The following is a 114,188-nucleotide window of genomic DNA, read 5'->3' on the forward strand; positions in this document are numbered from 1 at the left end:
AGTCAGATACCCCAACACCACACTCTGACCAACACACAACCAAACCCACACACAGAACCTAAAACAACGCGTTTAGTTCCTATAGGCCTATTTCATGCATCTATCGTTCAGGACAACTGTCTGGCCACCCAGTCGACGATGTAGGGCGCGGTGTGCTCAATCTGATCGATGGCCACCTCGAACTCATGTGGGCCGCCATACCAGGGGTCCACCAGATCGATTTGGCTTTCCCGGCCCGGCGCTGGCTTGGGCAGATCCGGGTCGAAGCTGCGGTACAGGTGCACATCGGATCGCTTGCCTGAGGGCAACAGACGCAACAGGGCGCGCATATGGTCGGCCGTCATGGGCAGGAGCAGGTCGGCGTCTTCGGCCTCCTCCCGGGTAATCCGGTGGGCGAAGTGGTCAGCCGGCACCTCGTAGCCCCGCTCGCGCAGAACCTTCTGAGCACGCCGATCTATCGGGTTGCCAAACTCCTCGTCGCTGACCCCGCTGGATTCCACCCTGACCTGGTCCTCATCCAGTCCGCGATCTTGGAAGAATTTACGCAGGATGATCTCAGCCATGGGTGACCGGCAGATGTTGCCGGTGCAGACGGTCATGACGTTGTAAGGGCCCCGTGAAGCCTTTCCTTTAGAATTCTGGGCCATCAACGCACCTTCCCATAGGTGATGTACCGGAAGCGCCGGATGGCATCCGCCTGGTCTGGTTTAGCAGGGGTCATCCAACGGCTCTCGTCGCGCACCTGCCAGAACCGCTTGCTGACAAGCTCCTCCATATCAGGCACAAAGACATCAGCTGGAGTCCGCAGGTCCAGGTCGGTCACATAGGCCGCATCAGCCAGCGGAAAGAAGGTGCTGAAGACCCCTGCGCCGCCGATGATCCAGATTTCGCTACGATCCATCCCATCATCAGGAATGGCTTCCTGCCTAGCCAGTTCCAGAGCATCGTCGGCCGCAGATACCACAGTGGCGCCTGGTGCATGGAACCCCGGGTCACTGGATAGAATGATGTTGTCCCTCTTGGGCAGGGGTCGCTCCCCCATGGAGACCCAGGTCCGCCGCCCCATGATGACAGGATGGGATACGGTCAGCTCCTTGAAGTGCTGCATATCCTCGCTCAGATGCCAAGGCAGCGCATTGTGGTAACCGATGGCGCCACGCCGACCGTCAGTGGCCTGCGCCTGCGCCCAGATCATATTGACCGATGAGCGGCGGCCTATCTCTTCTTCCTGATGCCGCCAATCCTCATCGCCTAGAAGCCCGGCCTGACCGGGCTCGGGTTCGTGATAGCCACTTCGACTATTGTCATGCTCCATCTGTTGCGTTCACTCCTCATAGTGAGTAGATATACGAGAACATTCTAATCTTCGGATTCGACGGTGCCCGTATTCGGCTCAGCGCACCTTCAGACCGCCACCGGGGCCTTGATGGCGGGGTGGCATTGATAATCCACTACCTCGAAGTCTTCATACTGATAGGAGAAGATGGAGTCGGCCTTGCGGATGCGCATGGTCGGGTAGGGATAAGGATTGCGCGACAGCTGCTCCAGAACCTGCTCCACGTGGTTGTCGTAGATGTGGCAGTCGCCACCGGTCCAGACGAATTCCCCAGGTTCAAGATCGGCCTGCTGGGCCATCATCAGGGTCAGCAGGGCATAAGAGGCGATGTTGAAAGGCACCCCCAGGAACATGTCGCAGGAACGCTGGTAGAGCTGGCAGCTCAACTTGCCGTCGGCCACATAGAACTGGAAGAGCGCATGGCAGGGCGGCAGAGCCATGCTGTCAACCTGGGCTGGATTCCAAGCAGTGACGATCATTCGACGGGAGTCCGGATGGGTACGTATCAGATCCAGCACTTTGGCTATCTGGTCAATGGTGTGATGGGGATCCTCCGGCGTCGGTGCGGGCCAGCTGCGCCACTGGACCCCATAGACCGGACCCAGATCCCCGGTTTCCGGGTCGGCCCACTCGTCCCAAATATGCACGCGGTTCTCCTGCAGCCAGCGCACATTCTGCGATCCCTTCAGGAACCAAAGCAACTCGTAGGCGATTCCCCGGAAGTAGACCTTCTTGGTGGTGATCAAGGGAAAGGAATGCGACAGATCGAAGCGCATCTGCCGCCCGAACAGGGATATGGTGCCGGTCCCCGTCCTGTCGGACTTCAGGGTGCCCTCGCGCAGGATGGTGCGCACCAAGTCCTCATAGGGAGTGGGAATGTCCGAGTCGGGACGCTCAGGGATACGTGTACGAATACGCTGCAGTTCTTCGGGAGTCAAGGCCATGCGGCCATACTATCAAGTCCTCGGTCAGCTGAGCGCGCCCCGGTGACGAATTGCACAGTCCGGGTTAGATTGGAGGAACAGGTCCGGCCACAGGGTCGGATCCGGATGACGCACCCATTGGGTGCCGGACAAGGAGGAACAGATGGGCAAGAGACTTTGGGTCGAACGCGACAAGGACGGCACCTGGAACGCCTATGGCGACAATGGGGCCCACATCACCTTCGGCAAGGGCGAGGATCAGTTCAACCCGGGCGATCTGATGAAGATCGCTCTGGCCGCCTGCGGAGCCCTCTCCAGCCAGTTCGCCGTGGAGAGCGCCCTAGGCAAGGGCAAGGGGGCGAAAATCGTGGTGGACGGCACCTATGACTCCGACGACGACGCCTACCTGAGCTTCGACGAGCAGGTGGATGTCGATGCCACTTCGGCCAGGCTGGCCCAGGAGGATGCGGACAAGCTGGAGGAGCGGATCCGCCGCCATATTGCCAAGTCCTGCACTGTGGCGCATACCTATCAGCGGGAGACCCCGGTCAGGATCTCCGTCAAGGTTCGCCACTGATCTGATAGCCATAAAAGAGCGGGGATCCCCAGGTTCATTGAACTCCGGGGGTCCCTGCTCTTCGTCGAAGTTGCCGTTGAATCGACCGCCTTACTCCTTATGCTCGGGATCGATGGTCGACTCCAGATCAGCCAGTTGCTCGGGTTTGGCCAAATCCACAGAGATCTTCTCCACTCCGGTGATATCGGCCACATCCGTGCTTTCTGCCGCGTCGGCTGCGGCTTTGAGACCGGATTCCTCGGCCTCCACATATTTGCGCGGCACCACGTAAACGGGGCTGACCGCATGCTGCAGGAGGCCCTGGCTGGTAGATCCCAGCAGGAGCCCAGTGAAGCCGCCGCGGCCCCGCGATCCGACTACGACCACGTCATGAGTCTTGCTGGCCTGGGTCAAGGCTTCTACGGCAGACCCTGGCACCACGGTCTTGTTGATGCGCAGATCGGGATAGGTCTTCATGAGCGGAGTGATTCGGGTATTGAGATCATCCAGATAGGAGTCCATGACGCTGCGCTCCTCGGCCGAGCCCGTGCCGGTCAGTCCGGAGATATTGGGCACTGCCGACATCACATCCAGCTCGGCATTCCAGCTGTCAGCGAAAGCGGCGGCAATCTGCAATGCCTTAAGACCCCACTTAGACTCGTCGGAACCCACAGCAACCCGCTTGATGTCGTTGCTCAAATGCATCAGGTTGCCATCGTCATCGGTGTAGGGGACGACCACGATAGGGCAGTAGGCATAGGCGGGCAGGCTGGAGCTTGTGGTGCCCAGCAGCCGCTCGGCCAGGCCGCCCTTGCCCCGGTTTCCGATGACAATCAGCCGGTAGTTGCGGCTCAGCTCCACGAAGACCGAGGAGGGATCCCCCGTCACAATCAGCGTGGCTGCACCGACACCTTGTTCATCGGCGATGGCCTTGGCCTTTGAGAGAATCTCCTGGGCGTCGTTGTGAGCCGCTACGTCGTCTCCCATGGTGGTGTAGGTCGCGTCGAAAGAGACAGCCGCATAAGAGGGAAGGGAATATGCGCAGACGATTTGTAGGGTCAACCCTGCATGCTTAGCGTAGTTGGCGGCCCACCACGCCGCCTTGTAGCTGGCGTCCGAGCCATCGACGCCTACCAGAACAGCCTTGTCGTTGCTCATCCGACGACCTCCTTTAAACTTGGCGATGACAAACCGACACCGCTCTTTCTGCCAGAATATCGCATGCAGACCTTATCGATAAGTTGGCAAGGGCCAACACGCGAGGAACTTCGACTCTGAATATGCAAAACGCCCCAAAAGGGGGCGTTGAGGTTACATGCACAAATGTGTCTCAGACCAGACGACGATACTCGAAAGCCCGATAAAGCTTCTCAACTGTTACGGTCCGACCGACATCCGGGGCATGAATCATGCGGCCACCGCCAACATAAATGCCCACATGGCTGCCCTCAGGGGTCACAATCAGGTCGCCAGGAGCAGGATCCGTGACCGGCACACCCACTGAACGTTGCGCATCGGCTGTGCGGGGCAGGCCGATGCCGAAGTGAGCAAACACATACTGGGTGAATCCAGAGCAGTCAAAACCCGTGGCCGGATCGGTCCCACCAAACACATAAGGAACCCCCTGGAACTGAAGAGCATAGTTGACCACATCTGCGCCCCTGCCAGTGGCCGGCACTTCAGTGATTGTGCTGACTGTACTGCTACGAGCAGCCGAACGACTGACCTGCTGCGAGGACTGGTGCCGACTGGCTGCAGCCTGGGCCTGTTCCTGAGCCTGCTGGGCCTTGGCTTCCGCATCCTTCTCGGCCGGAGACTTGGTGGCAGGAACGTTCAAAGACTCGATGCCACCCCAGCTGCTGTCCTTTTCGACGGTAGTAGCCGTCGACTCGGTCAACAGGTCGGCACGCACCTTGCTGCCGGGGGTGAATGAACGCGACGAAGTGACTGCGGCTTCACTGCCGTCACTGGCCTGGGCCACGGCGGGTATACCGATGGAAAGCATGCCACAGATTGTGGCAGCTGCCATCATGCTCACATACTTGCGTGTCTTTTTCATTGGTCACAATTCTATCACGTATCGGGCACAGGGATCAAGCACAAGAGGACACGATCCGTGCAGTCAAGGATCAATAGTGGATGTAGTTCAGAGCGTGCACATTGGACAAGGTGCGAGAATATGTCTTTCCGTTCATGTTGGCACTGCACTCGGAGGTGACGATGGAACCATCGGGATTGATCTTCTCCACGATGGCCACATGGCCATAGGTGGAATCCGAACCCTCCTGGCCGGCCTGGAAGACCACGATGTCGCCGACATTGCGCGGCGTATTGTCCACCCAATAGCCCAGGGTGCGTGCAGAGCCGGTCCACTCCTTGGCATTGCCCATGTGCGAGCCCACCGGTAGTCCCAACTGGTGACGACGGACGTAGACCCACCAGGTGCACTGGCTGAACTCATAGGCGTTGCCCACATCTCCAGTGACATGGTTGGGATTGAACCCTGCCGGCAGTACTGATCGGTTGGCATCCATCAGCACAGCCACGACTGGATTGTTGGCCAGGGATTTGGACATCTGTCCGGCATCGAGTTCGGATTCGCCCAGCTCCCAGCTGCCCTCGTTGCGTTGCGAGGCCGTGGGCAGGGGCTGGCGGTAATCAGAACGGGAGACCCTTGCACCACCAGTTGCGCTGGAGGAGCCGGTAGAGGATGAGGGGGTGACCAAATTGATTGCGACACTGTCGGCCAAAGGCAAGGACCAGTCGCCCCGAGCCTGGCTGACCGCCATAGAGGAAGCGGCAGCACCGACCAGGACGGTCAGGGCCGAACCGGTCATGATATGAGAGCGACGGGCTGAGGCCTTGGCCGCCAGACGGATAGAACGACGGGTCCGAGGGGCTACCTCGTTGAGCTTGGCTGCCAGGGCATCATCAAGACCCTCAATGCCAGCTGCCTGGGTTATGCCCGACGATCGACCGGTCGACCGACTGCCGACACCTGTGCCCCGCCTGGCCGAAGCCCCGTGCGCAGCATGCTTCATCTAGAATCACTCCCGTTTATGTTCCGACGCGACTTTCGTGCCGTACCACGAACCATCACAAGGGAACACCATAACGCAAGCGAGAATCCAGGCCAAATGACCTGAATTGTCCATACTGGTGTACTCAAGCATGGCTTCGGTGGTCGCTCATCTTCGACAACCACGGAATACTCTAGGATTATACGGACATAATGCGGACATGAGCAAACCCGCATGCGTGCCGTCCGCCACGGCGTGTCCCACAGTTTTGAACCCTGCATGGTCCACCCTGAGCGAATCTGACTCATACCAGGTCAGACCGGAGTCGAGGCCAGGAGGAAGGATCCGCCGGCATCGTTGGAATCTTGAGGCATGGTGATGTCGACACGGCCGTCCTCGGAGGGAATGAAGAGGGCCCGCCCCTGGTCCAGTACACAGGACTGGTCAGCGGCCGTGCAACGGATCCGGCCATCAGTACAGACTATGATGCGTGGTCCACGGCGGGGAATCATCAGGTGGCGGGGCCCCAGACGCTCTATCAGATCCCCGTAGCGCTGCTGAAGCCTATTGAGCAGGGGCCAAGTGGCTCCACCCTCCTCCACATGCCCGTAGACCAGCATGTATTCGTTGATCTTGGGCCGGTAGGTCACCGTATTGTGCATGATCAGGGTGGCGATCATGGAGCTCGATGGATCAATGGGGGCCGAAGGCTGGCAGTCCAGGCTACGTAGGAGGTTGGGAATGTCCCGATGTTTGGGGGTCATGCCGGCCCTGAGCACATTGTCGGAGTTGGTCATAATCTCTGCCGCAGTGCCGTGGATGTATGCGTGAGGGGTCCCGGCGGGGATATAGACCGAATCGCCCTCCTCCAGATCCACGGGGTTGAGCATAAGCAAGCAGAGCACAGCGGGGTCATCCGGAAAGGCTCGTGCGGCACACAGGGCATGGTCCAGCACGGCTCCCGCCCGCCTGGACCGCAGCCTCCCGGCAGCAGCCTCCAAGGCTTCCTCCAGGCCTCGGGTTGCTTCTGGCTCGGCAGTCACGGCAGCGTGGAAGGCCCGGAAGATACGTCGGCGGGAGTCCGGCCAAATCAGGGAGGAGACCGGCATCATGGCATCAGCCGCGGCAAAGCGGGCCGGAGGAACCCCCAGGTGGAAGGTGCGGGCGGTCAGCGCCTCGGTCATCAGCTCGGCCAGAGGGTGATCCACGGCGCGCAGGAGAGTCAGCTGGGTGGAGATGGTCGCAAAGCCTACACAGGCCTGAAAAGGCTCCAGGGCCACTACCATTTCGTTCTTGGCCAGACTGTCATGAAAGGAGCGGCTGGGATCGTCGTCAGGCACTCCCAGGGCATTTTCACGATTGAAGCCGGCACGGGCTTCGAAATCCAGGGGATGCACCTGCAGAGACAGAGGGATGCGGGCCGAGATGATCTTGAACAAGTAGGGCAGGGTGGGGCCGAAGAGGCGGGAGTCGCGCTCCCCCAGCATGGCCATGGGATTGCGGCGGATGGCCACGGTCAGAGGCAGCAGCGAGCCGTCGGGCAAGGTCAAAGGCGAGGGGGATTCGGTGTGTCCGCTGAACCACATCTCCGCCAATGTATCCCCCGGGCATCCGTCTGACTCATCCAGATGGAACATGCGCTGCAGTCGGTCATGTGAGCCCCAGGCGTAGTGCTTCTCCACAGCTTGGATCGGATACACGCACTCCCCTTTCCACGGGAAATCCCTCCATGGGCCGGTGCATACGAACCCACCAATCCCCGTCATGATAAGACAAGGGCCGAGGCCTGGGCAAGGCGAGGGGGTCGCCGCATGTCATTGCGAACGGTACAGTAAAGGTATGAAGCTGGCTCCCATTTTCGACCCGGATGCCCGCAGGCCTTCGCCTCGGCCCGTGCAGGTGGACCTGCGACGCATCTTCCTGCTCGGTACTGGCGCCTGGATTCTGGCCTTGGCCGTGACCGTCATTCTGGCCCTGACCGGAATGACGGTCACCAAGCCTCTGATTGTCTGCCTATCCGGGGTTGGCGTTGGCATTCTGCTGTTGATTTGGGAGCATTTCAATCGCTGGGATTATCGCCGCCTTGCCCAGCAACCGGACCCTGAGCCAGAGGAAGCATCAGCGTAAAGGTGCTCCCCTCTCCCGGCGCGCTCCAGACCGTGACCGAGCCATGGTGGGTCAGAGCCACATGCTTGACGATGGCCAGCCCTAGGCCGATACCTACGGCAGTCTCTTCACTCTGATTGTCGGCACGGTAGAAGCGCTCGAAGATTCTGTCTTGGTCCGCCTTGGATATGCCCCGGCCGTGGTCTACCACCCTGATGATTCCGTAGTACCCATCCTTGGAGGCCTGTGCCACCAGGGAGACGGTAGAGCCTGAAGGCGAATAGGAGATAGCGTTCTCCACCAGCTTGGCCAGAGCCACTCTGATCTGCTGCCCGTCGCCATGAATCGTCAGCGGCTGGTCGCATCGCCATCGCAGGGTCACATGGGCCTGATCCGCTCCATTCTGCTCATCCTGCACCACTGCACGTATTTGCTCAGCTACGTCAAGCACATTCTCCCTGCTGGGCTTGATTCGCTCCTGAGCCCGAATCAGCAAAAGAAGATCCTTGAGCACATGCGCCAGATAGGCGCTGTATCGCTGGACCGAGGAGGCATCCTTGGAAACGCTGCGCAGGTGGCTGCGAAGAAGTTCTGGGTCGTCCCCCTCCAGATGGGAGGTGGTTTTGAGCTGTGCCGCCAGCTCCTCCAGGGCCTGGACCGGCTTGAGCATCTGCTCGGATACATTGGTCATGAAAGCGTCCCTGGTCCGAACAAACCTGACCGAATCGCTCACGTCATCGATAAGCACCACCACCAAGGACCGGTCAATCCGCCCCAGGGTGACCTTGAGCCAGTTCCTTCTGGAAACCGCCTGGGCCTGAACATGGGTCGCGTCACCGGGATCCTCGGCCTCGTCAATATCCCAATTATCGGATTCCGCGCTCTCAGCTGCGACATCCAAAGCGAATTCGGTAGGCGTTCGCGTGACCAGATTAAAGCTGCGTCGACCGCCCGAACGCCGTACCTGCGCGATGGCTTCGGTGATCTTCGGATTGGATATCTCGTCGTTGCTGACGATTCCCAGCCTGTAGGCATCCGGGCTGGAGCGCACAACCTCGTCATCGCCATCGACCACAACGGTGGCGGCGGGGATAAGTGCCAGCAAGGCCTGGGTCGAGCCCTCCAAAGCCTCACCGTCGGCCTCTTCGCCATCCTTGCTCCGGTTGCCCATAAGGCTGCGCAGGCGGTCCATGAACCGTCTCATAAGGACTTCCCTCCAGTCCGGCGCCGACCCCGGACACTGCGACATCAACCAAGTCTCGTCGGCCGTTCCGGCTTTATTCTCGCATACCCGACAGTGATCGCCGCTCCAATGGCCCGACATTCTTCGGGGCTGGCTTTTTCTTGCCACCCTGGTCACATAGACTGTAGTCATATCGTTGACCGAGGCCGAAAGGGAAGAACAATGCGCGTGATTTTCAACGAGGAGCTGGGGCTGGTCGCCGACGATCTCGATCGGATGGCTGCCAAGGTTCGCGATGCCATCAAAAAAGCAGGACGGTCCCTGATGGACTGCGACGTGGAAACGGCCCAGGAAGTCATCGACGGGGATGCCGATATAGACAACCTCCAGGCCAGCATCATCGATCAATGCATCAGGCTCCTGGCCAAGCAGAGCCCTGTGGCCACTGATCTACGGGTGGTGGTCTCCACCCTGAGCCTGTCGGCAACCTTTGAGCGTATGGGAGACCTGGCCAGGCACATTGCTGAGACTGCAAGGCGCTCCTACCCTGAACCGACCCTGCCCGCCGAGGTCATTCCCCTGTTCAAACAGATGCAGGACTTTCTGGATGTCATGGCCGACCGTCTGGTCGAGATGCTCTCCGACAGGGACACGACCATAGCCGAGCAGATCATCGTCAGCGATGACCAGATGGATAAGCTCCACCAACAAACTTTCAGCTATGCCCTCTCAGACGACTGGAAGGGGTCCAGGCAGCAGCTGATCGACTTGATCCTGGTGGCACGGTTCATGGAGCGGCTGGGAGACCACGGCGTATCGGCGGCCCGCCGCGTGGTCTACATCGTCTCGGGCTTCGATCCATCAAAAGACCCCAAAGATCTCGACCTCGATCTGGACTGAACATATATAGCAAAGGGGCTACTCATCACCTGACAGCTGGTCGGGTGGAGGCCCTTTTTACTTCCATAACGTCCAGGGAATACCAAAGGTGGTGCCCTCTACAAAAGCAAGGACACCACCTCAACAACTTTGGATGCTCTGTATCCAAAGTCCGGTTCACATCATCGGATGGATTTGGATATCACTTTTGGCCCTGGGCCGCCACAGCAGCAGCACCGGCGGCGGCTGCCTCAGGATCCAGGTACTCGCCGCGAGGCTTGATGGGCTTGAAGTTCTCATCCAGCTCGTATACCAGGGGGATGGCCGTGGGGATGTTGACCTTGGCGATCTCGTCCTCGGTCAGGTTGTCGAGCATCTTGACGATGGCCCTCAGCGAGTTGCCGTGAGCGGCGATCAGGACGGTCTTGCCGGTCTTCAGCTCTGGAACAATGTCGCTCTCCCAGTAGGGGGTGACGCGCTTGACCACGTTGGCCAGTGCCTCGGCGCGGGGCACAGGAGCTCCGGCATACCGGGGATCGTGGGACTGCGAGTATTCGTCGTCAGGGTCGATTTCAGGCGGCGGGGTGGCATAGGAACGACGCCAAAGCATGAACTTCTCGTCCCCGTACTTCTCGCGGATCTCGGTCTTGTTCTTGCCCTGCAGAGCCCCGTAGTGACGCTCGTTCAGCCTCCAATCGCGCTTGACGGGGATCCAAAGGCGGTCGGCCTCGTCCAGGGCGATGTTGGCGGTGTTGATGGCGCGGCGCAGCAGGGAGGTGAAGACGATGTCCGGCAGAACACCCTTATCCTTGAGCAGCTTGCCGCCCTTGCGGGCCTCCTGCTCGCCCTGCTCGGTCAGCGGGACGTCCACCCAGCCGGTGAACTGATTGGTGTTGTTCCATGCGCTCTGGCCGTGCCTGAGCAATACTAGTTTGTAGGTCATAATGAAAATTCTAAGACCTGAGAGGGACTGTTTGGCGGACCTCCCCCGCCTTAGAACAGTCTCTTAAAGCAGGCAGACGCCCAACCAGCAGAACCCTGTCAGCAGATCGGTATAGCCAGACAGCGCAAAGGCCCTGCTGAAGCGGTTCCGACAGCTGGCTATCGTGGTGGCAACAGCCATCACCAAGACAGGCAACAGACAAAGCAGACGAGGCCAGGCGGCGGCTAGGGAACCGCCGGACAGGGACCATGATTCGACGATTCCCAGAATCACAGCCAAGGCATAACAGGACCCCATCAGAATCAGCGTGCCTTTGGCTCCGATGAAGGAAGACAGCGTGTACTTGCCAGCCAGAGGATCCGCATCGATGTCACGATAGTTGTTGATCTCCAGAACAGGAATGCAGATAAGACCACCAACCAGCGCGCCGATGAACCCGTGGCGGTCGATGCTGCCATTCTCCAGGTACTGGGTAGCGAGCACGCCCACCAGGCCGAAGAAAATCATGATGCTCAGCTCGCCCATGGCCCTATAGCCGTAAGGGTGTTTGCCACCCGTGTAGAACCAGGCACCCAGCAGACAGAAGATGCCGACCAGAATCATCCACCAGTGGCCAGTCACCCAGCAGAGAATCAGACCAGCCAGGCAGGCCATAAGGATGTTGAGATAGGCAGACAGCAGGACCTTGCGAGGCTCCACGCCACCGGCCACGCCTCTTCTGGGCAGATCAGGCACCGAACCGTCAGCCCCGGCGCCCGAAAGACTGCTACGGCCTTCGTCAGTACCCCTGATTCCGTCAAAGTAGTCATTGGCGAGATTGCAGGTGCTGTGGATGAACACAGCCGTCAGACAGCATAAGAGAGCAGTTAGCCAGAAGCGCACATCCGGCCCAAGCCCTTGGTCGAACAGTTGCCGGAGGGCCACCGCTGTGCCAATCAGAACCGGCGTGGGCGAGCAGAGCAAGGCCGAGGGTCGCAGCGCGTCCTTGTATTCCCGAAGTGTGATGAACATGATTGCCTGATTATCCACCAAATCGTTCGAAAGTCGGACCGTCCCCTTATGGGAGTATCAAGATTTTCATAGCTGCAGGAGCAGGCCCGCCGACCAACACAGGGCGGAGACCAGGGTGCCTTTACCCGCCATGCCAAAAGCCTTGGGCACCTGGCCACGAGCAAAGGCTCGACAGATCAGCAGAAAGACAACGGCCACAGGCAGGAGGATCAGCACAAGAGGGAAACCGGGCAGGCCACGTCGCATGACAGCAGGAACGAACTGAATCAGGCCCAGAACCAAGCTCAGGATGTAGACCAGGTAAATGGAGATCGCCGCTGCGCGCGCCCCCACAAGAACTGCATATGTGTGCTTGCCGGCAAGGCGGTCGTCGTCCAGGTCACGGTAATTGTTGAGCATGAGCAGGCCCACGGCATTGAGCCCGCATACGCAGGCACCCAGGATGCCGGCGGCATCGACCCTATTAATGAGGAAGTACTCGGTACCCAGGGTGGCCACCAGACCGAAGAAGATGAAGACGCTGACTTCGCCCAGCCCGTGGTAACCATATGGGTGCGGGCCGCCCACGTAACACCAGCCAGCGATCAGGCAGCAGACCCCGACCAGGATCATCCACCAGTGGCCGGTCAGTGCCATGACGGCCAGACCCATCAAGCAGGTGAAGGCCGCCGAGATCATGGTGGCGTAAAGCACCTTCCTGGGCGGCACTCCGGCAGCCACAAGACGTCTGGGTCTGCCGGAGGTGGCCTCCTCGCCGCCACGGCCGGAATCAGTGCCGCGAACACCATCGGCATAGTCATTGGCGAAGTTGGCTGCGATCTGCATAGACAGGGCAAGCAGGACCAGCAAGACCACGATCAAGGCCAGTCGTCCCGGTGTGGCCGCCTTCAGGGCAGGGTCGACAGGCGTGGGCGAGCAGGAACTGGTGCACTGTTCCAAGAGCCGTGACCGCTCCAAGAGTGCAGCCGAAGCGCCCACGCAGACAGGCGCCACCGAGGCAGGCAGCGTCCGGGGACGCATGCCATCCATCCACAGCCTGATATTCATGACCGTCCCTCCCCTCTTATCATCTCAGACCAGCGGCTTGACCAGGGGGAAGGTGATGGTCTCGCGTATGGATGCACCGGTAAGGGCAATCAGTAGACGATCGATGCCCATGCCCATGCCGCCAGCGGGAGGCATGCCTACGCCCAGGGCCTCCAGGAAGTCCTCGTCAATGTCCATGGCCTCGACATCGCCGCGGCTGGCCATCTTGGCCTGCTCGACGAACCGCTGCCGCTGGACCACCGGATCGTTGAGTTCGGAGTAGCCCGTGGCCAGCTCGAACCCGCGAACGTAGAGGTCCCACTTCTCAACAACGCCCGGCTTGGTGCGGTGGGCCTTAACCAAGGGCGAGGTCTCGACCGGGAAATCACGCACGAAGGTCGGCTCATACAGCTTGTCCTGCCAGAAGTGCTCCCAGAGGTGTTCGACCAGCTTGCCGTGGTTTTCGGCAGGCTCCTCCTCCAGACCCAGTTTGTCAGCGATGGTCCGCAGATGGTCCACGCTGGTTTGCGGGGTGATCTCCTCGCCCAAGGACTCGGAAAGGGAATCATACATACTGATCTGGCGCCAATCACCGCCGAAGTCATACTGGCTGCCATCCTGCAGGGTCACCTTCAACGATCCAGCCGTGGCCATGGCCGCCTTCTGGATCAGTTCCTTGGTCAGTTCCCCGATGGTGTCATAGGTGCCGTAGGCCTGATAGGCTTCCAGCATGGTGAACTCCGGGGCATGAGTGGCATCCACGCCCTCATTGCGGAAGTCGCGATTGATCTCGAAGACCCGCTCAATGCCGCCCACCAGGCAGCGCTTGAGGAAGAGCTCAGGGGCGATGCGCAGGTAGAGGTCGATGTCGAAGGCGTTCATATGCGTGGTGAATGGCCGGGCCGCAGCGCCCCCATGCACGGTCTGAAGCATGGGGGTCTCGACCTCCATGAAGTCGTGGTCCTCGAAGGTGCGCCTCAGCGAGGAGACGGCCTTGGAACGGCGGCGGACCATGGCCCGCACATCCTCATCGGCGATCATGGCCAGGTAGGGTTTGCGGGTGCGCTGCTCTTCGGTCAGTTCCTTGTGAAGTGCAGGCAGGGGTTGCAAGGCTTTGGCCGCGATGTTCCACTCAGTGGCGAAGACGGAGAGCTCTCCGGTCTTGGAAGCGACCACGCGGCCGCGCAGGTAGAGGTGGTCGCCCAAGTCGACCAGCTGCTTGAATCGCTTCAGAGAATCAGCACCTATCTCACGCTTGGAGATCATGCCCTGGATGCGGGTGCCGTCGCCCGCAGCCAGCTGGACGAAGCAGAGGCCGCCGCCGTTGCGCAGGAAAAGGACTCGGCCGGCGATGCCAACTACATCCTCGGTCTCCTGGCCCGGCTCAAGGCGGTCCTGATACTTGCGGCGCACATCCTCGATGCGGTCGGTCACATCCAGATGAACCGGATAGGGTTCGATGCCCTCCTTGAGCATGAGCGCCCTCTTGGCCACACGCATGCGCACCTGTTCGGGATGGCCTTCAGCGCCGTCCGTCAGGCTGCCGGGATCGATGGCGTCATCCAACTGGGCGCCCTGATCAATCTTCTCTGTGATGGCCATATCCTGCTCGAGCAGTGCCTGAGCGCGCTCGACCGTCGTCAGACGAGGGGTTTCTTCCGATGAGTCATTCATAAATCGCTATTTTACGCATGAGCCGGTACTTGGTCCTGTTGCCATCCGATGGCAGGTAGTTGAACGTCCGCGCCGCGCAGACGATGGCGTTTGGCCGACGGTACGTGTACTATATAGAACGTTGTCACGGGGTATAGCGCAGCTTGGTAGCGCGCTTCGTTCGGGACGAAGAGGCCGGGGGTTCAAATCCCCCTACCCCGACAAGTATTCCTGGCCTGAAAGGGCCGGGATTTCAACGTTTAGAGCACATCACGCAGCCGGCGAAACAGATTGCAGCAGCAGCTCATTCATCGACTCCCCCACCGAATCCAGGTCCTCGTCGAACAGATCCGCATACACATCCAGGGTCATCGCAGCCGACGTGTGCCCCAGCTGCCGCAGGACGGCCTTCACGTTCGCCCCGCTCTTGACCATCAAGCTGGCCGCCGTGTACCGCAGGTCATGGATGGTCATCCGTTCAACCCGGCCGCATCGCACGCGCGGGCGAACCACTTGCCGCCGTCCTTCGGCGACACCGACTTCACGTATCCATGGAAGCTCCCTCTGAACTCAATCTCGTGGTGTCTCCCTTTCCATCGCCTCATTGGGATCATGCAGAGCGGCTATATCGAAATCTTCCGGATGAGCCGCAACCTGATCCAGCTTCGCAGCTCTACTCTTTTGTTCTTCAGTTTGCTGGCTTAGCTGCAATGCTTGCTCTAGCCTTGAAGCTGGATTGAGATTGAAGACTTGGCACAGCGCTGTAAACTCACGCGAAGAAGGCGACCCATGCCTGCAATTGAAAAAAGTTGCTGACTCTTGGCGCACTTACGTCAATGGCACGGGCGAGCGCGCGGTCTGATATTTGAAACGGTGACTCATCTCGCTTTTCGGAAATAAGTCTCATACCCGTAATATCAGTCAGTGTCCAAACGCGCGCGTACTTTGCCATGGCAATCAGATCAGACATGTAACAGCTTTTTATAAATCGCAACGCGAGTTTGACATAGTAAAAGAATGCTCTTACAGACTTGCTGCTCGGGCCATAGACGTGCTTCGCAAAACGGCACTGACATACAAGCAATCCAAAATCGAACTGACATCAGCGCTGCACATAGCCAGGCCCACATTGAACGCCCGGTTTGAAGCCGGCGACATGATGCTCAGCAAGCTCATACAGCAGTCAAAAGAAGTCGGTGTCGATCCATGCGAAGCACTCAATGACTGCGACGGGGAGTCTCCGGCATCATCGTTGCTCGCAGGGAAGGAGAAGCGATGAAAAGGCCGGTCTTGTCCAAATCTTTTTTGACGTGCTCGCGGATCTTGACGACGTGATAAGGGCAGATCGTCATTGCTGGGCGGCCAGAGCCTCTGAAACAGGAGCAACCCGTGCCCTTTCTGCGTCATGCTGGCCGGCAAGGGCTTCGCCTACCGGTCCGAGCAGACCGTCACCCTCGGCGGCTCCTTCCACAACGGGCGCTACACGCTGTCCAAGCCGTGGCCTGACGAGGTCATCCAGCCGTACCAGCAAGTCTGGGGGCATATCCTGGGCAACCACGGGCCAGGGACCTTCGTGCCCGGCAAGACCGCGTTCCCCTTCTCGGGGAGCGAGAAGCGCGTCAGGTATGAGGTCCTGGAGACCGTGGCGGCACCCGACCTTGTCAGGAGCATGAAGGACGGGAACCGGGAGGACAGGTATAAGCTGGTCGGTGAGGAGATCATCCGCGTGTGGCTGGAGAAGAAAGGGAACACCCGCGGACGGTGCATGATCAACACGGCGTTCCCGACGGTGGCCGGGGAGAAGGAGATAGCATGGCGACTGATCAGCAAGCAGCACAGGCCTTCCGCCGGCTGAGGCCCTACCTAGCGCCGGTCATGGACGAGTGGGAGCTCATCGCGCTTGACGGCGGTTTCGAGGCCGGGGAGCCGTATTTCGCCTTGTCCTACGCCGTGGCGTCCATCCCCTCGTACCAGGTGGACGTCCCCCGCGACGTGCTCGTGCAGGCGTTCTCCTGCCTCAACGAGGACGACCGTCAGGAGTACGCGGACATCCTGAAGGGCGCGACGGCCTAGCCCGGGCACACTTGTAATTGCTTTCCAGGCCATCCCTTACCGGGGTGGCCTTTTCCATGCCCTGACGGGCCATCGAGTTTTCCGCGGACCCCGCACGCCGCGTCGCTAATCGTGCGTCCGATTACCAAGGAGCAACCATGCCCATGCATTTCCTCCACCGTTTCGACAGGCTCCACATGCGTCTGGCCGACTCCCCGCAGGGGAAGCCGGTTCCGGCGGAGGCCAGCCCGGTCCGGGAAGCCGGCATCGACCCGGATAACACGCGGATCCTCGCACAATTTGAGACTCAAGGCACAGCGACAGCCACCTCCAGCATCTACGCGGTACGATACGGCTCCTCGGAAGGCGACCAGGCGGTCACCGGCTTGACCAACGAGGGCATCAGCGTGCAGGATCTGGGCCGGCTGCAGGACAAGCCCGCCTACCGCATCCGCATCGAGTTCTTCGTCGGGCTGGCCGTTTTCGGCGGCAAGGCCGCCGCACGCCTGAAGGGGGTCATCAATGGCTAGCAGGAAGACCGCCGTGCAGCGGCCAAGAAGCAGGCTGAAGCGGAACCGACCCTGGCCGTCACCCCGAACGAGCCCGTGCAGGAGGTCACCGCTCAGGAGCCCGACAAAGAGAAGGAGCCGCCCGCGGCCCCCGACTGTTCCGCGGCGGTTGCGCCCGCCGGCCGTTACGAGACTTTTGAAGACGGATGTATGTAAGAATACTAACCTCGCTATTCTCTTTCTCTTCTTAAAAAGCAAAAGCGATTCTCGTTTTTCTCGCGTTTTATAAGTTCAAGGATCACAGCCCCGACGATTCTGGAATTGCCTACTGCATTAATATTGAGGTTCCTCGGCACATAACAACCAATCACCAACCTTCAGGTGTAGCATATAAACAGATATTCTGTTCAAAGGAGCATAATGCGGATCTTAGCCTTTGACCTCAAAGGACTTCGTTTATACGACAAGGGCGCACTACGCATGATCATGTTCGCCGAGGATAGGATTACCGATGGCAGCTTCACCCATCGCCTTCAGGGCACCACCTCACCGCTTGGCATCGTCACAGCCATTGGCATCTCCGGCATCAATGCCTCCGGCAAAACCACTGATCTACGCCTGCTTTCTCTAATCATCAACATTGCCAGGGGCGCCTCATTGGGTACTCAACGCTCCACCATCGATTCGCTGATGGACATTCTTGAGCCTACGATTACAGCACGCATTATCTTCGAAGAAGACGGCGATGCTTGGCTACTCAATGCCACACTTCGACGCGCAGATCAGAACGAGGCCACCGCCGACTCTCCCTTGGTTTTTGAAAAGGAACGGCTGTGCCAGTATGCGGGCAGAAGCCTGAGCAAGATTCGTTTGAGAAGAACCATTGATGGCGATGAAGAATCCTGGGTGACTGTAGCGACTCGGGGAATGAACAAGTCCGGCGACGAAAAGGAGCTGGCTGAGGACGTCAAGAGATTCTTACCCCCCGATCGCTCTCTGATGAGCGGGATTTTGCGGGCCAAGGAGACCATGGTCACCATCTGTCTGCAAAATCCGTTGCAAATGTCCATCCCCGTCACTCCTCCATCCCAAGTGGTGCGTCTATTCGATCCGACCATCGAACACTTAGAGGTAAGCGATCACCAATTCCATATCAAGTTCCGCAACGAAAAGCTTGAACGTAATTGTGATCCCTCACAAGCTATGGCCATGATATCGGCGGGAACATTTCGCGGAACATCCCTGGCGCAGCATGCTATCGAAACACTTGCACAAGGAGGTTACCTACTATTCGACGAAATCGAAAACAGCATAAACAAGCAGTTGGTATTCGCCATCATCGATTTGTTCTCCTCTCCCGCCACTAACCCGCATGGGGCAGTACTCGTTTTTTCTACGCACTACCCTGAATTGCTGGATCATTTCACCAGAAAGGACAACATCTGGTTCGCTGTCAGACATGAGAACGCGGGATTCCAACTGGTCAGATACAACAAACTTGTCACGCGCGGTGAACTGAAGAAGAGCGTTCAGTTCATGTCAGGTGCCTTGCAAGGAACGGCACCCTCAGCCGCTTCCATTAGCGCCCTGCGGAGCTACGTCAAGGATACGGTTCATGGATAGTCAAGCGATATATAACCAACCTACCTTGGTTATCTGCGAGGGATCTGCCGAAAGCGTCATCTTTGAACTCCTGCTGGCAGAAGGAAAACTGATCATTCCTAAAGATTCGCTTATTGAGGATCCGCAGACTGGTCGGCTTTATACCCGCTGCCGGAAGGATAGGGATATCGAGGAACGGTTCCTTTCCGTTACTTATGGTTCTTCGTGCGTGAATATCGTCCGTATTATTGACTCGCCAAATGAGCGCTTTCACTTGTCGCCTCTGTACCAGTCTAAAGCCCGTGTATTTACTCTGACTACCCGTCCGGAGATCGAGATCCTGGCCATCATCAAAGAGGGGGCTTATAGGGACTGGACGCATGTTAATAACATGAAACCCAGCGAATTCTGCAAGGAGAAACTGGGGTTGCACAAGATCAAGCAGTATGCTTTCCTACGCCAATATTGGAATGATGCGGATGAGCTCTGCCGTGTCATTGAGCAGTACCGAAGAAACCATCACTTCCAAAACCATGAGCGATGTTTGGCCGAGATACTCGTTGATTATTCAGACAGCTGCACCGAGCAGGTGTGACCTAGGCGACATAGCCGACTAAAGTCCATCAAAGACCATCAGCCTAGACTGATAGATAGAAGCGACCAGGCGCTAGAGCTCCACGAGGAACCGGCACCTACAGATACCCTGACAGCAAGGGAGCCAAATGAGCCAGGACCAGACACCGATTTTAGGCAGCAGGCAGAAAGAACCCCAGCAGTCCTACATGCAACCGGACGGCACCTTCGACACCCAAGCCTTCCTCGACGGTCTGGATGCCATCTTCAGCGCCGGCAAGGCTCGCGACGAAGCTGAACCCTACCTGCAACAGGCGCTGGTGGATGCGGAGAATGCAGGCGATGATGCCGGACTGCTGACTGTACTGAACGAGACCATAGGATTTTACCGGTCCCAAGGCCGCCACCAAGAGAACATGTGGATGATCCAGCGGGCCATCGAGCTGGCCTCACGAATGCGCATCGAGGGGTCCGATGCCTGGACGACCACTCTGATCAATGCGGCCACAGGTCTGCGGGCAGCCAAGAAGTACGACCAGGCCGAAGACCTCTACCGGCAGGCGCTTGCCTCTGCAGCCAAAACGCTTGGACCCAAGGACCGCCGGCTGGCGGCCCTGCACAACAACCTGTCCATGCTCTACAGCGAAACCGACCGGCCCGACCAGGCCGAACAGGAGCTGCGCCAGGCCATGAACATCCTGGAGAATTCCAGTACTGATCCATCCCGGGATCTGGATCTGGCCTCCACCCACACCAATCTGGCCCTCCTGCTCATGCAGCGCAACGACAATCCGCAGGCTCTGCAAGAGGCCTGGGACCAGGCCCGCACAGCCCTGGACATCTATCGAACCGGCCACCTGGAAAACAGCGCACACTATGCCTCGGCCCTGGCTGGCTTCGCCCAGGTCTGCTACATGACCGGTCGCTTCAGGCAGTCGGCAGACACCTACCGCAAGGCCCTGGCCATCATTGAGGACCGGTACGGCAAGGGTAGCGACTACTACCAGATCACCAAGGCCAATCTGGACCAGGCCCAGACCGCTGCTGAGAAAAACAGAGACAGGGATCAATCCGACCAGGTTGACGAAGCTGCGTCCATCCAAACGCAGACCAACTCAGATCGCCCCCCAGCCAGGAATCAGAACAAAGACAGCGATCAGCATAACCCCCGCCCGGGTATTCAAGGGCTGGACCTGGCCAAGGCCTATTGGGAGCAAGTGGGCCGTCCCATGCTTGAGGAGCGATACCCCCAGTATCGCGGTCGGATCGCCGTGGGATTGATGGGCCATGGCTCAGACTGCTACGGCTTCGACGACGCCATCTCCCGGGATCACGATTTCGGCCCGGGCTTCTGCCTGTGGCTGACCAGCGAAGACTACCAGGCCATCGGCGACCAGCTGCAGAAGGACTACGAGGCCCTGCCCACCGAATTCATGGGGTTCGGCTCGCGAACCGACAGCGTCAGGGCAAAGGGAGCCAACCGCCGCGTGGGCGTCTTCGAGATCGGCGCCTTCTTCGAATCTCTGACCGGCTACCGGCAGGCGCCCCCGGAAGATCACCCCCACGAGTGGCTGCTCCTTGACGAGGCCACGCTGGCGGCAGCCACTAATGGCAAGATTTTCGCGGATCCTCTGGGACAGATGCTGGCCACCCGGCAAGGGTTCAAGGCCATGCCCGACGATGTGCGCTTCTGCCTGATCTCCCGTCGGCTGGGCATGATCGCCCAGGCGGGCCAGTACAACCTGCCGCGAAGTCTGCAGCGGGGCGACGGGGCTGCAGCTATGCTGTCGATTAACGAATTCGTCAAAGCCTGCGCCTCCCTGATCTTTCTGATCAACAATCCACTGACAGTCGGTTATCTGCCCTATTACAAATGGACATTCGCGGCCTTACGGCGACTGAGCGGACGAATGGCTACCAGGCTGGCTGACCTGACCGAACAACTGGAGGACATCCTGCGCCTGGCTTCGGCTGCCTGCTACGGGGGGCAAGGCTTTGGCGAAGGCGGCAAGGGAGCTCGGCCGTCCGCCGAACGCATTACCAAGCTTGTAGAGTCTATCTGCGCAAGAATCGTAGAAGAGTTGCAAGCGGAGGGCTTGACCAGCAGCCCGGAAACCTTCCTGGAATGGCAGCGCCCCTATGTCGAGGCCCACATTTCCAGCGACGATCCGGTTCTGCACAGCATCTGAAAGGAGCCAAGGATGGCAAACGACAAGCAATGTCAGGATGATGAGTCCTTGCGTGAGGGGATCGTCCGCCACGAATGGGAACAGTTCCAGCAGGTCAACAACGAGGGTGGCCCGGCCAACTGTCAGGGCAACTGGCCCATGTTCCATCAGATGCGCCTGAGCCAGTTTCTGACCTGGCCTCATCCCCTGCTGGCCAGTTATGCAGACGATCTGGATCAGGCTGACGCACAGGGACGCAACCTGCTGACCGAAAAGTATGGGCGGATGATGGAATCCACCGCCCCGGACCAGTACCACAGCAGCATTGCCCCCTACCTGCCCAGGCTGGGCCTGGATCGTCAGGAGCAACAGGAGCATATCATCGACCGGCAGGTGGCCTGGGCCAAGGACTTCCGCGAGCGCTACCCCCGTCTAGGTCAGGAGATGCGCGTCCTGCGCACCAGTGAAGACACTCCGGAGGCCACCTCCTTCGAAACCTACCTGCGCGGCGAACTGGGCACCTATTCGGCCCGGACGCTGGATCTCTACCAATCCATGGTGGACCGGATCGAGGCCCGGGGCGGCAACCTGACCGAGGAAACCATCCTGGCCACAGTGCAGATGAACGGCTTTGAAACCCTCGACGAAGCCGAACAGGCCCAGAACCGACCACCTGAATCACAATCATGAAGTCCATCTGACCAACCAGTCGCGCGGTCGGGTAGAGTTGACGGGTGCAAAAGCTGAAACGGGCGGGCTTTACCGCCGCCTCCTTTGTGGTCATCCTGCTGGTCATGCTCCTTTTGGGCCAAGCCATGACGCCGGACTGGCGGGTGGAACCCTACCGCGACCATCTGCGGGTCTCGACCCGCTCCACTGCAGTCGCTTCGAGTTTGGGCCCCACGACACCTGAGGGCACCCACCCAGTCAAGGAGCAGAGAATCAGCATCACTTTGGCTGGTGGAGTTCGTATCCAGGCCATTGTCAGAGAACCGAGCGACCTTAAGGGCACCGGACCGGCCTGCCTGTTCATTCATGGCGCCGGAACAGGCAAATCCTCCGAAGTATTTGGCGACCTGGCTTCAGCCATGGCCTCAGCCGGCATCACCACACTGGTGCCCGACAAGCGTTTGGACACCTACACCACCTTCCACCGCGACTACCAGGCCATGGCCGCCGACTATGGGCGTTCCCTTGACCGTCTGCGCTCCTGGCCGGGCGTGGATCCAACCAAGGTGGGCCTGTACGCCGAGTCCGAGGGCACTTGGATATCGTCCATCATGACCGCCAAGGACCCCAGCATCGCCTTCTCCATCCTGACTTCGCCTCCCGTCTACCCGGGACGACGGCAGATGGCCATGGCGGCCACCAGCTATTTGGACTTGATTGGCGCGCCTAAGGGGATTCGCAACGTTATACCGCGTCTCATGGGCATGGACTTGTCCCTGCTGGGCCTGGAGTACGCCGACTTCCCCTCTCTGCCCTATCTGGATCAGCTGCGGATGCCGGTCATGATCAACTTCGGCACCATGGATGTTTCCATGCCAGTAGAGCAGGGTGCGCGCGAGATCATCCGCAGAACACATGCGATCGGCAACGACAACGTGACCCTGCGCTACTACCCTACCAACCATCAGATCCGCACCGGCAGCCGGCTGGCCAAGGCCGGGTTGCCCCTTGAACCCAGATATACCCATAATCTGGAAGACTGGATCAACGCCGTGGCTATGGGCACCAAAGCCGATCAATGGTCAACGCCTATGATTGCCGGCAGCCAGCCCCATCAGCTCAATCAAGTGCCCAAGCACACGAATACAGGGTTGATACCTTCGCTGACCGCCCTGTTGACCCTGATGGCCAGTGGTCCCATTCTGCTGGCTGTCGCCCTTCTATCTGCCTTGATTGGAGCCTTGAGCTCACATCTGCGGGCTCGAGGCAAAGACCACCGACAGTCAGGTTTCAGCAAAGGCCTGACCGGACGGCTCTGGTCGCTAGGCCTGCTAGCCGCAGGACTTATGGCTGCCCTGCTGGCCTATGCCTTTACCGTGGTCCGCCAGGCGCTTGGCCTTATGCATCTGTCATCGATGATGGCATCATGCTGGCCCCTGTTGTCCGTCATGTGTCTGGTACTCATCCTGCTCTTGGCGAGCACCCTGACCTCTGTCTTCAGCCGATCTGACGGCAAGCCAGCTGTTGTCGGGGCTGGCCACTGGTTGACCCTGACCCTGACCCTGCTGGGGTCTCTGGCCATCCTTGGCAGCCTGATCTTCTGGAATATCCTGGTCTTTTAAGACAGATCGGGTGCGCCTTGCTGATGCCAGCCAGGCTAATACAGACGCGCCAATCAGCACCACGCCCAGGCCGGCAAAAATCAATGGAATAATCCGCTGCCAGGGTATGACTATGGTCAGATCCGTACCGTAACGCAGAAAGACCAATCCTAAAGCCAACATGGTCAGAGCCAAAAGTCCAACCAGGGCGCCAAAAATGATGGTCGGCAGGCTGGGGCCGCTAGGACGGACCGGCTCCGGCGGCTGCATCCGAACCTGATATATCGGAGGTGCCTGCGATTCAACCGGCATGACCTTGGTGGTGCGCTCCTGACGATCCAGCGGCTGGGGCTGGCCCCCTTCTGGTTGCTGCATATCAGTCATCTTCCTGATCCTCCCCAAACTGCCATGGATTGTAGCTATAATCCCAATATTCATTGATCGAGCCGCTGTAGAGCTGCGCCCGCTTCGGCTGGGTAGCACTCCCCTGGGCTTGCACGGTGACCCGTGCACCGTCCATGAGATTGGCTTCGACGATCAATTCGGGATCGTCGGGCATATGCCACTGATCCTCCTTGGACGCTCGCAGGGCTTCCTCCCAATTGCGTCGTTCAGCTGATGACGACGTATTGCCCCACCACATCCGGTTTCCCTGTTCCGTCTCGGTTATCCAGTCAGCCGCGCCTGATCCCAAGACCCTGTAGAGGTCGGCGTGCTCCCTGTAGGACAAACTGCACCCCTTAGGAATGAGCAAGCGAACGTCGGCATAGGCTACAGCCAGGCGCACGGTGCCCGTCGGGCAGCCTGAGACTGTACTCACCGCATCATCCATAATCTGAACACGATGGGTGCCGTGTTCCCGCTCATAACCAGTCAGGTCAATGACGGCACTTCCCTGATCCTGCGGGTCTCCGACCAGCGCGGTGCCGCGGCGATAACGCCTCATGTCCGCACTGCTCGCCCCCAACGAGCGCCCATAGTTGTTGCCGTTAACTTGAACTGTGGCGTAGTCGGCCAAGATCCTGCGGTTCTGGGTTTGCTCAATGCCTGGTATGGCCGAACCGGTAGCCAGAATCAGGACAACCAGGCAGGCCATCAAGGCAATGGGAGTCAATCCTCCTGACCTGCGGCCCATCAAGCCCAGGATCAGTATGACCACGCCAAGTGTCAGCGTGACGCCTCCAGCCCAGATTAGAGCGTAGGCCAAGGTCGCATTCAATCCGCGATAGGGGTTCGTGGCCATCCACCAGACACCTGCTCCGGAGACCAGGATCAGTCCTGACAGAAGACTGACCAGCACAGGTCCGGCGGGACGACGCCGCAGCCGGGGCGGAACCGACGGAGCCTTACGGGCCATTCCCGGCCCTGTCGGAAATGACCCGGCTGTGCCATAGCCTGGCCAGGCACTGAATCCATACGACTGATTCTTGTTCCCAGCAGGTTCTGCAGGGCCTTCTGCCCCTGTCCAACCTCCGGGAGCTGCACCAGCGCTGGGATTGCCCCCATCTTGCGTATTATTCGAATCGCTGCCGGCGTTTGCCGAATCCTCTGTCTCAGAGATGGGTCCAGGAGAGGCTACCTCCCCTTGTTGCTCTGAAGTTCCATACGAATCGGAATGCTCTGGCTGATCCTTGTATCCTTCCGAACTCGCATCACTTGCTGTCTGTGCATTGCTTCGCGTCCCTGTGTAATCCTGGTATCCCTCATACCCTGAAAAGCTCGGATACTCAGGCTGATTCGAATACCACTGCGAACCTGCACCACTCGGCCGTTCCGAATACTGCGGTCCCATCACCCAAGGATCGCCCGAAACCGGCCTGCCGGCATCCGGCCCAGCCCAGTACCCTCTCTGGTACTCCAGGGCCTTATTGCGACTCCACCGGATAAGGAGATACAAAATCAATGCACCCAAAGCCAAGGAAACAATTCCGACTCCAGGAATCAGGATGGCCAACAGCCAGTAAATGATGATACCCACCATGGAAGCATGCCAAATCCCGTGAATCAGCTCCTGGGCGATAATGACCCCACGCCGATCCGGCAAGACGAACCAGGCAAAACCATAGAAGGCGGCACCAGTGCCGAAGAGAAAGACCGCCAAAATCATCAGCGCTCTGACCAGGGTTACGCTCCAGCCCAGCCGACGGGCCAAGGCTACGCAGACGCCGCCGATCCATCCCTGGTCGCGGATCAGATAGGACTCCCTGCAGGCGCGGAAGAACTTGTCGGACTTCCACCGCCAGCCGTTATCAGGGCCATTGCCGTTCATGTCGCTACTCATGTCTTCATTACAACACCCAGCGAGCGCAAATCTTATGGGGGAACACCCTGATTCGACCCTGATTTCTTCCGTTTATAGCCTTATCGGCACCATCCGAAAACGATAATGGAAGCATGAACGCACCCATGCAGGAACAGCGAATGCTGAAGGAACCACCTCCTCTGCACCCTGCGCGCATGCCCCTGATGAGGCCGCACAAGGGCAGGATCCTGTGCGGAGTCTGCAAGGGCATCAGTTTGCACCTGGGTATTCCCGTCTTCTGGATACGCCTGGTCATGGTGCTCCTGGCTCCCAAAATGATCACCTGCGTGGTCTACTGCTTCCTTTGGTTGATACTGCCCCAGGGCGATCCCACCCAGGCGGTCCAACCGAATGACCCGCGATCGGCTCCGCTGGCACCCAGCATTCTTACTGGACAATCGGGTCAGAAGGAGGACCACAACATCACCCCCGGGCGGATAACCAGACTGCTGGCAGGCCTAGGCATCATCCTCCTGCTGACCACGGTTTTTCTGCTCAACAGCGGTATGCGCCCCGCCTTTGTCGTCCCCTGCCTGCTTTTTTGCGCCGGGCTGGTTCTGGCCTGGCTGAGGCCGGAAAACCAAGGAACCGGCTACCACCTGCCGGCCCTGATCGGCAGCCTGGCCCTGATCCTGTCTGCTGCGATAATCTTCCTGCTCTCCACACAGGAATTGCATTGGGCCTTGACCCTGATAGTCCTGGCCGGACTGCTGCTTGTGGGCGTGACAGCAGTGGTTGTGCCCTGGGTAGGCTCAATCATTAGCCAGCTGGGCGATGAACGCGCCATGAAGGAACGCGAGGAGGAACGGGCCGATATGGCAGCCCATCTGCACGATGGCGTCCTGCAGACCCTGGCTCTGATTCAGCTGCATGCCGATGACCCGCATACCGTCTTCACCCTGGCCCGATCCCAGGAGCGCGATCTGCGCAACTGGCTCTATCAGGAACGCACTCCCTCAGACCGGTCCGTCAGCACTGGGCTGAGCCAGATAGCCGCACAGGTGGAGGATGATTCAGGCAAGCCAATCGAGGTGGTCACCGTGGGCGATGCCATGCCCTGCGCGCAGACCGACGCCCTGCTCAACGCGGCCCAGCAGGCCCTGGTCAATGCGGTCACCCACGGTGGCGAACCCATATCCGTATATTGCGAGGCCCGCAGGAATCAGGTTGAAGTCTACGTGCGCGACCACGGTTCTGGCTTTGATATGGATGCGATTCCAGCTGACCGTCTGGGAATCCGAGAGTCCATCATAGGTCGGATTCGTCGGCGTGGCGGCAGGGTCGAAATCGTCTCCCGCCCAGGCTGGGGCACCGAGGTCAGAATGCACATGCCGCTGTCCGAGGCCAGCCAGCATCAGGAGGGCGAGGTTGATCAGGCTGAAAAAGGGACTGAGGCACAGCAATGATAGGATACGTGGTGAACCATTCATTCACAGACGCATGCCGGTCCGATCCTTTCCACGCTTGAGGACCCGCGTCGGGAAAGGCGGGCTGAACCACGCCCATGACCACGACTGCAGCAGAGCCCCATCAAGCCGAGGATGGGCCCGCAAGCATCCGCGTAGCCGTCGTCGACGACCATGAGATGTTCCGTACCGGCGTCATCACCACCCTGCAGCCGCATTTCCACGTCGTGGGCCAGGCGGCAGACGTGGAGTCCTCCATTCTCATGGTCGAGCAGACCCGTCCCGATGTGGTTCTGCTGGATGTTCACGTGCCTGGCGGCCAGGGCGGCGGAGGCGCCGAAATTCTGAGCCGTTCCCATCCACTCTCCCCACGGTCGGTCTTTCTGGCTCTTTCCGTATCCGACTCGCCCAGGGACGTGGGTTCAGTCATCCGTGCCGGAGCACGTGGCTACGTGACCAAGACCATCTCCGCCAAAGACCTGGTCTCCTCAATCCGTCAAGTTCACGAGGGGTATGCAGTCTTCTCCCCCAAGCTGGCGGGATTCGTGCTCTCCGCCTTCCAGGAGGACGAGGCCGCAGATGCCGGTCGGGTGGAAGATGACGAACTGGATCGACTCTCCGCGCGCGAGCAGGAGGTCATGCGCCTGATCGCCCGGGGTTACACTTACCGCGAGGTAGCCTCCGAGCTTTTCATCTCCATCAAGACGGTTGAGACCCACGTCTCCAACGTCCTGCGCAAGCTTCAGCTTTCCAACCGAACCGAACTGACCCGCTGGGCCGCAGACCGCCGCATCGTCTGAACGTCCGCTCAGCAGTCAATGCCCCGCTGGCGAAGGAGCTGACGCAGACTACTGATATCACGGGCAACAATCCCCTCCATACCCAGTCTGTCTGCCATAGCCACATGCTCAGGATCCACATCGACGAAAATCGTATGCCCGGGGCTGATGGCGAAACGACGCAGAGCCAGACGATAGAAGAGCGGATCGGAAAGATCCAGATGCTCCTCGGATGAAATCAGAACACCTTTCAGAGCAGAGAGGGGCGAGAGGGCATCTGACACCGCTTCGGTCAGCTGACTGGTCGTTGCCGCCAGGCCCCAAAGGGTCAGGCCAGCTCGCCGCAGATACCCCAGCAGATCCGATGCTCCAGGGAGCAGGCCCTTAACCGCCAAGGTGTAGTTTTCCAGACAGACGCGAACCACCCAAGCGACCGCAGGTCCGTGAGTGGTTTCATAATCGGCCAATGCCTGCTGTGGGTCCACGCCCAGATTGATCTGCCTCCTGACACAAGCGAAGCCCCAAGGGTCCTCCGGGTCCAGAACCATATCGACCACCCCGTCAGGATAATGCCCGACCAAGGCTCGGCGCGGGTCCCAGTCCACCAGGGTCCCAGGCAGAGCGAAGAGGATGCTGCCACCTGGGGCCGCTGGGTCGGGGCGGTCATCGTTGAATATATCCTCACCTGGCAGGTCGCCCGATACGCCTTGGCTTAATCCCTGCTGGAACTCCCGATGCTGCCTTGCCATGCCCCCAGAATAAACATCTGGACCTACAGAACATGCGGCAGAATCCAGAAGGCACGTGGTCAATCACTAGGTGAAGGCCACCGAATGGATATATTGAAGCCAGCAATGGTCGAATCTTACGTTTTGCGACCTGCCCAGGGCGGAAGTCCCGCCGGGCACGAAAGGAGCCGTTATGCGTCGGCTGCTGCTCACATCCTCATTCTCCGCTACCGCTGACAGGCTGCCCGCTTTCCTCGAAGGCTCGCCCGAAAATCATACGGTGGCCTTCATCCCCACGGCCAACCTTCCACAACGTTCAGATAGTTATGTCCAGGAAGCTCGCCAGGCTTTCACCGACATGGGCTGTCGAATCGACGACTTGGAAGTCTCGACCGCCGATCCGGAGACCATGCGTCGCAGTCTGGAGAAGGACGACCTGATCTATCTGTCCGGCGGCAACACCTTCTTCCTGCTGCAGGAGCTGCGTCGCTCAGGTGCTGCTGATCTGATCAGGCAGCAGGTGGGTCAGGGCAAACCTTATATCGGCGAATCGGCCGGTGCTGTGGTGACCGGTCCCGACATCGGCTTCCTGGATGCCATGGATCCGCGCTCAGCCGCCCCGGATCTGGACTCCACCGCAGGGCTGGGCCTGGTGGACTTCCGCCTCCTGCCCCATCTTGATTCCAAGCCCTTCGCCGAGGTGACCAGAAAAATTCTGGACCGCTACGGCGACGATGAGCCCATGGTGGCCATCAGCAACTCCCAGGCCGTGGCGGTTCGCGGGCAATGCCTGACCATTCTTTAGAGAATGCCAGTCAGCGACAGAGACCTTCCATGACCTGGCGGGCCTGATCTAGACGATCACCCGGACAGAGCAGGATGACACCATCCCCAGCAAGCAGCCGGAGATCACCAGCGGGAATTAGCCTATGCTCGCCCCGGCGAAGACCGATTACGGCGCATCCGTGCGGCCAGGGGACCTGTCCCAGCAGACGACCAGCCGCTGGACTGCCATGTTCTATGGGAAACTCCACAGTGACCCTGTCAGGAACCTGGGCATCGGGAGCATGTCCGCGTCGATAACGCTCCAGCAGAGCCTCGTAAATGGGCTCGACTCGCAGCAAATCGGACACCATCAGGGCCGTGAAGGCGCATAGAGCCACGGGAAGCATATGAACCAGGGATCCAGACATCTCCACCGTCAGCAGGATGGATGTTATGGGAGCCTTGACCGAGGCCGTCAGAGTGCCTGCCATGGCGCAGACCGCGCATACCGGAATGATCCGGACGGGCATTCCGAGGGCGGCTGCACCCATACCGCACAGGGACCCAGTCAGCGTGCCGACTGCCAGGATGGGCATAAAGATGCCGCCGGGGGCGCCGCTGCCGAAGGAACTGGCCGTGAAGAGCATCTTGACCAGAAGCAGAATCAACAGGTTGATGGCCACCGACCAGGCCAGCTCGCGAATACCCTCCGCCTTGCCGATCAGGTCCTCGCCGCCACCCAGGACGGCAGGCAGCAGCAATCCGACCGGCAGAGCCAGGAAGAGGGAGACCACCGGTCCCAGCTTTGAGGGCAGGTGACTGTAAAGACTCTGAGCACCCAGAAGCAGGCGGTTCATGGCAGCTCCCACCAGACCTGCCACCAGCCCAAGGGGGATCATCAGCAGATACTGGCCGATGGTCAGCTGTGGCATAGCAGTGAAGTCCAGGACCGGACGCAGGCCGAAGCGGTTCTTGGCGATGAAATCAGCACTCAGGCAGGCCATGGCCGCCGAAAGAAGAATCATGGGAGAAAAAGACCTGTGGATCTCCTCCAGAGCGAAGACCATCCCCGAAAGCGGCGCATTGAATGCTGCAGACAGACCGGCCGCCGCACCGGAGGTCACCAGGCAGGTCTCCTCCACACGGTCTCGGCGCAACCCACGGGAAACCAGTTGGGAACCGGCCGCGCCGATCTGCACCGAGGGTCCCTCGCGCCCCAGAGACAGGCCGAACATGCCGCAGGCCAAACCGCCCAGGAATCGTACGCCAAGCACGGGCAGAGCAGGCATGCGCATGCCGTGGATGACCACTCCCTCCACCTGTGGAATGCCGGAGCCAGAGGCCATGGGAACCCGGCCGACCATCCAGGCCAGGGCCAGCCCGACCAGCAGGGCGGCCAGCAACCAAGGAAGGATCATCAGAGGCTGATCACGCATCTGCCCGTAGGCCCATCGAGCGAACCGGGTGCCATAGCCGATGCCTTGCCGGTAGAGCACCACCAGTACTCCCACCAGCAGTCCGCAACAGGCGGCCCTGAACGCTACCAGCCACCGGCTGGCTCGACCCGGCCTGGTCGCCTGGACCGGGTCGGAACGATTGTCCTGATCCATCTCATCCGCCGACGGCCCTTTCCTCCAAGACAAATTCAGCCTCACCGGCCTGCTCCTTCCCTCCTTCGCGCACAACGGTTTCCAGCTTCTCCCAGGGCAGAGACCAGGAGCAATGACTGAGCCGACAGCTTCAACTTTCTGGCAGTATGAACACCTGGGATGCCAGCTTCCGAGCAAGATCCGGGAGGCAAGAGCCGGGCAAGCAGACAGACACGTCGTCAGAGCCTAACGGCAGTGCTGTCTGTTCGTCAGTTGCCGTCAGATTACCGTCCAAGACAACGGTGTTCACCTGGCCACGATGACCCACCAGATCCAGCAGCGAGACCCTACCTGGCACCGTACCCAGGCACTCGCTCAGGGTGGCAGCTGAGGCCATGTGCAGCCTCCGGCAACCGACCACTGCTCGCACCTGGCGCAAATCCGGTCGCCTTATGCCCCTGGCCACCAGGAGTATCAGCAGACCTCCAGCATCCTCCAGCAGCAGGAACTTGGAGAGGTTTTCCACAGAGAGCCCCAGCAGGTCAGCAATGTCCAGCTCCATGCCTTGGTCGATGGTATCCAAGGGCGGGTGTTGAACGACACGCCAATTTGTTCTCAAACCATCCAGAAGCTCTCGCACCGGCTGGGGAACCATCCTGTCCCCCGAGCCTAATGACCCCTTATCCATACCGGCCGAGGCGTCAAGCCCTGCTCTGGCTGCAGGATCAGTGCTGTCATTGCCTGGTCCCATGGACACCTCGTCAGTCGTTGTCCACCTCAGAGTCGGGCTTCAGCTCCTTCTCCTTCTGGCCTATACGCTTCCTGTCTATGCGATAGTAGGCGTTGAAGAGACCACCGGAGGTCAGTAGAACGATCAGAAGAACCAACAGCCATATGTTCTCTTTGGCTTCGTATGTTTCAAGCAATTCATAAGAGGAGGAAACCATCTTCAGCCAGCCTGCGACCGACACGAAGTACCAGGCCGTTGCCTGATCAAGGAAGCTTAGCGCCCGTCGACGTTCTGATCTGGTCCTGGTAGCCTGACGGAGAATTTCGTGCCCGCGTTTGCGCTCCAGTTGAATCTTGACGATGGGCACCAGCCACCACCAGGGCGAGACCTCATCCCAATTCTTGCTGAGCTGATCAAAGTCGTCCAGAAGCTCCTGATATTCCTGCAGCTCCATCAGCCCCTGGAAGAGCGGGAATGTGAAAAGCAGCCAATCCCCGATCAGAGAGACAATGGCGATGAATTGATCCACGACCCGACCTTTCCCTTGCAGAGTCGGCGCCCAAGGGTCGGCTCACGTGATTAAGCATGGCTACCATCCATCATTGTAGACACCAAGTTCCAGCCCAAACCGCTGTCTCAACCGCTGACCTCAGTACTGGGAACATAGAACTCAGCGAATACAAGAATGCCCCGGAGATAGCTCCGGGGCATCAGCCAGGCGGACAGGGCGGGATTCGAACCCGCGGTGGCTTGCGCCACAACGGTTTTCAAGACCGTCTCTTTCGGCCGCTCAGACACCTGTCCAAAAGACGTGCCAATCAGGCACGTCACTCATCATACGACATCAGGGTTGGTCTAACCAGCAGCGGAATGTCGGTCGCTCACGACAGAGGCGACTCAGGCCTCCCAGGTCTTGGGCTCGATGACTTCTTTCCCACCCACGTAAGAGCGCATGGCCTCGGGGATGACAATGGAGCCATCGGCGTTCTGGTGGTTCTCCAGGATGGCGACCAGCCAGCGGGTAGTGGCCAAGGTCCCGTTCAAAGTGCTGACAGGACGTGTGGATCCGTCCTCCAGCCGCTCGCGCTCGTTGAGGCGACGGGCCTGGTACTCGGTGCAGTTGGATGTTGACGTCAGCTCACGGTAGCGACCCTGGGTGGGCACCCAGGCCTCGCAATCGAACTTGCGCGCAGCCGAGGATCCCAAATCTCCTGCGGCGGTGTCGATGATCCGGTAGGGCACGTCCACCTTGGCCAGCATCTCCTGCTCCATGGCCAACAGCTGCTGGTGCTGGTCACGGGAGTCCTCCTGCTTGCAGTAGACGAACATCTCCACCTTGTCAAACTGGTGGACACGGATGATGCCCATGGTATCTTTGCCGGCGGAACCAGCCTCTCGCCGGTAGCAGCTGGACCAACCGCAGTAGCGCAGCGGACCCTTGCTCAAATCCAGAATCTCGTCCTCGTGCATGCCAGCCAGGGAGACCTCGGAGGTGCCCACTAGATACTGGTCGTCAGGCTCACGCAGACGATAGATCTCGTCGGCATGGGCGTTCAGGAAGCCGGTGCCGGCCATGACCTCGGGCCGGACCAAAGTGGGGGTGATCGTAGGAATGAATCCATGCTCCATGGCCTGGTCCACAGCCATGGTCAGCATGGCAATCTCCAGCCGGGCCACATCACCGCGCAGGAAGTAGAATCTGGATCCGGAGACCTTGACGCCCCTGCGCATGTCGATACCAGCCACGCCAACGCCCAGGTCCAGGTGGTTCTTGGGCTCGAAACCCTCCTTGGCGAAGTCGCGCGGAGTACCGACCTTCTTGACCACCACGTAATCATCCTCGCCGCCCTCGGGCGCCTCAGGCTCCACTACGTTGCTGAACTTCCACATCAGATCGGTGTACCTGGCGTTGGCCTCGTCAGAGGCTGCCTTGCAGGCGTTCACCTTGTCCGACAGGCTCTTGGTCTGGGCCAGAAGGTCGGCTTTCTCATCAGGAGAGGCCGAACCCATGCGCTTGCCGAGCGACTTCTGCTCGGCCCTGCGGCTTTCGTAATCCTGGAGTGCAGCCCTGCGCTCGCTGTCCGCCTTCAGCACTTCGTCGACGAGTTCAACCGATTCGCCGCGTTTGCGCTGTGATTCACGGACAACATCCGGATGTTCCTGAATGAACCTGATATCTAACATATCTGAATTCTATGACTTTCGGGGGACACGAAAACCGGCCCCGCACAACTCTTCCCAAGCCTTATGGCCTCTGTCGCAACCGGCCCGACCGCCGCCGACCAGCCAGGAAGAGCAGCCGAGGCAGGAAGGCGGACGGGAACCATCCGTCTTTTATATACATCTGCCCCGCATCACTTGCCGAATACGGTCTTGCGGAACCGTTTGCCGGTGGGAGTACCCGCAAGCCCGCCAATGCCGGTCTCCCTAAGTGACGATGGCATGCTCTCGCCGATGGACTTCATGGCTGCGATGACCTCATCGGGCGGGATTCTGCTGACGCCACCCGATAAGGCAATATCAGCAGCAATCAAAGCGTTGGCAGTGCCGATGGCGTTGCGGTTTACGCAAGGCACCTCCACCAGGCCGGCCACGGGATCGCAGACAAGGCCCAGCAGATTGCTCATGGCCATGGCGAAGGCCTGGGCGCAGGCATCAGGATCGCCTCCAGCACCCTCAACCGCTGCAGCGGCAGCCATGCCGGATGCGCTGCCCACTTCGGCCTGACAACCGCCTGTAGCTCCAGAGATCATCGCCTTGTTGGCGGTAACCAGACCGAAAGCCCCTGCCGTGAACAGGCAGCGAATCAACCCATCGTCATCCAGCCCCATTCGATTCTTGAGCACTGTGAGCACGCCGGGCAGAGTGCCCGAAGAGCCGGCGGTAGGAGTCGCACAAATGATGCCCATGGCCGCGTTGACTTCGTTGGTAGCCATGGCGGCCTCAACGGCCTGCAGCATGGCGTCACCGCTCAGGCTGGTTCGCGTCTTCCGATAATGCTCCAGCAGAGCCGCCTGGCCACCACTCAGCCCAGTCTTGGAAAACACGCCATCGCCCTGGGACCCCCTGGCAACAGCAGCCTGCATGACCTGCAGATTCCTGGCCATTCTTGCCCAGATCTGCTCACGGGTCTGGTGCGAACGTCGCACCTCCTCGTCGATGGCCACTTCAGATATCGACGATCCACGCTCTTCGGCCATACTCACGAGTTCAGCAATCGAAGTGAACATGCGCCATGCCTCCTAGTCGATATACATCATCCGGGACGAGTGACCCGCGATCTGCTTCTGTTGCTGCGTGGACAGCGGATTGTCCAAATCGAACTCGTACACCGCCATGCCGGCCGGACCCTCGGGCTCATACCTGGTCTGCTTGGTCACACCCTCTTCTCGAAGCAGATCGCGTATGCGCTCCAATCGCCGACCTGCGCCCTTTTCGGATTCATCCACTTCCACCAGCAGGATGGGCAGAAGCCCTGGAGGAGTGATCTGGCAGCCGTCCAAGTTGATACGCCGTACTTCAATGGTCCCGCCCCCGATGGAACAAGCCGCGTATATCACCCGACCGGCTGGCCCCCGCAAGTCCAGGACAGCGGTATTCGGGTGGTCGATGGGGCTTGGTTCGTCCTCCTCGTGGAAGGTCAGATCCATGCCCTGCCTGCGTGCGATGCCAACGGCATCAGGCACCCGGGGGTCATCCGGCGCAAAACCCAGCAGGCCGCTGATGATGGCGTAGTCGGTACCGTGGCCGCTGTGCGTGCGAGCGAAAGAATCATAATAATGAACATCAGCACGGCTCGGAACACCCCCGGCAAGGATGTGGCCAACCCGACCAATGGCCACAGCCCCGGCTGTGTGCGAGCTGGAGGGTCCAATCATGATGGGACCTATGATGTCGAACACGCTCTTGTATTTATCCATGCCTGCCTCCTCTTCCCATACCCCCGGGCTTTCCCGGACTTCCAGCGCACGAAGCCGTTGCAACTCCAGACCGAAGGGACCACATGGACCGAGTGCCATCTTAACTTTACAGTTTTCACTACTCAATCAGCTCATACTGTGAGCGTGATTGCTGTAGAGGGTTCGTTCACGTCGGACACACCCAGAAGATTCGAGTCGGCAGGGCGCGCAAAATGGAGTCATGCCAATTCCAGCGGTCGTCATCCTCGCCATCCTGGCAGCGGCGGCCATTGTCGCCACTGCGGTGGTGCTGATCGTCCGCGCCCAAAGACGGCATAAGTTCGCCATGCAGATACTGGCCCGGGACGACGACCAGCTCAGCTACGCCTTCGTCATCAACCCCTCCAAACCCCAGGCTGCTGCCGCCCGCGAACGCATCCAGCAATACTGCCGAGACAAGGGCATCCGCGAATTCAGCTTCATCGAAACCCAGCTGGATCGGGACGGCAGGGCCTGCGCCCGCATGGCACTGGAGCGTGGGGCCAACGTAGTCGTTGCCGTGGGCGGGGACGGGACTGTACGCACCGTAGCCAGCGCCATGGCTTCCAGCGATCATGTCATGGGCATCATCCCAATCGGGACCGGAAACCTGTTCGCACGGAACATGGGCATTCCAGTAGGCGATCTGGACGCCGCCCTGGCCGTGGCCACCTCGCACGGGTCCACCCAGGTGGATGTGGGCCGCATGACCCTCCTTGACGCAGACAGTAAGGAGCAAGGTCGTGGTCACGCTTTCCTGATCATCGCTGGCATCGGCTTCGATGCTCTGATGATTGACGACACCGACCCTAATCTGAAGAAGACGGTCAGCTGGCTGGCCTACTTCATCAGTGGCGCCAAGCATCTGTTCGCACCCAAGTACACGGCCGACATCTCCATCACCCGGCCCGACCAGGTCACGCAGACCAACACATCGGTGACCTTCCGCACCTTCATGGCCGGCAACTGCGGGGAGATTCCAGGATTCTCCCTGATGCCCGATGCCTCCTACGATGACGGCATCCTGGACTTCGAGATCATCGACACCTCCGCCGGCTTGATCGGCTGGGCCAACCTCTTCGGGGACGTGATGCATCAGACCATCACCCGCAAGACCAGCCAGAGCCCCCTGTCAACCAACTCCACCATCGTCCAGCTGCAGGGGACCAAGGCGGAGATCCGCCTGGAGAAGCCGGCCCTGGCTCAGGTGGACGGAGACATTCTGGGTGAGACCTGCCACATCGCACTCAGTGTGGAGCGTCAGGCCCTGGACGTGCGGGTGCCGCAGTCCGACTGAGACCGAAAGAGCCTGTTGCCCATCTGTCCGCTTTCTCATGCCGGGGTGGCATGATGGGAGCCATGACAGCACAGAATGCGGGCAAGCCTGCCAGCCCAGAAGATCTGATCAACGTCGACGATCTGATCGGCAGGTACTACGATCTCATCCCCGACCCTTCAATTCCCTCCCAGCGGGTGTCCTTCGGCACCTCCGGGCATCGCGGCTCCGCCCTGACCATCTCCTTCAACGAGGCCCACATCGTGGCTATCAGCCAGGCCATAGCCGAACAGCGCACCAAGGACGGGATCACTGGACCGCTCTATCTGGGCCGTGACACCCACGCTCTCTCCCTTCCCGCCTGGAAGACGGCCATCGAGGTCCTGACCGCAAACGGGGTACGGGTGCGCATCGATGCCAATGATGACTACACTCCCACACCCACCGTCTCCCAGGCCATCCTGACACACAACCGGGCGGCTGACGGCACCCAGCGCTTCTCCGGCGAGGATCTGGCCGACGGCATCGTGGTCACTCCCTCCCACAACCCGCCCACCGATGGCGGATTCAAGTATGACCCGCCCACAGGCGGTCCGGCTCCGGCCGAAACCACCAACGCCATCGCCCAACGGGCCAACAATCTCCTGGGCGACTACAGGCAGGTCAAGCGGATTCCTTTTGAGGATGCCATCAAATCCGACCTGGTGGAGCGCTTCGACTACCGGGAGCATTACGTGACCGACCTGGGCAATGTCATCGACTTCGATCTGATCAGATCTTCCGGAGTCCGTCTGGGCATCGACCCGCTGGGCGGCGCCTCAATCAACTACTGGCCGCTGATCAATGAAAAGTACGGCCTGAACATTGGTGTCGTCAACCCGGAGGTGGATCCGACCTGGCGGTTCATGACCATCGATCACGATGGGAAGATCCGCATGGATCCCAGCTCCCCCTATGCCATGAAGGGGCTGGTGGATCGCCTCAACGCCGGAGCCTGGGACTCCTACGACCTGGTGGGGGGCACCGATCCGGACGCCGACCGGCATGGCATCGTCTGTCCAGGAACCGGGGTCATGAATCCCAACCACTACATCGCCGTCTGTGTGGAATACCTCTTCTCGGGCAACCGTCCCGGATGGCCCCATGGTGCCGGCATCGGCAAGACCCTGGTCTCCTCCTCCCTGATCGACCGCGTGGCCGCATCCATCGGTGCCAGGCTGATCGAGGTACCTGTGGGCTTCAAGTGGTTTGTCGACCCCCTCTTCAAGGGCGAGGTGGCCTTCGGCGGCGAGGAGAGCTCCGGAATGAGCTTCCTTCGTAGGGACGGCCGTGTCTGGACAACCGACAAGGATGGGCTGATCCCCGACCTCCTGGCTGCTGAAATCACAGCCAAGACCGGCAAGAATCCGGCCCAGCTCCACCAGGAGCAAGTTGAGCGCTTCGGCCAAAGCTGGTACAAGCGGGTGGACACCCCGACCACATTGGAGCAGAAGCAGAAGTTCGCCCAGCTGAACGGCGACGATGTGACGGCTTCCACACTGGCCGGCGAACCCATCACTGCCAAGCTGACCGAGGCTCCGGGCAATGGGGCCAAAATCGGGGGCATCAAGGTGACTACCCGGAACAACTGGTTCGCTGCCCGCCCCTCCGGCACCGAGAACATCTACAAGGTCTATGCGGAATCCTTCGTTTCGCCTGAGGCCCTGGACCAGGTTCTGGACGATGCCGACCAGGTGGTCGCCAAGGCCCTGAGCTGAGTTCCAGACAAGACCGCATGCACCTGCCCGCAGTACTCATCGCGGGCACGGGTGCTTTCTATCTGTCTGTCTAGGCTGGAGCCATGACCAATGACAAGAACCTGGTCGTCTCGACCGACGGCAGCGCACTGAGCAACCCCAATGGCCCCATGGGCTGGGCCTGGGCCGATCACGAGGGCGGCGACGCAGATGCAGGCGGCGCCAGCAACGGCACCAATCAGATTGGCGAGCTATGTGCCGTGCTGCAGGCGTTGCGCGCCCACCCAGGCGAGCGCCCGCTAGTCATCGAAACCGACTCCCAATACGCCATCAACTGCTCCACCACCTGGGTGCCCGGATGGAAGAAAAAGGGCTGGAAGAACTCCCAGGGCAAGCCGGTGAAGAACCGCCCCCTGATCGAAGCCATCGACCAGGAGATCCAAGCACGGTCGGGATCGGTCAGGTTTGTCTGGGTCAAGGGCCACGCCGGCGACACCTTCAACGAGAAAGTGGACACTCTGGCCCGCGGCTACGCCACAGCTGCAGGCAAGGGCGAACGGGAAGGCTGTCTGCCCATTGAGGGCTGGCGTTCGCTGCTGGCCTCTCCCTATGCCAAGGGCACGCAAGTGCCGTCCGCAGTCAAGGCTGAACTGGACGGAGGACCCCAAGTTCTGGACAAACTGGGCCGCAAGAAGGTCGTCCTGGACCAGGAGGAGCAGAAAGACCTGGCCGAAACCGCTGTCGAAGCCGAATCTGTGGAAGCAACTTCCCCCCAGTCGCCAAAGACGCAGGATATCGAAGAAAGCCAAACCACAGTAACGGATCCAGGCGATGAGGCCATCAATGGCACACCCGACCCCGACATAGCCGATGGTCAGGAAGACGAACTCGCACCTGCTTTCAAGGACACCTCAGATACCGACACGGCTGACCAAGAGACCAAGAGCTCCGGCGCCCGGGGACTGAGAGCCAGCGGTCGCATCCGCATCACGCCGCCCCCATCCGGCAGCAGCATGTTCACAGGACAGGATCTGCATATCGTCGGGAGCATCGATATAGACGCAGACATCGATCCTGACGGCTACCTGACCATTCAGGAGTCGCCTTTCCGCCTGCACGCCATTGAAGTGGAGGATTGAACGGCTCATGGACCGTCAGGGGCCATCGTCTAGACTGGAATGAACCTGAATCAACAAGACCCGCAGACATCAGCAGTTGAGCGCATGCGGGCATGAAGGAGCGTGTATGGACAAGACCGAGCAAGACAGACTGAAGAAGGCCGCCGGCGTCGAGGCGGCCAAGCTGGTCGAGAACGGCATGACCGCCGGACTGGGCACCGGATCCACGGTCCGGTTCTTTGTGGATGAACTGGGACGGCGCGTGAAGGAAGAGGGTTTGGAGTTCACCGGCGTGACCACCTCCCGGCGGACCAAGGAGCAGGCTGAAGGCTACGGAATCCGCATCGTCGACATCGACCAGGTTGATCACATCGATGTCACCATCGACGGGGCCGACGAGGTCGACAAGGACTTCAACGGCATCAAGGGCGGCGGCGCAGCCCTGCTCTGGGAGAAGATTGTAGCCGTCAACTCCAGAAGGATCGTCTGGATTGTGGACGAGTCAAAGGTGGTCGACACCATTGGCCGCTTCCCGCTGCCTGTGGAGGTTATCCCCTTCGGCGAGCGCCACGTCCTGGATCGTTTCAAGGAGCGCGGCTACAACCCAGTACTGCGGTTGGACGGCCAGGGACAGCCGGTTCTGACGGACGAACACAACCACATCATCGATCTGCATCTGGATCGGATCGAGCACCCGCAGGATCTGGCCCAGGACCTGATCACCACCGTGGGTGTCGTGGAACACGGCCTCTTCCTCAACATGGTTGACACAGTCATCGTGGGCGACCCGAACGGGCCCCGGGTCATGACCAACGCCAACAAGTGAGCGTCAGCAATCATCCCCTCCCCTACTGGTTGGAGGCATCCGGCTGGCCACGATGACCGGCGATGATATACACGAAGCCCCCCGCGTCCATTCGATGCGGGGGGCTTCGTTGACCCTGATGGGCCATAAGTCATAAAGCTACTTGCGCTGGTGACGAGTCTTGCGCAGCAGTTTGCGGTGCTTCTTCTTGCTCATCCGCTTGCGGCGCTTCTTGATGACAGAACCCATCCGAGCCTCCGATCCTTAGTTACCTGGAAGTGTCCAACTTGCTTATCGTACACCGCTTGCGGGACGACTAAAGTGGAAAGGCCTTGTAAAAAGCCTCCAGCGCAGTCCGCTGGCCCTGGGCGCGGAAGACCACCGTATCATTCTGCCAGATGACCAGGGCTTTGTGCTCGTCGTCGCCATCCGCCTTCTCCAGGTAGGATCCGGTGACCGTGCCGCCGCTGCGAACATTGCCCGAGGCCAGCTCCTTGCCGGACATGCCCGTGGACTGGCTGTCATAGAGCGCCTTGGCATCTTCGCTCCTGGACCACTGAGCCAGGTGGAGGGTCACGTCCCCGCCCGATTTGCCGGATGAGTAGACCAGGTTGTACTCCTCAATAGGTGTACGGGTGCTCCACTCGCTGTCGGAATCCGCTTTGACGCGGGCGAACTCGCCCACCGTATCAGGCATTGCCTTGAGCAGCTCTGAAGCCGAGTCGGGCAGGGGCACCGCCGTGGCCTTGGGGCTGCTGGCCTGCGAGGGCTGTGAGGAGGAGGAAGCCGAGGCCTGGGCGACTGGCTCTTGGCTGCGCACCGCCCAGTGAGGCCAGACGAAGGCCGATAAGAGCACGAGGACCACCACTGCTGCCAGGGCGATGACCAGACCGATCCGTCGACGGCGCTGCTTGGCATGCGCGGAGGAGTCAGAGGAAGAGGACACGGGTGCAGAAGGATTCTCAGCCATACCTCCATTCTCTCATGCGCAGGGTGTCGGCACTGCGAAGATGACGTAAAAGCCCAGCTCCTCGTCCCTGAATCCCGATAGCGTGCAGGTATGGCCAAGACGACGACGCAATACGTGTGCACGGAATGCGGCTGGACCGGCGGCAAGTGGTTCGGACGCTGCCCTGAATGCGGCCAGTGGGGAACCATCGAGGAATTCCACGAGGCCCGTGTCGTAGGCGCAGGCGGGAGTCTGTCCACCTCCGGCGGCAGCCATACGGCGCCTGCGCCCCCGAAGACCGGCCTGGCCCGGCCCATCACCCGTGTAGGCACGGACCAGGTAAAGCGTATTCCCACAGGATTCGAGGAGTTCGACCGGGTCCTGGGAGGAGGCATCGTACCAGGATCGGTCATCCTCTTGGCCGGCGAACCGGGCATCGGTAAGTCCACCCTCCTGCTGGAGACCGCTGGCCGTGTAGCCGACCTGGGCGACCAGGAAGACAAGGTGCTCTACATATCCGGCGAGGAATCCCAGGCTCAGGTGCGAATGCGGGCAAGTCGGGTGGGAGCGCTCAAGGATTCACTGCTGCTGGCTTCGACGACCGACCTGGCCACGGTGCTGGGGCTGATCGAGCGCGAGAAGCCGGCACTGGCCATTGTGGACTCCGCCCAGACCATCGTCTCCAGCCAGGTCGACGGCATCTCCGGGGGCTCCACCCAGGTACGCGAGGTAGCCATCAGCCTGATCGACATGGCCAAGTCGCACGATATCCCCATCCTTTTGGTAGGCCACGTGACCAAAGACGGATCCATAGCCGGACCGCGGACCCTGGAGCATCTGGTTGATGTAGTCTGCCAGTTCGAGGGCGATTCCCAGACCGCTTTACGCCTGCTGAGAGCCGTCAAAAATCGGTTCGGCCCCACCGACGAGGTGGGCTGCTTCGACATGGGCGAGCAGGGTATCGAAGAGGTCAGCGATCCCACTGGGCTCTTCCTGTCCACGGCCGGGCAGGAGGTGGAGGGCACCTGCGTGACCTTTACCTTGGATGGCCACCGCAGCCTACCCATCGAAATCCAAGCTCTGGTCACCTCCTCGGTTCTGCCCACTCCCCGCCGCAACACCAACGGAATCGATGCCAACCGCCTGGCCATGCTGGCCGCGGTGCTCTACCGCCACGGCCGGGTCAACCTGCTGACACGAGACCTATATGTGTCCACCATCGCCGGCGGGCTGGCCAAGGAGCCCGGATGCGATCTGGCAATCGTGGCCGCCCTGGCCAGTGCAGCCAAGTCCCGGCCCATCCTGCGCACCACCTGTGCCATGGGCGAGATATCACTAACAGGACAGGTCAGGCCTGTGCCTCAGCTCAACCACCGGCTGCAAGAAGCCGCTCGCCTGGGATTCACCCGGGCGCTGGTCCCGCCCGACCGACATTCAGGAGGCCGAAAGCCCATTCAGGGATTGGAAGTGATCGAAGTCACCTACCTTGCCGAGGCTCTGGAGGCTCTGGGGCTGGTCTGAAAAGTGGCCGCTGGTCCCCTATCGCACCATATGGCGTTCACCTGCCGACTCGTTAACCTGCCGGACTAGGATGGAGTCGCCGGAAGACCGACACTCATCATCATCGCGAGGAGCAGATCAGCATGACCATCTTCACCAGGAAAAACATACGCAGGCTGACGGCGGCCGCACTCACGACAGTCACGCTCATGGCCGGCGCGGCCTGTGGCTCCTCATCGAGCAACAGCGGGCAGTCAGCGGCCAAGCAGGACATCACCCAGCAGACCATCAATCCCGGCACCCTGACCATTGCCACTGGAGACCCGGCCTACGCCCCCTACGTGCAGGACAACAAGCCCGAATCCGGCAAAGGCTACGAGGCTGCCGTGGCCTATGCAGTAGCAGAGAAAATGGGATTCGACAAGGCACACGTCACCTGGACCAGGACCACCTTCGATGCCGCCATCGCCCCGGGAAGCAAGGACTACGACCTGAACATCCAGCAATTCTCCATCACCCCTGAACGCCGGCAAGCTGTCGACTTTACTCCCAGCTACTACAACTCCACCCAGTCACTGGTGGTCAGAAACAACTCCCCATATGCCTCCGCCACCTCCCTGGCCCAAATCAAGGACGCCAAGATAGGCGCCATGGTCGGCTCCACCTCCTACGAGATGGCCCACAAGCTGGTCAAACCCGACATCGACACCTTCAACGACGACGTGGCCTCGTCACAGGCCTTGGACGCCAATCAGATCGACGCGCTTGTCGTGGACACCCCTTCAGCCGTAACCATGGTCGATTCCGGGCAAGTCAAGAACGCCAAGATTCTCGGGCAGATCAAGGGCTCGCAGGACCCGGAGGGCATGGGCATAGTTCTGCCCAAGGGGTCCAAGCTGACCTCGGCCGCTTCCAAGGCTGTCACCACCCTGAAGAAGGATGGGACACTGGACAAGCTGCAGAAGCAGTGGCTGCACGTCTACACCTCCCTGCCCACCCTGGGCTGAGAGAAGAAAGGAAACCTTGTCGTTCATGGCCACCTCGGCACAGGACGCGGTCAGCGATATTCAACGGGAACGGGAACGCTATGGCCGTCGACAGAATCTGCGCTCCGTGGCAGTCAGCATCGCGAGCACACTTGTACTGGCCCTGCTGATCGCCCTTGGGTTGCACGCCTCACCCGGCTGGCCCCGAGTCAAGCAGTCGTTTTTCTCCGGTGCCTACTTCGCGAAAGCCTTCCCTAAGGTCCTCCAGGGGCTCTGGCTCAATCTGGAGGTCCTTTTCTTCGCGGTCATCGGCGTGGCCCTGCTGGGCACCCTCCTGGCCATGATTCGCACCAGCCGGAACCCGCTGCTCTTTCCCCTGCGGGTGCTGGCCCAGATCTACACCACAATCATGAGGGGCATCCCCATGATTGTGGTCCTCTACCTGATTGGCTTCGGCATTCCCGGACTGGCCATCTTCAACCGGATTCCGGCAGCTCTACTGGGCACCGTGGCGGTCATCCTTTCCTATTCGGCCTACATCGCCGAGGTACTGAGGGCCGGCTTCCAGGACGTCGGCCCCTCCCAAAGGGCGTCAGCACGCTCACTGGGCCTGACCTCGGGGCAGACCATGCGTCTGGTCGTCATCCCCCAGGCTCTACGCAAGGTGGCTCCTGCACTGATGAACGACTTCATCTCCATGCAGAAGGACGTAGGGCTGATCTCGGTTTTGGGAGCCGTCGACGCGGTCAGAGCGGCCCAGATCATCGTGGCCACCTCCTACAACTTCACCCCCTATGTGGTGGCCTCAGTGCTCTTCATCGCCACCTCGGTCCCCTTCATTCTTCTCAACGACTGGTATTCCAACCGGCTGCGCAAGCGCGAACAGAGCGGAGGCATGGTATGAGCGAACAGGCAGGCGCCGATCAGAACCAACCGGTGCTCCGTCTGGAGAATGTGCGCAAGACCTACCCCGGGGGCAACAAGGTCCTGCGCGGCATTTCCATGACCATCATGCCTCATGAAACCGTGGCCCTGCTGGGTCCCTCCGGGTCGGGCAAGTCCACCCTGATGAAGTGCATCAACCTGTTGGAGACCGTCAACGATGGACGGATATGGCTGGGCGGCACCGACATCACCGACCCCAGGATCAACCAGGATGCTTGCCGGGCCAGAATCGGCGTGGTCTTCCAGCAGTTCAACCTCTTTCCCCACATGAACGTCCTGAAAAACGTGACCCTGGGGGCCATCAAGGTTCATGGCATGCCCAAGGACCAGGCCAGGGAACGGGCCCTGGAACTGCTGGATCGAATCGGCATGAAGAAGAAAGCCGGAGCCTACCCCGATCAGCTCTCAGGCGGCCAGCAGCAGCGGGTGGCCATCGTCCGAGCCCTGATGACCGACCCGGAACTGCTCCTGCTGGATGAGATCACCTCAGCCCTGGACCCCATGCTGGTAGGTGAGGTCCTGGCCATGGTCTCGGAGCTGACCGCCGGAGGCACCACTATTCTCATGGCCACCCACGAGATGAGTTTCGCCCATCATGCGGCCAACCGGGTTGTCCTGCTGCTGGACGGTGTCATCGCCGAGAACGGAACGCCGCAAGAGGTCATGGACGAGTCTGAGAATCCGCGAACCAGGGAGTTTTTCAGCCACTTCCGAGGGCTGTGAGTTCCAAGGTTCCTACAGTCTTCAGTTGACGGAAAACACTCTTCCTGCAGCCTTGGTCAGTTCCAGGGTGCGATCGGCATCCAGGGCCAGCTGTCGTTTGAGGGGCTTCTCGCCCGCATACCGTTTCTGACCGCGCAGACGGCTGAGGAATTCCACCCGGACCCGGTGACCGTACAGGTCCACCCAATCCGGCCGGACGGCATTGGCCTCCAGGATTCTTGGCATCTGCTGGCCAGGAGCCAGGAAGGTCTCCTTGGTGCCGATGGAGATGGCGGCAGGCATCCGCCAGGGCGAGCCCTGAGCCAGCCGCCCCTCCCGTCCCTCCGGCGTCGCCATAGGATCCGTAGGCAGACCCAGGTCAACCAGCCAGCCTGCATAGACTCCATCTTCGGGCATCATCCCCTGGCTGTCGGGAGCAAGATTGGCAGTCGGGAATCCCAAGCGGCGACCCCGCTGCTCCCCATGGACCACTGTGCCTTGAACCATGTGCGGCCGGCCCAGAATATTCAGGGCCGCATCCACATCACCATCCAGAATCAATTGCCGAAGGTGGGAGCTGCTCCAGGCCCTTACCTGACGCCGCTTCAGGCCGTCAGCGTCAGGCAGTGTGCAGTCGCCCGGTCCCTGGTCGTCCACTACCTCCAGGTTGAACAGTCCTGTGTCTGCCAGATCGCCAATCGCCTTGATATCACCGACCCGCCCTGCGCCCATCTGCGCATCGCTGCCCAGAACCAGCGTTCGCATGGCCAGCTGTTCGGTAAGCTGCTTGAGGAAGAATCGATAGGACTTGGCTGCGAAGGCCAGCGTGTATCGGACCACCACAACCTGATCCAGCCCCATCTGGGCCATCAGCCTCAGGCGCTCCTCCAGAGGCATGATCTGATCAGGGTCATGGCGAATCAGGTCCAGGGGCGGTTCGGTCATGTCATGGCCGTCAGCGTAGCTATGAACCAGTTTGGGACTTGGGTCGAAGACCAGGGCCATGGGCCGATCCTGATTCTTGGCAGCGAGCTCGACCACCTGGCGCAGTAGGGCCTGATGACCCCGGTGCATACCATCGAAGACACCGATGGTGACCACGCTGGACCGGGCCCCCAAGGTTCCCGGCCACCTGACAATGCCCGACTCGTTCGGGCTGACCTGGCTGACCTTCATCCGCTTCCCATCACTTAGTCATGGCGGCCCCGAACCCGGGCACCGAAAATTCCTTAAGCACTGTATTCCCACCGTCGCACCCTGGCAAGACCCTGGAGCTAAACACGAACCTACGCACTCAGGCCTCGGGGTGGAAGACCACATCCGGCTTGGCCCCGCCTCGTGAACCGGGTGCCAGGATAGCAGCCAGCCGCTGCTTGCCCTGAGGCCCTGCCAGGGCAGCTGTGGGCCCAGTGACAGGCAGATCCAAGAATCCGCCGTTAGAGACTCTGACGGCCTGGTCGGCATCCAGGTTCAGGACAGGCATGCTCATGCGTGCCGCCTGCGCCAGGTCAAGCGAGCCATCCAACATCGCCTGCCGGTCGCGGTCCAGGACCATGCGACTGCGAACGACCGTCTGACCTTGGCGGTTCCGGTAGGTGTGAGGGACTACATGACCGCCCAGAACCCTGGATGCCAGGTCGGAATCCTCCAGGTCGAATGGACCCACACGAATCCTTCTTAGGACCGTCAAGTGACCGCCCAGATCCAGGCGTTCGCCCAAATCACGAGCCAGGGCGCGGATGTAGGTGCCGCTGGAGCAGGACACCTCAACATCCACATCGACCACCTCGGCTCCCTGATCGGGCAAAACCACACGGCGAAAGTCAAGCAGATTGAAGGATGCAATCCGAATGCGTCGGGGCTCCAGCTTGACCTCCTGGCCTGCGCGAGCCAGATCATAAGCTCGCTTGCCCTTGACCTTGATGGCAGAGAATGCATCAGGCACCTGGTCGATCCAGCCGGTGAAGCAGCGATCAATCAGATCCTGCAGACCCTGGGCTGTCAGCTCATCCACCCTCTGCGCAGCTCCAGGACGCACCGGCAGCAAATCACCGTCCGCGTCGTCCGTGGTGGTGCCCAGTCCCAGGCGAATAGTGGCTCTATAGGTTTTATCATGGCCGACGATGACCGTCAGCAGGCGCGTGGCCTGGCCGAACCCTATGACCAGCAGACCAGTGGCCATGGGATCCAGGGTTCCGGCATGGCCTACGCGACGCATGCCAAGGCCAGAACGAACTGCAGCCACCACGTCATGGCTGGTCACACCGCTCGGCTTGTCAACAAGGATGATGCCAGAGGTCGGTTCACCAGTGCCGGACTCCATACCATCAGACGACTCGGAAGCCTCTGCCCCACCGATGCCTTCAACGGTCGGTTTCATCCGCACCCTCTGCCGCAGGTTCACCAGGGACGGAGTCCGACCCATCGGCCTCTTCCTCGTCGTCATGCCTGTATGGATCGGAGTCGCCGGCATAGCTGGCATTGACCCGGGCTTTGGCCATGGCCGCGTCCCGGTGACGGGCTGCGGTCAGCACATCCTCAATCTCAGTCGCCTCGGCAGGCACCTCATCGTAAATGAAGCGCAGCGTAGGCGTCAGCCGCAGACCGGCCCGAGCACCGACCAGGGTGCGCAGCCTGCCCGAGGCCTGCCGCAGAGCTTGCTGGGCGCGCTTGCGCTCCCCGGCCTCATGGCCCGACCGACCCAGCTGGGTCCAATAGATTTTGGCTATCTGCAAATCGTTGGTGACCCGAACCTCAGTGACGGTGACCCCTGCCAGGCGCTTGTCGTGCATCTGGGACTCCAGCGCAGAGGCTACGACCCGTTGTATCAGGGCCGCTATGCGTACAGCGCGGGGATTTCCAGCCATCATGATTCCTTTCTCGAACCGTCCATGACCAATCGTCGCATTCATGGACATCCGCCCCGGCCAGGGAGTACCCAGACCGGGGCGGATTGCCACGGACCCTCCGACATGTGGTCGGATGGTCAACAGGCTCTACTTACGTTCCACTTCCTGCATCTCGTAGGTCTCGATGATGTCGCCCACCTCGATGTCGTTGAAGGAGCCCAGGTTGATACCCGCCTCGTAGCCTTCGGACACCTCGTTGACGTCGTCCTTGAACCGGCGCAGGGAGGAGATCTCCAGGTCGTTGACAGTGACCACACCGTTGCGGGCGATTCGAGCCTTGGTGCCCCGCTTGACGGTGCCGTCCTGGACCATAACGCCCGCGATGTTGCCGAACTTGGAGGAGCGGAAGATCTCGCGGATCTCGGAGTGTGAGGTGGTGACCTCCTCGTACTCCGGCTTGAGCATACCCTTGAGCGCGGCCTCGATGTCCTCGATGGCGTTGTAGATGACCGAGTAGTACTTGATCTCCACGCCCTCGCGGTCTGCCAGATCCTGGACCTGCCTGTTGGGCCTGACGTTGAAGCCGATGATGACGGCCTTGTCGACCGTAGCCAGGTTGACGTCGTTCTGGGTGATGGCGCCCACGCCCCGGTGGATGACCTGAATCCCGACCTCGTCGGAGACTTCGATCTTCATCAAGGAGTCCTCCAGCGCCTCGACCGAGCCGGAAGAGTCGCCCTTGATGACGATGTTGAGCATGTCCACCTCGGACTTGGCGAACTGCTCCTTCAGGCTCTCCAAGGAGACCACCTTGCGGCGCTTGGCCAGCTGAGCGGCGCGGGCCGAAGCCTCGCGCTTCTCGGCGATCTGACGAGCGGTGCGATCGTCGGGCGCAACCAGGAAGAGGTCGCCGGCGGTAGGCACCGAGGTAAGCCCCAGAACCTGGACGGGGGTGGAGGGGCCTGCAGCATCCATCTGCCGACCGTTCTCGTCCAGCATGGCGCGCACACGGCCATAGGCCGATCCAGCCACAATGGCATCGCCCACATGCAGGGTCCCCTGCTGGACCAGCACAGTGGCCACAGCTCCACGGCCCTTGTCCAGACGGGCCTCGACCGTAGCGCCGCGAGCGTCCATGTCGGGGTTGGCCCGAAGGTCAAGGTCGGCATCGGCAGTCAGCAGGACGGCCTCCAGGAGCTTGTCCACATTGGTGCCCAGCTTGGCGGAGATGTCGACGAACATGGTGTCGCCACCATACTCTTCGGATACCAGGCCGAACTCGGTCAACTGACCGCGTACCTTCTGGGGATTGGCTCCCTCGACATCAATCTTGTTGACAGCCACCACAATGGGCACATGAGCTGCCTGGGCGTGATTGATGGCCTCCACGGTCTGCGGCATAACGCCGTCGTCCGCGGCTACCACCAGGACAGCCACATCTGTCAGCTCGGCACCACGGGCACGCATTGCCGTAAAGGCCTCGTGGCCGGGGGTATCCAGGAAGGTGATCTTGCGATCCTCACCATCCAGGGTGACCGTGGCTTGGTAGGCCCCGATGCGCTGGGTGATGCCGCCAGCCTCCTGGGTGGTCGTGTTGGTCTTGCGGATGGTGTCCAGCAGCCGGGTCTTGCCGTGGTCGACATGGCCCATGACCGTGACCACCGGAGGCCTGGGCTGCAGGTTCTTGTCATCCTGGTCCTCACGTTCTTCGTCCAGGTTGATGTCGAACTGCTGAAGAAGCTCCTTGTCCTCCTCCTCGGCGGAGACGATGCGGATCTTCCATCCGATCTCGTCGCCCAGGATCTGGAAAGTGGCCTCATCCAGGGACTGGGTGGCCGTGGCCATCTCGCCCAGATGGAAGAGCACCGTGACCAAGGCAGCAGGGTTGACGTTGATCTTGTCGGCCAAATCAGCCAGGGTAGCGCCCTGACGAAGCTGAACGGTACGACCGTTCCCTGCGGGGATGCGCACACCACCGATGACGGGTGCTTTCATCTCCTGGAATTCATGCCTCTTCGCCATCCGGTTCTTACGAGCCTTGGAGGACTTGCCTCCCTGGCGACCGAAAGCTCCAGCAGCACCGCCGCGACCGCGACCACCACGGCCTGAACCGCCGCGGAAGCCACCTGAGGGTGCTGACGAAGCGCCACCGAAACGGCTGCCGCCACCTTGATGGGTCTGCTGGCCTGGACGGCTATGGCCCCACTGCCCTGGACGGGCGCCCTGTCCGGTACGACCGCCACGACCGTTGCGGAATCCACCCCGACCTCTGCGTGAGTCGTTGACGGTAGGCCTGGCCATGGGGTGCGGCCTGGGAATGTCTGAAGGCATAGGCGCCTTCATCCCCTGCTTGCGGCTGAAAGGATTGTTGCCTGGACGAGGCGTGGATGCTCCCGGACGTGCGCCATGACGTGCTGGCGAAGCCCCGGAACCGCCGGAACGACCGTTGTTGTGCGAGCCCTGGGGGCCGGGCTTGCCAATGGCTGAGGGCTTGGGCCCACGGGACTGGTTGCGCTGCTCATGCTCGTTGCGGTTACCGTGGGGAGCACCAGGCTTGGGGAAGTGGCCACCGGGACGCTGCTGACCCCGCGGCGCCTCGACACCAGCCGAGGGCCGACGGTTCTGTCCGGGCTTGGGCCCAGGTGTGGATTGCTGCTTGGTGCCGCCGGACTGCGAGCGGCCATGCTGACCCTGGCCGCTTCCATGATTAGGGCTGCCGGGGCGGGCATTTCGTGCAGCGGCCTGGCCAGCGTCGCCCTGACCCTTCTGAGGGAAAGCATTCTTGAGTCGACGAACCACAGGGGCCTCGACAGTGGAGGATGCGGACTTGACGAACTCGCCCATGTCCTTCAATTTCGCCAGAACAGTCTTGCTGTCTACGCCAAATTCCTTGGCCAGCTCATACACGCGTGCTTTGGGCACTTACTTTCTCCTTACCGGACCGCGCATATGACCGGCGCGATCACTCTTTCATGACGGCGAACATATCCTGTCTCATCGTGCGACCATGATCGTGTTACCTCGTCTCTGTGCCGGGGCCGACGGCATGAACCACCGGACTCGGGATACCGGGTCCAGCATACTCGCGTCCTCGGATGTTTGCTCTCATGCGTCTTCACCAGCAGCCGAAGGGGATTGCGCCTGCAGCTCACGCAATTTTTGCTGGTGGGTCTCCTCGGACTCGATGCCGATCTTCCAGCCCGTCAGCTTGGCAGCCAGACGGGCGTTCTGCCCTTCTTTGCCAATGGCCAGAGAGAGCTGGGCATCCTTGATGAAGGCAATGGCCGTACGGTTGGACTCGCTGACGATCTGCACTTGGCGGACCACAGCTGGAGACAGGGCCGCAGCCACGAATTCAGCAGGATCCTTGGACCAGTCCACAATGTCGATCTTCTCAGGGCCCAGATTCTCCATGACGGCACGAACGCGAGCACCGCCAGGGCCGATCAGCGCACCCTTGGGATTGACCCCCTTGCTGTTGGCCCGGACCGCAATCTTGGTTCTGGCCCCGGCCTCACGGGCGATGGCCATGATGGAGACTGCACCGGAAACCAGCTCAGGCACCTCCCGCTCAAAGAGACGGCGAACCAGCTCCGGATGGGAACGCGACACGATGATTTCCGGCCCCTTGAGCCCACGGGAGACATTGACCACGTAGACGCGGATCCGCTGGCCATGCCGGTAATGCTCGCCAGGCACCTGCTCGCGGCGGGGCAGAATGGCCTCGACATTATCCACGGCCACATGCACATTGCCGGGATCACTGGCATCCTGCTGCACGATTCCGGTGATCAGGTGGCCCTTCTGACCCGAGAAAGCTCCGAAGACTCGTTCGTCATCGGCCTCACGGAAGAGCTGGCGGATGACCTGACGGGCCGTGGAGGCCGCCAGCCGATCGAAGTCCTTTGGTGTGTCGTCGTATTCCTCACCCAGGTCGTATCCCGGTTCGGGCTCTTCAGGCGTGGGTTCTCGAGCGATCTCGTCCTGTGCCCAGATTGTGAAAGTCCCCGCACGTTCGTCAAGCTCCACCCGTGCGTGTTTGGCTGCGTGAGGCGACTTCTGATAAGCCAGAAGAAGAGCCTCGCTCAGTGCTTGATCCAAGGTCTCGGCATCAATCCCTTGTTCGTGTGCCAGCTGATGAATTTCAGCCAGGTCCAGTTCCATGTCAAGACCTCCTATGAAGTTATTCAGACTGCGCTTCTTTTAGTCTGCAATGCCTACTATTCTAGCCTTTCATGCAGACACTGCCGGTTCTTGAATACCACGGGTGGGCGAGTCATCGGCCGTCGATTTCAGCACGACGGATGAGGACCGGCATCGCAGTACTTCTGCTGGCTGTCTCCCTATCAGGATGCGCACCCTCAGCGGTGCACGTCAGTCAGCACGATCCCGATACTCTCCGTCCCACTGCCTGCGAACAGGCATGGACACGAGCCCGGCAGTCGGAACAGCTTCACAAGAATCAGTCAGACAACCGAGCCCAGGCCTGGACCCAAGCGGCCCGCGAATGCCCTGCCAGGCTGGATGAAGCCACAGTGCATGCAGCCCAGGCTTTGACGGCCTCCCAGGGCGGGCAGGCCAATCGTCAAACGGCTACACTCAGACTGGTCCAGGCTGCACAGCGGTTGGATCCGCTGGCCAAGGCGCTGCCCGTCGAATTGGCCGATCAGGCCATCACAGGCGAAGACCGTTCCGGATTCGAACTCTCGGTCCTCGCGGCCCGCAAGACCGATGCCGCATGGATGCTGACCCTAGCCGATGCGCACACTGCAGCCGCCCAGATTCTGGCCGGCCACTCCAAGCACGATCCCAGGCAGGGAGTCTATCCCACCACTGATCTGCTGGCGCACCCCGACGAGTCCACCGACCCCGCCAACGGAATACAGACTCCTACTCCTGCCCTGATTGAAATGGATACGGCCCGGTCCCTTCTGGCCGTGGGGAGAAAACTGAACGGGTCCGCAGGCACCATACGAACTGATGTCAGCAAGAAGGCGAAAAGCCACCAAGAGGCCACATCTGCCCTGATCGACATGGTTGTAGCCCACTTGTCCATGGCCATGAACCTCGGCTACCCTGCCACATCGTCAGCCCTGTTGCAGACACCAAAGCATTGACGGCAAAGGCGGACCATCGACCTGCCGGTTCCGCCGATCGCTCACTCATAAGTTTCCGCATTCGCATATGCAAGCAATCCCTGCCCATGCATGACCAAAACCTGACCAATCGTGATCAAAGATCATCAAGCAAATCATCGAGCAAAACAAATCAATCAGTACTTACTACAGATTTCACGAAACTTTGCGGTGGCGACATCGGTTCAGACAGTGATATTATAGAACGTGTTCCATAGGAGCATTCCATAGGAACACGTGGGGGGTATGAACCCGTGCAATGTAGGAGGCGACCCGGTGTTGACCATCGCATCGCCTTCTGCATTGGACGGTCTTTTATTGGCTTAAGACCGAATAGCCAACGCGGGCATAAGGAAGTCTAATTCCAGCTGCAAATCAGCCAATCCACTTGTTGCCATGCTCAGTTATCATGCAAAACTAATCTTCCATGGACTGCATATCAGCAACAATAACGAAACCCAACTCCACAGGTTAACCACTACAACTTGGGAATGCGGCAACAGTATTTACATACAAAAGGCCCCGACCGTCGGGTCAGGGCCAATGGGGCGGTTGAGGCGAGATTCGAACTCGCGGAGGGAGTTGCCCTCACACGCTTTCGAGGCGTGCTCCTTAGACCGCTCGGACACTCAACCATGGTCGTTGCCCGACACTGCCGAACAACAACTTTTCTATTATGCCACAGAGTCCCTACCTGGCAAACGGCGTGGCGCAGTCAACGGTCGCTACAAAACAGCCCGGTGCGTCATAGTGTACGGCGGGCACGGATGGCCTGCGCTCGTTCAGCAAGCTGGTCATCAGGCGGGTAGGCTACTTGCTCCAGGGTCAGGCCCCGAGCAGCTATGGGACCAGTGGAACCTTCACGCAAGGGGTGGGCAATCTTGTCGGCAAACCATTGCACGGACCGGCGTCCCAGGCCCACCTGAATGCAGGCCGCGACCAACGAGCGGACCATGTTATGGGCAAATGCATCGGCTACGATCCGGAAGACGGTCAGCCCGGACTCCATGAAGGGCGGAAGGTATCCGACGGCACTCTGCTCCGGGTCAACACCGAACAGATTCACGGTCGGAACCAGGTCCCAGTGTGCTGCCTTGACCTTGCGGATGGTCGTGCCCCCAGGGTTCGGCCTGGCGAAGGATCCGAAGTCATGCAAGCCGATGCACTCCCCTGCAGCCTCGTTCATAGCTTCCAGATCCAGGCTCCCCTCCAGGTCCAGCACATAGCCCCGCATGCGTGGATCCCCCGGCCGACCCCCCTGGCTGACCCGATACAGGTAAGTGCGTTCCAAGGCAGAGAAGCGGGCATCGAAACCCATGGGAGCAGCTCGGAGCCCTAGCAGCACGATGTCAGCAGGCAACAGGTGGCGGAGACGGCGTTCCAGGGCCAAAACACCATCAACCCCCATATGTCCCCTGCAGGCCTCGAGCACAACTTCAGGAATGTCCAGGTGCGCCACCTGATGAGATGCGTGGACCCCAGTGTCGGTCCTGCCAGCCACGACCAGCCTTGGTTCCCAGACGATTTGACTATGGGAAACCTCGCCATCTGATTTGCGGGCTCCAGTTATCAGAGACAGGGCATGCTCGATGCAGCCTTGGACCGTGCGAAGCCCAGGCTGCCGGGCCCAACCGTGGAAGCCGCCGCCGTCGTAAGCCAGATCCATGCGCAGCCTGACAAGGGACGTGTTCTTTTCCTGATGCTCCATCGAGACCTCCCTGGCACCAATGACAAACGGGGCCGGAGAGCCATGCTCCCCGACCCCGTCATCAGAACAAAGACCGATTACTCAGCGGCCTTCTCGGCATCCTCAGCCACGTCGGCGTCTTCCTCAGCCTGGGCTGCTGCCTGATCCGCCTTGTCAGCGGTCTGCTCCAGATCCTCTGCAGCCTGGTCGGCCTGTTCCACGTCCTGATCGGACTCGTTGGCTTCGACGGCCTGGTCGACAGCATCCTTGGCTGCGCCTTCGGCGACGGCAGCATCGGTGGCGGCAGCCACCTCGGCGTTGTCGTCCTTGGCGGCCACCTTGGCTGCGGACTCAGCCTCCTTGACCACGGCCTTCTTGGCGGACAGAGGCTCGGTGACCAGCTCGATCACGGCCTGTGGGGAGTTGTCTCCACGGCGGGGCGCTATCTTGGTGATTCGTGTGTAGCCACCCTCACGCTGCTGCATTTGCTCAGCGATCTGCGTGAACAAGATATGGACCACAGACTTGTCGCGGATGACGCGCATGACGCGGCGGCGGGCAGGCAGATCCCCGCGCTTGGCGAAGGTGATCAGCCGCTCAGCCAGCGGACGCAGGCGCTTGGCCTTGGGTAGGGTGGTCGTGATGCGGCCGTTGGCGAAGAGGCTGGTGGCCATGTTGGCCAGCATCAACCGCTCGTGCGCCGGGCTGGAGGCCAGACGTGGGCCCTTGCTAGGTTTTGGCATTGGATTATCTCCTTACGGCCCGGGAGGACAGGTGGGCATACGCCCGAACATCCGACTTCCCGGAATTTCTGTCAGCAGGCGACGGAACCCTTCCCCCTCGCCCGCTCATACGAAGGTTGCAATCCCTCACTCGTCGTCAGGCGAGAAGAAGGTGCCTCCCTCGAGATTATTAGTGTCGAAGCCCAGCGGAGAGGCCTTCAGCGACAGCCCCATGCCCTCAAGCTTCTCCTTGACCTCGTCGATGGATTTCATGCCGAAGTTCCGGATGTCCAGCAGATCCTGCTCGGTATGCGAGACCAGCTCGCCGATGGTATGGATTCCTTCGCGCTTGAGGCAGTTGTAGGAACGCTGCGTCAGGTTCAGGTCCTCAATCGGCACAGACATCTGCGGATCGGCTTCTTCCACCACAGGCTCGGGCCCGACCTCTACGCCCTCGGCCTGGGTGTTGAGTTCGCGGCAGAGTCCGAAGAGCTCGACCAGGGTCGACCCAGCGGACGCCACTGCATCACGCGGCGAAATAGCCGGCTTGGTCTCCACATCCAGGATCAGCTTGTCGAAATCCGTGCGCTGCTCGACACGGGTGGCCTCGACCTTGTAGCTGACCTTGAGCACAGGAGAATAAATGGAATCAACCGGGATGCGGCCGATCTCATCGTTGTCCTGCTTGTTGAGCTGGGCCTGGACGTATCCACGCCCACGCTCCACCGTAAACTCGATCTCCAACTCGCCATCCTCGGCCAAGGTCGCGATATGCAAATCAGGATTGGCCACGGTGACGCCTGCCGGCGGGGTGATATCCCCGGCTGTGGCCTCGCCCTTGCCGCTCTTGCGCAAATACATGACCACAGGCTCGTCGTATTCGCTGGTCAGCACGATGCCTTTGATGTTGAGCAGGATCTCAGTGACGTCCTCCTCCACACCGGGCAGCGTGGTGAACTCGTGCAGGGCACCCGAGATGCGGACCGAGGTCACAGCCGCACCGGGTATGGAACTCAGCAGGGTACGACGCAGGGAATTGCCCAGAGTGTACCCGAATCCCGGCTCCAAGGGCTCGATGGTAAAACGGGAGCGCTGGGCATTGACGACTTCTTCAGTAAGAGTCGGACGCTGTGCAATAAGCACTGTTGCTATCCTTTCAGCTCCGACCGGTGGTGCACTCACCGGTCTTCGCGGGTGGATTCATGGGTTTTCTAGTGCTCAGACGCGACGGCGCTTGGGAGGACGAACGCCATTGTGTGCCTGTGGGGTCACATCCGAGATGGAACCGACCTCCAGACCTGCGGACTGCAGGGAGCGGATGGCGGTCTCACGGCCCGAACCCGGGCCCTTGACGAAGACATCCACCTTCTTGACCCCATGCTCCATGGCCTTGCGGGCTGCGGATTCAGCGGCCATGCCCGCTGCGTAAGGAGTGGACTTGCGGGAGCCCTTAAAGCCTACGTCGCCGCCCGAAGCCCAGGCCACTACAGCACCGGAAGGATCGGTGATAGAGATGATGGTGTTGTTGAATGTTGACTTGATATGCGCCTGCCCGACCGGAACCGACTTGCGATCCCGACGACGAGGCTTGCGCGCGGCCTGCTTTGCTGCTGCCATTGATCCTCGTTTCCTTGTCACGAATAACGAATAACTAATTGCTAGTGCGAACCATCGGGGACCCTCATCCCCGCTTCGCATTCAGCCTTACTTGGTCGCCTTCTTCTTTCCGGCGACAGTGCGCTTGGGTCCCTTGCGGGTGCGGGCGTTGGTCTTGGTCCGCTGGCCGCGCACGGGCAGACCCCGGCGGTGGCGCTGGCCCTGATAGCAATTGATTTGGATCTTACGGCGAATATCAGCGTCGATCTCACGACGCAGATCACCCTCGATCTTGTAGTTTCCCTCGAGGTAATCACGCAGCGTAATGAGCTGCTCGTCCGTGAGATCCTTGACGCGGGTGTCCGGATTCACTCCGGTCGCGGCAAGTGTTTCCTTGGCGCGAGTACGCCCCACACCGAAGATGTAGGTGAGGGCTATCTCTATGCGCTTCTCGTTGGGGATGTCGACTCCGGCAAGACGTGCCATTGCGATTCCTTTTTGCTCTACGCAGGTCGTGCACCGAGTCTTCCGGTCTCCCGGCCCGGGCCTGCGCACCCGGGGTTCAGCCTATCGGCTGTGACTCAGCGCCTTTGGTGTTCGTTGCCGCTGGGAATCCGCTCAGCCCTGGCGCTGCTTGTGGCGTGGGTTTTTGCAGATCACCATGACGCGGCCGTGACGACGAATCACGCGGCAGTTCTCGCAGATTCTCTTCACACTAGGGCTGACCTTCATGGTTTTCCTTTGCTTGTGTACCTTGTTACTTGTACCGGTACGTAATCCGTCCGCGGTTCAGATCATAGGGACTCATTTCGAGCACCACCCGATCCTGGGGCAGAATGCGGATGTAATTCTTGCGCATCTTGCCGGAAATGGTGGCCAGCACCAGGTGCTTGTTCTCGAGCTCGACGCGGAACATCGCATTCGGGAGGGCCTCGACCACACGCCCTTCCACCTCGATCACACCATCTTTTGCCATAAGCCTTCTATCCGATCCTCGGCCGGTTACACGGCGCGCCGAAAGACACGCCAAATGGTAAGTATAGCATTGATGGACCCAAAATTGGGCAATAGCGTGTTGACACGACAAAAGGGCCGTCTGAACGGCTGTCGCTCAATCAGTATAGCAGTCGTTCAGGCGGTCCGATAAGGACCCGAATCCCTCAGTCCTCAATGGCGATGTTCTGCGTGTTGTCAGCCGGCTCGATGCTGGTCTTGGGCAGGGTCACCTCGAGTGTGCCATTGGCGTAGTGAGCATGGATGTCCTCCTGGTGGACCTTATCGCCCACATAGAAGCTGCGGGAGCAGGACCCGGTGTAACGCTCGCGCCGAATCCAACGGCCCTGATCGTCCTTGTCGCCCTGGTCGCTGTTCTTCTGCGCGGATACAATCAGGTAGCCGTCCTCAAGACGCAGGCCGATGTCCTTCTTGTCAAAGCCAGGCATGTCGATGGAGAGCTGGTACTGCCCGTCCTTCTCACGCACATCCGTGTTCATCAAGGGGCTGTTCAGCGCGTTCTTGGCGCTCTGACCCTGCCGACGCCCGTCACGCCAGTTGTTGAAGAAGGGATCGTCGAAGAAGTCGCCGAAGATCGAATTGTTCATCAATGCGGGAAACATAGCCATAATCACATCTCCTGATTCTCTAAGTCATCGTTCCTGCGGACCGGAACCCCAGACGGACATCCTGACCTGTCCTCCCGGGCTCCCTGCCCTTCACTTTGTCCAAACCACGGGCCCCGGGTTCCATGCCCGATGTTCACCCAAGGAATAAAAGTTGAGTCGCGGAGACTCAACTTTTGCTAGCGGACTTGATTACTCTTCTTTGTTCTCTCATTCTTCGGGCCTTGAATGACCACATGTTAGACATTACGGGCCAAAATTCTTGTGACGTAACTTTGAGGCATTTACCATGGGATAAGATTCCGCCAGCCCCCGTAGGCTCTTGAGGGCGGACCCAATCGTATGTGGACCGGACGGACCGGCCATTCCTAGTCAAAGGAGCTCAGATGCTCACCAACGAATACATCAAGCGCGTCTACCAGCAGGTTGAGAAGCGCGACGGCGACCAGCCGGAATTCCTGCAGGCTGTGCGTGAAGTCTTCTCCAGCCTGGAGCCCGTGGTGGAGCGGCATCCCGAGTATGAGGCCAACGGCGTGCTGGAGCGCCTGGTCGAGCCTGAGCGTGCAGTCAAGTTCCGTGTGGCCTGGACCGACGATCAGGGCCATGTTCAGGTCAACCGCGGTTACCGGATCCAATTCAATTCGGCAATCGGCCCCTACAAGGGCGGCCTGCGCTTCCACCCGACCGTGACCGAGTCGGTCATCAAGTTCCTGGGCTTCGAGCAGATCCTGAAGAATTCGCTGACCGGACTGCCCATGGGCGGTGCCAAGGGCGGATCCGACTTCGACCCCAGGGGCCGCTCGGATGCCGAAGTCATGCGCTTCTGCCAGGCCTTCATGACTGAGTTGCAGCGCCACATCGGGCAGTTCACCGACGTGCCCGCCGGCGACATCAACGTGGGATCCCGCGAGATCGGCTACCTGTTCGGTCAGTACAAGAGAATGCACGACGAGTACTCGGGTGTGCTGACCGGCAAGGACCTGACCTTCGGCGGCTCCCTGGCCAGGACCGAGGCCACAGGCTATGGCCTGTGCTACTACACCCAGGAGGCCCTGCAGACGCTGCGCAAGGATTCCTTCCAGGGTAAGACCGTCGTCATCTCCGGCTCGGGCAATGTGGCCATCTTCGCCATCGAAAAAGCCCAACAACTGGGCGCCAAGGTGGTGACGGCATCCGACTCCAACGGATACGTCTACGACCCCAACGGAATTGACCTCGACGTCGTCAAGGACATCAAGCTGGGTCACCGCGGCCGAATTCGCGAGTATGCAGACCGCGTAAACTCCGCTGAGTACCACGAGGGCTGCAAGGGAGTTTGGACCGTGCCCTGCGACATCGCCCTGCCCAGCGCAACACAGAACGAAATCGACGAGGAATCCGCAAAGACCCTGGTCGCCAACGGGTGCACCGTAGTCTGCGAGGGCTCCAACATGCCATCCACCCCCGAAGCCATCCAGGTCTATCAGGACAACAAGGTGCTCTACGGACCTGCCAAGGCCGCCAATGCCGGCGGCGTCGCAGTCTCCGGTCTGGAGATGAGCCAGAACTCCCTGCGCCTGCAGTGGACCTTCGACGAGGTGGACCAGCGGCTCAAGGACATTATGACTGGAATCTTCCAAAAGTCCTACCTGGCCTCCAAGGAATACGGGCATGAGGGCGACCTGATGCTGGGCGCCAATGTGGCCGGCTTCACCAAGGTGGCCGATGCCATGGTGGCCCAAGGCATCCTCTGAGAATAGGACTTAGACCATTTGAACATAAGGGGTCCGACCCGCTGAAATTGCAGGTCGGACCCCTGACTTAGGCGACCAGCTGGTCGATGACCTCGGGATCAATACTCTGACGCGGGTTGAAGTCCTTGGAGCCCAGATACCGATAGATGCTGGTCTGAAGGGCCTGAGCCTCCGGATATTCGGTCAGATTCTGCAGGCCCATGGAGGAGAGCAGAAGCCGGCCCTTACCGCAACGGCATTCCAGCAGCTGTGTCATGGGTCGCAGGTAGGCGTAGCTGTCCATCTCAGTGATGATGGATTGGTAGCGCTCAGGCAGGATGATGGCCCGCTGGGTGGCCATGGGCCACCACTGCCAGTCAGTATGCGAGTCGGTCGGAAAATCGGCAAAAATAGGGTGGTCGGCTTGAATGAACTGCCCCATGGTGCCGCTCTGGTCCTTGAATGTCCCCACTGACCAGAAGTCCGTGGAGAAATGGGCCTGAACGGATCTGGGCAGGGACTGTGCCGTGGAGTCAGGACTCAGATAGACTGTGCCTCCCTGGTCCAGGACCCGACGCGCCTGGTGGTCAAACCTCCTGGCCTCGTACAGACCGCCTGGCCGTTCAGGCTTGCTGTCCCGGTAGACCCAGACCGGATAGACATTGGTCACGCCGTCGATCTCCAAACTCAGACGGCAGCGTTGGTTGCCTTCAACGCCATCCAGAGGCAGTTCGAAGGCTCCAAGATCGGTCAGCTTGCCCACCGGACAGGTAATCTGAGGGAAGACACGCTCCAAATCAACCCCCTGGCCCTGCAACTGCAGCCGAAGATCACCCTGCAGCGTGCGTCGGCCGTAGTTGGCCACTTTGACCGTCCCTGAGAGCTTCTCCTGGCTGGTATAGGCATAGCGATCCATGACTGCCAGCGGCAACTGGTCGGTGAAGAAGGACCGGAAGCGTTCAGGACGGGCGAAGGGAAATCGCTTGGGGTGCAGATGGGCATCCATCATGCCCACCAGAGCCGTGCCCTGTCCGGGAAAGTCCTGCAGACCCAGCAGCGAAAGTCCCGACATGGAAGGGGTTCGCAGGACGGACTCCACCTCCTCCCGGTAACAGATCCGCGACAGTTCGCCTGTAGCGGCCACCCATTCCAGCCAGGTGCGCTGGTCCAGGCCCGATTCACGGACCCTGTCACGGATCATTGCGTAATTGTCAGGGCGGGTGACCCCTGTGAACTCCTCGATCTCTCGGAAGTCCGGCAACACCTCATACTGGCCGACCTCGAAACCATAGACCGGCACCTTGCACTCTTTGCGGACTGCCTGCATGGAGTCCTCGAAATTGTGGGCAGTGCCCGGATGAGCAGCGTTGGTGGATCCGCGCATGTTTGCGAAGCAGCAGCGCAGGTCGTGGCCCTTGTAGGACTCGGAGGTATAGACCTCGTTGCAGTCATCACTGCCCAGCTGTCCATAGTGCGGGTTGGACGAATTGGCGTAGAGCCGGGTGTCGTCAATGCTCCGGGCATCCTCGATAAGCTGAGCCATGCGCTGGTGGCCGGTCGCATCCGCAGACAGCTCGTTGCCCAGGGTGAGCATGACAAAGGAGGGATGGTTGGCCAGGAAGAGCAGCGTCTGCTCCAGTTCGGTGCGATAGTAGCGATAACTGACATCCTCCTGGAAGGCATGATGGCAGTCCCAGTGCGAGAGCTCGGGCTGCATCATCATCCCCATCCGGTCCGCCGCGATGAAGGCTGCCTCGGGCGGGCAGTGCGAGTGGAAGCGGACTACATTCACTCCGTATGACCGGTAGGCCTCCAGAATACGAATCCAGGAGCCCACGTCCATGGGCGGGAAACCAGTCTGGGGAAACTCAGCGCAATTGGCCTCGCCTCGCAGGAAGAAGGCCCTGCCGTTCAGAGCCAGTCTCCCCTGCTCATCGGCTGCGAAGTCACGGATACCGAAGTCCGTACTTACCCGCGATAGCACCTTGGATCCGTCCGGTGGCAGGAGCTCGATTGCCATGCCATGAAGACAGCCCTGGTATTCGTCCCAGCGATCCGCATGGGCATCAAGCGGAAGATCGGGCAAGGTCAGTGTTCGCCGCCCAGGTTCCAGGTCTGCAGCGACCTCCAGAGGCTGGGCCAGTGCATCGGAAGAGAGCCTCAAGCGACCATGGAATCCTTGGCGCGAATCCACATCAGCCTCTACGGTCAGCGCATCGCCATGGGGGTAGGCACGAATGCTATCTACAAAAGTGTCCTCCTCCACACGCAGACCAATGTTTCCGAGAAGCCCGTTCCAGTTGGTCTGGGTGTGGTCAGTGGCGGTCGAGGAATCCACAATGGCGTCGTGAGGCATGCCCTGGTAGGCGTTGTCGGAATCCACCTGCAGCAGGTCATTGCCCGTCAGCAGTCCGGTCAGCTCGAAGACATGCGGCGTATTCAAGGTCTGAGGACGATAGGGCTCGACCAGGCGTTCTCCCACCCTGACCTCTAGGCGGCGAGCGCGCTCCACCTCGAAGAAGACCCTTCGCCCCGGCTGTGGAGACCATCTGATTTGTCGGGACAGCCTGACCTTCCCCTCAAAGGTGTGCCGCCTGGTCAGCCGAGAGCCGATGGGGCCGGGCTTGCCGCTGCCATAGTCATCAGACAGCTCCTGATCATCGTGTCCGAGTCCGTTGGTGTCCAGCGTGCCCGGCAACAGGACGGTTCCCTGCAGCTCAGATGGGGACTGAACCCGCCAGGCTCCCGTCAATGCAACCTTGATCATGCTTTCCTCCCGGTAAGAATTGCCCTGTGGTCCAATTCATCAGTGAACAACCCGGCCTGAATATGGCCGGCATCCAGTTCCAGCACCTGTTTCAGGCACTCCCGCGCCTGGTCGATCTGCCCTATGCCGATGCGTGCCAGTGCCATCAGGTAGAGGCAATGAACCCGGTTCATACGGGTGTAGTCCGCATCAAAGGTCAGGAAGTCGGGAAGGGAGACTGCGAAGTAGTCCTTCTCCACATGGTCGTCCAAATGCTGCTCGCCAAAGTCCAGCAGCCGGTAGTAGCAGGCGTTGGCCGGACCCTGCTCGCCAAGAGCCTGGTGGGCCAGCCCTTGGAAGAGGACCATCTCGGCAGGCTGGTCGTTGTAGTAGAGCGACTCCCCCACCTGCCCGGAACCCAGGCAGGCCAGATGGAACTCCTGATCCGCAGCGTCCTTGTCTCCTGCTGCTCGCCTGACCAACCCCAGGTAGTAGTGAAGATCGTTGTCCTTCTGACCTTCCAGTTTGCCTTCGCCCAGGTTCTCCGGATAGGTCATGGCTCGCTCCAGCAGGTCCGCAGCACGGTCCCAGTCCTGGACCGCCATGGCATCCTTGGCCATTAGCTTCAGCGAGATTCGGTATTGGGCGGTGATTTTGCCCTCGCCGCCCTCCCAGGGGTGGAAGCGCCGGCTGCTCATGAGCTGATAGGCCCGTTCGTAGCCGCCAGTTTGGTTGAGCAGGCTCAGGTATTCAATATAGAGATCGTCCCTGTGGGCCACAACCTCCGGATGATTTGCAAATTCCGTCAGCCGACGGGCAAAGCTCCAGCCCATCAGCCTATGAAGCTGATCCCGCTCCAGAAAGACCCGGGCGTCTTCGGGATCCAACCGGTAGGCGGTCTCGATTTCCCGGTCGGCGGCCTGCCAATCGTGTCGCTTGTTGCCGTAGGCAATGGCCAGGTTGCGGTGAACAGTGGCGAAGTCGGGATCCAGCTGCCGGGAATGCTCCCAAAGCTCGATGGCCCGGTCCGTCAGAGACTTGTCGTAGTAGAGACAGCCCAGATAATAGGCTGCTTTGGGACCATCGACCGTGTCCATGGCCATCCGCAAGGGAGCTATATCATCCAGGGAATTGGGGAAACAGTAGTCCGAAGGCGCGGCCTCGGCGGCTTGGAAGGCTTCAAGAGCCTGATCCTTCCTCCCAAGCAGGTGCAGATACCAGCCTTGATAGTACCGGACCATGGGCTGATGCTGATCGGCCTGGCCCAGCAGTTGCAGCGCCTCCTCATAGGCGCCGAATGCCGCGTAGCCACGGGCCGCTCGCAGGAGGTTGAGGTAATCCCCGCGCATCAGTTTGAACAGCTCGTCCGGATCGCCGCCTGCCAAGACCCGCTCGTATCCGGATACGAAGTCGAACCGATCGAGGGCCAGGTTCTCGCGCACCACTTGGTCCGCCTGATCCTGCCTGCCCAGCCGACGCAGCAGATAGGCCTTGAGCCCGCGAGCCCGAATATTGTCGGTGTTGCGGGTCAAAGAGCGCTGGACGAAGTCCAATGCCTGCTGCAACTGGCCGCGACATGCAGCGATGCAGGACAGGCAGAAGAAGGCCCCTTCCTTTTGGGCATCATCCCAGGTGGCCTTATAGAAGGCATCATAGGCCTCGTCTATTCGTCCTTGATAGCTCAAGGCGAGACCCAGATTGTAATGGGCCTCGGAGTCATAAGGCTGACTGTTGCGCCAGGTCAACCGCTTGATGGCTGTGCGGAAGTGCTGCTCGGCTCCGGCGAAGTCGCCGCGTCGAAGCAGAAGTCGGCCGTAGGCGTTGTTGATGCGCGCATCGCCGGGGTCACGCTTGAGCCCCTCCAAGTAGTAAGGATCAGGCCTGTAGGTGGCATGGCGGTACTGTTCCAGGTGCAGTCCGGTCAGCAGCAGCTCCTCGTTGGTGGCGATACGTTCCGGCTGATCGGCGGCCTGCGCCGGCTCGGGAATCTTGCCTCCGGCGGGTGGCTGCGGACGATAGCTGACCAGGAGCCGTCCTTGAGCGTCCTCCACTCGCGCTGTCAATGAAGTAGTCGGACGATTGCCTGTCTCGAATTCGGCCCTGACTTGCTTGTCGGGTCCAAGGGTGCCCTGCCACTGGTAAAGGATGGATCCGTCATCGGCAGCGACCTGGACGCGCGCATCCTTTTGAACCCGTGTGGCGTAGACAGTGACTCGCCCCTGCCCGGCCTTCAGCCCCTGGGCCTCGATCCCCTCATGCTCGCCGGCAGCTCCGAAGGTCTGCTCGGGGCCGACTTCCAGATTCAGGGCCGCATCCACGCTGGCGTTCTTGACCAACCCAACCTGCTTGTAGGGCATGAAGTACTGGGTGAAGGTCTTGCCTTCGTATGGCTTGAGCCAGGTGAAGTCAGGCTGGTTGTCGGTGAAGACCCCGGTCATCAGCTCCACGTAGGGGCCGTCGGCATCGGTCAGATTCCGATCCCAGGCGTGGCCGAAGTCCCCACAGCCCCAGGTCCACTGCTTTTTGCCTGGGGAGATGTGATGGTCAGCCACGTGCAGAATGCCCGCCTGCCGGGAGAAATCGTAGCCGCCAACGAAGTCATAGTCCGAATGCGCCGCCATGTATGAGGTCGGTACCGGCACATTCTTGTAACGGCTGATGTCCACTCCTTGGGAGTAGTCGTGCTTGTAGTAAGTTCCCGTGGCGATGGGATAGCGGGAAACGTCGCGTTTGCCATGGTCCATGACTGCAGTGACATCGGGTGGCATGACGGTCCTGGTGTGCTCATTGACCGCCACGGCTGGGTTGACCCACCAGAGGAAGGATTGGGGCAGGGGCGTGCCGTTGTAGAGCCGGGCCGAGATTTCAATGACGCTGACCCCGGGATGCAGGGCGATGGTGGTGGTGACCTGGGTGCCGTAGATGCGGTCGGTATCATGGCATACCACAGCTTTGCCGCCGTCCGGCAGGTCCTTCAACGTGCAGTCCACCGGAAGGAAGGTGCTGGGCCGGTGGTGCTGCGGCCAGTTGAACTCGATGCCCCCTGAAATCCAAGGGCCGGTCAGGCCTACCAGAGCAGGCTTGATGACCCGGTTGCGGTAGACGAAGTCATAGTCGTTGGTCTTGTCCCGAGCATACTGAATGCGTCCGCCTAGCTCAGGCAGGACGGTCACCTCCAGGTATTCATTCTCCAGGATGACCGCCTTGTAGTCCTGATCCTTGCATTCATCCGAGATGGTCTCGATGACCGGGTAAGGATAGACACGTCCCGAAGAGCCCTGATAGACTCGATTTTCGATAAATTGCGGATTCTTATCCGGTTTTCCGATCCCGTAAGTGGGAATCGTAAGCTTTTCGACCTTTACTGTGACGCCCATGGTCATCAGCCCCTTGTCTGCTCAGCAAAACTGTATATATTTGCTCTCAGTCTATAGTCGGAATTGGCCCTCAGAACTGTATAAATTGTTTGATAATATTAAAAAATTGCTACTGCGCCAGCAGTTGTCGAACTCGGGACGACTGCAGAAAATGGTCGAATGCATATATAGGAAAGGGGTCGGCCCATCGCGGACCGACCCCCTACACTAACGTCGCTTAATGCTGGATCATGCCTTTGGCAATCCTGGAGAGCCCTACTCCAGTTCCAAGGCTCCGGTGTAGAGCTGGTAGTACTCGCCATGCTTGGCTATCAGCTCATCGTGATTGCCGCGCTCGATGATTCGCCCATGGTCCAGGACCATGATCACATCAGAGTTGCGAACCGTGGAGAGCCTGTGGGCAATGACGAAGACCGTCCGGCCGCGCATCAACGCGTCCATGCCCTGCTGGACCACCTCCTCGGTCCTGGTGTCGATTGAGGAAGTGGCTTCGTCCAGGATCATGGCCGGGGGATCCGCCACAGCCGCCCTGGCAATGGAGATCAGCTGGCGTTGACCCTGGGACAGTCCGCTTCCATCCCCCTCAAGAACGGTCTGGTAGCCCTGGGGAAGCATGCGGATGAAGCTGTCAGCGTTGGTCATCCTGGCGGCTTCGATACACTCCTGGTCAGTGGCATCCAAACGTCCGTAGCGGATGTTGTCCAGGACTGTGCCGGTGAAGAGGTTGACATCCTGAAGGACGATGCCCAGGGAACGGCGGAGGTCAGGCTTGCGGATGTTCCTCACATCGATCCCGTCATAGAGGATCTGCCCCTGCTGGATGTCGTAGAAGCGGTTGATCAGGTTGGTGATTGTGGTCTTGCCAGCACCAGTTGCGCCGACCAGCGCCACCTTCTGCCCGGGCTTGGCGAACCAGGTGATGTCGTGCAGGACAGGCTTGCTCGGGTCATACCCGAAGCTGACGTCGGTGAATCGCACATCCCCTTGGAGGAGGGTGTATCGTCCGTCAGGCGAGGTGATGGCCTGATCCTTGGCCTTCAGGGCCACATCTCGGGCATCGCCGGGAAGCTTCATGGCGGCCTCCAGCGAGCGCCTGCCATCGTCGTCGGCCTCGCGCTTCCAGGCCCAGTGCCCTGTTTCGTGGTCGACTGGGGTCATGGTCCGGCCGTCCGAGGCCAGTTCGACGCTGACCAATCTGACCGTACCCTGGTCGGACTCGACGGGCTGGTCCATCAGGTCGAAAATCCGGGAGGCGCCTGCCAGGGCCATCATGACCATGTTGAACTGCATGGAGACCTGGCCGATGGGGTTTATGAAGGAGCGGGATAGGGTCAGAAGGGAGACGATGGTTCCCAGGGTCAGCGGCCCTGCCCCGGTCAGTCCTACGTTGCCCATGCCCGCGATGCCGGCCAGCCCGCCTACGATTGCCAGAATGACATAGAGCAGGTAGCCCATGTTGCCCACGACCGGCATGGTGACATTGCCGTAGGTGTTGGCCTGGGCCGAGGCCTGGAAGAGCTCCTCATTCCGCGCTTCGAAGACCTTGGCGGTGGCATTCTCGTGGTTGAAGACCTTGATGACCTTCTGCCCGTTGACGGCCTCTTCAACGAAGGCGTTCACCTGGCCCAGATAGCGCTGCTGGTGAACGAAGTACCGGCCGCTTCGGGTGACCAGAACCCGGACCACCACAATCAGGACCGCCGCAAAGACCAGGGTCAGGACGGTGAAGGGAATGGAGAGCCAGAGCATGGAGATCAAGGCTGCCAGGGCGGACAAAACCGAGGAGACCATCTGCGGGAAGGACTGGGAGATGGCCTGGCGGAGGGTATCCGTGTCGTTGGTGTAGCGGCTCATGGTGTCGCCGTGCTCATGGGTGTCGAAAAAGCCGATGGGCAGCTCCTGCTGGTGGGCGAACATCTGGTCGCGGATGGTTTTCAATGTGCCCTGTTCCACCTTGACAATCAGCCAGTTCCAGAACCAGGAGCAGAAGGTCCCCACCGCATAGAGGCAGCCCATCAGGATCAGGGTTCTCATCAGCGGTCCCCAGTCAGGGTTGGCGGCCCCGACCAGCGGCAGGATGTAGTGATCGATCAGTGGCTGAAGGAAGAAGGCCGATGCGGCTTGGGCCCCGGCGCTGACAATGATGCAGACTACGATCACCACCAGCTGCCAGCGGTAGGCCAGCAAGTAGCTGAAGATGCGACGGGTCGTCCCCGGCGCGGCCTTGTCCAAGCGGGGCTTGCGGTCCTTGAATGATCCGTCACTCATGGTCCTTGTCCTCCTCGCTCTGGTTCCTGGTCTGTGATTCGTAGATGGATCGGTACTCCTGACATGTTCGCAGAAGCTCCTGGTGGGTGCCCTTGTCGAGAATCCTGCCCTCTTCCAGGACCACGATCATGTCAGCGTCCTCCACAGAGGCCAGACGCTGGGAGATGATGATCTTGGTGGTATCGGGAATCTCCTGGCTGAAGGCCCGGCGGATCAGCTGGTCGGTCTTGGTGTCCACGGCGCTGGTTGAGTCATCCAGAATCAGGATGTCAGGTTTCTTCAGAAGGGCACGTGCTATGCACAGACGCTGTCGCTGACCACCAGAGAGGTTGGTGCCGCCCTCATCCAGGTAGGTCTGATACCCATCGGGAAACTCCCGCACGAAACCGTCAGCCTGGGCCAGAGTGCAGGCGCGCACCAGATCTTCGTCCGAAGCATCAGGATTGCCCCAGCGCAGGTTCTCGGCGATGGTCCCGGTGAAGAGGACATTCTTCTGAAGCACCATGGCCACCTGGTCGCGCAGGACGGTCAGGTCGTACTGGCGCACATCCACCCCGCCCACCTGGAGAGACCCTTCGGTCACGTCGTAGAGACGGGGTATGAGCTGGACCAGGCTGGACTTGGAGGAGCCGGTCCCGCCCACGATGCCCAGGGTCGATCCCGAGGGAACGTCCAGATTGATATGGCTCAGAACGGGACGTTCGGACCGATCCGAGTAGCGGAAGGTCACATCCTGGAAGCTTATGGAGCCGTCGGCCACCTTCATAACCGGCTTGGCGGGATCATGCACGGTGCTGACCTCGTCCAACACCTGGCAAATGCGCTCCGCCGAGGCCTGGGAGATGACGACCATGACCACGATCATGGAGACCATGTTCATGGCCATCATGATCTGGATGGCATAGGTGACCAAGGCAGTCAGATCGCCCGTGGTCAGTCCCAGGGCCGCATTGTTCCCGGATGCCACGATCTGGGAGGCACCCATCCAGGATATGACCAGCAGAGAGGCGTAGATGCAGAAGTTCAACAGCGCTGGGTTCAGGCTCATGATTCTCTCGGCCTTGCAGAAGGCCCGGTAGATGGCCAGAGAAATACCGTTGAATTTGCGCTCCTCGTAGTCTTCCCGGTTGTAGGACTTGACCACTCTGATGCCCTGAAGATTCTCGTCCACCACATTGTTGAGGTGGTCGTAGGTGTGGAAGACCCGCTCAAAGATGGGGTGCACCAGCAGGGACAGACCGATCAGCCCGAAGCCCAGGATGGGGATGGCGATCAGGAAGACCAGGGATATGGGCCTGGAGATCTTATAAGAAAAGAGCCAGGCGACGATAACCATGATCGGCGCCCTGACCCCGACCCTGATGACCATCTGATAGGCGTTCTGCAAATTGGTCACATCGGTGGTCAATCTGGTGATGATGGAGCCGGTAGAGAAGCGGTCGATGTTGGTGAAGCTGAAGGACTGCACCTTGGCGAAGAGGTCGCTGCGGACATTCTTGGCCAGGCCGGAAGAGGCGATGGCCGCATACCGCCCGGACATGAACCCGGAGAACAGGGAGACGGCCGAGCAGGCCAGCAATATCAACCCGAATTTGAAGATGGCCGGCATGGACCTCCCCGAGACTCCTTGGTCGATCAGGGAGGCCATGATGGTCGGAATCACAATTTCAAGGACGCTCTCCAGAAAGACGAAGGCTGGAGCTAGAAAACTGGCCTTCCGGTATTCGCGCAGTGAGCGCAGAATGGTTCGGATGGTGTGCTTCGGACGCGCTGGTTCCTGTTTATCCGATCTGACCACGGATGCCGTAGACCCCTTCAAGTGGACCTCTTCTGTTTCTCTTGATTTCTCTATCTTTTACGGCCAATCACCGACATACAATACCCCCCGGAAGAGGGTCTGAATGCAACTAGGCTATCATCCTCTCCGCCAGAGTTGGGCGGACGTGCGGGGATTTCCGCCCTCCACAAAAAGAAGCTGTCAAGCCCCCTGGGGCCATGCAGCTTCTATGCTTGGGTTAGTCTTAGCAGCGAGCTGTGCCAGTGTGTTCTGAACAAGGCCTTCTTACGGTTGATTCAGCTGGCGACAACCCTTTCGCCTGACGGCTATGAATTAGCGCTTGTCCAGCTGCGCGATAATCTCCTTGGATATCTGCTCGACCGCTCCCTGACCATCCACTGCGACCAGAAGGCCACGGGACTTATAGGTGTTCAGCAGGGGTGCGGTCTCCTTGGCATAGATATCCAGACGCTTGGCGATGGCCTCGGGGGTATCGTCTGCTCGCCCCTCTTCCTTGGCCCGCTTGGCGATGCGCTGCATAAGCACGTCATGGTCGGCGTCCAAGGCCACCACAGCCGTCAGCGGAGTGTCAAGCTCTTTGAGCATCTTGTCCAGGGCCTCGACCTGGGAAGCCGAACGGGGGTAGCCGTCCAGAATCCAGCCCTGGGCGGCGTCGTCCATGCCAAGACGGTCCTTGACGATCTTATTGGTCAGCTCGTCTGGAACCAGCTCACCCTTGTCGGTGTAGACCTTGGCCTGCTTGCCCAGCTCAGTTCCGTTCTTCAGGTTGTATCGGAAAATGTCGCCGGTGGAGATGGCCGGAATCCCGTAATGCTTGCTGAGCAAGGCCGCTTGCGTGCCCTTGCCAACACCTTGAGGTCCCATGATCAACAGTCGCTGTGCCATTCCCTATCCTTTGCTCGATGTTCTATGTTCTTGACTCTTTGGTCCCGGACGGCCTTAGCCGTCTTTGCCGGGCAGAACCCTCATTTACGTATGCTAGCGGCTACCCGACCCAATACAGGTTCCACTTACTGAACCCATGCAAACTGTCTTCCCGCGACACAAAAAGAATCCGGCCCCTTGCCACCAAGGGCCAGGGCCGGACCTTCATTTGTTTTAATCTGACAGCACTTGCAGGTGCTTAAGTTAGGGTCAGCCTTCCTTGTGGTCGCCCTCCAGCAGGAAACCAGTGTACTGGAACTGCTCGGTCTGGGCCCTGGCCTGACGCAGGGTGTCCAGGCCGACGCCGGCGATAATCAGGATGGTGGTGCCGCCGAAGGGCAACTTGGAGTTGATCTTCAGCAACATGATCAGCACCGTGGGTATCAGCGCCACGAAAAGCAGATAGATGGCGCCGACTGTATTCAGCCGATTCATCACGTATGACAGGTACCGGCTGGTGGCGCGTCCGGCCCTGATACCGGGGATGAAACCGCCGTACTCCTTCATGTTGTCGGCCGTCTCATCGGGGTTGAAGGTGATGGAAGTGTAGAAGAAGCAGAAGAAGACGATCATGACCGAGTAGAGCACGATGTACCACACCGAGGTGGTGTTGGCCATGTTGGCATCAATCCACTTGACCCAGCTCTGTTCAGGCTTGCCGAACTGGGCGATGAGGGTGGGAATAGCCAGAATGGATGAGGCGAAGATAGGAGGAATCACGCCTGACATATTGATCTTGAGTGGCAGATAGGTTGAGGATCCGCCATACATCTTGCGACCGATCATCCGGCGGGTGTACTGGACGGGTATGCGGCGCTGAGCCAGCTCAACATAGTCCACCAGTATCAGAATGACCACCAAGACAGTCACAACGATGCCGAACTTGACCCAGTCGCCGTTCTTGCCGTTGGTGCCCCAGCCGATGTTCCAGAGCTGAGGCAGGAAGCCAGAGCAGATGGAGATGAAGATCAGGACGGACATACCGTTGCCAATGCCCTTGTCAGTAATCAGCTCGGCCATCCACATGATCAGGCCTGTGCCGCCGGTCATGATCAGGACCATGACCACCAGGTTCCAGACCGAGCTGTCAGGGATGACCTGTTGCTGGCATGCCCCGTTGAAGAGCGCGCCGTTGCGGGCAGTGACCAGAATAGTGGTGGACTGCAGCACCGCCAGGCCGATGGTCAGATACCTGGTGTACTCGGTCAGCTTGGCCTCGCCGGACTGACCCTCCTTGTGCAGAGCTTCAAAGCGTGGAATGACCACACGCAGCAGCTGCACCACGATGGATGCGGTGATGTAGGGCATGATGCCTAGCGCGAAGATGGACAGCTGCAGCAGAGCCCCGCCCGAGAACAGGTTGACCAGGCCGATGAAGTCCTCATTGCCGGCTGTGGTGATGCACTTCTGCACGGCAGGATAATCCACACCTGGGGTAGGTATGAACGACCCGATGCGATAGATGATGATGATGCCAAGAACAAAGAGGATTTTCTTCCTCAACTCCTTGGTCTTGAAGGCCTGGATTAACGTCCTCACCTAAGTTCCCTCCCTACGCGCCCACGCGTTGGTCCCGGTGCATCGCACCTTATTGCTCCGACCAGCTTAACCGATGGCTCCGTCAAATCCCGACGGCAACCTGGCCGGAAACGAATTCCGGCCCTCGCCCGCTTGGAGCGGGGAGGGCCGGAATCATCTGCCTTGCGGTCTGTCCCCTATGAGTGTCAGTCCTCAGAGACGGACCCGCCTGCGGCTTCTATCTTGCTTTTGGCCGAGGTCGAGGCCTTTACGCCCTTGAGGGTGAAAGCAGCCTTGACATCGCCATCACCCAAGACCTTGACGGGGTGGCCCTTGCGGACCGCTCCCTTGTTGACCAGATCCTCGACAGTGACCTCGCCGCCGTTGGGGAAGAGTCCTTCCAGAGCACCCAGGTTGACCACCTGGTACTCCTTCTTGAAGGGACTCCTGAACCCACGCAGCTTGGGCAACCGCATGTACAGGGGCAGCTGGCCGCCTTCAAAGCCCGGACGGACTTGGTAGCGTGCCTTGGTGCCCTTGGTGCCACGACCGGAGGTCTTGCCCTTGGAACCCTCGCCGCGACCCACACGGATGCGCTCACGCTTGGCACCCGGAGCAGGACGCAGGTCATGCATCTGCAGGATGGTGGGCTCTTGCTTCTCGCTGGCCATAATCAGTCTGCCTCCTCTACGTTCACCAGGTGGCGGACCTTGTCGGCCATCCCCCGGTAGACGGGGGTGTCCTCACGCAGGACTGTCTGGCCGATCTTGTGAAGGCCCAGAGACCTGACGTTCTCCTTCTGGCGGTTGGTGGCATGAGCCACGCCCTTGACCAGGGTGATCTTGATCTGCTTGGTCATCACTCACCTGCCTTCGACTGCTCGTCAGCCTTGGCCTTGGCCTCTTCGCGCTCCTTGCGCTCGTCGGCGATGCCGGCGGCACGTGCGCGCAAGAGGGAGTCAGGGGCGACCTCCTCCAGGGGCAGGCCGCGGCGTGCCGCGATCTCCTCAGGCTCCTCCAGCTGCTTCAGGGCAGCTACAGTGGCCCGCACCATGTTGACGGCTGTGGCCGAGCCCATGGACTTGCTCAGAATGTCGGTGATGCCTGCGCACTCCAGGACGGCGCGAACCGGACCACCGGCGATGACGCCGGTTCCTGGGGCTGCAGGCCGCAGGAGAACCGTTCCGGCTGCATCGTGGCCGATCACCGGATGGGTTACGGTTCCGCGGATGCGGGGAACAGTGAACATGTGCTTCTTGGCGTCCAGCTGACCTTTGGAGATAGCTGCGGGGACCTCACGGGACTTGCCGTAGCCAACACCCACGGTGCCCTTGCCGTCGCCCACGACCACCAGAGCCGCGAAGCTGAAGGTTCGGCCGCCCTTGTGGACCTTGGAGACACGGTTGATGGTCACGACCCTGTCGAGCATGTCGTCACGCTCGTCGCGGTCGCGGCGACCACGACGGCCGTCCCTACGGCCGTCACGGGAGCCGCCCCGACGACCGCCGCGGCGATCATCGTTCCGGTCGTTCCGGTCCCTTCTGCCACCCTGGCTGGACTGAGCGTTTGTGGAATCTTCAGTCACCTGGGTTGTTTCCTTTGTCGTTTCGTTGTCGCTCACAGTGCCAAACCTCCCTCACGGGCGCCTTCCGCAACCGCTGCGACCCTTCCGTGGTACTTGTTGCCACCACGGTCGAAGACCACGGTGGTGATGCCAGCCTTCTTTGCCTTGGCCGCGATCTGCTCGCCCACCTTGCGGGCGGCCTCGGTCTTGGTGCCCTTGAAGGAGCCGTAGTCCGAAGCCATGGTCGACTCGCTGACCAGGGTGACGCCCCTGGTGTCGTCGACGATCTGGGCGATCATGTTGCGGTTGGTCCGTGTGACCACCAGACGGGGACGCTCTGCCGTGCCGGATACATGCTTGCGCAGACGGGCATGGCGGCGCAGACGGGCGATCTTCTTGCCTTTGCCTAGTATCGAGACCGTCATATCACTTACCAGCCTTTCCAGCCTTGCGCAGGATGTGCTCGTCGGCGTATTTGATGCCCTTGCCCTTGTAAGGCTCGGGAGCACGCAGGGCGCGGATGTTGGCCGCAGCCTGGCCGACAGCCTGCTTATCGATGCCGGAGACGACCACTTCGTTGGCGTTCGGTGTCTCGAAGGTGATGCCCTCCGGGGGGTCGACAGTGATGGTATGCGAGTAGCCCAGCGAGAACTCCAGGGACTTACCCTTAGCAACCACTCGGTAGCCTGTGCCGACGATCTGCAGGTGCTTGCTGTAGCCCTTGGAGACGCCCTCGACCATGGATGCCACAATTGAGCGGCTCAGGCCATGCTTGGCCTTGGTGGTGCGGTCCTCGTCGGCGGGGGTCATGATGATCTCATTACCCTCGACTTTGCCGGTGATGCCCTCGGGCAGCGTGCACCCGTCGGAGCCCTTGGGACCCTTCGCGGTGAATTCCTGGCCCTTGAAGGCCACCTCCACACCTGCCGGAACGGCGATGGGGAGCTTACCAATATGCGATGCCATGTTCAGCTCTCCTTTCTCACCATACGTAGGCGACGATTTCGCCGCCGATGCCCCTGTCGAGGCATTCCTTCTGGGTCATCAGTCCCGAGCTGGTCGAGATGATGGCGATTCCCAGCCCGCCCAGCGGCATGGGCAGGGAATCCGATTTGGCATAACGGCGCAGACCGGGCTTGGAGACACGCTTGATTCCCTGAATGGACTGGCGTCCATCGGGACCGTACTTGAGCGTGATCTCCAGATCCTGCCCGACGCGCGCCTCCTTGGCGCGGTAATCGGCGATAAAGCCTTCGCGCTTGAGAATCTGCGCGATATTCGCCTTGAACTTGGAGTACGGCATGTCGACTGTTTCATGCTTGGCCGCACTCGCATTACGCAGACGTGTCAGCATGTCTGCGATGGGATCTGTCATTGTCATGTGGGCTTATGCCCTTCCTCGCCGTGGTTTCCGCCGCCGGGCAGCAATCTGCCTCGACCGCGGACCTTCAGCGTCGATCTTTACCAACTGGACTTCGTCACACCCGGCAGCTCGCCACGATGAGCCTTCTCACGAAGGCAGATGCGGCACAGGCCGAACTTGCGATAGACGGAATGAGGACGACCGCAGACCTGGCAGCGCGTGTAGCCACGCACCTTGAACTTCGGCTTGCGTGCCGCCTTGTTTCTCAGAGCGGTTTTTGCCATATCAGTTCTCCTTGAAGGGGAAGCCCAGCTGCTTGAGCAGCGCCCGGGCCTCCTGATCGTTCTTGGTGGAGGTCACCACTGTGATATCCATACCACGCTGGTGATCGATCTGATCAGGATCGATCTCGTGGAACATGGACTGCTCCGTGAGACCGAAGTTGTAATTGCCCTGGCCGTCAAACTGACGGTCGCTGATGCCGCGGAAGTCGCGGATGCGGGGCAGAGCCAGGGTCAGCAGTCGATCCAGGAACTCCCACATGCGCACGCCACGCAGGGTGGCGAAAGCGCCGATGACCTGTCCCTCACGCAGGTGGAACTGCGCCACGGACTTCTTGGCCTTGGTGATCTTGGGCTTCTGGCCGGTGATGGCCGTCAGATCCTTGACTGCACCCTCGATCAGTTTGGAGTCGCGTGCCGCGGCACCCACGCCCATGGAGACCACGACCTTCTCGATCCTGGGCACCTGCATGGGGTTGGAGAACTTGAACTCCTTCTCCATCTCGGGCACGATGTTCTCGCGGTACTGCTGCAGCAAACGAGGGACTGCCGGTGCTTCAACGGTGGTATCGCTCATGACAGCTCCTTGCCTGACTTCTTGGCGAAGCGGGTGCGCACGACCTTGACCTTGCCGTCACGCGCCTCCTCCTTGATGTTCACGCCGATGCGAGTCGGCTTCTTGGTCTCCGGGTCGATGACCATCACATTGGAGCGATGGATGGGCGCCTCGGTCGGGACAATGCCCGACTCCTGACCCTGCTGGGTGGCCCGCACATGCTTCTTGACGATCTGAATACCCTCGACGATCAGGCGGTCATTGGGCAGAATCCGCAGAACCTTGCCCTCCTTGCCGCGATCCTTGCCGCGGATGACCTTGACCTGGTCGCCTGTCTTGATTTTGGCTACCACTTCAGATCACCTCCGGTGCCAGGGACACGATCTTCATGAAGCGCTTGTCGCGCAGCTCACGACCGACCGGTCCGAAGATACGAGTGCCGCGGGGCTCACGACCGGTGCCGAGGATGACCGCCGCGTTCTCGTCGAACTTGATGTAGGAGCCGTCATGGCGACGGTGCTCCTTTACGGTACGGACGACAACCGCCTTGACGACCTCGCCCTTCTTGACCGACCCGCCGGGAATGGCATCCTTGACGGTGGCGACGATCACATCGCCAATGCCGGCATAGCGTCGCTTCGACCCGCCGAGCACGCGGATGGCCAGGATCTCCTTGGCACCCGTGTTGTCGGCGACCTGAAGCCGCGATTCCTGCTGAATCATTGATTCTCCTTAGCCGCGCTGGTTCTCCGCAGACACCCCGCGCCAGGGCGGGATGAAATGCGGAGCCTGGCCGAACTTGTTACTTGGCGCGCTCGACGATGGAGTCGAGACGCCAGCGCTTGGTCTTGCTCAGAGGACGGGTCTCCATGATACTCACGAAGTCGCCCACATGGGCCTCGTTCTTCTCATCATGGGCCTTGACCTTGCGGTTGCTGCGGACGACCTTGCCGTACAGGGGGTGGGTCGAACGCTGCTCCAGCTCTACGGTGATGGTCTTGTCCATCTTGTCGGACACGACGTAGCCGCTGCGAACCTTGCGGAAGTTGCGCTCCTGCTTGTCTGCCATGCTTACTTCTCCTCAGCTTTGCTCTCGGCCTTTGCTTCGGCGGGCTCCTGGCTGATGCCCAGCTCGCGCTCACGCAGGACGGTGTACATCCTGGCGATGTCGTGCTTGACGGCCTTGAGGCGGGAGGTGTTCTCCAGCTGACCGGTGGCCGACTGGAAGCGCAGGTTGAACAGCTCTTCCTTGGACTTCTTCAGGAAATCCTCGATCTCCGCATTGGTCTTTTCATTCAGATTCTTGATGGAATACTCGGCTGTTCCGACTGACATCAGATGTCACCGCCTTCACGTGCAATAATCCGGCACTTCATGGGAAGCTTGTCAGTAGCGCGGCGAAGGGCCTCGCGGGCCACATCCTCGCTCACGCCGCCAATCTCGAAGAGCACCCGGCCAGGACGGACGTTGGCCACCCAGAACTCAGGTGCACCCTTGCCAGAACCCATTCGGGATCCCAGGGCGTGCTTGGTCAGGGGACGATCCGGGAAGACCGTGATCCAGACGCGGCCGCCACGCTTGATGTACCGGGTCATGGCGATACGGGCCGCCTCGATCTGCCGGTTGGTCAGGTAGGCCGGAGCCAGAGCCTGGATGCCGTAATCGCCGAAAGCGATCTCGTTGCCGCCCTTGGACATGCCCGAACGGCCCGGACGATGTTGCTTGCGGTATTTAGTCCTCTTTGGGATAAGCACGGCTCACTCCTTTGCTTCGGTTGCGACGGGGGCCGAGGCGGTCTGCTCCTGAGCTGCCGCCGGCGGCGCGGCCACACCGCTGTTCTGCTTGGCTGCATCCTGCTCACGGCGGGTGCGTCCCTCGGAGGGACGGACCCCACGGCGAGGACGACGATCGCCACGCCGACCGGGGCGGTTGTTCTGCTGAGCCTGCTGCTCCTCGAACTGACGCTCGGTCATGTCGCCCTTGTAGATCCAGACCTTGACGCCGATACGTCCGTAGGTGGTCCTGGCCTCGAAGAAGCCGTAGTCGATCAGGGCGCGCAGAGTCTGCAGGGGCACACGGCCCTCACGGTAGAACTCCGAACGGCTCATCTCGGCTCCGCCCAGGCGGCCGGAAAGCTTGATCCTGATGCCCTTGGCACCGGCCCGCATGGCATCCTGCTGAGCCTTTCGCATGGCACGGCGGAAGGTGACGCGGTTGGTCAGCTGCTCGGCGATGCCCTGAGCCACCAACTGGGCATCGATGGAGGCGTTCTTGACCTCGAAGATGTTCAGCTGGACCTGCTTGCCGGTAATCTTCTCCAGCTTGGCGCGCACGCGCTCGGCCTCTGCTCCACGACGACCAATGACGATGCCTGGCCGGGCGGTATGGATATCGACGCGCACACGGTCACGGGTCCGCTCGATGACGATCTTGGAGACGCCTGCGCGCTCCAGATCCTTGTTCATCTCCTTGCGGATCTTGTCGTCCTCAAGAACGAAGTCGCTGTAACGCTCCCCCGCCTTGTTGGAGTCGGAGTACCACTTGCTGCGGTGCTCCTCGGTGATGCCGAGTCGGTACCCAAACGGGTTGATCTTCTGCCCCATTATCGGGCTCCTTCCTTGTCGGCCACCACGACGGTGATGTGGCTGGTCCGCTTGTTGATGCGGGCAGCACGACCCTGGGCGCGGGCGCGGAACCGCTTCAAAGTGGTGCCCTCGTCCACGTAGGTCTCCCGAACCACCAGCTCGTTCTCGCGGAAGGGCTGGTTGGCCTTGTCCGCCTTGACACGCGCATTGGCGATGGCGCTCTCCAGGCACTTGCGGACCGGAACGGCCGCGTCCTGGGGGGCGAACTTCAGAATGGTCACGGCCTCGGTCGCCTGCTTGCCTCGGATGAGGTCGACGACGCGGCGAGCCTTGCGAGGCGTCACGCGAACGTGACGTGCAATTGCCTTAGCTTCCATGTGTCTCTACTCTCCCTCGCCTCAGCGGCGTACTTTCTTGTCGTCCTTAACGTGACCCCTAAAGGTCCGGGTGGGGGCGAACTCGCCGAGCTTGTGGCCGACCATGGCCTCGGTGACGAAGACCGGGACATGCTTGCGGCCATCGTGCACAGCGAAAGTGTGCCCGATGAAGTCCGGGGTGATCATGGAACGACGGGACCAGGTCTTAATGACGTTCTTGGTGCCCTTCTCGTTCTGCTCGTCGACTTTCTTCTGCAAGTGGGCGTCGACGAATGGGCCCTTCTTGATGCTACGAGTCATCTTTCCGACACTCCCTTACTTGCGGTTCTTACCATTTGGACGACGACGCACGATCATCTTGTTGGAGGCCTTCTTGGGCCTGCGGGTGCGGACCTCGCCCTTGCCCCAGGGAGACACTGGCGGCTTGCCGCCACGAGTGCGTCCACCATGCGGGTGGTCGACCGGGTTCATGGATTCACCACGGGTGATGGGCCGGTGGCCCATCCAGCGGGCACGTCCAGCCTTGCCAAGCTGGACATTTGCGTGGTCGTTGTTGCCGACCTCGCCCACTGTTGCACGGCAACGGGAGTCGACGTTGCGAATCTCGCCGGAGGGCATACGCAGCTGGGCGTAAGCCCCGTCCTTGGCCACCAACTGGACGGCAGCACCAGCCGAGCGGGCGATCTTGGCGCCGCCCAGAGGCCGCAGCTCAATGGCGTGGACGATGGTGCCGGTGGGGATGTTGCGCAGAGGCAGGTTGTTGCCGGGTTTGATGTCGGCCTGGGGACCAGTCTCAATGACGTCGCCCTGCTTGATGCCCTGCGGAGCGATGATGTAGCGCTTCTCGCCATCTGCAAAGTGCAGAAGGGCAATGCGGGCCGAGCGGTTGGGATCGTATTCGATCTCAGCCACCTTGGCGGGCACGCCATCCTTATCCCAGCGACGGAAGTCGATGAGACGGTACTGGCGCTTGTGCCCGCCGCCGCGGTGGCGGCTGGTGACGCGACCATAGGAGTTGCGTCCGCCGGTCTTGCTCAGCTTGCGGACCAGCGACTTCTCGGGCTTTGAGCGCGTGATTTCGGCGAAGTCCGAAACCGAGGCGTTGCGACGGCCCGCGGTCGTCGGCTTGTATGTACGGATAGCCATAATCTAGTTCTTCCTTAACTTTTCTCGGCTAGCCTTCAGTTATTGGTACCGAAGACATCGATCGACTGGCCCTCGGCCACCTTGACGATGGCACGCTTCTCGGCGTTGCGACGACCCCAGCCTGTACGGGTCCGGGTCCGCTTGCCCTGCCGATTGAGGGTGTTGACCGATGTGACCTTCACATTGAAGATCTGCTCGATGGCCTGCTTGATGGCGACCTTGTTGGCATCAGGGTCCACCACGAATGTGTACTGGCCGCGGTCCGAGTTGGCGTAGCTCTTCTCGGATACGACCGGACGCAGAATGATGTCGTGCGCTGGCTTGTGAATAGCTGCCATGAAAATCAGGCCTCCTTGACGGTCTCGGACTTGGCGCCGCCCTTGACAGCCAGGAAGGCATCGAAGCCATCCTTGCTGAAGACGACATCCTCTGCCGTGACCACATCGTAGGTATTGAGCTGATCGGCGAAGAGAACGTGGACGGTGGGCAGGTTCCTCACGGAGAGCCACTCGTTGATGTTCTCACGGGACAGCACGACAGTGGTGAATCTGTTGTCGACCAGGGGCAGCAGGGCTGCCTTGGCGGCCTTGGTGGACGGGGTCTCGCCAATGCCGAAATCGACCACGTGCACGCGTCCGGCGTTGACCCGGTCGGACAGGACGTAGCGCAGGGCTGCGGCCTTCATCTTCTTGGGGGTGCGCTGGGAATAGTCGCGCGGCTGCGGGCCGTGGACAATGGCACCACCGGTCCACTGGGGAGCGCGGATGGAGCCCTGACGAGCACGACCGGTGCCCTTCTGCTTCCAAGGCTTGCGGCCGCCGCCGGAGACGGTGGACCGGGTCTTGACTGAATGCGTGCCCTGGCGGGCTGCAGCCAGCTGGGCGACGACCACCTGGTGGATCAGCGGCACGTGTGAGCGGACATCCTCCTCGGCAATGCCGAAGATCTGCTCGGGTGCATCCACGGTTCCGGTGTTCTTGCCCTGGGCGTCGGTGATGTTCAGAGTCAACTTAGCCATGGTTTCAGGCTCCCTTCACTGCCGAACGAACCAGGACGATGGCGCCGCGGGGCCCGGGCAGGGCACCCTTGATGGCGATGACGCCCTTCTCGGCATCTGCGGAGACGATGGTCAGATTCTGGACGGTCGAGGTGTCGTGACCCATGCGGCCGGCCATCCGCTTGCCCTTGAGGATGCGGCTGGGCGTGGCGCAGGCTCCCACTGAACCGGGACGGCGCTCGTTCTTGTGCGAGCCGTGGGTGCGGCGGTAGGACTTGAAGCCCCAGCGCTTGATAGTGCCGGCGAAGCCCTTGCCCTTGGTGGTGCCGGTCACGTCGACCTCGCTGCCCTCGGGCAGCAGGTCCAGGCCCAGCTCCTGGCCGGGCTGATAGCTGTCAGCATCGGCGGTGCGAACCTCGACCAGGTGGCGACGCGGGGTCACTCCGGCCTTGGCGAAGTGGCCAGCCAGCGGCTTGGTCACCTTGGTGGGGTCGATCTGCCCGTAGCCGATCTGGATGGCCTGGTAGCCGTCCTTCTCCTGATTCTTGACCGCGGTCACCACGTTGGTGGACACGTCCACCAGGGTCACCGGGACGAAGAAGCCGTTCTCGTCCCAGACCTGGGACATGCCCAGCTTGCGGCCCAGGAGAGCCTTGCGGTTCCTCTGCTCTTCAGCCATGCGGTTTCCTCCTCCCCTACAGCTTGATCTCGATGTTGACGTCCGCCGGCAGATCGATGTGCATCAGCGAATCCACTGCCTTGGGCGTGGGATCCACGATGTCGATCAGGCGCTTATGGGTGCGCATCTCGAAGTGCTCGCGGGAGTCCTTGTACTTATGAGGAGAACGGATGACGACATACACGTTCTTCTCAGTCGGCAGCGGAACGGGGCCAACCACAGTTGCGCCCGCGTTCGTCACCGTCTCGACGATTTTCTTCGCCGATTGGTCGATGACCTCATGGTCATAGGACTTTAGCCTGATGCGGATTTTCTGTCCCGCCATTGCCGTCCGCCCTTTCTAGCGATCTATGAACTGATTACCCAGTCTGTTTCGAGGGCACGGAACGACGGCCACAAGGAGACATTCCTCCCGACAGGCCTCAGCCGGATCCATGCGCAGCCGTGGAGAATCCCGTGGGGATGGGACTCCTCGCTGCACCCGCTATTGTGATTGACAAAATGCGAGCCCAAAACAGGCAACTTTCTTATTAAAGCACGAGGGTTCCCCTAGAAGAATCCGGGCGTGTCGCGCTTCTTCCAGGGGAACCCACGACTCAATTACGACCCTGTCAGACCCGCTGGGAGGCCTCCTGAGCCGCTCCATCACCTTGACGGGCTACCCTCATCCGGCGGCCCTCCTCCTGACTGACCCCATAGTATGCGGCCACGGCGATGTCCTTCATGTCCTCAATCAGCGGAATGCGGGGGTTGGCAGGCGTGCACTGGTCCTCATAGGCGCGCATGCCGATCTGATCCAAGGACTGCCAGTAGAGGTCCTCGTCCACTCCTGCTGCCTGGAAGGAGGCATCCATGCCCAGGCGCTCGTCCCTGTAGGATTCAACGGCACGGGCCAAGAGCTCCACACCCTCCTCGGGGGTAGATGATTCGATGCCTAGCACATGGGCCATCTGCCTGTAGCGCTCCGCAGCCACATACTCGCTGTATTTGGGCCAGCTGGTCGGCTCGTCTGGGACCCGTCCGTTGTAGCGAATCACATAGGGCAGGAGGATGGAGTTGGCGCGTCCATGGGCCACATGGCAGAGGGCTCCGATGGTATGCGCCAAGCCGTGGCACATGCCCAGGAAGGCCGAACCGAAGGCCATGCCTGCCATGGTCGCCGCATTGTGCATCTTCTCCTGGGCGCGTACCTTGGCCTCACCGCCGGCAGTGCCCACGGCAGGCTCCAGGTTGTCCCAGATCAGCTTGGCGGCGTGCAGGGCCATAGCGTCGGTGTAGTCATTGGCATAGACCGAGACGAAAGCCTCCATGCAGTGGGTCAGAGCATCGAAGCCCGAGTCACAGGCCAGCCTCTTGGGCTGGGTACGGGCCAGAACCGGATCCACGATGGCCACGCTTGGGGTCAGGGCATAGTCGGTAATGGGATACTTATAGCCGGTCTTATGGTCGGTGATGACCGCAAATGGGGTGACCTCCGAACCCGTCCCCGAAGAGGTGGGGATGCAGACCAGCCTGGCCTTGGTGCCCAAGGGCGGAATCTTGAAGGCCCGTTTGCGGATGTCGAAGAACTTCTCCCGAACATCGGCAAAGGAGATCTCCGGGTGCTCATAGAGCAGCCACATGATCTTGGCGGCGTCCATGGGGCTGCCGCCGCCCACGGCGATGATGGTGTCGGGGCCGAACTCGTCACGCATCATGGTTGCGCCGCGCTCCACCGTCTCAACGCTGGGCTCCGGCTCTACATAGTCAATGATGCGGAAGGTGACCGGCTCGGACCGGGCGCGCAGCTGATCAATGATCTTGTCGACGATCCCCAGCTGTTCCATAACCTTGTCGCATACGATGACGGCCCGGCGGATGCCGAACATGTCGCGCAGGTAGCGGACTGAGTTGGGCTCGAAGTAGGTCTTGGCCGGCACCTTGAACCACTGCATGTTGTTGTTCCTCCGCGCAATCCGCTTGACGTTGATCAGATTGACCGCCTGAACGTTGCCCGAAACCGAGTTGCCGCCGTAGGAGCCGCAGCCCAGAGTCAGGGAGGGGGCGATGGCATTGTAGATGTCGCCGATGCCACCCAGGGAGCTGGGCTGGTTCCAGACGATCCGGCAGGCGTGCATGCGCTGGCCATACTCGCGCACCAGCCTCTCGTCATCGGTGTGTATGGCTGCCGTGTGCCCGGCGCCGTAGCGTAGCATCTGCTCGCAGAGAGTGAAGCCCTCCTCCTTGTTGCTGGCCTTGAGCACAGCCTGAACCGGAGCCAGCTTCTCCAGGGTCAAGGGTTCCATGGGGCCGACCTGGTCGCATTGGGCAGCCAGAATGGTCGCATCCTCGGGTATCTCGAAGCCGGCCTTACGAGCGATGGACTGGGGGGACTTACCCGGAACCTCGGAGTTGAGCCTGGGAGCAGGTGCATCGGCACCGGCATGAGCCCGCACGCCGAACATGTACTCCTCCAGCTTGGCCTTCTCCTCAGGATTGACGAAGTAAGCCTTGCGCCGCTTCATTTCCTCGATCACCCGGTCATGCACATCCTGATGGGCGATGACGGCCTGCTCTGTGGCGCAGATCATGCCGTAGTCGAAATGCTTGGACAAGATAAGGTCGTTGACGGCCCTGTGGACGTTGACCCTGCGGTCCACATATGCCGGGGCATTGCCGGCTCCTACACCCAATGCCGGCTTGCCCGAGGAGTAGGCGGCCTTGACCATGCCAGTGCCGCCGGTGGCCAGAATGGTAGCCACACCGGGATGCTGCATCAGGGCGCCGGTGGCCTCGACTGAGGGGTGCTCAATCCACTGGATGCAATCCTGCGGAGCGCCTGCCTCGATGGCGGCATCTCGAACGATCCGGGCCGCCTCCACCGAGCAGCGCTGGGCGTAGGGGTGGAAACCGAAAACGATGGGACAGCGGGTCTTCAAGGCCAGCAGCGACTTGAAGATGGCAGTCGAGGTGGGGTTGGTCACCGGAGTCACCCCGGCCACGACTCCCACCGGCTCGGCCACCTCGATGATGCCGTCCACGTCGTCTTCGCTGATAATGCCCACGGTGCGCTGTCTGGCCAGGTAGTTGGTCACATGCTCGCAGGCGAAGATGTTCTTGGTGGCCTTGTCCTCCACCAGGCCGCGTCCGGTCTCGTCCACGGCCATCTGCGCCAAATGCAGGTGCTTGTTCAGGGCTGCAATGGATGCCTTGGCCACGATCCGGTCCACCTGTTCCTGGTCGAGCTTCTCAAAGGCGCGTAGAGCCGCCTGTGCGCGGACAACTAACGCATCCACTTCCAGGCGGGCCAGCTCACTGCTGTCGGACGGGCTGCCTTCCCTGACGACTGGCGGCTCCTTCACTTGATGCTCATGCTTCTGCTTCTGCGTTTCAGCCAAGATATTGGCCCTCCTCATGTTCCGCGGATTCCGATCAGGACCAGCCGACAGTCTCCAGACCGTGCAGATCCATGAAAGGCTTCCGTCATAACGTGACGAAAGTCACAATATAGACCCGAGGGGGCACCATTGAGCCCCAGGATGAGCGAACGTTCGCTTGAAGCGTGTCGTGTGGGAATTCGTGGTTTTTCTGGTCATTTTCCGCACCCGAACGTGCGCTTTGCCGTTCGCCTCAGACTGGACCTGCCAGGCATGAATCCAGGCATGAAAAAATCCCCAAGGTCCATGAGAACCTCGGGGATAAAGAAACTGCGAACGTCAGCGCTTGGAGAACTGCGGGGCGCGACGGGCCTTGTGCAGACCAGCCTTCTTGCGCTCCACCACGCGGGCGTCACGGGTCAGGAACCCGGCCTTCTTCAAGGCAGGACGGTTGGCGTCCCTATCGATGGCGTTCAAGGCGCGTGCAACGCCCAGCCGGACTGCGCCGGCCTGGCCGGTCACGCCGCCGCCATCGACGCGAACAACCACGTCGAACTTGTTCTCGAGCTTGAGCAGCACGATAGGCGAGTTGACCTCGCGCTGGTGCAGCTTGCTGGGGAAGTACTCCTCCAGGGTGTGCCCGTTGATGCTCCACTTGCCGGAGCCCGGGATCAGACGAACGCGGGCGACTGCCTCCTTGCGGCGGCCAGTACCGTAGCCCGGTTCGATTGCGGAGGTGCCGGTGCCCGCACCGGCGTTGGTCTCGGAAGTGTAGGAAGCGCTGGTCTCCTCGGCCTCAAGAACCGCGGAGCTGTTGTTGTTTTCAGCCATGGTGATTATCTCCTCTGGTCCTACTTGGCCTGCTGGGCGACCTGATGGATCTTGTACTCAATGGGCTGCTGCGAGGTGTGAGGATGCTCCTCGCCTGCGAAGACCCGCAGCCTGGTCAGCTGGACCTTGGCCAGCTTGTTCTTGGGCAGCATGCCTTTGACCGCCGTCATGATGATGCGCTCTGGGTTGTGCTCCATCAACTGCCCGTAAGAGTCGCGACGCAGGCCGCCGGGACGACCGGAGTGAGTGTAGAGCACCTTGTCGTTCTTGTTGCCCGTCAGCACCATCTTGGAGGCGTTGATGACGATGACGTTGTTGCCGGAGTCGGCGTAGGGCGCATAGGTGGGCTTGTTCTTGCCGCGCAGCAGATCGGCCACCTGAGCTGCCAGGCGCCCCAGCACCACACCGGAGGCGTCGACGATATACCAGTCATGTGTCAGATCGGCTGGTTTCGGGGTGAAAGTCTTCACGATTCAACCTTTTCCTTGCATTGTGTTTCAGGCTCTCCGCGCCGCATGCTGCCATGCCGGCCGAAAGCCATGTATTCCGTGGGCTCCCTTAAAGTCCTAGACGGCGAGTGGGAAAAGCGCTTTGAGGACCCCTTAGGGAAACACAACAATCCATTATTGTAACGCCTGTATGCCGTTCGTCAAAATTCGCGTCCGCTCCTGTCTCAACGGGAGGCAGCCGCCCGTGCCACCTGACCGTCCGGGTCCTTGCTCAGGGCCTCAAGGGTCGCCTGTCCCGTGTTGGGATTCAGGGCCACGGCCCGGCGCACCATGGCGGCCAGCACATGGGGGGCATCCTGCTCCGCGCGGGTGCCCAAAGCTCCCAGGAAGTCTAGTGTCTCGGCATCGGTTCGTTCGTCCTGGGCGCCTTCCAGACGCATTTTCCAGGAGGTCATAGGGTTGGTCAGCGCGGCAGCCCTGACTCCGGCGTCGTCATCCTTGGTGAGCAAACCTGCCAGCCAGTTCTTGTCGTCCTTGTTGGCGGCCACCGCCCGGCGGACCTCGGAGCTGGAATCCTGGGAGAGCTTGACCAGAATGTTGGGAAAGGGCATGGTCTGCGCCAGGTATACCCTGTCCTCCACCGGCGTGTGTTCATTGCCAGCCACCGCCTCCAGCAATGCCGTGAAGCGGGAGAAAGCAGCCTGGTCTGACCTGTCGGGCAGTGGACTGCGGGCGAATTCGTGCAGCTCGGCCGTATCCGTGGAGTGCCTGAGCCTTTCATAGAATACGGTCAGGGCCTCATGGGGCTTGCCGGCTGACGGAGGTTCGGTTTCCGGTTGGTCCTGAGGATTGGTCATGCGGCCAGCTTAGGTCGCCTCCTTGATATCAGACTCGGCCCGGAATCCCCTCTAGCATGGAGATAGCGCAGGAACCGAGGAGACGATAGACATAGGAGGCAAACCGATTTGCTCACCATATTGGATACGCCGCAGAAACCGGCCACAGGCTCTCTGACCGAGCGGAAGTCCGAGTTCATCGGCCAGGCCTGCCATGTGGAGGACCAAGATGCGGCCATGGCCTTCGTCCAAGAGGTCCGCTTACAGCATCCCAAAGCCCGGCACGTCTGCCACTGCGCGATCTGGGGACCCGAGGGCCGCACCAGCGAGCGCATGAGCGATGACGGAGAACCCTCAGGAACGGCCGGCAAGCCCATACTTGAGGTCATGCGTCGACAGGGACTGACCGATTGCGTCCTGACCGTGACCCGATACTTCGGGGGGATCCTTCTGGGATCAGGGGGGTTGATCCGAGCCTATTCCTCAGCAGCCTCCCTGGCGCTCAAGGCGGCAAGATCGGCACGTGTGCTCCCGACGGAGCGCTTCACGATTACCGTGGACTACCCGGAGTACGACTCCCTTCGCCGTCTGATCCGCACCTCTGGGGGACACATGGAAAGCGAGGACTTCACTGACCGGGTGCGACTGACCTACGACCTGGAGCCCACGGCGGTGCCAGCCTTCAATGGTCGGCTGGACGACCTTCTGCAGGGCCGTGTCCAGCCCAGTGCACTGGGTGAAGGCCGCAGGCTGATTCCCCTGTCTGGAAGCCAAGCTCCATCTAGCACATGATGGGCAGGACGGGCCATGCAGCCATTGCCCAGTTGTGATCTACCCTGCCAGACAGGCTTATGCCAGGCACCATCGGGTTCGCCACTCACAGATTTGGATCCTCCCAGGCCGAATCCCTGCAAAGGACAAGGGAGTAGATACCAATGGCAATAAATAAGACCGGTGATCGTGCAAAATCAACAATCACCGGCCATCAGGCGGAGACGAGGAGATTCGAACTCCTGGACCGCTTGCGCAGTCAACACCTTAGCAGGGTGCCCCTTTCGGCCACTCAGGCACGTCTCCATGCTGGCTCCCGATCCGGGACCTTAGGCCCTCAATTTTCGAGAACAAAACAATAGAATACCATGATTGACTGACCTGACTCGCCGGAGCAGCAGAATCGGATGAGGCAGGTACATATCCATCCATTTTTCATGGATAAAAACCAGAATATTGAATCTTTTCTAAGAATTTACATTCGAGAATAATTTATCGCATGTTCTTCCGGGGGCCCCTTCTATCATGGAGCCATGAGTACCGCACCAAGGCTTGCAGCCGCCAAGAAGGACTGGGGACATGACGAGACCGGCTGCACGGTGCTGCACATTGACATGGATGCTTTCTACGCCTCTTGTGAGGTTGCACGACACCCGCAATTGCAGGGAAGGCCGGTCATTATCGGCACCGGGCAGCGTTCGGTGGTGTCGGCGGCCAGCTATGAGGCCAGAGCCTTTGGCGTCAACTCGGCCATGCCCCTGGCACGCGCCAAGCGACTGTGCCCTCAAGGGGTCTTCCTCCCGGTCGACATGACTTATTATCGGGGCATTTCACGACGGATATTTGATACGGTTTTCTCACAAATCACCGATCAGATCGAGCAGGTCTCGGTAGACGAATGCTACATGGACGTGTCCGGGGCGCTCATGCGCTGGGGCATGCCCACAGCCATAGCCCGGTGGATTCGTGCCAGCGTGGCGCGCCAATTCCACGTGACCTGCTCGGTGGGCATCGCCACCAACAAGCTGGTAGCCAAGATGGCCTCCACCAATGCCAAGCCTGATGGCATGCTGCTGATCCCCAAGGCCCGGCAGGCCGAGTTCGTCCAGCTGATGCCCCTGCGCGGCATCCCCGGCATCGGACCGGCCCTGGAAAAGCGACTCAACGCCTGGGCCATCAAAGATGTGGCCGACTTGGCCATCATGAGCGAGCGGGATCTGGCTCGGGCCACAGGTTCGACCGTCACAGCCCGGATGCTGGCACAGGCCTCCCACGGCCTGGACGACGATCCGGTAAAGCCACGCGCACCTGAGAAATCCCTGGGCGCGGAACGCACCTTCCTGCACGACACCACCAGCATGAAGCAGGTCTGCGACCTCCTGCGCGCTTGCAGCGACGAGGTGGCCACCGGACTGCGAGCGCATGACCTGATCGCTCGGACCATCACCGTCAAACTGCGCTTTGATGACCTGCGCTATATGACCAAGGCCCATACCCTGGAGACACCGGTCAACTCAGCCAATCGCATCTATCCGCAGGCTGTCGGACTGCTCAAGGCCATGCTGGGGCTGCCTGAGGGTGTTCCCATGGACACTTCCCTGCCCCGGCTGATCCGCCTAGCCGGTGTCAGCGCATCCGGTCTGAGCCGGGTGGAAGATACCCCCATCCAGCCATCCTTGGACGACATCATGCGCGAGAGCAAACGTCACACCGGCAGCGAGTCCCAGCGCCTGGATCAGGCAGAGGCCACCATGGACTCCATCAGGAACCGCTACGGCAAGGGTTCGGTCAGCATGGGTCTCTAAGCGCCTGTATGCAAACGCTCCAGGGCCAGCTCCAACTGGTCGTCGGATATGGTGGACGAGAATCGCAAACGGTGACTATCCCCGTAGAACTCCCCAGGACTGGCCAGAATCCCCATACGGGCCAGGTCGGCCATATCGGCCCAGCAATCGCCCGAACGGGCTTGCGCCCAGATATAAAGTCCACCCTGTGGCATGACGGCATCGTATCCGTAAGATGTCAGAGCTTGAGCCAAGGCCCGAAGACGACGGGCGTAGATCTCGCGCTGGGCCATAACAGCATCTCCGTCCTCCAGAGCGGCTCGCATGGCCCGCTGTACCGGACCTGGCACAATCAGTCCCACCTGCTTGCGATAGGCGGTCATGGCCTTCACAAGATGAGCATCGCCGGCCACGAGGGCCGCCCTGTACCCGGCCATGTTGGACTGCTTGCTCATCGAATACAGACAGAGTATGCCGCTGGCATCGCCGCCACAGACTTCAGGTTCCAGGATGCAGGGTGAGGCTGGGATCGGCGCATTCTGCCCGACTTGGGTATGTTCTGACCAATCCAGCATGGCATAGCACTCGTCACTCAAGACCGTGGCCCCTATAGAACGAGCCGCCCGTACGATCTTAGCCAACCCGGCTCGGTCAATGACCTGCCCACTGGGGTTGCCTGGCGAATTGATCCATACTGCTCGCACGCCAGGCAGATCCACCCATGAATCCGTATCAACAGGATCATCCACGGTCGTCACCTGGGCTCCAGCCAGCTGGGTTCCGATGGCATAAGTGGGATAGGATACCTTCGGCTGCACCACCCGGTCCCCCGGTCCCAGATGCAGGAGGGAGGCCATGAGTGCCACCGCTTCCTTGGACCCGACCGTAGGCACCAGATCCGCGCCCACGGCATCAAGATCGACCCCACGGCGATGACGGAACCAGTCGGTCGCAGCCTGCCTCAGGAGACCATCACCGGCAGTTTTTGGATAGCCTCGCGCCTGGCCATCATCCGCAGCCGCCGCCAAGGCCTCCTTGACCGACCTGGGCACAGGATCCACCGGTGAACCCACCGAGAGGTCGACCAGACCGCCGGGGCACTGCTCAGCACGCCGCCGGTAAGATTCAATCCTTGACCAATCATAGGGGGATTCGAACGAGTGAAAACCCATGGCCCGCCTTTCTCTTATAAATAAGCCGCGGTGGGATGGCTCCCTTCCGCGGCTCGTCAGCCTTAATCGACTACTTGTTGGGTGGCAGGGCTGCAACACCCTCCGGATCGTGATCATAGGGGCCGACCGCGGCAGCACCGCCGGCATCCCCCACCTGGGCGAAGAAATCAGTCGCTGCGTCCTTATACCAAGTCCACTCCTCGGGCAGATCGTCCTCGTAGAAGATGGCCTCCACCGGGCAGACCGGCTCGCAGGCGCCGCAGTCCACGCACTCGTTGGGGTTGATGTAGAGCGAACGGACGCCCTCGTAGATGCAGTCCACCGGGCATTCGTCCACGCAGGCCTTGTCCTTGACGTCCACGCAGGGCTGAGCGATGACGTAGGTCATGGGTTACCTCCTGAGTATGCGAGTACTCACCTTACACTCCAGCGCCGACGCTCCAGGTCAGTCCAGACCGGCCTGGGTGGCCTCGGATATCTTCCCGCTGAGCTGATGACGGCCGAGCAGGGAGTGCCGGTAGGAATAGCCGAAGTAGATGGCCAGACCCGCCGCTAACCAGACCACGAATCGAATCCAGGTAAGCACGGTCAGGTTGAGCATGAGCCAGAGGCAGGCCAGAGCAATCAGAATGGGGACCCAGGGGTTGCCGGGCATCTTGAAGGATCGGGGCAGATCCGGCCGACGCTTGCGCATGATGGGCAGAGAAATGGCCACAAGCAGGAATGCCGAAAGCGTGCCGATATTGACCATGTCGGACAAGACGTCTATAGGGAAACAGGAGGCCACCACGGCCACCACGATGCCACCCAGGATCTGGATGCGGGCAGGCGTGCCATGACGGCCGGTTCGGGACAGGGCACGGGGAAGAAGCCCGTCGCGACTCATGGCGAAGACGATGCGGGTCAGCCCCAGCAGGAGCACCATAACCACAGTGGTCAGACCCACCACGATGCCGAAGGAGATGATCTTGGCGGCCCAGGGAGCCCCTACCATCTCAAAACCGGTTGCCAGGGATGGGTTCTTGGCCTTGGCCAGTTCCTTGTAGGAGACCATGCCGGTGGTGACGATGGCGACCAGGATGTACAGGGTGATGACGATCAACATGCCCAGGCCGATTCCGCGGGGAATGGTCTTGTGGGGTTCCTTGGCCTCCTCGGATGTTGTGGCGACGATATCGAAGCCTACGAAGGCGAAGAAGACCAGGGCGGCGCCTGAGAGGATGCCGGGGACACCGTAGATGGTGGGCTGCATGCCGGAAACCCACTGCCAGAGCGGCTGGCCCATGATTCCGGGCACACTGGCCCCCGGAACGGCCGAAGCGGGCTCGGAAGGCGGGATGAAGGGCCGGTAGTTGTCCAACTTGACGTAGAAGAAGCCCACAACGATAACGAAGACCACTATGCCGATCTTGAGGACAGTCAAGGCGCCGTCGAACCGGGCCGAGAGCTTGGTACCCAGAACCAGAAGAACCGTGAAGAGGGTGACGACCGCCAGCGGGGCCAGGTCCACATCCAGGCCGCCCAGATGGAAGCTGGAGCTGAATGAGGTGCCACCCATCAGATGGATGAAGTCATTCAGGTAGACGCCCCAGTACTTGGAGATGACCGAGGCGGCCATGAGCATCTCCAGAATCAGGTCCCAGCCGATGATCCAAGCCACCAGTTCGCCTATGGTGTTGTAGGTGAAGGTGTAGGCCGAGCCTGAAACCGGGATCATGGAGGCGAACTCCGCGTAGCACATGACGGCCGCTGCGCAGACAATGCCTGCGATGACGAAGGAGATGATGACGGCCGGCCCCGCATGGAAGGCCGCCGCCTGGGCCCCCACCGAGAAGATGCCAGCGCCCACGGCCACTGCGACGGCCATAATGGCCAGGTCCCAGGTGGTCAGCGTCCGCTTAAGCGACCTACCCTCCTCCCCGGTCTCCGCCAGGGTCTGTTCAACGGATTTCTTTCTGAATAATTCCATCCTGCTCCCAATCGTGACTTATTGTGCCGCAAACTCCTCCGGCCCATCACCATAGGAGATAGGGGCACACAACTCCGGACTTTGCTCATTTCGGGATATTACCTTCGGGATATTACCCGCTGGTAAGTCTTTCGGAATCGACAACTTGATCAAGGCACAGTAATCCGCCAATAGGCAACAAGGCACCCCAGCCGTTTCGACCAGGGTGCCCATTGGGTGCAACCCGCACTCTATTCAGTCGGGCCATCCTTGAATATGGCAATGTCCTGCATGCCGTTACGCTCATTGCAGGTCTGCTCACCGTTGACCACTGCAAGGACTTTCTTACGAAAATCGCTGAAAACCTGATCCCCGGGCTCATCCAAAAGACGGCCGGCGTCGAAGTCAATCCAACGATGCTTCTTGGTGGCCAGAGGCGTGTTGGTAGCTACTTTCACAGTAGGCACGAAAGTTCCGAAGGGAGTGCCCCGGCCAGTAGTGAAGAGGACCACTTGCGCTCCGGCCGCAGCCATTCCCGTGCTGGAGACAAGGTCGTTGCCTGGCGTCTGCAGCAGGGAGAGCCCAGGTCTGGAGATATGGTCGCCATAGTTGAGCACATCCTCGACCTCGCAACGACCGCCTTTGCGGATGCAACCCAAAGATTTATCCTCCAGAGTGGTGATTCCGCCTTTCTTATTGCCAGGAGAGGGATTGTCGGATATAACTTCGCCGTATTTGCGGAAGAACCCCTTGAAATGGTTGATAAGGTCGACGATATCATGGAAGACCTGCTCGTCGTGTGCCTGGCTCATCAGGACCTGCTCGGCCCCGAACATTTCAGGGACCTCGGCCAGGACCACGGAACCGCCCTGGGTAACCACCCATTCAGCGAACCGGCCGACCAGCGGGTTGGCCGTGATGCCTGACATTCCATCGGACCCGCCGCACTTAACACTGACCTTGAGTTCAGACAGTGGCACCTCTTCACGGTGATCACCTTTGGCCGCCTCGTTAATCTGGTCCAGGAGGGCATCGGCCTCGTCCAGCTCGTCCTCCACATCCTGGCATATGATCCAACGAACCCGGTTCGTGTCATACTCGCCCAGGGTGCTCAGCATGTCCTCCATCTGATTGTTTTCACACCCCAGACCAACGAGGAGCACACCCCCAGCGTTGGGATGGGTGGCGATGTCCTGAAGACAACGCCTGGTGTAGACCAGATCGCCTCCGAGTTGGGAGCATCCATAAGGATGACGCGCCACGATCACCGAGTCAAAAGATCCGTTGCCTGGATGGCGGGCTGAGAAAGACCGTGCCATGGCGTTGCACAGACTATTGATGCAGCCTACGGTTGGGACGATATAGAGGTCGTTGCGGATGCCTACCTTGCCTGTCGCGCGCCTATATCCTTGGAAAGTCCCGGTCGGACTGCCCGGCTTGACCGTGTCGGTAACCGGCTGATAACGGTAGCTCAGGTCGGCGCCCAGGTTGGTGGCCAGATTGTGCGTGTGGACCCATTGTCCTGTAGTGATAGCCTCCTTGGCATGACCGATGGCATAGCCATACTTGATGACGTCCTCACCCTTGGAAATGTCCTGAAGCGCGAGTTTGTGCCCGCGAGGAATCTGGTCAAGCACCGTCACTTCACCACGACCCTCTACCAGGACACTTTCGCCGGGCTCCAGATTTCTGGCAGCGACAGCCACCATATCCTTCGGATTCAGGAGGATCGTATCCTGGCCGGTCCGCGCCGGTATATCGTTGATATAGTCATGCTTCAAACCAGTGGCTTTGCCGTCGCCGCAGGTGGAGACGAATCCTGTGGAACCGCCCTCTGGAATCATGCAATGCCTCTTTGCCTCACTCATATTCTCAAGCTAACGAGCCTTCTAAGATACCGGTCACTTTGTTGCCAACCTTTGCGCAGAAAAAGGCCCCGGTCCCCCTCCTCTGAGGCAAGGTCCGGGGCCATATTTGACTAACGTTCCGACTTGGGATGCCGGTTAATTCCAATGATGGCCGCCAGCCCCATGAGGATTCCTGAAACAGAAGTCAGAAGGCACCGTCCTCACGCACGGTAAGCAGACCATGCTGAGGCTGATCCTTGACTTGGAAGGAAAGCTTGGCCCTATCCTCGCTGGGCACAAGACGCCAAAGTTGCGTTCAGCGTAACGCCTTATTTAGTGGAACCCTGAGCATTCACGATGATCGGCGCGGCCGGCGGCAGTCACGTATCCATTCAGAACGGAATGCAAATCTCACTGATCGAGAACCGCGATGGGACCAGTTTCATCCGTCCGAGCAGTTTGAACGCCGGTGACTCCCATGGAGCCCATACCCGCCAACATGGCCACTGCAGCTATAACCAACCCAGACGGCGGAATATCGTCTTCGAATCAGCAGTCTTCCTTCTTGAGAACCGTTATTAGCCCCTGGGGCGCTGTCACTGTACGAGAAGCACAGAGGCTCACAAACGTTGTGAACATACATTCCCGACAGGCCTTGTCCGCCGCTCAACTCGGAAGTCTTGTGTCATAAATCCTCTTGCGCCCCGGTGGGCCTATTGAATGCTGCCGCTCTTATCGATCCCTTGACACCTCCTTATAGCTAAAATCTTTGAAGTCGGCATATGAACAATGGGCATCCATATCCTGGGCACAGATGCCGACCATGGCTCCGGAGAAGACGGTCTTCCCTCGGAGCGCTCCTACGTGGTCATCACTGAGATGGTTGGCTGGCAGGGTGTCCCCCAAAGGCTGGAGCTTCTTGCGTTCACCCTGGAAGTCGTCCGGGTCCTGACCAAAATAGAAGCGGGCCCTCGATCCCCGAACTTTCACTGCAAGGCCCACGCCCACACCAGGCTGAAGAGGCAGCAAGTCGCTCCCGAACCTAAAGTGATCTCCTTCGTTGATGAGGATGCGGGCCACCGGACAGTCGCTCTCTTCTTCCTGTGCAGTGACGTAAGCGTACATCCAGTTTGCAGTGTCGTAGAAGAGGACCAGACCGGCGGTCTGCTGGAAGTTGGCAGGTGCGAACTCCATCCAGGTAAAGGTATCGAAGTCGAAAGTCTGCCAGCGGCGGGCCAACAAGGTCTGTCTGTGCAGGCTGGACAGGCTCTGGCCGCCATGGAGCCGCAGCCATCCCGGACGCTCCTTAAGGGAGTAATCAACCTCGGGACGCAGAGGGCCACGAAGGGTCTTGAAGGAGGCAGGCAGGCCGCTGGTCGGCGTAAATCGGACGGATTCGGAATAATCCGCAACCTGTTTGGCTGTGCTCCCCTTAACCTCCACATGGAGAGATGGATTATGGCCGCCATTCGCCAGGAGCGGCCAGTCGTCCTCATCCCAGACGATGGGATCCAGGCTGGTCTCCCTGCCCAGAACGCAATCGCCCCTGCGGCCCAGAGGACGTGAGCAGAGATAGGCTATGTACCAGTGACCCTTGTATTCCAAAAGACTGCAGTGCCCTGCCTTCTGGATGGGCCCGTCCGGATCATCCTTGGAAGTGATCAAAGGCGTATGGGGGGATTCTTCCCAAGGTCCTGTCAGCTTGCGTGAACGCACCACCGTGGCTGCATGATTCCACTCGGTTCCACCAGCTGCGCATACCAGATAGTAGTAGCCGTGACGACGATAAATCTGCGGTCCCTCACAGACCCCCAGGCTCGTGCCCCGAAAGATATGGAGGCGAGGTCCGATCAGACGCTTGGCACCGGTATCAAACTCCTGAATGACCACGCCAGCGAACCGCTCATGGTCCATTCTCCAATCATAGAGCATATTGACGAACCATGAACGCCCATCCTCATCATGGAAGAGGGAGGGGTCGAAGCCGGAAGCCGTTACAAAGACCGGATCAGACCAAGGTCCGGTAATGGAAGGGGCAGTGACAATGTAGTTCAGGGTGTCCTTATATATGGTCCCGGTTTTCACATCGGTGAAGACGAGCCAGTACAACCCCTTGGCATAGGAGAGGTGAGGCGCCCAGATAGCCCCCGCATTCGGATCCCCCATCAGGTCGGCCTGGCTGGTCCGGGTCAGGGGCGAGCACACCCACTCCCAGTTCACCAAATCTGTCGAGTGATATATGTCGACTCCTGGCCACCATTCGAAGGTGGAATTGGCTATGTAATAGTCCTCCCCCACTTGGAGGGCGGACGGGTCGGGATGGAATCCCGGGATGATGGGATTGGTCAGTCTGCTCATAACGTTCCTCACTGCTTGACCGCGCCGGCCGAAAGACCGGATTGCCAGTACCGCTGCAGGAAGAGGAAGGCGATGATCAACGGCACGATGGCTATCAGCGACCCAGTCAGAATCATATTGTTGGGCACCACATGGTAGGTAGCGTCGCCCCCCATCTTCATCCAGACGTTCAGGCCCACAGTAAGCGGGTAGTCCTTGACATCGGAGAGCATGATCAGAGGCAGGAAGTAATTGTTCCAGACACTGACCAGGGCGAAGAGGAGTGTGGTAACGAAACCTGGGGCAAGCAGAGGCATGGCAATCTTCCAGAATATGGTCCAAGTGTTGGCGCCATCGATCCTTGCGGCCTCTACCAGGGATATGGGGATGGAAGTCTGAGCATAGATGATCATCAAGTACAGACCAAAGGGGTTGGACAGCTGAGGAATGATGACGGCCCACGGTGTATTGGTCATGCCTATCTTCGAGTACAGGAGGAAGAGAGGAACCGTGATTACCGTAGAAGGTATCGACATGAAAATCAGCGTGATCCAAAGCAGTGCTTTACGGCCGTGGAACTTCATGGTGGCTATGGCATACCCGGCGAAAGTGGCGAAGAGCGTGGCTCCCAAGCCGGCTACGATTGCATAGACCAGGGTGTTGATCAGCCAACGGCCGTAAGTTCCATCCTGGAAAACGAACACGTCATGAATGTTCTGGAAGAAAGCGTTTTGGTCAGAGAACCAAAGCCCGGGGGAACTGTAGAGTCCCTCATTGGTCTTGGTCGAAGAGAAGACCAGCCAGATCAAGGGAATCAGACAGTAAATGACCATGATCAGCATGATCAAGTGCAAAAGGATATCCATGACCTTTTGCGCTGGGGTCAGACGGACCGGGACGCCGTTGCCGCCAGAGGCCTTTCGCAGCCTTATGGCATGATCCTTCCGCGCTAATTTAGCATCGCGCCTGCTCAGTAATGCAGACCGCTTTTGGGTGGGCCTGGGTCGGGATTCGGTTTGTGTACTGGACATGGTTTACCTCTCCTCCCAGCGGTTGCCCAGGGTCTTGACAACGGTGATGATGATCATGGTGAACAGACCGACGACCAGAGAGACGGCAGCCGCGTAATTCAGATCATTGCCGCTGAAAGCCAGGGAATAGGTGTACAGGTTGGGCGTGTAGTAGCTGGTCACGACCTCAGGCGCAATGGTCTGCATCATGCTGGGGGTGTTGAACAGCTGCAACGCATAGATGATGTTGAAGAGCAGGGTCATGACCACCGAGGAACGGATCTGCGGAATCTTGACGGACCAGGCGATTCTGAACTCGGACGCTCCGTCCACTCTGGCCGATTCATAGAGCTCCTCGGGTAGAGCCTTCAAGGACGAATAATAAATCAAGGTGTTGTACCCCATGGATACCCAGATGCTGATGTTGATCATGGCGAAGATCATCAGCTCCTTGGACATCATATTGGGGGCATGCCCGTTGAAGAGTCTGAAGAACTGTCCAATCAGGCCATAGTCGGTGCCGTAGATGTAGCTCCACATCAGAGCGGCGATGACATTGGGAACCGCATAGGGCAGGAAGAGCAGGATACGCGGGATGGCCACATGCCGAATCCTCTGGGAATCCAGCATCAAGGCCGCCAGGAGGGCAAGGAAGGTCATAAGCGGCACTTCAATGATTGCATATACGGCAACCCGCTTGAAACCGTCCCAAAGCAGAGGGTCCTTCAGGGCTCTGATGTAATTGGCGAAGCCTGTGAACTGCTCGCCGCCTATCATCTGCTGCTTGAACAGACCCAGATAAAACGCATAGACCATCGGGATTATCGTCCCGCCGAGGAAGACGATCACGTAAGGCAGGCACCACAACATTCCAATGTGCTGGAGCCGTTCCTTGCGTGATCCCGCCCGAGACCCGGGCCCGGCGGATACACTCACTGCGCTCATGGCGCTTTCCTTTCTTCAAAAATCAAAATGGAAGCCCCGAGGCCAAGCCGGCCTGCGGGGCGATACCTGCTGCTACTTGACGGTGATCTTGAAGCCCTGCCCATCGGCATAGGTTTTCAAGGAAGACTGCCACTTGGAGAAGGAGCCAAACAGGTCTCCGCCCTTCTTCATTTGCGGCACGACGATATCCTTGAAGTCCGTGGCATACTGTGAGTTGAAGGGAAGAACCGACCAGTCGGCATTGAGAGCATCGGCCGACTTGAAATAGACCGAATTGACCTTTTGACCGCCAAAGTAGTCGTTGGGCACATTGGCAGCGTCCTTGTCCGTCTGGAAAGATTTGGCCGCATTGAAGAAGCTTCCCGTCTTCTGGAAAAGGTCGATGGACTGCTTATCCGAACCCATCCAGTTGATGAAAGCGACGGCTGCGGCCTGCTTCTCCTTGGCGCACTTTGAAGTTACGGAAAGCAGCGATCCGCCTATCTCGCTGGTCTTGAGACCAGCGGATCCATCCCCCCAGGCCGGCGGGAGAGCCACTTCAAACTTCCCTTTGAGGGAGGGCTGCTGCTGGACGAAAGAGGTGCCCTTCCAGCAACCATCGAACTGGATGCCCCAACGGCCCTGGGCAAATCCGCGGTTGTACTGGTCGCTCTTATTGGCTACCGGCTCAAGCACATCCTCATCAATCAGCTTTTGAATGAAATCGGTGGCCTCCTTGACCTCGGCATTGGTCATGTCAAGAGTCACATCTTGAACACCCTTGACGGTCCAGGGCTTGGCGCCGGACTGACGGATGATGGAAGCCATGTAGCGAACATCGGTGGTATCGACGAAGCTCATGTACCTGTTGGGGTCAGCCTTGTGCAAGGCGACGCCCTCTTCCTCGAATTCCTTCCAGGTGGTAGGCACCTTCAGACCGAACTGGTCCAAAACGTCATGACGAACAAACATGACCTCGGGCCCCTGATCCAATGGGGTGCCATAAAGTCCGTCAGCTACATGAACATTTTTCCAGGCTGCGTCATTGTAAAGTTTGCCCATGTCGGACTCAATGCTCTTATCCGCGAAGTTCAGGAGCGAATTCGTCACTGCGAACTGGGGCAGGTAGTCATACTCCAGCTGAACGATGTCAGGAACATCCTTGCCTGACTTCAATATGTTCTGAAACTTCGTGTAGTGATCGGATGAAGCGCCCGTTTGTGTCACGTTGACCTTGATGTTTGGGTACTTGGCCTGGAAAGCATCTATATTGGCCTGCTCGATGTCGTAACGCCATGTCCAGAAGTTCAGCATCACCTTCTTATCGGACTTGAGCGCCTTGTTCACATCGCTCATCGTCATGCCGCTGCTTTCCTTGGCGACTTTTGACGAGGACGAATTACCACTGCCTCCGCAAGCCGATAAACCAATAATCATAGCCAGCCCAGCACACACGCTCAAGGCTTGCTTTCCTCTTGTTCTCCAGCTCATACTGGCTGCCTTTCGATAATCTTCATTGATTTTGCGAATATTATTTTCGCCATTTTCGATAGTAGTTGTGACATCTCTCACAGTCAAATCGTCTAACTATTGAGAACAGTGCCTACAATGGCCGATTGTCCTCTTCCTTCCTTGGTTAAGTACATAAAATTGTCACTAACAAATTTACATCTTCATCACATATCGTATAAAAATAGCCGAAACTTTTCGTTATACTGATTCTGTTTAATCCATGATGCTAGGGGGAGCTGTGAGCTCAAAATCGTCGTCCCAAAGTGGCAAGAATCCAACCTTAGCCGATGTTGCAAGTCTAGCCGGAGTCTCTATCGCCACTGTTTCCAAGGTAATAAATGGGAAGAGCGATGTGGCCGCAAAGACTCGCGAACGGGTTGAGGAAGCCATTGATCAGCTCGGGTACTTCAAGTCGGACAGGATCGGGACCTCTTCCAACCTAATTGAATTGGCCCTACAGCATCTAGACAATCCATGGACCCTGAATCTCCTGGATGGGGCCGCCGAGGTAGCCTCCAGCCGCGGAATTCGGCTAGTTCTGAGCGAGATAGGCGATCCTCGTCTTCTGTCCACAACCTGGCTGGACGAGGTCCTGGCCCGCAGACCTCTGGGGGCCATCCTGATCTTTTCCAATCCATCAGCTGACTTGTCGAGACGATTCGCATCCCGCCGCATACCGGCGGTCTTTGTCGACCCATGGGGAAACCCCGTCTTGGGGACCATGTCAGTTCAATCCGACAACTGGTCTGGGGGCCTGTTCGCCACACGCCATTTGATCGAGCTGGGCCATCAACGCATTGGCACCATCACAGGACCTGATGGGGTTATGTGCTCCATAGCTCGCCTTGATGGCTACCGAACCGCCTTGCACGAGGCTGGCTTGGAATCCGACCCAAGATTGATACGCCAGGGCCAATTCAGCGTGGCCGACGGTGAACGGTTCGCCATGGAGCTGTTGAACCTCGACAATCGTCCCACTGCCATCTTCGCCCAAAGCGACTTCCTGGCCATGGGAGTCTACAAGGCAGCCAAGCACCTGGGTATCAGCATCCCCGATGAACTCTCAGTGGTCGGCTTTGACGACATACAGACTGCGGCATTCATGGGCCCCGCTCTGACCACCATCCACCAACCTTTGACTGAGATGGCCGCCAGGGCGGCAAAGATGATCCTGGATACCAGGTCAGGCAAGGCCGTAGACCCGAGAGCCATCCTGCCCAACACCCTTGTTGTCCGCGAATCGACCTGTCCGCCGCCAAATCGTATAGCGCAAGTCAACCCTGCGGCCTGCTTGGGCCTTAGCTCTCAAAAAGGGCCAGGGCGTTCTCGTAGGAGACCGCACGGACCAGAGGAGCCAGATACTCCTTGTCATCAGGTATGACGCCCTGGGCGGCCCAGTCGCCCAAGAGCCCGCAGAGCACTCTGCGGAAGAGCTCATGCCTGGGGAAGGACAGGAAGCTGCGGGAGTCCGTGGTCATTCCTACCGCATTGCCCAGGAGCGAGGTTTCAGCCAAAACTTCGAGCTGCCGACGCATCCCGGTGACGGTGTCGTTAAACCACCAGGCATTGCCCAACTGAAGCTGGCCCCTGTCATCGCCTCCGAAGCAGCCCAAATCAGTGGCTATGGCCATGTAGTCGTTGGGATTGAGGGAATAGACGATGGTTCTGGGCAAAATGTTCGAACTCTGCGCCTGGTCAAGGAGTGCGGCAAGGGGGGCGGCAACCGAGTTGTCAGCCATGGAATCGTAACCCGTGTCGGCTCCAAGCTTTCGGAAAGCCGTCGAGTTGTTGTTGCGGCTGGCCTGAAGATGCAGCTGCATGGTCCAGCCCTTGTCCTTGTAGATTCGCATCAGCTCAAGAAGGAGAGCCGCGCGATATTGGGCCTGTTCCCGCCTGTCCAGTTCTAGTCCGGCCCTGGCCTTGCTGAAAATGGCATCCAGATTCTCAGCAGTCGCCGGAGCGAACTCCACCACATCGACAGCATGGTCTGAGAGTCTGGAACCATGCTGGTGGAAGTACTCCACCCGATCACGCAGAGCGTCGACCAGTCCGCTGAAGTCATTGATCGGCTTGCCACAGACCGACTCCATTGTGCCGATCCAATCGCCATACCCTTCGGCGGTCGGATTAAGGGCCGCATCCGGACGGAAAGCGGGAACCATCCTAAAGGACTCCCCCTCCTTGGCGAATTGATCGTGATACTCCAGATTGTCCTCAGGGGAATCCGTGGTGCAGACGATCTTGACGTTCATGCGACGCAGAAGTGCTCTTCGCGAGAAGTCCGGGGTGGCCAGCTGTTCATTCGTCTGATCAAAAATGGACTTGGCGGTCTTGGTGGTCAGGGGTTCGCGGATGCCGAAGTACCTCTGCAGCTCCATGTGCGTCCACAGATAGACTGGGCTACCCACAGCCTGTTCCATGGTCCGGGCATAAGCCATAAATTTGTCCCAGGGGTCCCCGTCTCCGGTGATCAACCGTTCCGGAATGCCATTGGCCCTCTCCAGCCGCCACTTATAATGGTCTCCATAATTGTGACCATCTGTCAGCCAAGCATCGACAATATTATCGAAGTTGGGATCCTCATAGATCTCCTTGGCGTGCAAATGGCAGTGATAATCCACCAGAGGAAGATTCTCAGCCACCTCATGGAACAACTCCCGAGACAATTGCGTCCCGAGAAGAAAATCATCATCCAGGAAAGCCACTACAAACTCCTTAGTCGAAAACGGCAAGTCCGGCATTCGAATTTCCGTCATGCCCAAAATTCTCCTGTACAGACCAACGGACAGGCGAAACAGTCACACGATCGGAACTCACATATACCATGAGTCAGCCTATGCGCGCCTGAAAAGAGACGGTCTCGATGTTGCCATGATTTGTCGAAACCTTCCCTGATCAGGAACCTGACGTAGCCTTACCCGTGCTTTCCCGGACGATCAGGCGAGAGGGAATCATAATGCTCTGCGCCAGATTGGCTCGGCCATTCAGCCGATCCAGAAGAATGCCGGCTGCTGTCTTACCCAGTTTGGGCGGGGTGTTACCCACGCTGGACAATGGCGGATCACTGACCTGCGCCATAGTGTCATTGTCGAATCCGATGATCACATAGTCGTCCGGACAGCGAATACCCTGACGACGCATGGCAGCCATGAAACCCAAGGCCATCAGATCATTATGAGCAATGACGGCGCCTGTAGGATCATTCAGGTACTGCTTGGCCAGGGCATACCCTCCGACGAAGGTGGGAAGACCCGGCCAAATTCGTCGAACACTCACCCCACGCTTGCGAAACTCTTCGCAGGTGTGATTCCACCTGACTCCCACCGACCATGACGAAGAAGGCCCATCCAGATAGGTCACTCGAGAAAACCCCATGGAAACCAGTAGCTCTGCGGCCTGACGGATACCAGTACCAATATCGATGGCCACGCTGGGCACCCCACGCACGGTCCGGTTAACCACGACGATGGGCCTGGTCTGGGCGCACTTGCGGATCATGGCATCAGGCATTCTCGAGGAGGTCAGAATTACCCCGTCCACATAGGCGGCAATCTTGTTGAAGGCCTCACGCTCTCTGCTGGCGCTTTCCTCGGATTCAGCGACGATAAGGGCAAATCCGGCCAGATTAAACTCGTGCTGTACAGAACGGATGATGTCAGAGAAGAACTGGTTGGCGATGTCCGGAACGATGATGGCAATCATGCCCCGCAACGTCCTGGACGGAACCGTATCGACCGGCTCCGTATAGTACCCCAGTGCGTCGGCTGCAGCGAATATCCGCTTGGTTGTGGCCGCACTGACCCTATCAGGCCGAGCGAATGCCCTTGATACCGTGGAGGGCGCGACGCCGGCCTTGTCGGCCACCTCTCTGATCGTCACGCGCCTGGAACGGTTATGACCGCTCATGACCGAGATTCCTTCGCTGCCCTGTTTCGATCCACAGGCTTGCTCGACCTGGCACCCGTACTCTGCCTGATGACCAGACGGGCCGGAACCGTCGGGGCTACAGACAGGTTGGCTCCGGAAAGACGCTGCATAAGAAGGTCGGCAGCCCCCCGCCCGAGGACTGAAAGGGACATATGAATAGTGGTCAGAGGCGGACTGCTCACCATGGACATGGTGTCGTTGTCGAACCCGATGACAGAGATATCACGAGGGCACTCACAACCAAGCCGTCTGAGGGCCGCGATCAGGCCGATTGCCATCAGATCATTATGGGCGATGACCGCTCCTGTAGGGTCGTCCATATACTTCTCTGCGAAGGAATAGCCTCCGTAAAAGGTAGGAGCGCAAGGCAGCGAACGCTTGACGCTCATCCCCTTGGCGTCGCATTCATTGAAGATATGCCGCCACCGGATGCCTCCCGACCATGAGGCCGCCGGACCATCCAAATAGGTGAGACTCCGATAACCCAATGAGTATAGGTAATCGACCGCTTGACAGGCCCCCTTGGCCACGTCGATGCTGATGCTGGATACGCCACGAACGTCACGGTTGACGCTGACCAAAGGACGCAGCTGGGCGCACTTGCGGATCATGGCATCGGGCATCCTCGGGGAGACCAGGATGATTCCCGAGACCACGGGAGCGACCGTATCGACGATCCTGCGCTCCCTGGTGATAGACTCCCGGGTATCAAGAATCAGGGTTTCAAAGCGCAAGCGTTCGCACTCGTCCTGGATGTTGCGAATAACACCGGTGAAAAACTGATTGCCCAGGTCGGGCACAATGACCGCAACCAGCCCCCTGCCCTGCGAGCCTGACCGGCTGTCGACGATATCGCTGTGATAGCCCAGTTCATCAGCGACCTTCTGAACCATTCGAGCCGTAGAAATACTGACCCGATCCGGGCGCGAGAAGGTACGCGAGACCGTTGAGGGGGACACCCCGGCCTGACGAGCCACATCATATATGGTGATATGGCGGTTGTCCGTGGAGGAATCGCTTCCCGAATCTGCTCCGGTCTTCATCTATTCGTATCAGCCTTCCTTGGTCTGCCCCATATCGCATGAAATACACGCCAACGGTGCCGAGCACTTCCAGCTTCCAAGTATAAGTGACTTCCCAGTCCTGTAGCAGCCGACAGCAGTCTGATGAGAAACAAACTGCAACTACGAAAGCAGACAGGCACCAACTTGATAGGTTCGGAGACAGGACGGACAAGCGTTTACGCCTGGTCTCCGAGATATGTTTCTTTTGATAAAGGAAGGCACCGATGCTTCACCTTAGCGACGATATACACAATGAGTCAGCAGCATGGCAGAAGGCCGGCGTGACCCTGCCAACCTACGACATCGAGGCCATGCGCCAGGCCACCGAGCGCTCGCCTACCTGGGTCCACTTTGGGGCCGGCAATCTCTTCAGGGCAGTCCACGCCCCCATTGCCCAACAACTTCTGGAGTCAGGCGCCACCGACCGAGGCATATTGGTGGCCGAATCCTTCGACCCTGCCATCGTAGACCAGGCCTACACCCCCTTCGACGACCGCTATCTTCAGGTCATCCTGAGGGCGGACGGATCCATGAAAACATCCTTGGTCGCCTCCGTTGCAGGCGCCTACCCGCTGGGCGAGGATCCGAAGCCCTTGCATGATCTGAGGCTGGTCTTCCGCAATCCCAGCCTGGAGATGGTCACCACGACCATCACCGAAAAAGGCTATGCCCTGGTTGATTCCCAGGGCCAGCCGCTACCATGGATCGCTCCGGAATTCGAGGGCGGACCCGATAAAGCCAAGAGTGCCATCGCAGTCATCACGGCCCTCCTGCTGGAGCGCTTCCAGGCCGGCGCCCTTCCCCTGGCCCTGGTCAGCACCGACAACTTCTCACGAAACGGGGAGCGGTTCGGCCAAGCCGTCAGGCAGATGGCTGACGAGTGGATAGGGAGGGGTCTGGCCGAAAAAGGCTTCGGCGACTACCTCAGAGACAAGAACAAGATCACCTTCCCGCTGACCATGATCGACAGAATCACTCCCAACCCTGACAAGGAGGTGGGTCGCCGCCTCAAGGCTCTGGGCATCGCCGACGCGGAACCTTTCCGGACCAGGGGCGGAACCGCTATGGCCCCCTATGCCAACACTGAGGAAACCTGGTATTGGGTGGTTGAGGATGACTTCCCTGCAGGCCGCCCGCCTCTGGAGAAAGCAGGGGTTTACATGGCCGACAAGGACACGGTCAACGCCGCCGACCAGATGAAGGTCACCACCTGCCTGAACCCCCTGCACACGGCCCTGGCCGTCTTCGGGATACTCCTGGGGTATCCGACCATGTCAAAGACCATCGCCGACCCGGACCTCAAGGCCTTGGTCACCCGTCTGGGGTATGTGGAAGGACTGCCTGTGGTCGAGGACCCGGGCATCTTCTCCCCCAAGGAGTTCCTCCGCCAAGTCATTGAGGTCAGAGTTCCCAATCCTGGTCTGCCCGATACGCCGGCGCGCATCTGCGCCGACACCTCCCAGAAGATTCCGGTCAGATACGGAATCACCATCAGCAAGTACATCCGGGCCAAGGACCTTGACACAGCCGATCTGGAAGCCATCCCGCTGATCATCGCCGCCTGGCTGCGGCTGCTGATCGGTTCGGATGGCAATGGAATCGACGATGCCGGACGGCCGGTCAAGCTGAGCCCAGACCCGCGCCTGGAGGAGCTTCAAAGGATTCTGGTCGACATCCCACTCAACGGTTCAGCCAAGAAGGAGACTCTGGCGACCACGATCAAGTCCATCCTGGCCGACACATCCATCTTCGGAACCGATCTGAATGACACCCTGCTGGCCGACAAAATCGAGACCTTCCTGACCGCCATGTGCCGGGGCAACGGCGCTGTAGCGAGCACCCTTCACAAGGCTGCAAGCGCCTGGTGACATCGGCAGCCTACTGACTGAACAAGGCACACAATACCGGGTCCGCCCGATCCGGATGTAAGGAGAAAACATCATGCACATGGGATTCCGCTGGTATGGCCAGGGCAACGACACCATCAGCCTGGACGATATTCGTCAGATTCCGGGGGTGGAGACCATTGTCTGGTCCCTGCACCATAAACAGGCCGGCGAGGTCTGGCAGCCGGACGAAATCGAAGAGGCCATGGCAACAATCACCGGGCTGTCTGCCAGGGATCGGGCGGCAGGCATAACCAAGACCTTCAACGCTGACGTGGTTGAGTCCGTCAACGTTCACGAGTCCATCAAGACCGGTTCGACGGTCCTCGGAATCAGCCGGGACCAGGCCATTGACGCCTACATCGAGACCGTAGCCAACCTGGGCAAGGCCGGGGTCAAAGTCGTCACGTACAACTTCATGCCGGTCTTCGACTGGCTGCGCACGGAGATGTTCCACCCTTGCCCAGACGGGTCCACCGCCCTCTACTACAACCAGCACCAGGTGGACCAGCTCAGCCCACAGGGCATCATCGACGAAACCCTGAAGGGGGCCGGATCACTGACTGTGCCCGGCTGGGAACCAGAAAGGCTTGCCCACCTGCCTGAACTGATGGAGGCCTATCAGGGAATGGACCACGAGCAGATGTACGCCAACTACAAGTACTTCCTGGATGCCGTGATCCCCACCTGCGAGCGCTACGGGGTCAAGCTGGCCGTCCACCCCGACGACCCTGCATTCGACCTGTTCGGCTGGCCGCGCGTGGTCTCCAGCAAGGAGGGGATCCAACGAGTGCTGGATCTGAATCCCAGCCCCTGCAACGGACTGTGCCTGTGTCTGGGATCCTTCTCATCCAGAAGAGGCAACGACGCCGTGGATGCAGTCAAGACCTTCATGGACAGGATCTACTTCAGCCACGTGCGCAACATCCGGTTCACCGACGAGCAGGGCTCTTTCTACGAGGTGGGTCACCGGGCCAGCGAGGGGAACGTGGACACCGTCGGCATCATGAAGGCTTACGCCGAGGCCGATTACCAGGGCTACATCCGCCCCGACCACGGACGGCATTTGTGGAGCGAGAACACAGAGGCCGGCAGACCGCGGCCAGGCTACGGCCTTTATGACCGCGCCATGGGCATCCAGTATCTGCTTGGGGTCTGGGACGCTTACCGCTACAACCGTTGATAAAGCAGAAAAACCCTGAACAATAAGAAAGTGTCTGATGCCAGTCCGGGTCAATCGCAAACCCGAGCCGGCATCAGACATTTATTCAGTGTTCCCGTCAGGACCACGCCCTGTGGGAAGTTTCCTTCAACCTGGGAAAGCCGACATACATGCAAATGCGAGAGTCAAATTGCCCCGAAGCAACTGACCCCTCGTTTGCACTGTTGGTTCATGCCAATCGGTCAATCAGGGGCTGGACACCCCGGTCGGCCAAATCGTCCAGGTTCTTCTGTACAGCTTCCACTAGTCCAGCAATCCTGGTCAGGTCATGGCCCCAAATTGAAGCATCGGAAAGAATCCGATTGACAAAATCCTCCTGACCAGCAGCCTCGCGGAAGGCATCGATGATCTTTTGATCATCCTGAATCTTCACTGCATCACCGGCCTTGCCACCGTAAATCCACAAGAGGCAGGACAGCGCCAGGATGATGCGTTCCGGAAGCCCACACCCCTGCTCTACGTTTGCCGTAACCAGCGGGAGAAGGCGTGAGACGAATTTGGAGACCGAATTCAACCCTATGGAATCCAAAGAATGCTGGACAAAGGGGTTGTCGAACCGCTCGCGAACCGCAGCAGCGAAGTTCTCCAGCTCCTCCTTGGGTAGGGTCTGGACGGGGATGATCTCCTCCTCCATCTCGCGGGTGATGAAAGAGCGCATGGTCTTATCGCCCATGACCTGTCCTACGGTCTTGAATCCGGCCAGCCGAGCCACCTGGGCCATAGTGGTATGAGGACCGTTGAGCAGATAAACCTTGCGCTCACGGTAGGGCTGTACAGCATCGCAGGTCACCAGGTCGATTCCGGCCTTCCGCGCGGGAAGCAGCTCATCAACCTTGCGCTGGGCGGTCTGGTCACCGGCTACGACCCAAAGCAGGAAGGGTTCGGCCTTGACCATGTTCTGATCCTCGTAGCCCAGCATCTCCCAAAGCTCCTGGGCATCTTCGCGCGGGTAGCCGGGGACTATCCTATCCACGAGAGTGGATACGAAAGTGTTCTCCCGATCAAGCCAGTCGATGAAATCCTTACCCCATCCGAACCGTTCGGCGACATTGATCAGAGCACTATGCAGGGCCGGACCGTTGTCGGCGATAAGCTCGCAAGGCATAATCAGGAAGCCTGGCATGGATCTATCGAACCTACGCTTGAGCAAATGAGCCAACTTTGCCGGATATCCCGCTGGCGGCTGGTCTGTGACCTTATCCCCATCGTTGACGGCAATGCCTGCCTCGGTGGTATTGGAGATGATGATCTGCGTATCAGGATCATCAGCTAGCGCCAGAAAACCATCCCAGTCCTTGTAGGGGTCGACTGTCTTGCCGATAGAGTCAATCAGCTCATGGCTGCGGACGGGCTTTCCATCCTTGAGGCCTTCCAGAATGACTGTATAGAGCCGCTCCTGGTCCTCCAAGACATGGACTCTGCCGTTTTCAAGCGGCTGGACAACTGCTACGTTCCCCCCGAACAAGCCCTTGTTGTTGAGCTGCTGGACTATCCAATCGACGAATGCTCTGAGGAAATTTCCCTCACCGAACTGGATGATCCTGATGGGTCGTTGAGCTGCCTGTGCACTAGTCAGCCCCAGATGCACGGCCACTGCTTCCTGTAGTCTTTCCACAATGCTTCCTTTCCGTCCGCTTGCGTCATCCCGCCCATACGGGAGGTCCGGCCAGATCATCGAACTTGGCGACCGATGACCAGCCCGGGACTCAGACACTCAGCCTTGCACCACCTGCCTGGCTTGCGCACAGGCATCAGCAACGGCTTTCCAATCGCCTTGGCGCTGGGCCTTGGACGGTACAGGGAAGCTCCCGCCCACAGCAAAGACGTTGGGCAGGTCGATGTATTCACGGGCGTTCCCGAACCCGACTCCTCCGGTGGGCAGGAAGCTCATCTCGGCAAAGGGGCCGGAGAGTGCCTTCAAGGTCTTGACGCCACCGTAAGCCTCGGCTGGGAAGAACTTGGTAAAACGCAGACCAAGATCATAGGCTTTCTCAATGTCGCTGGGAGTCGCCGTTCCAGGCAAGACCGGTATCCGGGAGCCCATGCACCAGTCGACCACAGCATCGCTGAATGCCGGGGAGACGACACCCTTGCAACCTGCCTCCACTGCCTGGCGTGCCTGGTCGACCGTGTGCACAGTTCCTGCCACCAGGGTCACCTCAGGCACCTGATCGTGAATGGCCCGCATCCCGTCCAGGGCGGCAGCCGATCGGAAGGTGACCTCTGCGATGGGCACTCCACCGGAAGCCAGGGCCCTGGCCAGAGGAACCGCTTCCTCGGGTGAATGCAGGGTCACCAGCGGGACCACTTTGATTGTTCTGATCAGATCAATCAATCCGATCCGCTCCTCCGGTACGTCCGTCTTGTCAAACTCACTCATGCCTGCTTCCTTCTCTTGTGGAATTGAACTTGTTGAATCGAATCCATCGCCTGTCCATGGACGGCTTCTGATCGTCGCCCAGATAAACCGGCTCAGCCAACCTGTCTGACCGCCGCCCGCTGGCGTCCGGCAATAAAGTCATTCAGCCGGGACTTGTCGGGCAAGCCTTCGTTGTCGGAGACCACCTGGGTCTGCATGGCGCCAACGGCACACCCGCGCTTCAAGGCTTCGGACATGCGTCGGCCTTCAAGCAGGGCCGACAAGACACCGGCTGCGAAACCGTCGCCGGCACCGACTGTGTCCACCACCGCATCAACCTGGAAACCCGGAACGTAGACACCATCGTGACCGTCCGTCGCGTAGGCTCCATCAGGCCCGTCCTTGACCACCGCATAACGGGCGCCATTGTCAATGAAGGCCTGACCGATATCGCGGACATTGTCCAGCCCGAATAGATGCCTGCCCTCGGAAATGCCTGGAAGGACCAGATCAGCCTTGGCGCTTAAGGACAGGAGCGTCTGCTTCATTTGCCTGTCGCTCTTCCAAAGAGCCGGACGTTCGTTGGGATCAAAGGAAACGAAAATCTGATTGGCCCGAGACAGCTCAACCAGCGCTTTGCTGGCTTCCAGTGTGCTTTCCGAAAGCGCTGGGAGGATTCCAGTCATATGCATCAGCGAGATTCCGCTGCAGTCGATGGCCTTGACATCGGCCGGGCCCAAGGCCGAAGCCGCCGATCCCTTGCGAAAGTAGTAAGTCTTGGGGTCTCCCTGCTCTACCTTGGACTTCATCATAAAGCCAGTGGAACGAGTGGCATCCTTGCCGACCAAGGAGGTGTCCAGGTTGTTCTGCCGCATGAAGTACAGAATCCGTTCGCCTATCGGATCCTGGCCTATGCGAGTCATATAGACCGGATGCTGACCCAACCGCTCCAGACCGATTGCCACATTGAGCTCAGCACCGGCCACCGAGGCGCTGAAAGATCCGACCTCGCTGCAGGGTCCCTCCTCGCCTGCCGCGAAGAGCCCCATACCCTCGCCGACCAGGAGGACCTTGCCGGGACGGACGCCGCTGACCGCTATGTCGTGGGAAACCGCCATACCATTCCTTCCATGACCTGGACAGATGAACCCGACGGGCCTGTCTCAACCCGCATCAACGCGGGTGACTGTCCGATTCGTCCATTGCTGTTTTCAAGCTATGTGATAGAGGGATGGCGGAGGAATATGTTGCCAGCTGTTGCTTGTCCCGGCATTATTAAAAAAACAGACCCTCAGATCTTTGCATTGATCTGAGGGTCTGAAAAACGAAGCTTGAAGCAGGGGCTACCAGGCCAAATCAATACCCAGGGTGACAGGTTCGGGAATCAGTCG

The 114,188-nt window shown here is 59.8% G+C and carries 109 protein-coding genes, 4 tRNA genes and 2 pseudogenes (1 of these 115 running past the window's edge); 30 read left to right on the forward strand and 85 right to left on the reverse strand.

Features of this window, described 5'->3' with window-relative positions:
* Positions 1-107: 107 nt before the first annotated feature.
* The 3 genes from H3V09_RS04585 to H3V09_RS04595 form a co-directional block, all read right to left on the reverse strand.
* Positions 108-647 (reverse strand): low molecular weight protein-tyrosine-phosphatase, encoded by a 540-nt coding sequence (locus H3V09_RS04585; RefSeq protein WP_144178515.1) that lies wholly within the window; start codon positions 645-647, stop codon positions 108-110.
* Positions 647-1,315: a dihydrofolate reductase gene (locus H3V09_RS04590; RefSeq protein ID WP_144178514.1), complete on the reverse strand. Its 669-nt coding sequence runs from the start codon at positions 1,313-1,315 to the stop codon at positions 647-649. Before H3V09_RS04590 ends, H3V09_RS04585 begins: the two co-directional genes overlap by 1 nt.
* Positions 1,316-1,404: 89 nt before the next feature.
* Positions 1,405-2,280, reverse strand: a complete 876-nt coding sequence (locus H3V09_RS04595) for a thymidylate synthase (protein ID WP_110425686.1) — start codon at positions 2,278-2,280, stop codon at positions 1,405-1,407.
* A gap of 142 nt (positions 2,281-2,422) precedes the next feature.
* Here H3V09_RS04595 and H3V09_RS04600 point away from each other — a divergent pair, with 142 nt between their 5' ends.
* Positions 2,423-2,836, forward strand: a complete 414-nt coding sequence (locus H3V09_RS04600) for an OsmC family protein (RefSeq protein ID WP_144178513.1) — start codon at positions 2,423-2,425, stop codon at positions 2,834-2,836.
* 90 nt (positions 2,837-2,926) lie between these two features.
* Here H3V09_RS04600 and H3V09_RS04605 read toward each other — a convergent pair whose 3' ends face one another.
* The 4 genes from H3V09_RS04605 to manA form a co-directional block, all read right to left on the reverse strand.
* Positions 2,927-3,973 (reverse strand): universal stress protein, encoded by a 1,047-nt coding sequence (locus H3V09_RS04605; protein ID WP_046323252.1) that lies wholly within the window; start codon positions 3,971-3,973, stop codon positions 2,927-2,929.
* Between the two features lie 172 nt (positions 3,974-4,145).
* Positions 4,146-4,874, reverse strand: a complete 729-nt coding sequence (locus tag H3V09_RS04610) for a C40 family peptidase (protein WP_198191428.1) — start codon at positions 4,872-4,874, stop codon at positions 4,146-4,148.
* 70 nt (positions 4,875-4,944) lie between these two features.
* The gene (locus tag H3V09_RS04615) at positions 4,945-5,856 is read right to left on the reverse strand and encodes a CHAP domain-containing protein (protein WP_198191427.1); all 912 of its coding nucleotides are present in this window, start codon (positions 5,854-5,856) and stop codon (positions 4,945-4,947) included.
* A gap of 293 nt (positions 5,857-6,149) precedes the next feature.
* On the reverse strand, positions 6,150-7,535 hold the full coding sequence (manA, locus tag H3V09_RS04620) for a mannose-6-phosphate isomerase, class I (protein ID WP_198191426.1): 1,386 nt from the start codon (positions 7,533-7,535) through the stop codon (positions 6,150-6,152).
* Positions 7,536-7,674: 139 nt separating this feature from the next.
* Between manA and H3V09_RS04625 the strand changes: the two genes are divergently transcribed.
* Positions 7,675-7,962, forward strand: a complete 288-nt coding sequence (locus H3V09_RS04625; RefSeq protein WP_198191425.1) for a DUF2530 domain-containing protein — start codon at positions 7,675-7,677, stop codon at positions 7,960-7,962.
* Here the strand turns inward: H3V09_RS04625 and H3V09_RS04630 are convergent.
* Complete coding sequence (locus H3V09_RS04630) at positions 7,895-9,145, reverse strand: sensor histidine kinase (protein ID WP_232339470.1); 1,251 nt, start codon at positions 9,143-9,145, stop codon at positions 7,895-7,897. The genes H3V09_RS04625 and H3V09_RS04630 overlap by 68 nt on opposite strands.
* A gap of 201 nt (positions 9,146-9,346) precedes the next feature.
* On the opposite strand from H3V09_RS04630, the gene phoU reads away from it, so the two are divergent.
* On the forward strand, positions 9,347-10,024 hold the full coding sequence (phoU, locus tag H3V09_RS04635; RefSeq protein ID WP_046323257.1) for a phosphate signaling complex protein PhoU: 678 nt from the start codon (positions 9,347-9,349) through the stop codon (positions 10,022-10,024).
* 181 nt (positions 10,025-10,205) lie between these two features.
* On the opposite strand, the gene H3V09_RS04640 is transcribed toward phoU, so the two are convergent.
* The 4 genes from H3V09_RS04640 to lysS form a co-directional block, all read right to left on the reverse strand.
* A complete protein-coding gene (locus H3V09_RS04640; RefSeq protein WP_024626731.1) occupies positions 10,206-10,946 on the reverse strand; it encodes a phosphoglyceromutase in 741 nt (246 codons plus the stop codon).
* Between the two features lie 63 nt (positions 10,947-11,009).
* On the reverse strand, positions 11,010-11,957 hold the full coding sequence (gene menA / locus H3V09_RS04645; protein WP_052733368.1) for a 1,4-dihydroxy-2-naphthoate octaprenyltransferase: 948 nt from the start codon (positions 11,955-11,957) through the stop codon (positions 11,010-11,012).
* A 66-nt stretch (positions 11,958-12,023) separates the two neighbouring features.
* Complete coding sequence (gene menA, locus H3V09_RS04650) at positions 12,024-13,004, reverse strand: 1,4-dihydroxy-2-naphthoate octaprenyltransferase (RefSeq protein ID WP_198191424.1); 981 nt, start codon at positions 13,002-13,004, stop codon at positions 12,024-12,026.
* 24 nt (positions 13,005-13,028) lie between these two features.
* Entirely contained in the window at positions 13,029-14,657 is a 1,629-nt protein-coding gene (lysS, locus tag H3V09_RS04655; RefSeq protein WP_198191423.1) for a lysine--tRNA ligase, read from the reverse strand.
* 127 nt (positions 14,658-14,784) lie between these two features.
* Between lysS and H3V09_RS04660 the strand changes: the two genes are divergently transcribed.
* A tRNA-Pro gene (locus tag H3V09_RS04660) sits at positions 14,785-14,858 on the forward strand.
* 48 nt (positions 14,859-14,906) lie between these two features.
* On the opposite strand, the pseudogene H3V09_RS04665 reads toward H3V09_RS04660, so the two are convergent.
* A pseudogene (locus H3V09_RS04665) lies at positions 14,907-15,113 on the reverse strand (tyrosine-type recombinase/integrase); the annotation flags it as partial.
* 916 nt (positions 15,114-16,029) lie between these two features.
* On the opposite strand from H3V09_RS04665, the pseudogene H3V09_RS04670 reads away from it, so the two are divergent.
* From H3V09_RS04670 to H3V09_RS04705, 8 genes and pseudogenes are all read left to right on the forward strand, one after another.
* Positions 16,030-16,491: pseudogene (locus H3V09_RS04670) on the forward strand (hypothetical protein); the annotation flags it as partial.
* A complete protein-coding gene (locus H3V09_RS04675; protein ID WP_198191419.1) occupies positions 16,449-16,709 on the forward strand; it encodes a hypothetical protein in 261 nt (86 codons plus the stop codon). The pseudogene H3V09_RS04670 and the gene H3V09_RS04675, both read left to right, overlap by 43 nt.
* Positions 16,710-16,846: 137 nt before the next feature.
* Complete coding sequence (locus H3V09_RS04680; RefSeq protein WP_198191418.1) at positions 16,847-17,218, forward strand: hypothetical protein; 372 nt, start codon at positions 16,847-16,849, stop codon at positions 17,216-17,218.
* A 399-nt stretch (positions 17,219-17,617) separates the two neighbouring features.
* Complete coding sequence (locus H3V09_RS04685; protein WP_121913569.1) at positions 17,618-18,820, forward strand: AAA family ATPase; 1,203 nt, start codon at positions 17,618-17,620, stop codon at positions 18,818-18,820.
* On the forward strand, positions 18,813-19,394 hold the full coding sequence (locus H3V09_RS04690) for a hypothetical protein (RefSeq protein WP_198191417.1): 582 nt from the start codon (positions 18,813-18,815) through the stop codon (positions 19,392-19,394). The genes H3V09_RS04685 and H3V09_RS04690 overlap by 8 nt, the downstream gene beginning before the upstream one ends.
* A 187-nt stretch (positions 19,395-19,581) precedes the next feature.
* Positions 19,582-21,561 carry a DUF4037 domain-containing protein gene (locus H3V09_RS04695; RefSeq protein ID WP_232339497.1) on the forward strand — a complete coding sequence of 660 codons (1,980 nt, stop codon included), beginning with the start codon at positions 19,582-19,584 and terminating at the stop codon, positions 21,559-21,561.
* A gap of 12 nt (positions 21,562-21,573) precedes the next feature.
* On the forward strand, positions 21,574-22,230 hold the full coding sequence (locus tag H3V09_RS04700) for a DUF4125 family protein (RefSeq protein ID WP_198191415.1): 657 nt from the start codon (positions 21,574-21,576) through the stop codon (positions 22,228-22,230).
* Positions 22,231-22,274: 44 nt separating this feature from the next.
* Entirely contained in the window at positions 22,275-23,831 is a 1,557-nt protein-coding gene (locus H3V09_RS04705; protein ID WP_198191414.1) for an alpha/beta hydrolase family protein, read from the forward strand.
* A 355-nt stretch (positions 23,832-24,186) separates the two neighbouring features.
* Here H3V09_RS04705 and H3V09_RS04710 read toward each other — a convergent pair whose 3' ends face one another.
* Positions 24,187-26,091, reverse strand: a complete 1,905-nt coding sequence (locus H3V09_RS04710; protein WP_198191413.1) for a PspC domain-containing protein — start codon at positions 26,089-26,091, stop codon at positions 24,187-24,189.
* Positions 26,092-26,231: 140 nt separating this feature from the next.
* Between H3V09_RS04710 and H3V09_RS04715 the strand changes: the two genes are divergently transcribed.
* Both H3V09_RS04715 and H3V09_RS04720 read left to right on the forward strand, forming a co-directional pair.
* Entirely contained in the window at positions 26,232-27,518 is a 1,287-nt protein-coding gene (locus H3V09_RS04715) for an ATP-binding protein (RefSeq protein WP_052733421.1), read from the forward strand.
* A 98-nt stretch (positions 27,519-27,616) separates the two neighbouring features.
* Entirely contained in the window at positions 27,617-28,318 is a 702-nt protein-coding gene (locus tag H3V09_RS04720; RefSeq protein ID WP_046323273.1) for a LuxR C-terminal-related transcriptional regulator, read from the forward strand.
* Between the two features lie 8 nt (positions 28,319-28,326).
* On the opposite strand, the gene H3V09_RS04725 is transcribed toward H3V09_RS04720, so the two are convergent.
* Positions 28,327-29,046, reverse strand: a complete 720-nt coding sequence (locus tag H3V09_RS04725) for a hypothetical protein (protein WP_198191412.1) — start codon at positions 29,044-29,046, stop codon at positions 28,327-28,329.
* A gap of 172 nt (positions 29,047-29,218) precedes the next feature.
* Here H3V09_RS04725 and H3V09_RS04730 point away from each other — a divergent pair, with 172 nt between their 5' ends.
* A complete protein-coding gene (locus H3V09_RS04730) occupies positions 29,219-29,830 on the forward strand; it encodes a Type 1 glutamine amidotransferase-like domain-containing protein (RefSeq protein ID WP_046323275.1) in 612 nt (203 codons plus the stop codon).
* 10 nt (positions 29,831-29,840) lie between these two features.
* Here H3V09_RS04730 and H3V09_RS04735 read toward each other — a convergent pair whose 3' ends face one another.
* The 7 genes from H3V09_RS04735 to H3V09_RS04765 form a co-directional block, all read right to left on the reverse strand.
* Positions 29,841-31,400 carry a ClC family H(+)/Cl(-) exchange transporter gene (locus tag H3V09_RS04735; protein WP_232339495.1) on the reverse strand — a complete coding sequence of 520 codons (1,560 nt, stop codon included), beginning with the start codon at positions 31,398-31,400 and terminating at the stop codon, positions 29,841-29,843.
* 130 nt (positions 31,401-31,530) lie between these two features.
* Positions 31,531-32,130 carry a YbaK/EbsC family protein gene (locus H3V09_RS04740; RefSeq protein ID WP_198191410.1) on the reverse strand — a complete coding sequence of 200 codons (600 nt, stop codon included), beginning with the start codon at positions 32,128-32,130 and terminating at the stop codon, positions 31,531-31,533.
* Positions 32,131-32,140: 10 nt separating this feature from the next.
* The gene (locus tag H3V09_RS04745; protein ID WP_121913581.1) at positions 32,141-32,638 is read right to left on the reverse strand and encodes a hypothetical protein; all 498 of its coding nucleotides are present in this window, start codon (positions 32,636-32,638) and stop codon (positions 32,141-32,143) included.
* A 190-nt stretch (positions 32,639-32,828) separates the two neighbouring features.
* A tRNA-Ser gene (locus H3V09_RS04750) sits at positions 32,829-32,913 on the reverse strand.
* A 93-nt stretch (positions 32,914-33,006) separates the two neighbouring features.
* A complete protein-coding gene (serS, locus tag H3V09_RS04755) occupies positions 33,007-34,293 on the reverse strand; it encodes a serine--tRNA ligase (RefSeq protein ID WP_198191409.1) in 1,287 nt (428 codons plus the stop codon).
* Between the two features lie 170 nt (positions 34,294-34,463).
* On the reverse strand, positions 34,464-35,339 hold the full coding sequence (gene sdaAA / locus H3V09_RS04760; protein WP_198191408.1) for an L-serine ammonia-lyase, iron-sulfur-dependent, subunit alpha: 876 nt from the start codon (positions 35,337-35,339) through the stop codon (positions 34,464-34,466).
* Between the two features lie 12 nt (positions 35,340-35,351).
* The gene (locus H3V09_RS04765) at positions 35,352-36,029 is read right to left on the reverse strand and encodes a serine dehydratase beta chain (RefSeq protein WP_198191407.1); all 678 of its coding nucleotides are present in this window, start codon (positions 36,027-36,029) and stop codon (positions 35,352-35,354) included.
* A gap of 220 nt (positions 36,030-36,249) precedes the next feature.
* Here H3V09_RS04765 and H3V09_RS04770 point away from each other — a divergent pair, with 220 nt between their 5' ends.
* From H3V09_RS04770 to rpiA, 4 genes are all read left to right on the forward strand, one after another.
* Positions 36,250-37,344: a diacylglycerol/lipid kinase family protein gene (locus H3V09_RS04770; RefSeq protein WP_198191406.1), complete on the forward strand. Its 1,095-nt coding sequence runs from the start codon at positions 36,250-36,252 to the stop codon at positions 37,342-37,344.
* Between the two features lie 62 nt (positions 37,345-37,406).
* Positions 37,407-39,080 carry a phosphoglucomutase (alpha-D-glucose-1,6-bisphosphate-dependent) gene (pgm, locus tag H3V09_RS04775; RefSeq protein WP_198191405.1) on the forward strand — a complete coding sequence of 558 codons (1,674 nt, stop codon included), beginning with the start codon at positions 37,407-37,409 and terminating at the stop codon, positions 39,078-39,080.
* Between the two features lie 83 nt (positions 39,081-39,163).
* Positions 39,164-40,198 (forward strand): ribonuclease H family protein, encoded by a 1,035-nt coding sequence (locus H3V09_RS04780; protein WP_198191404.1) that lies wholly within the window; start codon positions 39,164-39,166, stop codon positions 40,196-40,198.
* A gap of 106 nt (positions 40,199-40,304) precedes the next feature.
* Complete coding sequence (gene rpiA / locus H3V09_RS04785) at positions 40,305-41,003, forward strand: ribose-5-phosphate isomerase RpiA (protein ID WP_198191403.1); 699 nt, start codon at positions 40,305-40,307, stop codon at positions 41,001-41,003.
* A 138-nt stretch (positions 41,004-41,141) separates the two neighbouring features.
* On the opposite strand, the gene H3V09_RS04790 is transcribed toward rpiA, so the two are convergent.
* The gene (locus H3V09_RS04790) at positions 41,142-41,231 is read right to left on the reverse strand and encodes a 30S ribosomal protein bS22 (RefSeq protein ID WP_004268639.1); all 90 of its coding nucleotides are present in this window, start codon (positions 41,229-41,231) and stop codon (positions 41,142-41,144) included.
* Positions 41,232-41,298: 67 nt separating this feature from the next.
* Positions 41,299-41,952: a hypothetical protein gene (locus tag H3V09_RS04795; protein WP_198191402.1), complete on the reverse strand. Its 654-nt coding sequence runs from the start codon at positions 41,950-41,952 to the stop codon at positions 41,299-41,301.
* 90 nt (positions 41,953-42,042) lie between these two features.
* On the opposite strand from H3V09_RS04795, the gene radA reads away from it, so the two are divergent.
* The 4 genes from radA (at position 42,043) to H3V09_RS04815 (ending at position 46,085) form a co-directional block, all read left to right on the forward strand.
* Positions 42,043-43,452 (forward strand): DNA repair protein RadA, encoded by a 1,410-nt coding sequence (gene radA, locus H3V09_RS04800; RefSeq protein WP_198191401.1) that lies wholly within the window; start codon positions 42,043-42,045, stop codon positions 43,450-43,452.
* Between the two features lie 122 nt (positions 43,453-43,574).
* Positions 43,575-44,438, forward strand: a complete 864-nt coding sequence (locus H3V09_RS04805; protein WP_198191400.1) for an ABC transporter substrate-binding protein — start codon at positions 43,575-43,577, stop codon at positions 44,436-44,438.
* Positions 44,439-44,463: 25 nt separating this feature from the next.
* Positions 44,464-45,321, forward strand: coding sequence for an amino acid ABC transporter permease (locus tag H3V09_RS04810; RefSeq protein ID WP_198191399.1), 858 nt, complete (start codon positions 44,464-44,466; stop codon positions 45,319-45,321).
* On the forward strand, positions 45,318-46,085 hold the full coding sequence (locus tag H3V09_RS04815) for an amino acid ABC transporter ATP-binding protein (protein WP_198191398.1): 768 nt from the start codon (positions 45,318-45,320) through the stop codon (positions 46,083-46,085). The genes H3V09_RS04810 and H3V09_RS04815 overlap by 4 nt, the downstream gene beginning before the upstream one ends.
* A 21-nt stretch (positions 46,086-46,106) precedes the next feature.
* Here H3V09_RS04815 and ribF read toward each other — a convergent pair whose 3' ends face one another.
* From ribF to nusA, 5 genes are all read right to left on the reverse strand, one after another.
* Positions 46,107-47,240: a bifunctional riboflavin kinase/FMN adenylyltransferase gene (gene ribF / locus H3V09_RS04820; protein ID WP_198191397.1), complete on the reverse strand. Its 1,134-nt coding sequence runs from the start codon at positions 47,238-47,240 to the stop codon at positions 46,107-46,109.
* Between the two features lie 118 nt (positions 47,241-47,358).
* Positions 47,359-48,387, reverse strand: a complete 1,029-nt coding sequence (truB, locus tag H3V09_RS04825) for a tRNA pseudouridine(55) synthase TruB (RefSeq protein WP_198191453.1) — start codon at positions 48,385-48,387, stop codon at positions 47,359-47,361.
* A 40-nt stretch (positions 48,388-48,427) separates the two neighbouring features.
* Positions 48,428-48,931, reverse strand: a complete 504-nt coding sequence (rbfA, locus tag H3V09_RS04830; RefSeq protein ID WP_198191452.1) for a 30S ribosome-binding factor RbfA — start codon at positions 48,929-48,931, stop codon at positions 48,428-48,430.
* A gap of 129 nt (positions 48,932-49,060) precedes the next feature.
* Positions 49,061-51,835, reverse strand: a complete 2,775-nt coding sequence (gene infB, locus H3V09_RS04835) for a translation initiation factor IF-2 (RefSeq protein ID WP_198191396.1) — start codon at positions 51,833-51,835, stop codon at positions 49,061-49,063.
* Positions 51,836-52,018: 183 nt separating this feature from the next.
* The gene (nusA, locus tag H3V09_RS04840) at positions 52,019-53,077 is read right to left on the reverse strand and encodes a transcription termination factor NusA (RefSeq protein ID WP_046323291.1); all 1,059 of its coding nucleotides are present in this window, start codon (positions 53,075-53,077) and stop codon (positions 52,019-52,021) included.
* A gap of 140 nt (positions 53,078-53,217) precedes the next feature.
* Here nusA and H3V09_RS04845 point away from each other — a divergent pair, with 140 nt between their 5' ends.
* Entirely contained in the window at positions 53,218-54,030 is an 813-nt protein-coding gene (locus H3V09_RS04845) for a hypothetical protein (RefSeq protein ID WP_198191395.1), read from the forward strand.
* Positions 54,031-54,597: 567 nt separating this feature from the next.
* Here the strand turns inward: H3V09_RS04845 and H3V09_RS04850 are convergent.
* The 9 genes from H3V09_RS04850 to H3V09_RS04890 all read right to left on the reverse strand — a co-directional run bounded on the left by H3V09_RS04850 (position 54,598) and on the right by H3V09_RS04890 (position 59,675).
* Positions 54,598-54,683 (reverse strand) — tRNA-Ser (locus H3V09_RS04850).
* Between the two features lie 110 nt (positions 54,684-54,793).
* Positions 54,794-55,756 carry a tRNA pseudouridine synthase A gene (locus tag H3V09_RS04855; RefSeq protein ID WP_198191394.1) on the reverse strand — a complete coding sequence of 321 codons (963 nt, stop codon included), beginning with the start codon at positions 55,754-55,756 and terminating at the stop codon, positions 54,794-54,796.
* Positions 55,757-55,833: 77 nt separating this feature from the next.
* The gene (rplQ, locus tag H3V09_RS04860; RefSeq protein ID WP_046323293.1) at positions 55,834-56,478 is read right to left on the reverse strand and encodes a 50S ribosomal protein L17; all 645 of its coding nucleotides are present in this window, start codon (positions 56,476-56,478) and stop codon (positions 55,834-55,836) included.
* A gap of 126 nt (positions 56,479-56,604) precedes the next feature.
* A complete protein-coding gene (locus tag H3V09_RS04865; protein ID WP_015022327.1) occupies positions 56,605-57,600 on the reverse strand; it encodes a DNA-directed RNA polymerase subunit alpha in 996 nt (331 codons plus the stop codon).
* A 75-nt stretch (positions 57,601-57,675) separates the two neighbouring features.
* Entirely contained in the window at positions 57,676-58,074 is a 399-nt protein-coding gene (gene rpsK, locus H3V09_RS04870; RefSeq protein ID WP_015022328.1) for a 30S ribosomal protein S11, read from the reverse strand.
* An 87-nt stretch (positions 58,075-58,161) separates the two neighbouring features.
* Positions 58,162-58,539 carry a 30S ribosomal protein S13 gene (gene rpsM, locus H3V09_RS04875; RefSeq protein WP_015022329.1) on the reverse strand — a complete coding sequence of 126 codons (378 nt, stop codon included), beginning with the start codon at positions 58,537-58,539 and terminating at the stop codon, positions 58,162-58,164.
* A 132-nt stretch (positions 58,540-58,671) separates the two neighbouring features.
* A complete protein-coding gene (gene rpmJ, locus H3V09_RS04880) occupies positions 58,672-58,785 on the reverse strand; it encodes a 50S ribosomal protein L36 (protein ID WP_015022330.1) in 114 nt (37 codons plus the stop codon).
* Between the two features lie 25 nt (positions 58,786-58,810).
* Positions 58,811-59,029 (reverse strand): translation initiation factor IF-1, encoded by a 219-nt coding sequence (gene infA, locus H3V09_RS04885; protein WP_015022331.1) that lies wholly within the window; start codon positions 59,027-59,029, stop codon positions 58,811-58,813.
* A 184-nt stretch (positions 59,030-59,213) separates the two neighbouring features.
* Complete coding sequence (locus H3V09_RS04890; RefSeq protein WP_198191393.1) at positions 59,214-59,675, reverse strand: Hsp20/alpha crystallin family protein; 462 nt, start codon at positions 59,673-59,675, stop codon at positions 59,214-59,216.
* 383 nt (positions 59,676-60,058) lie between these two features.
* Here H3V09_RS04890 and gdhA point away from each other — a divergent pair, with 383 nt between their 5' ends.
* The gene (gdhA, locus tag H3V09_RS04895) at positions 60,059-61,405 is read left to right on the forward strand and encodes an NADP-specific glutamate dehydrogenase (RefSeq protein ID WP_198191392.1); all 1,347 of its coding nucleotides are present in this window, start codon (positions 60,059-60,061) and stop codon (positions 61,403-61,405) included.
* A 67-nt stretch (positions 61,406-61,472) separates the two neighbouring features.
* On the opposite strand, the gene H3V09_RS04900 is transcribed toward gdhA, so the two are convergent.
* The 31 genes from H3V09_RS04900 to H3V09_RS05050 form a co-directional block, all read right to left on the reverse strand.
* Entirely contained in the window at positions 61,473-64,151 is a 2,679-nt protein-coding gene (locus tag H3V09_RS04900; protein ID WP_198191391.1) for a glycoside hydrolase family 2 TIM barrel-domain containing protein, read from the reverse strand.
* Entirely contained in the window at positions 64,148-67,507 is a 3,360-nt protein-coding gene (locus H3V09_RS04905; protein ID WP_232339468.1) for a DUF5107 domain-containing protein, read from the reverse strand. The genes H3V09_RS04900 and H3V09_RS04905 overlap by 4 nt, the downstream gene beginning before the upstream one ends.
* Positions 67,508-67,762: 255 nt before the next feature.
* The gene (locus tag H3V09_RS04910) at positions 67,763-69,775 is read right to left on the reverse strand and encodes an ABC transporter ATP-binding protein (RefSeq protein ID WP_198191389.1); all 2,013 of its coding nucleotides are present in this window, start codon (positions 69,773-69,775) and stop codon (positions 67,763-67,765) included.
* Positions 69,768-71,573: an ABC transporter ATP-binding protein gene (locus H3V09_RS04915; protein WP_332468232.1), complete on the reverse strand. Its 1,806-nt coding sequence runs from the start codon at positions 71,571-71,573 to the stop codon at positions 69,768-69,770. Before H3V09_RS04915 ends, H3V09_RS04910 begins: the two co-directional genes overlap by 8 nt.
* A 312-nt stretch (positions 71,574-71,885) precedes the next feature.
* Positions 71,886-72,458: an adenylate kinase gene (locus H3V09_RS04920; RefSeq protein WP_121913602.1), complete on the reverse strand. Its 573-nt coding sequence runs from the start codon at positions 72,456-72,458 to the stop codon at positions 71,886-71,888.
* A gap of 249 nt (positions 72,459-72,707) precedes the next feature.
* The gene (gene secY / locus H3V09_RS04925; RefSeq protein WP_110413369.1) at positions 72,708-74,036 is read right to left on the reverse strand and encodes a preprotein translocase subunit SecY; all 1,329 of its coding nucleotides are present in this window, start codon (positions 74,034-74,036) and stop codon (positions 72,708-72,710) included.
* Positions 74,037-74,221: 185 nt separating this feature from the next.
* The gene (rplO, locus tag H3V09_RS04930) at positions 74,222-74,686 is read right to left on the reverse strand and encodes a 50S ribosomal protein L15 (RefSeq protein ID WP_198191388.1); all 465 of its coding nucleotides are present in this window, start codon (positions 74,684-74,686) and stop codon (positions 74,222-74,224) included.
* 2 nt (positions 74,687-74,688) lie between these two features.
* Positions 74,689-74,874 (reverse strand): 50S ribosomal protein L30, encoded by a 186-nt coding sequence (gene rpmD, locus H3V09_RS04935; protein ID WP_198191387.1) that lies wholly within the window; start codon positions 74,872-74,874, stop codon positions 74,689-74,691.
* A complete protein-coding gene (gene rpsE, locus H3V09_RS04940) occupies positions 74,874-75,635 on the reverse strand; it encodes a 30S ribosomal protein S5 (RefSeq protein WP_024626785.1) in 762 nt (253 codons plus the stop codon). Before rpsE ends, rpmD begins: the two co-directional genes overlap by 1 nt.
* Positions 75,632-76,003: a 50S ribosomal protein L18 gene (rplR, locus tag H3V09_RS04945; protein WP_015022343.1), complete on the reverse strand. Its 372-nt coding sequence runs from the start codon at positions 76,001-76,003 to the stop codon at positions 75,632-75,634. The genes rpsE and rplR overlap by 4 nt, the downstream gene beginning before the upstream one ends.
* Position 76,004: 1 nt before the next feature.
* Positions 76,005-76,544 carry a 50S ribosomal protein L6 gene (gene rplF / locus H3V09_RS04950; protein ID WP_046323303.1) on the reverse strand — a complete coding sequence of 180 codons (540 nt, stop codon included), beginning with the start codon at positions 76,542-76,544 and terminating at the stop codon, positions 76,005-76,007.
* A 16-nt stretch (positions 76,545-76,560) separates the two neighbouring features.
* Positions 76,561-76,959 carry a 30S ribosomal protein S8 gene (gene rpsH, locus H3V09_RS04955; RefSeq protein WP_024626787.1) on the reverse strand — a complete coding sequence of 133 codons (399 nt, stop codon included), beginning with the start codon at positions 76,957-76,959 and terminating at the stop codon, positions 76,561-76,563.
* 80 nt (positions 76,960-77,039) lie between these two features.
* Positions 77,040-77,225 carry a type Z 30S ribosomal protein S14 gene (locus H3V09_RS04960; protein ID WP_015022346.1) on the reverse strand — a complete coding sequence of 62 codons (186 nt, stop codon included), beginning with the start codon at positions 77,223-77,225 and terminating at the stop codon, positions 77,040-77,042.
* A gap of 1 nt (position 77,226) precedes the next feature.
* On the reverse strand, positions 77,227-77,799 hold the full coding sequence (gene rplE / locus H3V09_RS04965) for a 50S ribosomal protein L5 (protein WP_121913604.1): 573 nt from the start codon (positions 77,797-77,799) through the stop codon (positions 77,227-77,229).
* Positions 77,796-78,131 carry a 50S ribosomal protein L24 gene (gene rplX / locus H3V09_RS04970; RefSeq protein ID WP_015022348.1) on the reverse strand — a complete coding sequence of 112 codons (336 nt, stop codon included), beginning with the start codon at positions 78,129-78,131 and terminating at the stop codon, positions 77,796-77,798. Before rplX ends, rplE begins: the two co-directional genes overlap by 4 nt.
* Position 78,132: 1 nt before the next feature.
* On the reverse strand, positions 78,133-78,501 hold the full coding sequence (rplN, locus tag H3V09_RS04975) for a 50S ribosomal protein L14 (RefSeq protein WP_015022349.1): 369 nt from the start codon (positions 78,499-78,501) through the stop codon (positions 78,133-78,135).
* Between the two features lie 79 nt (positions 78,502-78,580).
* Positions 78,581-78,847, reverse strand: a complete 267-nt coding sequence (gene rpsQ, locus H3V09_RS04980; RefSeq protein ID WP_015022350.1) for a 30S ribosomal protein S17 — start codon at positions 78,845-78,847, stop codon at positions 78,581-78,583.
* A gap of 2 nt (positions 78,848-78,849) precedes the next feature.
* Positions 78,850-79,113, reverse strand: coding sequence for a 50S ribosomal protein L29 (rpmC, locus tag H3V09_RS04985; protein WP_015022351.1), 264 nt, complete (start codon positions 79,111-79,113; stop codon positions 78,850-78,852).
* Positions 79,113-79,532 (reverse strand): 50S ribosomal protein L16, encoded by a 420-nt coding sequence (gene rplP, locus H3V09_RS04990; RefSeq protein WP_015022352.1) that lies wholly within the window; start codon positions 79,530-79,532, stop codon positions 79,113-79,115. The genes rpmC and rplP overlap by 1 nt, the downstream gene beginning before the upstream one ends.
* 3 nt (positions 79,533-79,535) lie before the next feature.
* On the reverse strand, positions 79,536-80,381 hold the full coding sequence (gene rpsC / locus H3V09_RS04995; protein ID WP_029678066.1) for a 30S ribosomal protein S3: 846 nt from the start codon (positions 80,379-80,381) through the stop codon (positions 79,536-79,538).
* On the reverse strand, positions 80,381-80,740 hold the full coding sequence (gene rplV, locus H3V09_RS05000) for a 50S ribosomal protein L22 (protein WP_015022354.1): 360 nt from the start codon (positions 80,738-80,740) through the stop codon (positions 80,381-80,383). Before rplV ends, rpsC begins: the two co-directional genes overlap by 1 nt.
* Before the next feature lie 21 nt (positions 80,741-80,761).
* Positions 80,762-81,040 (reverse strand): 30S ribosomal protein S19, encoded by a 279-nt coding sequence (rpsS, locus tag H3V09_RS05005; protein ID WP_198191386.1) that lies wholly within the window; start codon positions 81,038-81,040, stop codon positions 80,762-80,764.
* Between the two features lie 15 nt (positions 81,041-81,055).
* A complete protein-coding gene (gene rplB, locus H3V09_RS05010; protein ID WP_198191385.1) occupies positions 81,056-81,886 on the reverse strand; it encodes a 50S ribosomal protein L2 in 831 nt (276 codons plus the stop codon).
* A 35-nt stretch (positions 81,887-81,921) separates the two neighbouring features.
* Positions 81,922-82,224 carry a 50S ribosomal protein L23 gene (rplW, locus tag H3V09_RS05015; protein WP_110452588.1) on the reverse strand — a complete coding sequence of 101 codons (303 nt, stop codon included), beginning with the start codon at positions 82,222-82,224 and terminating at the stop codon, positions 81,922-81,924.
* 5 nt (positions 82,225-82,229) lie between these two features.
* Positions 82,230-82,904 carry a 50S ribosomal protein L4 gene (gene rplD, locus H3V09_RS05020; protein WP_015022358.1) on the reverse strand — a complete coding sequence of 225 codons (675 nt, stop codon included), beginning with the start codon at positions 82,902-82,904 and terminating at the stop codon, positions 82,230-82,232.
* A 4-nt stretch (positions 82,905-82,908) separates the two neighbouring features.
* On the reverse strand, positions 82,909-83,562 hold the full coding sequence (gene rplC / locus H3V09_RS05025) for a 50S ribosomal protein L3 (protein ID WP_015022359.1): 654 nt from the start codon (positions 83,560-83,562) through the stop codon (positions 82,909-82,911).
* Positions 83,563-83,578: 16 nt separating this feature from the next.
* Positions 83,579-83,887 carry a 30S ribosomal protein S10 gene (gene rpsJ, locus H3V09_RS05030; protein WP_006295278.1) on the reverse strand — a complete coding sequence of 103 codons (309 nt, stop codon included), beginning with the start codon at positions 83,885-83,887 and terminating at the stop codon, positions 83,579-83,581.
* A 286-nt stretch (positions 83,888-84,173) separates the two neighbouring features.
* Positions 84,174-86,903, reverse strand: a complete 2,730-nt coding sequence (adhE, locus tag H3V09_RS05035; protein ID WP_415873510.1) for a bifunctional acetaldehyde-CoA/alcohol dehydrogenase — start codon at positions 86,901-86,903, stop codon at positions 84,174-84,176.
* 354 nt (positions 86,904-87,257) lie between these two features.
* Positions 87,258-87,749 (reverse strand): 30S ribosomal protein S9, encoded by a 492-nt coding sequence (rpsI, locus tag H3V09_RS05040; protein WP_046323306.1) that lies wholly within the window; start codon positions 87,747-87,749, stop codon positions 87,258-87,260.
* Positions 87,750-87,769: 20 nt separating this feature from the next.
* The gene (rplM, locus tag H3V09_RS05045) at positions 87,770-88,219 is read right to left on the reverse strand and encodes a 50S ribosomal protein L13 (RefSeq protein ID WP_046323307.1); all 450 of its coding nucleotides are present in this window, start codon (positions 88,217-88,219) and stop codon (positions 87,770-87,772) included.
* Positions 88,220-88,422: 203 nt separating this feature from the next.
* Positions 88,423-89,055, reverse strand: coding sequence for an AbrB family transcriptional regulator (locus H3V09_RS05050; RefSeq protein ID WP_046323308.1), 633 nt, complete (start codon positions 89,053-89,055; stop codon positions 88,423-88,425).
* 108 nt (positions 89,056-89,163) lie between these two features.
* Here H3V09_RS05050 and H3V09_RS05055 point away from each other — a divergent pair, with 108 nt between their 5' ends.
* Positions 89,164-89,826 carry an IMPACT family protein gene (locus tag H3V09_RS05055; RefSeq protein ID WP_198191383.1) on the forward strand — a complete coding sequence of 221 codons (663 nt, stop codon included), beginning with the start codon at positions 89,164-89,166 and terminating at the stop codon, positions 89,824-89,826.
* A 198-nt stretch (positions 89,827-90,024) separates the two neighbouring features.
* Here H3V09_RS05055 and H3V09_RS05060 read toward each other — a convergent pair.
* Positions 90,025-90,111: transfer RNA gene (locus H3V09_RS05060), tRNA-Ser, on the reverse strand.
* Between the two features lie 227 nt (positions 90,112-90,338).
* On the opposite strand from H3V09_RS05060, the gene dinB reads away from it, so the two are divergent.
* Positions 90,339-91,610 (forward strand): DNA polymerase IV, encoded by a 1,272-nt coding sequence (gene dinB / locus H3V09_RS05065; RefSeq protein ID WP_198191382.1) that lies wholly within the window; start codon positions 90,339-90,341, stop codon positions 91,608-91,610.
* Here dinB and dapC read toward each other — a convergent pair.
* From dapC to H3V09_RS05105, 8 genes are all read right to left on the reverse strand, one after another.
* Complete coding sequence (gene dapC, locus H3V09_RS05070; protein ID WP_198191381.1) at positions 91,607-92,761, reverse strand: succinyldiaminopimelate transaminase; 1,155 nt, start codon at positions 92,759-92,761, stop codon at positions 91,607-91,609. The two genes, dinB and dapC, sit on opposite strands and share 4 nt — an antisense overlap.
* Before the next feature lie 70 nt (positions 92,762-92,831).
* Complete coding sequence (fdxA, locus tag H3V09_RS05075) at positions 92,832-93,149, reverse strand: ferredoxin (RefSeq protein WP_015022367.1); 318 nt, start codon at positions 93,147-93,149, stop codon at positions 92,832-92,834.
* A 57-nt stretch (positions 93,150-93,206) separates the two neighbouring features.
* Complete coding sequence (locus H3V09_RS05080; RefSeq protein ID WP_198191380.1) at positions 93,207-94,730, reverse strand: amino acid permease; 1,524 nt, start codon at positions 94,728-94,730, stop codon at positions 93,207-93,209.
* Between the two features lie 230 nt (positions 94,731-94,960).
* Positions 94,961-96,553 (reverse strand): UxaA family hydrolase, encoded by a 1,593-nt coding sequence (locus tag H3V09_RS05085; RefSeq protein ID WP_198191379.1) that lies wholly within the window; start codon positions 96,551-96,553, stop codon positions 94,961-94,963.
* A 735-nt stretch (positions 96,554-97,288) separates the two neighbouring features.
* Complete coding sequence (locus tag H3V09_RS05090) at positions 97,289-98,914, reverse strand: glycoside hydrolase family 43 protein (protein WP_198191378.1); 1,626 nt, start codon at positions 98,912-98,914, stop codon at positions 97,289-97,291.
* A gap of 8 nt (positions 98,915-98,922) precedes the next feature.
* The gene (locus H3V09_RS05095) at positions 98,923-99,924 is read right to left on the reverse strand and encodes a carbohydrate ABC transporter permease (protein ID WP_198191377.1); all 1,002 of its coding nucleotides are present in this window, start codon (positions 99,922-99,924) and stop codon (positions 98,923-98,925) included.
* A 3-nt stretch (positions 99,925-99,927) separates the two neighbouring features.
* Positions 99,928-100,848, reverse strand: coding sequence for a carbohydrate ABC transporter permease (locus tag H3V09_RS05100; RefSeq protein WP_198191376.1), 921 nt, complete (start codon positions 100,846-100,848; stop codon positions 99,928-99,930).
* 72 nt (positions 100,849-100,920) lie between these two features.
* Positions 100,921-102,189 carry an ABC transporter substrate-binding protein gene (locus tag H3V09_RS05105; RefSeq protein ID WP_232339467.1) on the reverse strand — a complete coding sequence of 423 codons (1,269 nt, stop codon included), beginning with the start codon at positions 102,187-102,189 and terminating at the stop codon, positions 100,921-100,923.
* A 373-nt stretch (positions 102,190-102,562) separates the two neighbouring features.
* Between H3V09_RS05105 and H3V09_RS05110 the strand changes: the two genes are divergently transcribed.
* Entirely contained in the window at positions 102,563-103,720 is a 1,158-nt protein-coding gene (locus tag H3V09_RS05110) for a LacI family DNA-binding transcriptional regulator (protein WP_232339490.1), read from the forward strand.
* On the opposite strand, the gene uxaC is transcribed toward H3V09_RS05110, so the two are convergent.
* The 3 genes from uxaC to H3V09_RS05125 all read right to left on the reverse strand — a co-directional run bounded on the left by uxaC (position 103,638) and on the right by H3V09_RS05125 (position 107,309).
* Positions 103,638-105,095 (reverse strand): glucuronate isomerase, encoded by a 1,458-nt coding sequence (uxaC, locus tag H3V09_RS05115; RefSeq protein WP_232339466.1) that lies wholly within the window; start codon positions 105,093-105,095, stop codon positions 103,638-103,640. The two genes, H3V09_RS05110 and uxaC, sit on opposite strands and share 83 nt — an antisense overlap.
* Before the next feature lie 139 nt (positions 105,096-105,234).
* Positions 105,235-106,245 carry a LacI family DNA-binding transcriptional regulator gene (locus H3V09_RS05120; protein ID WP_198191373.1) on the reverse strand — a complete coding sequence of 337 codons (1,011 nt, stop codon included), beginning with the start codon at positions 106,243-106,245 and terminating at the stop codon, positions 105,235-105,237.
* Entirely contained in the window at positions 106,242-107,309 is a 1,068-nt protein-coding gene (locus H3V09_RS05125; protein ID WP_198191372.1) for a LacI family DNA-binding transcriptional regulator, read from the reverse strand. Before H3V09_RS05125 ends, H3V09_RS05120 begins: the two co-directional genes overlap by 4 nt.
* Positions 107,310-107,554: 245 nt before the next feature.
* Here H3V09_RS05125 and H3V09_RS05130 point away from each other — a divergent pair, with 245 nt between their 5' ends.
* Both H3V09_RS05130 and H3V09_RS05135 read left to right on the forward strand, forming a co-directional pair.
* Positions 107,555-109,198: a mannitol dehydrogenase family protein gene (locus H3V09_RS05130; RefSeq protein ID WP_198191371.1), complete on the forward strand. Its 1,644-nt coding sequence runs from the start codon at positions 107,555-107,557 to the stop codon at positions 109,196-109,198.
* Between the two features lie 73 nt (positions 109,199-109,271).
* Positions 109,272-110,399, forward strand: coding sequence for a mannonate dehydratase (locus H3V09_RS05135; RefSeq protein ID WP_198191370.1), 1,128 nt, complete (start codon positions 109,272-109,274; stop codon positions 110,397-110,399).
* Between the two features lie 208 nt (positions 110,400-110,607).
* On the opposite strand, the gene H3V09_RS05140 is transcribed toward H3V09_RS05135, so the two are convergent.
* From H3V09_RS05140 to H3V09_RS05155, 4 genes are all read right to left on the reverse strand, one after another.
* Positions 110,608-112,053: a tagaturonate reductase gene (locus tag H3V09_RS05140; RefSeq protein WP_198191369.1), complete on the reverse strand. Its 1,446-nt coding sequence runs from the start codon at positions 112,051-112,053 to the stop codon at positions 110,608-110,610.
* A gap of 99 nt (positions 112,054-112,152) precedes the next feature.
* Positions 112,153-112,818 carry a bifunctional 4-hydroxy-2-oxoglutarate aldolase/2-dehydro-3-deoxy-phosphogluconate aldolase gene (gene eda, locus H3V09_RS05145; RefSeq protein WP_052733372.1) on the reverse strand — a complete coding sequence of 222 codons (666 nt, stop codon included), beginning with the start codon at positions 112,816-112,818 and terminating at the stop codon, positions 112,153-112,155.
* A gap of 92 nt (positions 112,819-112,910) precedes the next feature.
* Entirely contained in the window at positions 112,911-113,915 is a 1,005-nt protein-coding gene (locus H3V09_RS05150; RefSeq protein ID WP_198191368.1) for a sugar kinase, read from the reverse strand.
* A 225-nt stretch (positions 113,916-114,140) separates the two neighbouring features.
* On the reverse strand, positions 114,141-114,188 hold the final stretch of the coding sequence (locus H3V09_RS05155) for an FAD-binding protein (protein ID WP_198191367.1). Its footprint extends 1,185 nt past the window's final position; only the last 48 of its 1,233 coding nucleotides appear in the window; its start codon lies beyond the right edge, outside the window — the gene reads right to left on this strand; it ends in the stop codon at positions 114,141-114,143.

The organism is Bifidobacterium sp. M0399, from assembly GCF_016100595.1.
In the GTDB taxonomy this organism is placed as follows: Bacteria; Actinomycetota; Actinomycetes; order Actinomycetales; family Bifidobacteriaceae; genus Bombiscardovia; species Bombiscardovia polysaccharolytica.

Excerpts from the sequence above, each read along its gene's own strand:
- H3V09_RS04585 (WP_144178515.1), bottom strand. The coding sequence starts at position 647 with ATGGCCCAGAATTCTAAAGGAAAGGCTTCACGGGGCCCTTACAACGTC.
- H3V09_RS04590 (WP_144178514.1), bottom strand. The coding sequence starts at position 1,315 with ATGGAGCATGACAATAGTCGAAGTGGCTATCACGAACCCGAGCCCGGT.
- H3V09_RS04595 (WP_110425686.1), bottom strand. The coding sequence starts at position 2,280 with ATGGCCTTGACTCCCGAAGAACTGCAGCGTATTCGTACACGTATCCCT.
- H3V09_RS04600 (WP_144178513.1), top strand. The coding sequence starts at position 2,423 with ATGGGCAAGAGACTTTGGGTCGAACGCGACAAGGACGGCACCTGGAAC.
- H3V09_RS04605 (WP_046323252.1), bottom strand. The coding sequence starts at position 3,973 with ATGAGCAACGACAAGGCTGTTCTGGTAGGCGTCGATGGCTCGGACGCC.
- H3V09_RS04610 (WP_198191428.1), bottom strand. The coding sequence starts at position 4,874 with ATGAAAAAGACACGCAAGTATGTGAGCATGATGGCAGCTGCCACAATC.
- H3V09_RS04615 (WP_198191427.1), bottom strand. The coding sequence starts at position 5,856 with ATGAAGCATGCTGCGCACGGGGCTTCGGCCAGGCGGGGCACAGGTGTC.
- H3V09_RS04625 (WP_198191425.1), top strand. The coding sequence starts at position 7,675 with ATGAAGCTGGCTCCCATTTTCGACCCGGATGCCCGCAGGCCTTCGCCT.
- H3V09_RS04630 (WP_232339470.1), bottom strand. The coding sequence starts at position 9,145 with ATGAGACGGTTCATGGACCGCCTGCGCAGCCTTATGGGCAACCGGAGC.
- phoU (WP_046323257.1), top strand. The coding sequence starts at position 9,347 with ATGCGCGTGATTTTCAACGAGGAGCTGGGGCTGGTCGCCGACGATCTC.
- H3V09_RS04640 (WP_024626731.1), bottom strand. The coding sequence starts at position 10,946 with ATGACCTACAAACTAGTATTGCTCAGGCACGGCCAGAGCGCATGGAAC.
- menA (WP_052733368.1), bottom strand. The coding sequence starts at position 11,957 with ATGTTCATCACACTTCGGGAATACAAGGACGCGCTGCGACCCTCGGCC.
- menA (WP_198191424.1), bottom strand. The coding sequence starts at position 13,004 with ATGAATATCAGGCTGTGGATGGATGGCATGCGTCCCCGGACGCTGCCT.
- lysS (WP_198191423.1), bottom strand. The coding sequence starts at position 14,657 with ATGAATGACTCATCGGAAGAAACCCCTCGTCTGACGACGGTCGAGCGC.
- H3V09_RS04675 (WP_198191419.1), top strand. The coding sequence starts at position 16,449 with ATGGCGACTGATCAGCAAGCAGCACAGGCCTTCCGCCGGCTGAGGCCC.
- H3V09_RS04680 (WP_198191418.1), top strand. The coding sequence starts at position 16,847 with ATGCCCATGCATTTCCTCCACCGTTTCGACAGGCTCCACATGCGTCTG.
- H3V09_RS04685 (WP_121913569.1), top strand. The coding sequence starts at position 17,618 with ATGCGGATCTTAGCCTTTGACCTCAAAGGACTTCGTTTATACGACAAG.
- H3V09_RS04690 (WP_198191417.1), top strand. The coding sequence starts at position 18,813 with ATGGATAGTCAAGCGATATATAACCAACCTACCTTGGTTATCTGCGAG.
- H3V09_RS04695 (WP_232339497.1), top strand. The coding sequence starts at position 19,582 with ATGCAACCGGACGGCACCTTCGACACCCAAGCCTTCCTCGACGGTCTG.
- H3V09_RS04700 (WP_198191415.1), top strand. The coding sequence starts at position 21,574 with ATGGCAAACGACAAGCAATGTCAGGATGATGAGTCCTTGCGTGAGGGG.
- H3V09_RS04710 (WP_198191413.1), bottom strand. The coding sequence starts at position 26,091 with ATGAGTAGCGACATGAACGGCAATGGCCCTGATAACGGCTGGCGGTGG.
- H3V09_RS04715 (WP_052733421.1), top strand. The coding sequence starts at position 26,232 with ATGCTGAAGGAACCACCTCCTCTGCACCCTGCGCGCATGCCCCTGATG.
- H3V09_RS04720 (WP_046323273.1), top strand. The coding sequence starts at position 27,617 with ATGACCACGACTGCAGCAGAGCCCCATCAAGCCGAGGATGGGCCCGCA.
- H3V09_RS04725 (WP_198191412.1), bottom strand. The coding sequence starts at position 29,046 with ATGGCAAGGCAGCATCGGGAGTTCCAGCAGGGATTAAGCCAAGGCGTA.
- H3V09_RS04730 (WP_046323275.1), top strand. The coding sequence starts at position 29,219 with ATGCGTCGGCTGCTGCTCACATCCTCATTCTCCGCTACCGCTGACAGG.
- H3V09_RS04735 (WP_232339495.1), bottom strand. The coding sequence starts at position 31,400 with ATGGATCAGGACAATCGTTCCGACCCGGTCCAGGCGACCAGGCCGGGT.
- H3V09_RS04740 (WP_198191410.1), bottom strand. The coding sequence starts at position 32,130 with ATGGGACCAGGCAATGACAGCACTGATCCTGCAGCCAGAGCAGGGCTT.
- serS (WP_198191409.1), bottom strand. The coding sequence starts at position 34,293 with ATGTTAGATATCAGGTTCATTCAGGAACATCCGGATGTTGTCCGTGAA.
- sdaAA (WP_198191408.1), bottom strand. The coding sequence starts at position 35,339 with ATGTTCACTTCGATTGCTGAACTCGTGAGTATGGCCGAAGAGCGTGGA.
- H3V09_RS04765 (WP_198191407.1), bottom strand. The coding sequence starts at position 36,029 with ATGGATAAATACAAGAGCGTGTTCGACATCATAGGTCCCATCATGATT.
- H3V09_RS04770 (WP_198191406.1), top strand. The coding sequence starts at position 36,250 with ATGCCAATTCCAGCGGTCGTCATCCTCGCCATCCTGGCAGCGGCGGCC.
- pgm (WP_198191405.1), top strand. The coding sequence starts at position 37,407 with ATGACAGCACAGAATGCGGGCAAGCCTGCCAGCCCAGAAGATCTGATC.
- H3V09_RS04780 (WP_198191404.1), top strand. The coding sequence starts at position 39,164 with ATGACCAATGACAAGAACCTGGTCGTCTCGACCGACGGCAGCGCACTG.
- rpiA (WP_198191403.1), top strand. The coding sequence starts at position 40,305 with ATGGACAAGACCGAGCAAGACAGACTGAAGAAGGCCGCCGGCGTCGAG.
- H3V09_RS04790 (WP_004268639.1), bottom strand. The coding sequence starts at position 41,231 with ATGGGTTCTGTCATCAAGAAGCGCCGCAAGCGGATGAGCAAGAAGAAG.
- H3V09_RS04795 (WP_198191402.1), bottom strand. The coding sequence starts at position 41,952 with ATGGCTGAGAATCCTTCTGCACCCGTGTCCTCTTCCTCTGACTCCTCC.
- radA (WP_198191401.1), top strand. The coding sequence starts at position 42,043 with ATGGCCAAGACGACGACGCAATACGTGTGCACGGAATGCGGCTGGACC.
- H3V09_RS04805 (WP_198191400.1), top strand. The coding sequence starts at position 43,575 with ATGACCATCTTCACCAGGAAAAACATACGCAGGCTGACGGCGGCCGCA.
- H3V09_RS04810 (WP_198191399.1), top strand. The coding sequence starts at position 44,464 with ATGGCCACCTCGGCACAGGACGCGGTCAGCGATATTCAACGGGAACGG.
- H3V09_RS04815 (WP_198191398.1), top strand. The coding sequence starts at position 45,318 with ATGAGCGAACAGGCAGGCGCCGATCAGAACCAACCGGTGCTCCGTCTG.
- ribF (WP_198191397.1), bottom strand. The coding sequence starts at position 47,240 with ATGAAGGTCAGCCAGGTCAGCCCGAACGAGTCGGGCATTGTCAGGTGG.
- truB (WP_198191453.1), bottom strand. The coding sequence starts at position 48,387 with ATGGAGTCCGGCACTGGTGAACCGACCTCTGGCATCATCCTTGTTGAC.
- rbfA (WP_198191452.1), bottom strand. The coding sequence starts at position 48,931 with ATGGCTGGAAATCCCCGCGCTGTACGCATAGCGGCCCTGATACAACGG.
- nusA (WP_046323291.1), bottom strand. The coding sequence starts at position 53,077 with ATGGAACTGGACCTGGCTGAAATTCATCAGCTGGCACACGAACAAGGG.
- H3V09_RS04845 (WP_198191395.1), top strand. The coding sequence starts at position 53,218 with ATGAGGACCGGCATCGCAGTACTTCTGCTGGCTGTCTCCCTATCAGGA.
- H3V09_RS04855 (WP_198191394.1), bottom strand. The coding sequence starts at position 55,756 with ATGGAGCATCAGGAAAAGAACACGTCCCTTGTCAGGCTGCGCATGGAT.
- rplQ (WP_046323293.1), bottom strand. The coding sequence starts at position 56,478 with ATGCCAAAACCTAGCAAGGGCCCACGTCTGGCCTCCAGCCCGGCGCAC.
- rpsK (WP_015022328.1), bottom strand. The coding sequence starts at position 58,074 with ATGGCAGCAGCAAAGCAGGCCGCGCGCAAGCCTCGTCGTCGGGATCGC.
- rpsM (WP_015022329.1), bottom strand. The coding sequence starts at position 58,539 with ATGGCACGTCTTGCCGGAGTCGACATCCCCAACGAGAAGCGCATAGAG.
- rpmJ (WP_015022330.1), bottom strand. The coding sequence starts at position 58,785 with ATGAAGGTCAGCCCTAGTGTGAAGAGAATCTGCGAGAACTGCCGCGTG.
- infA (WP_015022331.1), bottom strand. The coding sequence starts at position 59,029 with ATGGCAAAAGATGGTGTGATCGAGGTGGAAGGGCGTGTGGTCGAGGCC.
- H3V09_RS04890 (WP_198191393.1), bottom strand. The coding sequence starts at position 59,675 with ATGGCTATGTTTCCCGCATTGATGAACAATTCGATCTTCGGCGACTTC.
- gdhA (WP_198191392.1), top strand. The coding sequence starts at position 60,059 with ATGCTCACCAACGAATACATCAAGCGCGTCTACCAGCAGGTTGAGAAG.
- H3V09_RS04900 (WP_198191391.1), bottom strand. The coding sequence starts at position 64,151 with ATGATCAAGGTTGCATTGACGGGAGCCTGGCGGGTTCAGTCCCCATCT.
- H3V09_RS04905 (WP_232339468.1), bottom strand. The coding sequence starts at position 67,507 with ATGGGCGTCACAGTAAAGGTCGAAAAGCTTACGATTCCCACTTACGGG.
- H3V09_RS04910 (WP_198191389.1), bottom strand. The coding sequence starts at position 69,775 with ATGAGTGACGGATCATTCAAGGACCGCAAGCCCCGCTTGGACAAGGCC.
- H3V09_RS04920 (WP_121913602.1), bottom strand. The coding sequence starts at position 72,458 with ATGGCACAGCGACTGTTGATCATGGGACCTCAAGGTGTTGGCAAGGGC.
- rplO (WP_198191388.1), bottom strand. The coding sequence starts at position 74,686 with ATGGCCAGCGAGAAGCAAGAGCCCACCATCCTGCAGATGCATGACCTG.
- rpmD (WP_198191387.1), bottom strand. The coding sequence starts at position 74,874 with ATGACCAAGCAGATCAAGATCACCCTGGTCAAGGGCGTGGCTCATGCC.
- rplR (WP_015022343.1), bottom strand. The coding sequence starts at position 76,003 with ATGACGGTCTCGATACTAGGCAAAGGCAAGAAGATCGCCCGTCTGCGC.
- rplF (WP_046323303.1), bottom strand. The coding sequence starts at position 76,544 with ATGGCATCGCATATTGGTAAGCTCCCCATCGCCGTTCCGGCAGGTGTG.
- rpsH (WP_024626787.1), bottom strand. The coding sequence starts at position 76,959 with ATGACAATGACAGATCCCATCGCAGACATGCTGACACGTCTGCGTAAT.
- H3V09_RS04960 (WP_015022346.1), bottom strand. The coding sequence starts at position 77,225 with ATGGCAAAAACCGCTCTGAGAAACAAGGCGGCACGCAAGCCGAAGTTC.
- rplE (WP_121913604.1), bottom strand. The coding sequence starts at position 77,799 with ATGAGCGATACCACCGTTGAAGCACCGGCAGTCCCTCGTTTGCTGCAG.
- rplN (WP_015022349.1), bottom strand. The coding sequence starts at position 78,501 with ATGATTCAGCAGGAATCGCGGCTTCAGGTCGCCGACAACACGGGTGCC.
- rpsQ (WP_015022350.1), bottom strand. The coding sequence starts at position 78,847 with ATGGCAGACAAGCAGGAGCGCAACTTCCGCAAGGTTCGCAGCGGCTAC.
- rpmC (WP_015022351.1), bottom strand. The coding sequence starts at position 79,113 with ATGTCAGTCGGAACAGCCGAGTATTCCATCAAGAATCTGAATGAAAAG.
- rpsC (WP_029678066.1), bottom strand. The coding sequence starts at position 80,381 with ATGGGGCAGAAGATCAACCCGTTTGGGTACCGACTCGGCATCACCGAG.
- rplV (WP_015022354.1), bottom strand. The coding sequence starts at position 80,740 with ATGGAAGCTAAGGCAATTGCACGTCACGTTCGCGTGACGCCTCGCAAG.
- rpsS (WP_198191386.1), bottom strand. The coding sequence starts at position 81,040 with ATGACTCGTAGCATCAAGAAGGGCCCATTCGTCGACGCCCACTTGCAG.
- rplB (WP_198191385.1), bottom strand. The coding sequence starts at position 81,886 with ATGGCTATCCGTACATACAAGCCGACGACCGCGGGCCGTCGCAACGCC.
- rplW (WP_110452588.1), bottom strand. The coding sequence starts at position 82,224 with ATGGCAGCTATTCACAAGCCAGCGCACGACATCATTCTGCGTCCGGTC.
- rplD (WP_015022358.1), bottom strand. The coding sequence starts at position 82,904 with ATGGCTAAGTTGACTCTGAACATCACCGACGCCCAGGGCAAGAACACC.
- rplC (WP_015022359.1), bottom strand. The coding sequence starts at position 83,562 with ATGGCTGAAGAGCAGAGGAACCGCAAGGCTCTCCTGGGCCGCAAGCTG.
- rpsJ (WP_006295278.1), bottom strand. The coding sequence starts at position 83,887 with ATGGCGGGACAGAAAATCCGCATCAGGCTAAAGTCCTATGACCATGAG.
- rpsI (WP_046323306.1), bottom strand. The coding sequence starts at position 87,749 with ATGGCTGAAAACAACAACAGCTCCGCGGTTCTTGAGGCCGAGGAGACC.
- H3V09_RS05050 (WP_046323308.1), bottom strand. The coding sequence starts at position 89,055 with ATGACCAATCCTCAGGACCAACCGGAAACCGAACCTCCGTCAGCCGGC.
- dinB (WP_198191382.1), top strand. The coding sequence starts at position 90,339 with ATGAGTACCGCACCAAGGCTTGCAGCCGCCAAGAAGGACTGGGGACAT.
- dapC (WP_198191381.1), bottom strand. The coding sequence starts at position 92,761 with ATGGGTTTTCACTCGTTCGAATCCCCCTATGATTGGTCAAGGATTGAA.
- fdxA (WP_015022367.1), bottom strand. The coding sequence starts at position 93,149 with ATGACCTACGTCATCGCTCAGCCCTGCGTGGACGTCAAGGACAAGGCC.
- H3V09_RS05080 (WP_198191380.1), bottom strand. The coding sequence starts at position 94,730 with ATGGAATTATTCAGAAAGAAATCCGTTGAACAGACCCTGGCGGAGACC.
- H3V09_RS05085 (WP_198191379.1), bottom strand. The coding sequence starts at position 96,553 with ATGATTCCAGAGGGCGGTTCCACAGGATTCGTCTCCACCTGCGGCGAC.
- H3V09_RS05090 (WP_198191378.1), bottom strand. The coding sequence starts at position 98,914 with ATGAGCAGACTGACCAATCCCATCATCCCGGGATTCCATCCCGACCCG.
- H3V09_RS05095 (WP_198191377.1), bottom strand. The coding sequence starts at position 99,924 with ATGTCCAGTACACAAACCGAATCCCGACCCAGGCCCACCCAAAAGCGG.
- H3V09_RS05100 (WP_198191376.1), bottom strand. The coding sequence starts at position 100,848 with ATGAGCGCAGTGAGTGTATCCGCCGGGCCCGGGTCTCGGGCGGGATCA.
- H3V09_RS05105 (WP_232339467.1), bottom strand. The coding sequence starts at position 102,189 with ATGACGATGAGCGATGTGAACAAGGCGCTCAAGTCCGATAAGAAGGTG.
- H3V09_RS05110 (WP_232339490.1), top strand. The coding sequence starts at position 102,563 with ATGCTAGGGGGAGCTGTGAGCTCAAAATCGTCGTCCCAAAGTGGCAAG.
- uxaC (WP_232339466.1), bottom strand. The coding sequence starts at position 105,095 with ATGACGGAAATTCGAATGCCGGACTTGCCGTTTTCGACTAAGGAGTTT.
- H3V09_RS05120 (WP_198191373.1), bottom strand. The coding sequence starts at position 106,245 with ATGAGCGGTCATAACCGTTCCAGGCGCGTGACGATCAGAGAGGTGGCC.
- H3V09_RS05125 (WP_198191372.1), bottom strand. The coding sequence starts at position 107,309 with ATGAAGACCGGAGCAGATTCGGGAAGCGATTCCTCCACGGACAACCGC.
- H3V09_RS05130 (WP_198191371.1), top strand. The coding sequence starts at position 107,555 with ATGCTTCACCTTAGCGACGATATACACAATGAGTCAGCAGCATGGCAG.
- H3V09_RS05135 (WP_198191370.1), top strand. The coding sequence starts at position 109,272 with ATGCACATGGGATTCCGCTGGTATGGCCAGGGCAACGACACCATCAGC.
- eda (WP_052733372.1), bottom strand. The coding sequence starts at position 112,818 with ATGAGTGAGTTTGACAAGACGGACGTACCGGAGGAGCGGATCGGATTG.
- H3V09_RS05150 (WP_198191368.1), bottom strand. The coding sequence starts at position 113,915 with ATGGCGGTTTCCCACGACATAGCGGTCAGCGGCGTCCGTCCCGGCAAG.